This window comes from Anaerostipes hadrus ATCC 29173 = JCM 17467 (genome assembly GCF_030296915.1).
Lineage (GTDB): Bacteria > Bacillota > Clostridia > Lachnospirales > Lachnospiraceae > Anaerostipes > Anaerostipes hadrus.
This window is the reverse complement of record NZ_AP028031.1, coordinates 1,275,856-1,391,198: the sequence shown is the minus strand read 5'-3', so window position 1 is coordinate 1,391,198 and position 115,343 is coordinate 1,275,856. Positions and strand designations below refer to the sequence as shown.

110 protein-coding genes, 3 rRNA genes, 1 riboswitch and 1 other annotated feature (2 of these 115 only partly in view) are annotated in these 115,343 nt (G+C 37.0%); of the genes, 52 read left to right on the top strand and 61 right to left on the bottom strand.

The genetic code is table 11. The annotated features are described in order from the left end of the window. The 7 genes from QUE18_RS06835 to QUE18_RS06805 all read left to right on the top strand — a co-directional run. Positions 1-497 carry the 3' portion of a nitrilase-related carbon-nitrogen hydrolase gene (locus QUE18_RS06835; protein ID WP_009203384.1) on the top strand. The gene continues 2,413 nt to the left of window position 1, outside the view, so only the last 497 of its 2,910 coding nucleotides appear in the window; its start codon lies beyond the left edge, outside the window; it ends in the stop codon at positions 495-497. A 297-nt stretch (positions 498-794) separates the two neighbouring features. Next, complete coding sequence (locus QUE18_RS06830; RefSeq protein ID WP_009203385.1) at positions 795-2,318, top strand: hypothetical protein; 1,524 nt, start codon at positions 795-797, stop codon at positions 2,316-2,318. A gap of 18 nt (positions 2,319-2,336) precedes the next feature. Then, positions 2,337-4,460, top strand: a complete 2,124-nt coding sequence (locus QUE18_RS06825; RefSeq protein WP_009203386.1) for a hypothetical protein — start codon at positions 2,337-2,339, stop codon at positions 4,458-4,460. A 403-nt stretch (positions 4,461-4,863) separates the two neighbouring features. Next, on the top strand, positions 4,864-6,870 hold the full coding sequence (locus QUE18_RS06820) for an AAA family ATPase (RefSeq protein ID WP_009203387.1): 2,007 nt from the start codon (positions 4,864-4,866) through the stop codon (positions 6,868-6,870). After that, positions 6,867-7,937: a 5-methylcytosine-specific restriction endonuclease system specificity protein McrC gene (mcrC, locus tag QUE18_RS06815; RefSeq protein ID WP_009203388.1), complete on the top strand. Its 1,071-nt coding sequence runs from the start codon at positions 6,867-6,869 to the stop codon at positions 7,935-7,937. Before QUE18_RS06820 ends, mcrC begins: the two co-directional genes overlap by 4 nt. Positions 7,938-8,098: 161 nt before the next feature. Then, positions 8,099-8,440 (top strand): arsenate reductase family protein, encoded by a 342-nt coding sequence (locus QUE18_RS06810; protein WP_009203389.1) that lies wholly within the window; start codon positions 8,099-8,101, stop codon positions 8,438-8,440. A 36-nt stretch (positions 8,441-8,476) separates the two neighbouring features. Continuing rightward, on the top strand, positions 8,477-8,731 hold the full coding sequence (locus tag QUE18_RS06805; protein ID WP_009203390.1) for a hypothetical protein: 255 nt from the start codon (positions 8,477-8,479) through the stop codon (positions 8,729-8,731). An 81-nt stretch (positions 8,732-8,812) separates the two neighbouring features. On the opposite strand, the gene QUE18_RS06800 is transcribed toward QUE18_RS06805, so the two are convergent. Continuing rightward, positions 8,813-9,004 carry a hypothetical protein gene (locus tag QUE18_RS06800; protein WP_009203391.1) on the bottom strand — a complete coding sequence of 64 codons (192 nt, stop codon included), beginning with the start codon at positions 9,002-9,004 and terminating at the stop codon, positions 8,813-8,815. 140 nt (positions 9,005-9,144) lie between these two features. Beyond that, positions 9,145-9,987 (bottom strand): YitT family protein, encoded by an 843-nt coding sequence (locus QUE18_RS06795; protein ID WP_040344162.1) that lies wholly within the window; start codon positions 9,985-9,987, stop codon positions 9,145-9,147. Positions 9,988-10,113: 126 nt separating this feature from the next. On the opposite strand from QUE18_RS06795, the gene QUE18_RS13805 reads away from it, so the two are divergent. From QUE18_RS13805 to QUE18_RS06745, 10 genes are all read left to right on the top strand, one after another. Further along, positions 10,114-10,293 (top strand): EamA family transporter, encoded by a 180-nt coding sequence (locus QUE18_RS13805; RefSeq protein ID WP_081018799.1) that lies wholly within the window; start codon positions 10,114-10,116, stop codon positions 10,291-10,293. 61 nt (positions 10,294-10,354) lie between these two features. After that, positions 10,355-10,624 (top strand): FmdB family zinc ribbon protein, encoded by a 270-nt coding sequence (locus tag QUE18_RS06785; RefSeq protein ID WP_009203393.1) that lies wholly within the window; start codon positions 10,355-10,357, stop codon positions 10,622-10,624. Between the two features lie 92 nt (positions 10,625-10,716). Continuing rightward, on the top strand, positions 10,717-11,319 hold the full coding sequence (locus QUE18_RS06780; protein ID WP_009203394.1) for an SAM-dependent methyltransferase: 603 nt from the start codon (positions 10,717-10,719) through the stop codon (positions 11,317-11,319). Positions 11,320-11,415: 96 nt separating this feature from the next. Next, a complete protein-coding gene (locus QUE18_RS06775; RefSeq protein ID WP_008390971.1) occupies positions 11,416-11,826 on the top strand; it encodes a peptide deformylase in 411 nt (136 codons plus the stop codon). Next, positions 11,823-12,185 (top strand): hypothetical protein, encoded by a 363-nt coding sequence (locus QUE18_RS06770; RefSeq protein WP_009203395.1) that lies wholly within the window; start codon positions 11,823-11,825, stop codon positions 12,183-12,185. Before QUE18_RS06775 ends, QUE18_RS06770 begins: the two co-directional genes overlap by 4 nt. A gap of 10 nt (positions 12,186-12,195) precedes the next feature. Beyond that, positions 12,196-12,930: an alpha/beta hydrolase gene (locus QUE18_RS06765; RefSeq protein ID WP_009203396.1), complete on the top strand. Its 735-nt coding sequence runs from the start codon at positions 12,196-12,198 to the stop codon at positions 12,928-12,930. Positions 12,931-12,942: 12 nt separating this feature from the next. Beyond that, the gene (locus tag QUE18_RS06760; RefSeq protein WP_009203397.1) at positions 12,943-13,542 is read left to right on the top strand and encodes a class I SAM-dependent methyltransferase; all 600 of its coding nucleotides are present in this window, start codon (positions 12,943-12,945) and stop codon (positions 13,540-13,542) included. After that, positions 13,503-14,681 carry an HNH endonuclease domain-containing protein gene (locus tag QUE18_RS06755; RefSeq protein WP_009203398.1) on the top strand — a complete coding sequence of 393 codons (1,179 nt, stop codon included), beginning with the start codon at positions 13,503-13,505 and terminating at the stop codon, positions 14,679-14,681. Before QUE18_RS06760 ends, QUE18_RS06755 begins: the two co-directional genes overlap by 40 nt. Next, positions 14,666-15,394: a DUF6070 family protein gene (locus tag QUE18_RS06750; RefSeq protein WP_009203399.1), complete on the top strand. Its 729-nt coding sequence runs from the start codon at positions 14,666-14,668 to the stop codon at positions 15,392-15,394. Before QUE18_RS06755 ends, QUE18_RS06750 begins: the two co-directional genes overlap by 16 nt. A gap of 92 nt (positions 15,395-15,486) precedes the next feature. Then, positions 15,487-15,945 (top strand): spore coat protein, encoded by a 459-nt coding sequence (locus QUE18_RS06745; RefSeq protein WP_008390960.1) that lies wholly within the window; start codon positions 15,487-15,489, stop codon positions 15,943-15,945. A gap of 294 nt (positions 15,946-16,239) precedes the next feature. On the opposite strand, the gene tnpA is transcribed toward QUE18_RS06745, so the two are convergent. Then, positions 16,240-16,662 (bottom strand): IS200/IS605 family transposase, encoded by a 423-nt coding sequence (gene tnpA, locus QUE18_RS06740; protein ID WP_070097264.1) that lies wholly within the window; start codon positions 16,660-16,662, stop codon positions 16,240-16,242. Positions 16,663-16,752: 90 nt separating this feature from the next. Here tnpA and QUE18_RS06735 point away from each other — a divergent pair, with 90 nt between their 5' ends. The 6 genes from QUE18_RS06735 to QUE18_RS06710 all read left to right on the top strand — a co-directional run bounded on the left by QUE18_RS06735 (position 16,753) and on the right by QUE18_RS06710 (position 22,092). Then, entirely contained in the window at positions 16,753-18,126 is a 1,374-nt protein-coding gene (locus QUE18_RS06735) for an RNA-guided endonuclease InsQ/TnpB family protein (RefSeq protein ID WP_286259873.1), read from the top strand. Between the two features lie 135 nt (positions 18,127-18,261). Next, positions 18,262-19,119 carry a DMT family transporter gene (locus tag QUE18_RS06730; RefSeq protein WP_081018792.1) on the top strand — a complete coding sequence of 286 codons (858 nt, stop codon included), beginning with the start codon at positions 18,262-18,264 and terminating at the stop codon, positions 19,117-19,119. A gap of 13 nt (positions 19,120-19,132) precedes the next feature. Further along, a complete protein-coding gene (locus QUE18_RS06725) occupies positions 19,133-19,816 on the top strand; it encodes a TIGR00266 family protein (protein WP_237968276.1) in 684 nt (227 codons plus the stop codon). Positions 19,817-19,855: 39 nt separating this feature from the next. Further along, positions 19,856-20,089 carry a hypothetical protein gene (locus QUE18_RS06720; RefSeq protein ID WP_009202898.1) on the top strand — a complete coding sequence of 78 codons (234 nt, stop codon included), beginning with the start codon at positions 19,856-19,858 and terminating at the stop codon, positions 20,087-20,089. 14 nt (positions 20,090-20,103) lie between these two features. Continuing rightward, positions 20,104-21,630, top strand: a complete 1,527-nt coding sequence (locus tag QUE18_RS06715; RefSeq protein ID WP_040343790.1) for a Y-family DNA polymerase — start codon at positions 20,104-20,106, stop codon at positions 21,628-21,630. 33 nt (positions 21,631-21,663) lie between these two features. Further along, complete coding sequence (locus QUE18_RS06710; protein WP_009202896.1) at positions 21,664-22,092, top strand: hypothetical protein; 429 nt, start codon at positions 21,664-21,666, stop codon at positions 22,090-22,092. A 54-nt stretch (positions 22,093-22,146) separates the two neighbouring features. On the opposite strand, the gene pflB is transcribed toward QUE18_RS06710, so the two are convergent. After that, complete coding sequence (gene pflB, locus QUE18_RS06705) at positions 22,147-24,378, bottom strand: formate C-acetyltransferase (RefSeq protein ID WP_009202895.1); 2,232 nt, start codon at positions 24,376-24,378, stop codon at positions 22,147-22,149. Beyond that, positions 24,372-25,106 (bottom strand): pyruvate formate-lyase-activating protein, encoded by a 735-nt coding sequence (pflA, locus tag QUE18_RS06700; protein ID WP_009202894.1) that lies wholly within the window; start codon positions 25,104-25,106, stop codon positions 24,372-24,374. The genes pflB and pflA overlap by 7 nt, the downstream gene beginning before the upstream one ends. A gap of 116 nt (positions 25,107-25,222) precedes the next feature. Further along, positions 25,223-25,305, bottom strand: a riboswitch (ZMP/ZTP riboswitch). A 121-nt stretch (positions 25,306-25,426) separates the two neighbouring features. On the opposite strand from pflA, the gene QUE18_RS06695 reads away from it, so the two are divergent. From QUE18_RS06695 to QUE18_RS06685, 3 genes are read left to right on the top strand one after another with little or no spacing between them, the layout of a single operon-like run. Beyond that, the gene (locus QUE18_RS06695; protein ID WP_009265898.1) at positions 25,427-26,221 is read left to right on the top strand and encodes an enoyl-CoA hydratase/isomerase family protein; all 795 of its coding nucleotides are present in this window, start codon (positions 25,427-25,429) and stop codon (positions 26,219-26,221) included. 41 nt (positions 26,222-26,262) lie between these two features. Next, the gene (locus QUE18_RS06690) at positions 26,263-26,979 is read left to right on the top strand and encodes a 3-oxoacid CoA-transferase subunit A (RefSeq protein WP_008390819.1); all 717 of its coding nucleotides are present in this window, start codon (positions 26,263-26,265) and stop codon (positions 26,977-26,979) included. A gap of 1 nt (position 26,980) precedes the next feature. After that, positions 26,981-27,640: a 3-oxoacid CoA-transferase subunit B gene (locus QUE18_RS06685; protein ID WP_009202892.1), complete on the top strand. Its 660-nt coding sequence runs from the start codon at positions 26,981-26,983 to the stop codon at positions 27,638-27,640. An 82-nt stretch (positions 27,641-27,722) separates the two neighbouring features. Here the strand turns inward: QUE18_RS06685 and QUE18_RS06680 are convergent, their stop codons facing one another. Next, complete coding sequence (locus QUE18_RS06680) at positions 27,723-29,114, bottom strand: uracil-xanthine permease family protein (protein WP_008390817.1); 1,392 nt, start codon at positions 29,112-29,114, stop codon at positions 27,723-27,725. Between the two features lie 289 nt (positions 29,115-29,403). Here QUE18_RS06680 and QUE18_RS06675 point away from each other — a divergent pair, with 289 nt between their 5' ends. From QUE18_RS06675 to QUE18_RS06625, 11 genes are all read left to right on the top strand, one after another. Then, on the top strand, positions 29,404-29,901 hold the full coding sequence (locus QUE18_RS06675) for a hypothetical protein (RefSeq protein WP_009202891.1): 498 nt from the start codon (positions 29,404-29,406) through the stop codon (positions 29,899-29,901). Positions 29,902-29,929: 28 nt separating this feature from the next. After that, a complete protein-coding gene (locus tag QUE18_RS06670) occupies positions 29,930-31,327 on the top strand; it encodes an ABC transporter ATP-binding protein (RefSeq protein WP_009202890.1) in 1,398 nt (465 codons plus the stop codon). Beyond that, positions 31,324-32,109: an ABC transporter permease gene (locus QUE18_RS06665; protein ID WP_008390810.1), complete on the top strand. Its 786-nt coding sequence runs from the start codon at positions 31,324-31,326 to the stop codon at positions 32,107-32,109. Before QUE18_RS06670 ends, QUE18_RS06665 begins: the two co-directional genes overlap by 4 nt. Further along, complete coding sequence (locus QUE18_RS06660; protein ID WP_009202889.1) at positions 32,096-32,899, top strand: ABC transporter permease; 804 nt, start codon at positions 32,096-32,098, stop codon at positions 32,897-32,899. The genes QUE18_RS06665 and QUE18_RS06660 overlap by 14 nt, the downstream gene beginning before the upstream one ends. Continuing rightward, positions 32,889-34,310 carry an ABC transporter substrate-binding protein gene (locus tag QUE18_RS06655; protein ID WP_242852685.1) on the top strand — a complete coding sequence of 474 codons (1,422 nt, stop codon included), beginning with the start codon at positions 32,889-32,891 and terminating at the stop codon, positions 34,308-34,310. Before QUE18_RS06660 ends, QUE18_RS06655 begins: the two co-directional genes overlap by 11 nt. Before the next feature lie 222 nt (positions 34,311-34,532). Beyond that, positions 34,533-35,114: a 2-oxoacid:acceptor oxidoreductase family protein gene (locus QUE18_RS06650; RefSeq protein ID WP_009202887.1), complete on the top strand. Its 582-nt coding sequence runs from the start codon at positions 34,533-34,535 to the stop codon at positions 35,112-35,114. Between the two features lie 29 nt (positions 35,115-35,143). After that, on the top strand, positions 35,144-35,446 hold the full coding sequence (locus tag QUE18_RS06645; protein WP_008390805.1) for a 4Fe-4S binding protein: 303 nt from the start codon (positions 35,144-35,146) through the stop codon (positions 35,444-35,446). A 1-nt stretch (position 35,447) separates the two neighbouring features. Next, positions 35,448-36,626, top strand: a complete 1,179-nt coding sequence (gene porA, locus QUE18_RS06640) for a pyruvate flavodoxin/ferredoxin oxidoreductase thiamine diP-binding domain protein (protein WP_009202886.1) — start codon at positions 35,448-35,450, stop codon at positions 36,624-36,626. Continuing rightward, positions 36,583-37,581: a thiamine pyrophosphate-dependent enzyme gene (locus QUE18_RS06635; protein ID WP_009202885.1), complete on the top strand. Its 999-nt coding sequence runs from the start codon at positions 36,583-36,585 to the stop codon at positions 37,579-37,581. Before porA ends, QUE18_RS06635 begins: the two co-directional genes overlap by 44 nt. Positions 37,582-37,608: 27 nt before the next feature. Continuing rightward, entirely contained in the window at positions 37,609-38,496 is an 888-nt protein-coding gene (locus QUE18_RS06630) for a LysR family transcriptional regulator (RefSeq protein WP_009202884.1), read from the top strand. A 53-nt stretch (positions 38,497-38,549) separates the two neighbouring features. Beyond that, on the top strand, positions 38,550-39,806 hold the full coding sequence (locus tag QUE18_RS06625; RefSeq protein WP_009202883.1) for a zinc-binding dehydrogenase: 1,257 nt from the start codon (positions 38,550-38,552) through the stop codon (positions 39,804-39,806). A 114-nt stretch (positions 39,807-39,920) separates the two neighbouring features. On the opposite strand, the gene QUE18_RS06620 is transcribed toward QUE18_RS06625, so the two are convergent. Next, positions 39,921-40,664, bottom strand: a complete 744-nt coding sequence (locus QUE18_RS06620; protein WP_009202882.1) for a peptidylprolyl isomerase — start codon at positions 40,662-40,664, stop codon at positions 39,921-39,923. Positions 40,665-40,810: 146 nt separating this feature from the next. Between QUE18_RS06620 and QUE18_RS06615 the strand changes: the two genes are divergently transcribed. The 5 genes from QUE18_RS06615 to QUE18_RS06595 all read left to right on the top strand — a co-directional run bounded on the left by QUE18_RS06615 (position 40,811) and on the right by QUE18_RS06595 (position 46,602). Then, positions 40,811-41,632, top strand: a complete 822-nt coding sequence (locus QUE18_RS06615; protein ID WP_009202880.1) for a TrmH family RNA methyltransferase — start codon at positions 40,811-40,813, stop codon at positions 41,630-41,632. 4 nt (positions 41,633-41,636) lie between these two features. After that, positions 41,637-42,518: a LysR family transcriptional regulator gene (locus tag QUE18_RS06610; protein WP_040343786.1), complete on the top strand. Its 882-nt coding sequence runs from the start codon at positions 41,637-41,639 to the stop codon at positions 42,516-42,518. Between the two features lie 306 nt (positions 42,519-42,824). Then, on the top strand, positions 42,825-43,940 hold the full coding sequence (locus tag QUE18_RS06605) for an LCP family protein (RefSeq protein WP_009202879.1): 1,116 nt from the start codon (positions 42,825-42,827) through the stop codon (positions 43,938-43,940). A gap of 165 nt (positions 43,941-44,105) precedes the next feature. Further along, positions 44,106-44,444 (top strand): DUF6110 family protein, encoded by a 339-nt coding sequence (locus QUE18_RS06600; RefSeq protein WP_009202878.1) that lies wholly within the window; start codon positions 44,106-44,108, stop codon positions 44,442-44,444. A 67-nt stretch (positions 44,445-44,511) separates the two neighbouring features. Continuing rightward, positions 44,512-46,602 (top strand): heavy metal translocating P-type ATPase, encoded by a 2,091-nt coding sequence (locus tag QUE18_RS06595; protein ID WP_009202877.1) that lies wholly within the window; start codon positions 44,512-44,514, stop codon positions 46,600-46,602. A gap of 109 nt (positions 46,603-46,711) precedes the next feature. Here QUE18_RS06595 and QUE18_RS06590 read toward each other — a convergent pair whose 3' ends face one another. Further along, entirely contained in the window at positions 46,712-46,960 is a 249-nt protein-coding gene (locus QUE18_RS06590; protein WP_009202876.1) for a hypothetical protein, read from the bottom strand. A 157-nt stretch (positions 46,961-47,117) separates the two neighbouring features. On the opposite strand from QUE18_RS06590, the gene QUE18_RS06585 reads away from it, so the two are divergent. From QUE18_RS06585 to QUE18_RS06565, 5 genes are all read left to right on the top strand, one after another. Then, positions 47,118-48,194 carry an FUSC family protein gene (locus tag QUE18_RS06585; RefSeq protein ID WP_009202875.1) on the top strand — a complete coding sequence of 359 codons (1,077 nt, stop codon included), beginning with the start codon at positions 47,118-47,120 and terminating at the stop codon, positions 48,192-48,194. Between the two features lie 86 nt (positions 48,195-48,280). Further along, positions 48,281-49,252: a choloylglycine hydrolase gene (gene bsh, locus QUE18_RS06580; protein WP_009202874.1), complete on the top strand. Its 972-nt coding sequence runs from the start codon at positions 48,281-48,283 to the stop codon at positions 49,250-49,252. 44 nt (positions 49,253-49,296) lie between these two features. Then, positions 49,297-49,854 carry a GNAT family N-acetyltransferase gene (locus QUE18_RS06575; protein ID WP_009202873.1) on the top strand — a complete coding sequence of 186 codons (558 nt, stop codon included), beginning with the start codon at positions 49,297-49,299 and terminating at the stop codon, positions 49,852-49,854. Positions 49,855-49,939: 85 nt separating this feature from the next. Then, positions 49,940-51,427: an AAA family ATPase gene (locus QUE18_RS06570; RefSeq protein WP_040343783.1), complete on the top strand. Its 1,488-nt coding sequence runs from the start codon at positions 49,940-49,942 to the stop codon at positions 51,425-51,427. Positions 51,428-51,511: 84 nt separating this feature from the next. Then, positions 51,512-51,667: a hypothetical protein gene (locus QUE18_RS06565; RefSeq protein ID WP_008390776.1), complete on the top strand. Its 156-nt coding sequence runs from the start codon at positions 51,512-51,514 to the stop codon at positions 51,665-51,667. Between the two features lie 232 nt (positions 51,668-51,899). Here the strand turns inward: QUE18_RS06565 and feoB are convergent, their stop codons facing one another. The 3 genes from feoB to QUE18_RS06550 form a co-directional block, all read right to left on the bottom strand. Next, a complete protein-coding gene (feoB, locus tag QUE18_RS06560; protein WP_009202872.1) occupies positions 51,900-54,236 on the bottom strand; it encodes a ferrous iron transport protein B in 2,337 nt (778 codons plus the stop codon). A gap of 231 nt (positions 54,237-54,467) precedes the next feature. Beyond that, positions 54,468-57,011 carry a heavy metal translocating P-type ATPase gene (locus QUE18_RS06555; protein WP_040343779.1) on the bottom strand — a complete coding sequence of 848 codons (2,544 nt, stop codon included), beginning with the start codon at positions 57,009-57,011 and terminating at the stop codon, positions 54,468-54,470. Positions 57,012-57,045: 34 nt separating this feature from the next. Next, positions 57,046-57,354, bottom strand: a complete 309-nt coding sequence (locus tag QUE18_RS06550; protein ID WP_015530511.1) for a metal-sensing transcriptional repressor — start codon at positions 57,352-57,354, stop codon at positions 57,046-57,048. A gap of 204 nt (positions 57,355-57,558) precedes the next feature. Here QUE18_RS06550 and QUE18_RS06545 point away from each other — a divergent pair, with 204 nt between their 5' ends. Further along, positions 57,559-57,795, top strand: coding sequence for a type II toxin-antitoxin system Phd/YefM family antitoxin (locus QUE18_RS06545; RefSeq protein ID WP_008390766.1), 237 nt, complete (start codon positions 57,559-57,561; stop codon positions 57,793-57,795). Further along, positions 57,779-58,186, top strand: coding sequence for a type II toxin-antitoxin system VapC family toxin (locus QUE18_RS06540; protein WP_009202870.1), 408 nt, complete (start codon positions 57,779-57,781; stop codon positions 58,184-58,186). Before QUE18_RS06545 ends, QUE18_RS06540 begins: the two co-directional genes overlap by 17 nt. A gap of 52 nt (positions 58,187-58,238) precedes the next feature. Here QUE18_RS06540 and thrS read toward each other — a convergent pair whose 3' ends face one another. From thrS to QUE18_RS06505, 7 genes are all read right to left on the bottom strand, one after another. Further along, entirely contained in the window at positions 58,239-60,164 is a 1,926-nt protein-coding gene (gene thrS / locus QUE18_RS06535; RefSeq protein ID WP_040343777.1) for a threonine--tRNA ligase, read from the bottom strand. Positions 60,165-60,282: 118 nt separating this feature from the next. Then, positions 60,283-60,506, bottom strand: a binding site (T-box leader). Between the two features lie 62 nt (positions 60,507-60,568). Continuing rightward, a complete protein-coding gene (locus tag QUE18_RS06530) occupies positions 60,569-61,756 on the bottom strand; it encodes a glucosaminidase domain-containing protein (RefSeq protein ID WP_242852684.1) in 1,188 nt (395 codons plus the stop codon). Positions 61,757-61,890: 134 nt separating this feature from the next. Further along, on the bottom strand, positions 61,891-62,451 hold the full coding sequence (locus QUE18_RS06525) for a DNA-3-methyladenine glycosylase I (protein ID WP_040343775.1): 561 nt from the start codon (positions 62,449-62,451) through the stop codon (positions 61,891-61,893). 54 nt (positions 62,452-62,505) lie between these two features. Then, positions 62,506-63,699: a metallophosphoesterase gene (locus tag QUE18_RS06520; protein WP_009202866.1), complete on the bottom strand. Its 1,194-nt coding sequence runs from the start codon at positions 63,697-63,699 to the stop codon at positions 62,506-62,508. 33 nt (positions 63,700-63,732) lie between these two features. After that, the gene (locus QUE18_RS06515; protein WP_009202865.1) at positions 63,733-65,475 is read right to left on the bottom strand and encodes a B12-binding domain-containing radical SAM protein; all 1,743 of its coding nucleotides are present in this window, start codon (positions 65,473-65,475) and stop codon (positions 63,733-63,735) included. 21 nt (positions 65,476-65,496) lie between these two features. After that, on the bottom strand, positions 65,497-67,374 hold the full coding sequence (locus QUE18_RS06510) for an ATP-dependent nuclease (protein WP_009202864.1): 1,878 nt from the start codon (positions 67,372-67,374) through the stop codon (positions 65,497-65,499). Positions 67,375-67,419: 45 nt separating this feature from the next. Continuing rightward, entirely contained in the window at positions 67,420-68,661 is a 1,242-nt protein-coding gene (locus tag QUE18_RS06505; protein WP_009202863.1) for an Nramp family divalent metal transporter, read from the bottom strand. A gap of 185 nt (positions 68,662-68,846) precedes the next feature. Here QUE18_RS06505 and QUE18_RS06500 point away from each other — a divergent pair, with 185 nt between their 5' ends. Further along, positions 68,847-69,938, top strand: a complete 1,092-nt coding sequence (locus QUE18_RS06500) for a tyrosine-type recombinase/integrase (RefSeq protein WP_008390757.1) — start codon at positions 68,847-68,849, stop codon at positions 69,936-69,938. A 339-nt stretch (positions 69,939-70,277) separates the two neighbouring features. Here QUE18_RS06500 and QUE18_RS06495 read toward each other — a convergent pair whose 3' ends face one another. The 8 genes from QUE18_RS06495 to QUE18_RS06460 form a co-directional block, all read right to left on the bottom strand. Continuing rightward, positions 70,278-71,870: a M56 family metallopeptidase gene (locus QUE18_RS06495; RefSeq protein ID WP_008390752.1), complete on the bottom strand. Its 1,593-nt coding sequence runs from the start codon at positions 71,868-71,870 to the stop codon at positions 70,278-70,280. Between the two features lie 55 nt (positions 71,871-71,925). Then, complete coding sequence (locus QUE18_RS06490) at positions 71,926-72,282, bottom strand: BlaI/MecI/CopY family transcriptional regulator (RefSeq protein ID WP_008390751.1); 357 nt, start codon at positions 72,280-72,282, stop codon at positions 71,926-71,928. Between the two features lie 40 nt (positions 72,283-72,322). Beyond that, entirely contained in the window at positions 72,323-72,979 is a 657-nt protein-coding gene (locus QUE18_RS06485) for a hypothetical protein (protein WP_008390750.1), read from the bottom strand. Between the two features lie 464 nt (positions 72,980-73,443). Beyond that, positions 73,444-74,142: a transposase gene (locus QUE18_RS06480; RefSeq protein WP_242852683.1), complete on the bottom strand. Its 699-nt coding sequence runs from the start codon at positions 74,140-74,142 to the stop codon at positions 73,444-73,446. Positions 74,143-74,531: 389 nt separating this feature from the next. Next, positions 74,532-74,756 (bottom strand): hypothetical protein, encoded by a 225-nt coding sequence (locus QUE18_RS06475; protein WP_022091552.1) that lies wholly within the window; start codon positions 74,754-74,756, stop codon positions 74,532-74,534. A 65-nt stretch (positions 74,757-74,821) separates the two neighbouring features. Further along, positions 74,822-75,016, bottom strand: coding sequence for a hypothetical protein (locus QUE18_RS06470; protein ID WP_009265839.1), 195 nt, complete (start codon positions 75,014-75,016; stop codon positions 74,822-74,824). Between the two features lie 3 nt (positions 75,017-75,019). Next, on the bottom strand, positions 75,020-75,199 hold the full coding sequence (locus QUE18_RS06465; RefSeq protein ID WP_226797262.1) for a hypothetical protein: 180 nt from the start codon (positions 75,197-75,199) through the stop codon (positions 75,020-75,022). Between the two features lie 65 nt (positions 75,200-75,264). Further along, entirely contained in the window at positions 75,265-75,408 is a 144-nt protein-coding gene (locus QUE18_RS06460; RefSeq protein ID WP_008390745.1) for a plasmid recombination protein, read from the bottom strand. A 307-nt stretch (positions 75,409-75,715) separates the two neighbouring features. On the opposite strand from QUE18_RS06460, the gene QUE18_RS06455 reads away from it, so the two are divergent. Both QUE18_RS06455 and QUE18_RS06450 read left to right on the top strand, forming a co-directional pair. Then, positions 75,716-76,459, top strand: coding sequence for a sulfite exporter TauE/SafE family protein (locus QUE18_RS06455; protein ID WP_009265840.1), 744 nt, complete (start codon positions 75,716-75,718; stop codon positions 76,457-76,459). A gap of 158 nt (positions 76,460-76,617) precedes the next feature. After that, positions 76,618-77,490 (top strand): methionyl aminopeptidase, encoded by an 873-nt coding sequence (locus QUE18_RS06450; RefSeq protein ID WP_008390743.1) that lies wholly within the window; start codon positions 76,618-76,620, stop codon positions 77,488-77,490. A 77-nt stretch (positions 77,491-77,567) separates the two neighbouring features. Here the strand turns inward: QUE18_RS06450 and QUE18_RS06445 are convergent, their stop codons facing one another. The 35 genes from QUE18_RS06445 to dtd all read right to left on the bottom strand — a co-directional run. Further along, positions 77,568-78,314 carry a fibronectin type III domain-containing protein gene (locus tag QUE18_RS06445; RefSeq protein ID WP_009202860.1) on the bottom strand — a complete coding sequence of 249 codons (747 nt, stop codon included), beginning with the start codon at positions 78,312-78,314 and terminating at the stop codon, positions 77,568-77,570. A gap of 225 nt (positions 78,315-78,539) precedes the next feature. Continuing rightward, positions 78,540-81,427 (bottom strand): 23S ribosomal RNA (locus tag QUE18_RS06440). 311 nt (positions 81,428-81,738) lie between these two features. After that, positions 81,739-81,856: ribosomal RNA gene (gene rrf, locus QUE18_RS06435) — 5S ribosomal RNA — on the bottom strand. A gap of 62 nt (positions 81,857-81,918) precedes the next feature. Further along, positions 81,919-83,451: ribosomal RNA gene (locus QUE18_RS06430) — 16S ribosomal RNA — on the bottom strand. The 16S, 23S and 5S rRNA genes sit together here, the layout of an rRNA operon. Before the next feature lie 536 nt (positions 83,452-83,987). Then, positions 83,988-84,233: a TM1266 family iron-only hydrogenase system putative regulator gene (locus tag QUE18_RS06425; protein WP_008392767.1), complete on the bottom strand. Its 246-nt coding sequence runs from the start codon at positions 84,231-84,233 to the stop codon at positions 83,988-83,990. A gap of 14 nt (positions 84,234-84,247) precedes the next feature. Beyond that, positions 84,248-84,448, bottom strand: a complete 201-nt coding sequence (locus QUE18_RS06420) for a hypothetical protein (protein WP_008392768.1) — start codon at positions 84,446-84,448, stop codon at positions 84,248-84,250. Then, positions 84,445-85,776 (bottom strand): MATE family efflux transporter, encoded by a 1,332-nt coding sequence (locus QUE18_RS06415; RefSeq protein WP_009203820.1) that lies wholly within the window; start codon positions 85,774-85,776, stop codon positions 84,445-84,447. Before QUE18_RS06415 ends, QUE18_RS06420 begins: the two co-directional genes overlap by 4 nt. Positions 85,777-85,838: 62 nt before the next feature. Continuing rightward, positions 85,839-86,336: an energy coupling factor transporter S component ThiW gene (thiW, locus tag QUE18_RS06410; RefSeq protein WP_009203819.1), complete on the bottom strand. Its 498-nt coding sequence runs from the start codon at positions 86,334-86,336 to the stop codon at positions 85,839-85,841. Positions 86,337-86,342: 6 nt separating this feature from the next. Further along, positions 86,343-87,047: a flavodoxin family protein gene (locus QUE18_RS06405; RefSeq protein WP_008392771.1), complete on the bottom strand. Its 705-nt coding sequence runs from the start codon at positions 87,045-87,047 to the stop codon at positions 86,343-86,345. Between the two features lie 13 nt (positions 87,048-87,060). Next, on the bottom strand, positions 87,061-87,477 hold the full coding sequence (gene mscL, locus QUE18_RS06400) for a large conductance mechanosensitive channel protein MscL (protein WP_009203818.1): 417 nt from the start codon (positions 87,475-87,477) through the stop codon (positions 87,061-87,063). Between the two features lie 177 nt (positions 87,478-87,654). Further along, positions 87,655-88,281 (bottom strand): cytidylate kinase-like family protein, encoded by a 627-nt coding sequence (locus QUE18_RS06395; RefSeq protein WP_009203817.1) that lies wholly within the window; start codon positions 88,279-88,281, stop codon positions 87,655-87,657. Between the two features lie 111 nt (positions 88,282-88,392). Then, a complete protein-coding gene (locus QUE18_RS06390) occupies positions 88,393-89,331 on the bottom strand; it encodes a bifunctional riboflavin kinase/FAD synthetase (RefSeq protein ID WP_009203816.1) in 939 nt (312 codons plus the stop codon). Between the two features lie 9 nt (positions 89,332-89,340). Then, entirely contained in the window at positions 89,341-90,240 is a 900-nt protein-coding gene (gene truB, locus QUE18_RS06385) for a tRNA pseudouridine(55) synthase TruB (RefSeq protein ID WP_008392775.1), read from the bottom strand. A 13-nt stretch (positions 90,241-90,253) separates the two neighbouring features. Then, positions 90,254-91,198 carry a DHH family phosphoesterase gene (locus QUE18_RS06380; protein WP_009203815.1) on the bottom strand — a complete coding sequence of 315 codons (945 nt, stop codon included), beginning with the start codon at positions 91,196-91,198 and terminating at the stop codon, positions 90,254-90,256. Then, positions 91,185-91,556, bottom strand: a complete 372-nt coding sequence (rbfA, locus tag QUE18_RS06375) for a 30S ribosome-binding factor RbfA (protein WP_008392777.1) — start codon at positions 91,554-91,556, stop codon at positions 91,185-91,187. Before rbfA ends, QUE18_RS06380 begins: the two co-directional genes overlap by 14 nt. 21 nt (positions 91,557-91,577) lie before the next feature. Next, positions 91,578-93,830, bottom strand: a complete 2,253-nt coding sequence (infB, locus tag QUE18_RS06370) for a translation initiation factor IF-2 (protein WP_009203814.1) — start codon at positions 93,828-93,830, stop codon at positions 91,578-91,580. A gap of 20 nt (positions 93,831-93,850) precedes the next feature. Continuing rightward, positions 93,851-94,150: a L7Ae/L30e/S12e/Gadd45 family ribosomal protein gene (locus tag QUE18_RS06365; RefSeq protein ID WP_009203813.1), complete on the bottom strand. Its 300-nt coding sequence runs from the start codon at positions 94,148-94,150 to the stop codon at positions 93,851-93,853. Beyond that, entirely contained in the window at positions 94,143-94,412 is a 270-nt protein-coding gene (gene rnpM / locus QUE18_RS06360; protein ID WP_008392780.1) for an RNase P modulator RnpM, read from the bottom strand. The genes QUE18_RS06365 and rnpM overlap by 8 nt, the downstream gene beginning before the upstream one ends. A gap of 21 nt (positions 94,413-94,433) precedes the next feature. Next, on the bottom strand, positions 94,434-95,621 hold the full coding sequence (gene nusA / locus QUE18_RS06355; RefSeq protein WP_008392782.1) for a transcription termination factor NusA: 1,188 nt from the start codon (positions 95,619-95,621) through the stop codon (positions 94,434-94,436). 15 nt (positions 95,622-95,636) lie between these two features. Then, on the bottom strand, positions 95,637-96,101 hold the full coding sequence (gene rimP / locus QUE18_RS06350) for a ribosome maturation factor RimP (RefSeq protein WP_008392783.1): 465 nt from the start codon (positions 96,099-96,101) through the stop codon (positions 95,637-95,639). A gap of 147 nt (positions 96,102-96,248) precedes the next feature. Beyond that, complete coding sequence (locus QUE18_RS06345) at positions 96,249-100,661, bottom strand: PolC-type DNA polymerase III (protein ID WP_242852728.1); 4,413 nt, start codon at positions 100,659-100,661, stop codon at positions 96,249-96,251. 1 nt (position 100,662) lies between these two features. Beyond that, positions 100,663-101,724 (bottom strand): flavodoxin-dependent (E)-4-hydroxy-3-methylbut-2-enyl-diphosphate synthase, encoded by a 1,062-nt coding sequence (gene ispG / locus QUE18_RS06340; protein ID WP_009203811.1) that lies wholly within the window; start codon positions 101,722-101,724, stop codon positions 100,663-100,665. A 12-nt stretch (positions 101,725-101,736) separates the two neighbouring features. Next, positions 101,737-102,768 (bottom strand): RIP metalloprotease RseP, encoded by a 1,032-nt coding sequence (gene rseP / locus QUE18_RS06335; protein ID WP_009203810.1) that lies wholly within the window; start codon positions 102,766-102,768, stop codon positions 101,737-101,739. 4 nt (positions 102,769-102,772) lie between these two features. Further along, positions 102,773-103,912 carry a 1-deoxy-D-xylulose-5-phosphate reductoisomerase gene (locus tag QUE18_RS06330; protein ID WP_009203809.1) on the bottom strand — a complete coding sequence of 380 codons (1,140 nt, stop codon included), beginning with the start codon at positions 103,910-103,912 and terminating at the stop codon, positions 102,773-102,775. Between the two features lies 1 nt (position 103,913). Continuing rightward, on the bottom strand, positions 103,914-104,726 hold the full coding sequence (locus QUE18_RS06325; protein WP_015530218.1) for a phosphatidate cytidylyltransferase: 813 nt from the start codon (positions 104,724-104,726) through the stop codon (positions 103,914-103,916). Between the two features lie 4 nt (positions 104,727-104,730). Further along, positions 104,731-105,438, bottom strand: coding sequence for an isoprenyl transferase (locus tag QUE18_RS06320; protein WP_040344332.1), 708 nt, complete (start codon positions 105,436-105,438; stop codon positions 104,731-104,733). Between the two features lie 89 nt (positions 105,439-105,527). Next, on the bottom strand, positions 105,528-106,073 hold the full coding sequence (frr, locus tag QUE18_RS06315) for a ribosome recycling factor (RefSeq protein WP_008392790.1): 546 nt from the start codon (positions 106,071-106,073) through the stop codon (positions 105,528-105,530). A gap of 23 nt (positions 106,074-106,096) precedes the next feature. Continuing rightward, on the bottom strand, positions 106,097-106,792 hold the full coding sequence (pyrH, locus tag QUE18_RS06310) for a UMP kinase (protein WP_039862614.1): 696 nt from the start codon (positions 106,790-106,792) through the stop codon (positions 106,097-106,099). Between the two features lie 136 nt (positions 106,793-106,928). Next, positions 106,929-107,315: a hypothetical protein gene (locus QUE18_RS06305; protein WP_008392792.1), complete on the bottom strand. Its 387-nt coding sequence runs from the start codon at positions 107,313-107,315 to the stop codon at positions 106,929-106,931. A gap of 92 nt (positions 107,316-107,407) precedes the next feature. Then, the gene (locus tag QUE18_RS06300; protein WP_040344331.1) at positions 107,408-107,758 is read right to left on the bottom strand and encodes an Hpt domain-containing protein; all 351 of its coding nucleotides are present in this window, start codon (positions 107,756-107,758) and stop codon (positions 107,408-107,410) included. An 86-nt stretch (positions 107,759-107,844) separates the two neighbouring features. Further along, entirely contained in the window at positions 107,845-112,338 is a 4,494-nt protein-coding gene (locus QUE18_RS06295; RefSeq protein ID WP_009265415.1) for an acyl-CoA dehydratase activase, read from the bottom strand. A 96-nt stretch (positions 112,339-112,434) separates the two neighbouring features. After that, a complete protein-coding gene (locus tag QUE18_RS06290; RefSeq protein ID WP_008392795.1) occupies positions 112,435-112,971 on the bottom strand; it encodes a M48 family metallopeptidase in 537 nt (178 codons plus the stop codon). 5 nt (positions 112,972-112,976) lie between these two features. Next, positions 112,977-114,551: an ABC1 kinase family protein gene (locus QUE18_RS06285; protein ID WP_008392796.1), complete on the bottom strand. Its 1,575-nt coding sequence runs from the start codon at positions 114,549-114,551 to the stop codon at positions 112,977-112,979. A 9-nt stretch (positions 114,552-114,560) separates the two neighbouring features. Further along, positions 114,561-114,959, bottom strand: coding sequence for a hypothetical protein (locus tag QUE18_RS06280; protein ID WP_009203804.1), 399 nt, complete (start codon positions 114,957-114,959; stop codon positions 114,561-114,563). A 55-nt stretch (positions 114,960-115,014) separates the two neighbouring features. After that, on the bottom strand, positions 115,015-115,343 hold the 3' portion of the coding sequence (gene dtd / locus QUE18_RS06275; protein ID WP_008392798.1) for a D-aminoacyl-tRNA deacylase. Its footprint extends 112 nt past the window's final position; only the last 329 of its 441 coding nucleotides appear in the window; the start codon falls outside the window, past its right edge; its stop codon occupies positions 115,015-115,017.

Below are 115,343 nucleotides of genomic sequence, written 5' to 3'. Positions count from 1 at the left end.
AGACATCATATGCAGTGCCATTTTTTCACCAAAAAAAATATTTTTCACCACGGGAGTTAAAGGATGTAGAAAAGGTAAGATGTGAACCGGCTAAAGGACAGAAGCATACATTGTTTGAATGGAATGGTATAAAATTTGTAACGTATTGTTGTTATGAATTAACATCAATAAAATTAAGACAGACTTTTCAAGGGCAGGCAGATATTTTGTGTGGAGTAGAATGGAATAAAGATACACATTATTTTGGAAATATTATGGAAGCATTAAGTAGAGATATGTATTGCTATTGTGTACAAGCTAATATGTCAGAATATGGGGATAGTAGAATTGTACAACCGACAAAAAAAGATTATGCAAATATTCTAAGAGTAAAGGGTGGAGAAAATGCTTCGGTATTGATTGGTACGGTTGATATAGAAAGATTAAGAAAATGTAGAAAAGGTTTGGAAATTAGTGGACCATTTAAACCATTACCTGCGGGATGGGGTGAAATTTAGAATAAGAATAGTTAAATACTCGAGTAATAAGCATATTATGATGTGAAATACAAAAGGAGAAAAAGATGAATGAAAATGAAGAACATAAGGAATTCTTAGGAAAATGAAAAAATAAATCAATGAAAAAAATACTAGATTATTTTAGGGTGAAAGAATATTTTAAAATTATACACGATGAAATAAAAAATAATTTTAAAAATGTTATTTTTTGATGACTGGTGTTGTTTTTAGGAATTTCCTTAAGGTTCCTAAGACATTAAGAAATCATATAGCACAAAGTTGAGGAGGAGTATTTATATGAAAGCAAAACACATACTTCATCATAAAGAAATAGACGGTTTCAGAATAAAATATGATTTGTGTTTTCCAGAGAAGGCAGGAATAGAATTTTCTGAGGAATCAGATACTTTAATGAACCAAGATGAACATGAATTATTTCAGAAAAAAACAAAAGATTTTTTAGATAATTATTCAGAAACTGTAGAAGAAATTGAAAAACTTACTTGTAATGCAAATGGAGTGGATTATGCGTTAGCTGTTACTTCTGGATTGATTGCAGGATTGATTGATGCTATTTTTGTTGGAGAATGGAACTTTAAAGAGGCTAAGGCAATATCAAATGAAAAGATGAATGATAGGGTTATGATTTTTGCAAAAAAGCATCCGGATTATTTACTGTTTTGTAATAATTCTTTAGAAGGAAAAGGAGGAACACGTCTTAAGCCATTAGATTCAGAACGATTAGAAACTGCTATAAGGTTTTTAGAGTGGAAATATCCACTACCAGGTGATAATTCATGGAAAGGAGTAGCAGATAAAGTAACGCCAAAATCTCATCATTTAGATGATTTTTCACATCATCCAACATTGGGAGGATTAATTTGCTGCATAGCATCACAGTTTACGCAAAAAGCTACATATGTTAACCGAGAAGGAGCTGTAATAAACATACCCATTGAGGTTGACGAAAATGGAATGCTTGAAGGGAAAACTCCTTCTGCTAAAATTAGTTCAGGATTCTTAAACTGGATAATAAATGTGATAAAATATAGAAAAGGACATTTATATAGTGATATAAGTGGTTCAAGTTCTACTGTTGGTAGTGGAATGGGTATTCCTGGATCACTGATGTCGCTTTTAAAGGAATTGTCTGTATTACCTATTTTCAAAGAGTCAGATTTTTCAGAAAAATTGTATAAGGCGTTCACAAAAGGAATAGGTGAAGGAAAGAATCAATTAGATTTAAATGCTTTAAATGCTCTTTTTCAAAGTGCGGATAACAAATTTGATTCTAGAACTGAGGAGGCGGTAAAACACGAATTAAAAAGACAGTTTTTTCCTGTAGTAATCAATGAGATTTTGACACGTTGCTTTTATTTTGTACGACATTTGTATTCAGAAATAAAAGAAAAACAAAATATAGAATTGATTGAATGGACAAAGGTTATTCCATTTGGAAATCGTACTATTGCAAGGATGATGACCATTTCAACTGGAACGATGGAAGTTGTAGATATGGCGGATACTGCTATTATGGCTGGGGCTAAATCAGGTGGTAATATGGCTTTATTTTCAACGCAGTTTGTATTAAGAATTAATTATATTGGAATAGGAAGATTTGCTATTGCTTGCACTGCAGATGTAGCTATGGAAGCAAAGAAGAATCGATTAGAAATGGCAATGGCATCGGCAGATGTAGCTATCGTTGCAGAAGAAGAAATAAAAGTAATTGATGAAGTTTATGATATGCAGAAGAAGACAAATGAACATTTAAAACAAGTGAGCAGACAGATTGATTCTGTTTATAATATGATTAATTAATGTAGTGGGGAGAAAAATATGGATAAAGATTATAACTCAATCGTAGTAAATCAAGATATATTTACAATTGATGATGCAAGGGAGGCTGCAAAGCAACTTTTTGAAGCACAAGCAGATGATTTTTATGCCTTAAAGAATGAAAAATGGTACAAGCATTTTTTAAATGCGATTACTTTTGGCTCAGACCAAAAGAAAAAAGTAATAAAGGATATACGGTCGTTAAGCAAACTGCAAACGATTTTTATGCGTATTTACTACGAAAATTATAAAGGCTTGGATTCACAACTTAATGAGATTATAGATAACATTGAAAAAACTAATGAATCTGTAAAAAAAATTTTTGTTAATTATATTGTTTGTGTTAAACCACAGCAAAGTATTTTAGATTTGCCACAAATAGAGCAGGATATATTACTACTTTTTTTGTGTGCATACTCATCTAATGTTGGAAATGATGAAAAACTTAAAAAATTTAGAGCAGGGGTAGCTCAAACTATAGGCAGGGGAATCCCACAAGGTAAGTTTAATCCTAAAATGTTGGAACAGATAAAATCTGGAGATGTTTTCTATCGTTTTATTGTAGAGATGTGTGCAATAGATGGAGGTTTAGATGATTTTTCAGTGCCTGATAATATTTATGAGGCAATTGATTATCTGACTATTTCTAATAAAGCAAAACAAAATATTGAATCGCAGGTTAGGAATGAATTGGAGAATTTTGGTACAGATTATTTGATAGAAAAATATGGTATGTTAGAAGAAAATCTTATTGATGATGATATTGAGTTAAAGGATGAAGATATTGTAAATGAAGAGGAAGAGTTTACAAGTATTATAATAGATAAAGAATTAAAGATTGAAAAGGGAAAACAGAAAGTATACAAAAATAAAGAAATTTTGATTCATGCTAATGTTATTTGTGAAGGAGAATTATTATTTGATCATTGTATCTTAAAATATAATGATAGTGCACTTTCCAGTGGAATAGGAATCAAAGCAAATGGACAGTTGAGTATTACAGATTGTACTATTATATGTTTAAGTTACAAAGAAAACTATTTTTTTGAATGTGATGGAAATGTAATTATTAAACATACTAAGTTTTTAGATTGTGCATATTTATTTAGAGTATCAAAGGATTTTTTTGTGGAACAGTGCGAAATAGTAAATTGTACTTCTAATTTATTTAGATTAAGTGGATATGAAAAAAACAAAATAATAATTTGTAATAGTAAAATTTTTCAAAGTGATTTAAAACAGTTTTATAAAGAAAATTTAGAAAGAATGTACGATGCTATGATTGAAGTGTCATATGATTGTATAGTTCAGTTTAATAATAATATTGTCATAGAAAAATCAGGGTTTTCTGAAATATTTAAAGATAAATATAATAAATTTATGTATATTGAATCAGATGAAACTAGTATAACACAATCGCCTTTTATAAACACTAGTGGAGGCATTGATGCATCAAATATTGAAGAATGCTATTTTAAGGAATGCAAAAATCCAATTAAAAATTCAATTTTTACGAGTGAATCTTCAAAAATCCAAAATTGTATTTTTGAAGAGTGTATAGATGTTATTTCTTGCAGAAAAAATGCGGAGATAAGAAATTGCCAATTTATTTCGTGTAAAAATAGATTGATTGATTGTGATGATGCAAGTGATGGAGGTGTTATAGTTGATTCGTGTACATTTAAAAATATTCAAAATGATTTTTATGGTGATGATTCTAACTATCGAAAAGCATATGATGCATCAGCCCTTCGTTTTAGAAGAAGCAAGAGAGGAGCGCAAGAAAGTAAAATAAATAATTGTAATTTTGACGGAATTAGAATGAAAAAAGCTTTCTTAATAGCTTCAGAAGGATATGAAAAACCAAAGAATGATAGAGTTGTTTCAGTATGTGGGTGTACGTTTACACATTGTGTTACACAACGTAAATCTAAGAAATTGATTAGGGAGTATTTTTGGTATTATGGACTTTTTGATAAGAAAAAAGATGTTCATGCTGTAAATTTATCTAATTGCAAAGGGTTAGATAAGATTAATTGTGAAGGATCGCGTCCGAAAAATCTATCAATTAATAATATATCGACTTCCGGAAGAAAGATTGGTGCAGATTTAACACTGGAATAATGTAAACGCACAATAGCACGTCCCTTTTTTATTAAAATTACTCTTCTAGCATTATCCTATACAAAATATAAAAAGTCAAAAAAGTTAAATACTTAACTTTTTGTACTTGGATAGGAGATGATCGTATAAATACTCAAACAAGTTTAGTTGCCTCACACAGTTTACATAAGATCCCGTAGGTATTAAGAAAACAGTCTATAAAGTAAATTGTAACATTAAGTTTGAATTATTAAAAAAATTGAAGAACTAGTATACATTTTAACATAAGATCAGAAAATTAAAAGATATATCTCCTTTAACAGAGATATGCAGGGTGTATAACTTAGGGCTTCTGAGATCTTGCCAAATCATGAAAAAGACCTATAAAAGTTTCAAACAATCATTACAAAGGTGGTGAATAACAATGTTCAACAAATTTCGATTAAAACAGATACTGGCAGAATACAAAAAAGTTTTTGTTCAGCAACAGTGGCCTAACGAAAAATACAAATGGGAAGCTGTACAATGCTTTCAGGAAAATTGGGATATTAATTCAGCTGATTTTGCACAAATGCTTAAGAAATCTCTAGCTCAGACTGATAATTTACTTACGTCTAGGAGTAATTTTCCAGCAGGAATGATTACCGGTTTTGCGGAGGCTGCACCAGAAGCGGTCCGTTCAATGTATATGGAACTATATGACGAGAGTAAAGATTTATGTGAGAGAATTGCTAATTTTAAAAACAATTCCAATACATTATTGGAGCGCTATACAAATGGAGCTGCGCAGCACTATCAGTACGAAAATGCAATCATGGCATATTTGTGGCTGCGCTATCCAGACAAATATTATATCTACAAATTCAGTGAAGTAAAAGCTGTCTCATCGGAACTTGAAAGTGACTATCGGTTTAAGAAAGGTGCTTATGTAGATAATATTAGAAATTTCATGGCATTATATGATGAGATATGTGCAGAATTACAGCAGGACGATGAGCTTAGAAATCTGCTAAATTCTCAGATCACATCGACTTGCTATGCTGACCCTGAATTACGGACACTTACAATAGATGTTGGTTTTTTCATTTTTCGTTATTGGAACAAGGAAGATTCAACAAATGTTCCTCTTTATGCTCAGTTTCAAGAAGATGATGGACAGCAATATTGGTTCTTGAATGCAAATCCAAAAATGTGGAGTATGTCCAGTATGCCAGTGGGAGAAGTTCAGAATTATACTTTGTTTAATGACAATGGAAATAAGCGTAGAATCTTCCAAAACTTTCTTGATGCAAAGGCGGGAGATATGGTGATTGGATATGAGTCTACTCCGGTGAAACAAATTGTAGCTATATTTCGTGTAAATGCAGAGCAGGATGGAGAGAGAATATATTTTGAAAAGTTAGAAGGACTCTCATCACCAATTGATTTTGCAACATTGAAAGCCTGTCCTGAACTGGAAAAAATGGAATATTTCAGTATCATTCAGGGAAGTCTATTTAAATTAACAAAGGATGAATACGAATTTATTATTGATTTGATCCGTGAAGAAAATCCAGTGCCAACAGCTGAGGAAAATAAAGATGAGTATTCGAAAGAAAAATTCTTAGATCAGGTTTACATGACAGAAGCAAAATACGATCGTCTCGTAGCTGTTCTGACAAGGAAGAAGAACATTATTCTGCAGGGAGCACCAGGTGTTGGAAAGACTTATGCAGCTAAGCGTCTGGCTTATTCGATAATGGGAGAGAAAGATGATGACCGCATTGAGTTTGTACAGTTCCATCAGAATTATTCCTATGAAGATTTTATGATGGGGTATAAGCCTGTCGAGGATGGATTTGAACTGAAGTATGGAATTTTTTATAGATTCTGTCAGAAAGCAGCGAACCATCCAGATAAAGATTATTTCTTTATCATTGATGAGATTAACCGAGGCAATATGAGTAAAATCTTTGGTGAATTACTGATGTTGATTGAGGCTGACTATCGAGAGACAAAGACAACATTAGCCTATAACGGTCTCAGCTTTTCCGTTCCAAAACGTCTACATATCATTGGTATGATGAACACTGCTGATAGAAGTTTGGCAATGATTGATTATGCACTTCGCCGCCGATTTAGTTTCTTTGATATGGAACCAGGATTTGATTCGGAAGGATTTATTAAATATCAGGAAGCATTTGCAAATGACACATTCAATATGTTGATTGACCGTATTAAGGAACTGAACAGAGAAATTGCAAACGACAAATCTCTAGGGAAAGGATTCTGTATTGGACATAGTTATTTTTGTAATACGAAAGAATGTACGGATGAGTGGATGCAAGATGTAGTTGATTTTGATATATTGCCAATGTTAGCAGAGTATTGGTTTGATGATACAGATAAACTACAGCGTTGGGAGAATATTTTGCATGAGGTATTTCAATGACAAAGGACAAGAGTATTCTGATCAATAATATTTACCATATGCTTTCCTATGCTTTTCAGACACTGAAGCAAGAGACATATGATGATGTTGCAGTAGAATCTTTTGACGAGATGTATAATCTGCTGGCTGCAATCCTTGCCAAGGGCATAGGGATGCAGTTGAAGCAGGGACTTTACAGAGAATATATAAGCCATCAGGAAGAGCTGACGGTTATGCGTGGTAAAATAAATATGCCCGGTACAATTAAAAATAAACTGCTGCATAAACAAGTACTTACCTGTGATTTTGATGAGCTTTCAGAAAATAACATGTTGAATCAAATCTTGAAGACAACAGTCATGCTTCTTTTGCGAAACGGCAAAGTAAAAGCAAAATACAAAGATGATCTGAAGAAGAAAATGTCGTATTTTTCGAATGTAGATTCTATAGAACCTACAGAAATTAAATGGTCATCGATTCGTTTTCAGCGTAATAATCAAACATATAGAATGTTAGTTAGTATTTGTCAGTTGACTATTGAAGGAATGCTGATCACAACAGATGCAGGTAACTATAGATTAGCATCCTTTGTAGACGAGCAGCGTATGTGCAGTTTGTATGAAAAATTTATTCTGGAATATTACAGCAGACATTATCCAGAATTGTCTGTTAGTGCATCGCAGATTCCGTGGGCACTAGACGATGGTGTTGGAACGATGCTGCCGGTTATGCAAACTGATATTCACTTGCAACGTGGCAATACAGTGCTTATCATTGATGCGAAATATTACAATCACACTACACAGGTCCATTTTGATAAACATACGCTTCATTCAAACAATTTGTATCAGATTTTTACCTATGTAAAAAATCGAAGCTATCAATTTGGAGAAGAAGATAATACAGTTTCAGGAATGCTTCTTTATGCCAAGACGGAAGAAGAAATCCAGCCTGATAATGTGTATCAGATGCATGGCAGTCAAATAAGTGTTAAGACACTTGATCTGAATTTGCCATTTGTAGAGATTGCAGCACAGATGGATAGAATTGTTGAATCACATTTTACTGGTGTAATAAAAGCTGATTAGATGAGAAAGCTGTTTTGTAACTTAAGCATTCCTGAATTGAAACCTTGTGAAATCTGAATACAAAGATGAAGTCAAAAAGTTGCAAAATGCAGGCTGTAGCGCTTAATGATGAATGAGATAAAGAAACTAGAGCATATCTAAATGGAGGATTTTAAACCAGCATGAACATACAAATATTTGGAACAAAAAAATGCAACGAAACAAAGAAAGCAGAACGTTTTTTCAAAGAACGTGGAATCAAATATCAGTTTGTTGATATGAAGAAAAAAGGCATGAGCAAAGGCGAATTCAATTCAGTAGCTCAGGCAAATGGTGGTTTAGATCATATGATCAATTGGGAAGGCAAAGATCAGAACTTGCTTGCACTGATCAAATATATTGCCAATGAAGATAAACTTGAAAAAGTATTAGAAAATCCACAAGTCATCAAGACACCAGTTGTTCGAAATGGAAAGCAATCAACACTAGGATATCAACCAGATGTTTGGAAAAAGTGGAATTGATTATTTGAGAAATTTTAAAAGGAAGAAGTGATAAGTATGATAAAATTTAAACTAAAAAAAGAGCAAATTGAATTTCTTAAAAAGACGTATCCTGATAATAAGCTGATTCATAGAGTTTTGAGCTTTGAGAAAGAAGGAATTTTCGAAATGGATGATGAGAATACATATATTGATTTCATGGATTATTTGGACGACGAGTCTGTAGCTTGGATGGATGAAAATTATGATGCTACACCACAAACAATTATGTTAGAATCAATAAGAGATAATATTTTTTGTCAGACTAATTAGAAGAGAAAGTGGACATTGAAACAAGACCTTATAGTCATAACAGGCCATAAGATCTTGTTACAGGAGAAAACGGATGATGACTTAATCATCATCACGAGGTAAAAACGGTGGTCGGAAGGGGTACAATTCTTCGTAAGATTCAAGCTCGGCTTCTGTTCTTGGAACAACCTGGATCAATCCAGTACAATCCGTGGTAGAACAAATATTGCACATTCCGAAGATATTTTCATCAATTTCTTCGTTTGTAAGTTCTCGTTTCTTCTTATTATTCATGCATTGAAACCTCCTCGTTTCTTAGTATGTGATAATTTAAGAAAAATATTTTGTAAAATAAATCCAATAAAAGATATTATACGAGGAGATAGGAACAATGTATTATGTACCAGAAGAAGGCAGAGAAAAGGCTGTCCATCCTAGACAGAATGGAAGCCTTTTCCGATAATCTCACTTGTATTAGAAACTAAAAGAAAAGCTTTTGGATCATGTTCTTTGATAAAGTTTCGAAGTTTCACTGCCTGCGAAGGACTAAGAACCGTCAGGATAATATATTTGTCATCCCCTGTAAAGGCTCCGGTCGCATTCACAATGGTTGCTCCGCGCTGTAGATCATTTTGGATAAAATCACAAATACATGTTGCATTGGAAGTTACAACATGAAAGTATTTAGAACGGTTAAAACTTTCAATAAAGTTATCGATCAACGCAGAACGCATGATCAGACCAAACAAAGAATAAAGTCCTGTTTTGACGTTAAACACTAGGAATCCTACGAGAGTAAAGATAAGATCAGAGATCATTAAGCCCTTTCCGATATCTACACTTGTATATTTTTTAAGAATCATAGCGATAACGTCTGTACCACCACTAGAAGCTCCAATATTAAATAAGATTGCTGAACCAAGCGCTGGCAATAAGATTGCAAAGATCAACTCTAATAATGGCTCATTGGTAAGTGGATGACTCATAGGATAAATTCGCTCTAAAAGAGATAAACTTACAGATAAAAGAATCGTGCTGTAAGCTGTTTTTTCAGCAAAGCTTTTACCTAAGACGATCCATCCAATGATCAGCAATAAAATATTCACAACAAAAGAAAAATCACTGGCAGAAATAGGAAGGAATTTTGCAACTAAAACGGCAATACCTGTGATACCACCAAATGTGAAATTGTTTGTAAATTTAAAGAAGTAAATTCCGACAGCCATAATGAGTGTGCTGATTGTAAGTAAGGAAAAATTTTTAAGTTTTGATTTCATAATACTACCTTCTTTGACGATTGTTTCATTTATAATGATTCCATAATTCAATCATTTATTTTAGCATGAATATTCTATTTTTCAAGAAATTCGGTGGAAATAGTGAGAGAGAACGTATTATAATTTTTGTTATGGAATCTTTCGACAAAATGGATTGGCGCAATCAAGACAAGTATCTATATTTACGTATCCCATGTTGTAACTGTAATACTTTCCGTGTTGATCTTACATGAAAAAATAACAGTGATTTCTATCATTGGAACTGTATTAATCCTTATTGGGCTTGTGATCTCACAAAAAAACTAAGACAACAGACCAGATTAGATGTATAATATGTGATAATAAAGCAAAAAAGGAGATAGGAACAATGTATTATGTACCAGATGGAACAAAAAAATGCGGATATTATGAATGCAAAAAATGTGGGAATAGATTCCTCTCATTACAGACGATGGAGAAGATTCCATGTCCAGACTGTGAGGCAGAGATTGACTATGAGATTGGACCAGATGAAAGTATGGAAGATATTTTAGATACTGCGCAGTTACTTCAGAAAATCGAGGGTGAAGAAGAAGTCGAAAAGATGGATGCTTTACTAAGCCTTGCTATCACGGGTGGAGACTGCAATTGGATTTAAAAATGTATTTTCTAAAAGACTCAGGGACCATGGACTTCTGAGTCTTTTAGATTGTTGCAATAATTGAAACAGGAAGGCAGGAATATCAATTTATGAACGATACACAAGACAACAAATGGGACAAACTATTGCACATCAAAACCATGGGCAGAGACGACTCTCAATCCGATCAATACCGCTATCCATACGAACCAACTCCATATTCTGTACTGCAACGATTAGCAAATACAGGACTTATAAGGAAGAACAATATGCTCTTAGATTATGGCTGTGGTAAAGGAAGGGTAGACTTTTTCTTATCCTACCAGACAAGATGCCGTTGCCTCGGAGTTGAATATGACGAACGCATTTATGAGAAAGTAATGGAAAATAAGAAAGAAGCCGTATCGAAAGAGAGGGTATCATTTTCATTAGCGAATGCAGAAGAATTTCAACTCCCAGAACAGATAGACCGCATCTATTTTTTTAATCCATTTTCCGTAGAGATTTTGAGAAAAGTGATGGCAAGGATCATGGAAGCATACTATGAACATCCAAGACAGATTTTATGTTTCTTCTATTATCCATCCGACGAATATCTTACATATCTGATGACGGTGGATGAGATGATGTTTACCGATGAAATTGATTGTTCCGATTTGTTTGGTGGAAATAGTGAAAGAGAACGCATTATGATTTTTGAGATTGGGCAGTAGACAGACTTAGGCCATCTAAATATTTGATACCAATATTAGAAAATTTATATATTTCTACAGAAGAATTTTTAAAGGAAATAAAGGAGTTAAAATAAAATGATAAAAGATATAATGAAAGATCCATTGTTTCTAGCACAGAAATCAACAGATGCAACAAAAGCAGATCAGCAGGTAGTAGTTGATCTGTTAGACACACTAAGAGCTAATTTGGATCATTGTGTTGGAATGGCAGCAAATATGATTGGCGTTAAAAAGAACATTATCGTAGTAGCAGTTGGGCCATTTCAGTTTGCAATGATCAATCCAAAGATCACAAAGAAATCAGGCGTATTTGAGACAGAAGAAGGATGTTTATCTTTGGATGGAGTGAGACCTTGTAAGAGATATAAGGAGATAGAAGTAGATTATCTGGACCAGGATTTTAAAGAACAGCATGGAAAATATTCTGGATGGACAGCACAGATCATACAGCATGAAATTGATCATTGCAAGGGGATTGTGATATGATTGAATTACAAACAATGAATGAAATACCAATTTATACGATCATAAAAATAGAAGCAGAAGAAGCAGAAATTCCAATGTTAACTTTTTATGTAAAAGAAGATTCTATAGATGAACCAGAAGAGATTTCAATGGAAGAATTAACAGCTTATGATAGGAATCTAGGGATTGGAGATCAAGTAATAATCGGTCCAGATGAAACTTTGTTTCCGCTAGATATGGCAGAGAATCTTGGAATGTTTGACGAAATCGATCCGTTAAGCCAGATATCAGAAACAGACCCCAGACAATGGCAGATGGAATGGATGGATAATTATATGGACGCGTTAGAAGAACTGGAGGATTCTACAACTAGGGAATAAGCCAAAAGTCATGAAAATAAATCCATTAAAAGCAGAAAAACTTATGGAGATGAATGTATTTATGCAGAAATTACAGATAAGACAGAAAACATGTTATATAGAGCAAAATGGTTCCGGCGGTCCGATCATTTTATGGGGAATGTATCCTCATCGTGGAAATGAAATAGCACATATGTGGGATTGTCTGATGGAGACAGTCAATGATCAGGATTTTCTTTTCTGTGCATTTCAGGTAATAGATTGGAATGGTGATTTTTCTCCATGGAAGTCACCTGCTGCCTTCGGAGATGATGATTTCAAAGGAAATGGTCCAAAGACTTTACAATGGTTAATGAATGATTTGATTCCGAAATTAAAAGCAGATTACGGGGTAGACAGAGAAATTTATCTGATCGGATATTCCCTTGCAGGATTGTTTGCTCTATGGACAGCATATGAAACGGATATCTTCTCGGCAATTGCAAGCTGCTCCGGTTCTTTATGGTTCGAACAATGGGATGAATATGTGTTGCATCATCAAATAAAGCATGAAAGCAATATCTACTTAAGCCTTGGAGGAAAAGAAGAAAAAACAAAGAATCCGGTCATGGCAAGAGTTGGAGATCGAACTAGAACACAGGAACGAATTTTGCGCAATGATCCTAAGGTGAAGCATACAACATTAGAATTTAACAGCGGCGGGCATTTTGCTGATGCCCAAAAGAGATTAGCGAAAGCTGTCAAATGGTTATTAGAATGTACTTAGGAGAGGATTCCAATGAACAACAAAACCATAAATTATTATAACAAATACACTAAATCATTCATACAAACAACAAGATTCGTAGATTTTACAAACATACAAAATAAATTTTTATCTTATCTTCCATCGGGCGCATTCATCTTAGATTTTGGGTGTGGTTCTGGCCGTGATACAAAATATTTTCTAAAGCGAAACTATAACGTAACGGCAATTGACGGATCCGAAGAGATTTGTAAGGAAGCTTCAAAATATACAGGAATCAAAGTAAAACAAATGTTGTTTGAAGAATTAAATGACCAGAATATTTATGACGGAATCTGGGCATGCGCATCAATTCTTCATTTATCAAAAAATGATCTTTTTCGTGTATTTCATAAGATGAACAAAGCATTAAAAGAAAATGGAATCATTTATGCATCATTTAAATACGGCGAATTCGAGGGAGAGAGAAATGGGCGTTATTTTACGGATTTTACAGAAGATTCATTGAAAGAATTTATCTTGCAGATCCCTCAATTACAGATCAAAGAAATATGGACAACAGGTGATGTCAGAGAAGGACGAGGTGATGAACGATGGTTGAATATCCTGATTTGCAAGGGAAAAACATCCTAGAAATTGAGCCAAAATATTATAACAATCTAAATATCGATGGATTTTCTAAAATGATGAAAAGTCCATCCTATTGCTATAAATTTTATTGGCTGGAAGCGATCATACAGTTAATCTCTGAGGGAAAAACAGAATCGACATTTGATGAGATCATAAATGAGATGATCACAAATGCATGGTATTCTGTAAGAGAGTTCCATATTCACTTAAGTGGAATGCCACTGGACGGTCAGATCAAGGATGGATTGGAGAGAGCAGTCCTTTTGCTAACAGAGCTTAGTGAGTTATCGGCGAATGCTTCGAAAGTAGAGATTAAAAACGCGATCAGGCAGTATAACAAGGAATTAAAAACGACGAAAGAACAGCTGACTCATATGGTTCCATACCGAGCATTAGCAGGCTTTTTTACGAGGAGTGATGAAAAAGTAAATTGGAATAGTGCGAATCGAATGACAGCCTATATTCAGAAATTCAATAAGGAAGTCTTAACTCTTCCATACATATTAGGAACAAGCAGCAAGTTAAAAAAAGAAGTATATTTCCAACAAGACTGGATCAAGATGATCCAAGATCATACAGTCAATATTTTGGGTTGGATTCAATACGAAAAAGTAAAATGGCTGCAGAACAATAATCCAGAAGTTCCCGGTCTGGTATATAAATTAACCCCAACAGAAGAAAAAGTGCGAAAGCTTAAAAAAGTAAGAGATCTCTGGCAAGATATCATGGAAGTTCAAGAAATCAGAGACGTCTTTACTGGACAACCTGTGAAGAAGAAAAAATACGATATTGATCATTTTATTCCATGGTCATTTGTTATGAATGATGAACTTTGGAATCTGATGCCGATGGATGCATCACTAAATTCATCCAAGAGTAATCGATTACCAAAATGGAATCCGTTTTTTCAGAATTTTGCACAAAATCAATATCTGATGTATCAAATGATTTATGATGATATGGGAATCTATAACAGATTTAAAGGCTGTTATAAGGATAATCTTCATTCTATCTGGGCAGGACAGGAATTATATCGAAAAGGAAATTCAAAAGAAATGTTTTATAATATACTTGAAAAGAATATGATACCTGTATATGATTCCGCACGTCGACAAGGATATGAAATATGGGATTATTCATAAGGATTTTAAAAGGGCAGAAGAATATGTGGTCAGAAAAGCAAAGAAAATATCAGAAGAATATATGTAGTAAATTAATGCTAGCTATTTTGTTACTCGCAAGTGTCACAACACTTACAGCATGTAGATCATCAAATATAAAAGAAACAACAAAACAAACAGATCATAAGACAAAAAAGTGGGAACCATTGGTGATAACAAAGCGAGAAAAAGCTCAGGCACAAAAAGAAGTTAAGCAAATTTCAGACATTTGTCAAAACATAAAAATCAATGAGAATAAAGTTACAAAAAAAGACTTACAAACATTATATGATACATTAACATCCAAAGGTTATCCAGTTGCCCAGATCGGGGAAGAAAAACATAGTACAAAAAATGCACCAGTAAAATTCAAACCATCAAAGACAAGTCATGGTGAGAAATTGAAAACATTTTATGAAAAAACAAAAGCTGGAAAACCAACAACGATAACATTGTTACAGCAAAATAGTTCCGGAGGATTTGCAAATATCCGATTACAAAGCAACAATGGAAAGACAGAAGGAATTTTGACAACGATCTATAAAGAAGATGGTAAATTTTCTGTGAGTGAAATGGTAAAGTATCAAGTGAAAAAACTGGAATTGAATGAAAAAAATATTATGACTTTGGAATTTTACTTATCCGATCAAGCAGAATTACAGACGGATGGTACGATGGAATTTCAATGTAATTGAATGTTAAATTTTCGCCATTCGTTGCATAGAAATGCATCAAACAGCAGATAATACCATCATAAAAATTTGCAAAGTAGAAAGGAACTCATATCATGGTATTAAAAGAGACAGAAAGAACAGCAATTGAAAACCTAAGAACACAGGAGAAAAGCTGCATAGAAAAGTATCAAAAATACGCACAGCAGGCAATCGATCCAGAACTTAAAAATCTTTTTGAACAGCTACACAAAAAAGAGCAGACACATTACGATTCACTCACACAGGTCTTAGATGGAACAGTACCGTCAAGTGATTGCAATGACAGTGATGGAAGAGACTATGAACCAAGAGCAATCTATACAGCAGCGAGCCAGTCCGAAGATAAGATGCATGATGCATTTCTTGCAACTGATGCAATTGGAACAGAGAAATTGGTTTCCGGAGAATATAATACAAATGTATTTATGTTTGGGGATAGTGATCTTAGAAAGTTGATGGCTGACATTCAGGTAGAAGAACAGAATCATGCTGAAATGCTGTATAAATATAAGACAGCAAACGGAATGCAGTAATGCAATAGCTATATGATAATTTTAAAGGACTCAGGAGCCGTGGACTTCTGAGTCTTTTGTTGTATATCGATGATGTATGGATTGGATAAGATATGAAAATATGATAAAATGATGTAAATATAGTACTATACAAGAGAGGATAAATAAAAAGATAATGAAAACAGAACATCATACATTAACAAAGACTTGGGTTGTAGCAGCACTGGCAAGTTTATGCTGTATTCTATAAATCTAAGCAGAGTACCACGTCCATATTTTAATATGGGCGTGGGTGAATGCGTCCTGACGGACACATTATCGTTTCCCCTGATTCCGAATATACTGTTTTATTGTGTGCAGACTGTTTTCACTAACAGATGAAATAAAATAACTATCCGACCAAAAATAAGGTTTCCAGTAATATTTTTTTAAAATGGTTTCGCCATACAACTTTCGTGCTTTTCGTGCTGTTTGTGTTTTTAAAACATTTGCAAGTTCCGCCGGTGAAGTTGTTGTATCAGCTTCCATCAGGATATGGACATGATCCGATTCGCCATTGATCTCTAGGATGTGAAACCCTCTTTGATCTGCTACATAGTGGATACGTTCATAAACAACATCTTTTACTTTGCCTGTTAAGACTGGATGTCTGTATTTTGTAACAAACACGATATGGTATTGCAATAAAAAGCAACTATGCCGGTTTATATAATAATCTGTATTATCTTTCTTTCGCATGATGTATCTCCTTTACAGCTAAACATATGTTTGGTATAATTATACTATAAAAGTACGATATTTTCAACATATCAGAAAGGAGACAACCATATGGCATACCGTGTGACACAAAGAATCATTTCTTCGGATGATCTGTTATATCCATATTTTGACGATCTGTGCAGAAAGTCCAAGCTGTTGTACAATGCAGCTCTTTTCCGTGTGCGGAATATCTTTACCGGTTATGACAAAGAACATCGGACAGAGAACGAAGTCGAAGTCTTTCAAGAAGTTGCGTTATTACAACGATCTTATCCAAACATGCACGTCCGCAGAGTGATCTCTTATACACACCTTGAAAAGATGATGCGTGTCACAGAGAATCCAGATTTCTTTTCCGGACTTCCAAGACAGACAGCACAGCAGATGGTCAAACAGTCAGTCACAGATTTCAAAAACTGGCTTGCTTCTTTAAGAGAATATAAAAAGCATCCAGAAAAGTATCTGGGTAAGCCTAAGATGCCTCGCTATAAGAAAAGTGACCTGACGACTGTGATCATCACAAACCAGGATGCTGTCTTGTATCGGGACGATATCGGGATGTCCTTAAAACTGCCTTTGCAAAAGCAACGCTTGTACTTTTCAAATCTTTCTTCGGATCCTGTATTAAAAGAAGTCAAGATCAAACCGTATTATGGTCGTTTTTTACTCTGTCTGACACTAGAAGAACCAGATGTTGCATTTGATCCTTCCGGATCTCATGTATGTGCCATTGATCTTGGAACAGATAACTTCGCAGCGATCGTATGTGATGATCACTCATCCGCAATATACAAAGGCGGAGCTGTCTTATCCAAGATCCAATGGTTCCATAAACAGAGAGCAAAGTATGTCTCCATCATCACAAAAGGTCATGAAAAGAAACACGCTGTTTCCAAGCGGTTAAGAGACCTTTCTTTCCATTATGCCAATTTTGTGAAGGACCAGTGCCACAAGATCAGTCGTAGTATCATTGACTTCTGTATGGAACACCAGTGTGGAACACTGATCCTTGGTGTGAATCTGCTCTGGAAGCAGAGATCCAATATGAATAAGATCAACAACCAGAATTTTGTCTCCATGCCGATCACTCTCCTGCGGACAATGATCACATATAAAACTCTGAATGCCGGCATCAGAATCATAGAGCAGGAAGAAAGTTATACTTCCAAAGCGGATCTGATCGCAAATGACAGGATCCCAACCTATGCTGTCGATGATAAGGATGCTTCGTTTTCTGGAAAGAGGATCAAACGTGGTTTATACCGTTGCTCTAACGGAATGATCTTAAATGCGGATTGTCATGCAGCAGCAAATATCATGCGGAAAGCGATCCCTGATATCTGGAAAGATACCAGAGATTATACGTTTCTTTCTGCTCCTGATGTGTATGGATTCCACAAACTGAATCCGAAAGGTATTCCCGTCAAAGGGATAGCGGCATAAGTGAATATGCCTTGATTGGTACGGACAGCCAATCTTTTGGTCAGAAATGGGTAACTGTCACGACTGTTAGAAGCCACTTCCATAGGAACTACTGTACCGCATGGGAGGGGTAATTCACGGGGAAGTGCTATTCCGATGATCAAGACAGGATATCGACTGTTACAAGTAGATACGACAAACACAGCCTGTCAGATCATATTTGCAGGAATAAGATTTGCGTTAGCAGGACTTTTCGTCTTGATTTTTGCTTCTATACAGGAAAAGAAAGTGACACTGCCCGATGGAAAGATTCTAAAATATGCAGTTCCTGTCTGCCTTGCGCAGACTGTTGGACAGTATTTTTTCTTTTATATCGGCGTGGCACATACATCTGGAGTGAAAGGTGGAATCATTACAGGTTTAGGAAATTTTATCGCAATCCTAATGTCATGTTTGATCGTACGAAATGAAAAATTAACGGGAAGAAAATTAACAGGATGCATCTTAGGATTTGCAGGAGTTGTCGTGATCAATCTTCTTGGAAATTCTTTGGATTTCGGCTTTACGATGATGGGAGAAGGATTCGTTTTGATTTCACAGTTAGCCTATGCAACATCCACAATATTGATCAATTACTATTCAAAAAAAGTATCACCAGTTATATTAAGTGGAACTCAGTTTTTTATTGGTGGAATTGTATTATTTTTAATCGGAAACGCAATGGGTGGACATTTAGATCATGTAACAGTTGGTGGAATTACGGTCGTGTTGTATCTTGCATTGGTATCTGCAGTTGCCTATACACTTTGGTCTGTATTACTTGCATATAATGACGTGTCAAAGGTAGCAATCTTCGGATTTGTGAATCCATTATGCAGTGTAATCTTGTCGGCATTGGTATTGGGAGAAGTCAAACAGGCATTTAATATCGGAAGTCTGATTGCACTCGCACTTGTATGTGTTGGAATTTATATTGTAAATGCAAAGAAGAATAACAAATCAAATGTTGAGTAAGGAGGAAAACATTATGAGATATGAAATTTTAGGTGAAACACTTCCAGTAGTTATCTGTCATCTGGAATCTGGAGAAAAAATGGTTACAGAAGGTGGAGGAATGTCTTGGATGTCTCCAAATATGAAAATGGAAACAACTTCGAATGGAGGAATAGGAAAGATCTTTGGAAGAGCGTTTTCAGGAGAAAAGATGTTCCAGAATGTTTATACAGCACAAGGCGGAGAAGGGATGATCGCCTTTGCTTCATGCTTCCCGGGATCCATCAAGGCATTTGAAATTGCACCTGGACAGGAAATGATATTACAAAAAAGTGCTTATCTTGCCGGTGAGAATGGAGTTGAGTTATCTGCATTCTTTAATAAAAAGATCGGAGCTGGATTATTTGGCGGAGAAGGTTTTATTATGCAGAAAGCATCTGGCCATGGTATCATGTTTGCAGAATTTGATGGTCATGTTGTGGAATATGAATTAGAGGCTGGAGAGCAGATTGTTGTAGATACTGGACATTTGGCCGCGATGACAGCAAGTTGTACGATGGAGATCAAAAGTGTTCCGGGTGTAAAGAATATGTTGTTTGGTGGAGAAGGAGTGTTTAACACAATACTTACAGGCCCTGGGAAAGTATGGCTGCAAACAATGCCGATCAGTAATGTAGCTGGAGTATTAAGCCCATATTTTCCAAGCTCTAGTAAATAGAAAAAACATGAATAGATTAAGGAATGGGGAGTGATCAATATGGCCTTTTTTGATTATGATCGAAATGGGAAAAAAGATTGGAAAGACAATGCCAGAGAATATTATCTTTATAACAAATTGAAAGAAGATGATGCATCGAAGCATAGCCAAGGGAAGAAGGAATCATCCGATGATGGGAAATCAAATGTTGGGTGTGGTTCTGTACTATTGTGTTTTTTATTTATGTTTTGTATGATGTGGTTCGCTATGATGGTTGATTCATTATGCAAATAGAGGAGCATAGAACGATGACAAAGACAAAGGCTTATATTGCGATCGACCTCAAATCATTCTATGCTTCTGTGGAATGTAAGGAGCGAAATCGCGATCCTTTAACGACAAATCTTGTGGTTGCAGATCAAAGCCGGACGGAGAAGACAATCTGCCTTGCGGTATCTCCATCGCTGAAAAGCTATGGAATACCAGGCAGACCACGTTTGTTTGAAGTCGTGCAAAAGATTAAAGAAGTCAATAATACCCGCAGGTGGAAAGCTTTAAACAGAACATTTACAGGTTCGTCGGATGACAGCACAGAATTAAATACAAATCCGGCATTGAAGGTTGATTATATTGTTGCACCACCACGTATGGAATACTATTTGGAATATAGTTCCAAGATTTATAATATTTATCTGAAGTATATTGCGCCAGAAGATATTTTTCCGTACTCAATTGATGAAGTATTTATAGATGCAACAGATTATCTGAATACTTATCAGATGACTGCAAGGGAACTTGCCATGACTATGATACGAGACGTTTTAAAAACAACGGGAATTACAGCAACCGCTGGAATCGGAACGAATATGTATCTGTGCAAGATTGCGATGGATATCGTAGCAAAGCATATTAAACCGGATAAGGATGGCGTAAGGATCGCCGAATTAGACGAAATGTCTTACCGTAGGAAGCTATGGAATCACAGACCGCTTACGGATTTCTGGAGAGTAGGCAAAGGCTATGCGAAGAAGTTGGAAAAACACGGTCTTTTTTCAATGGGAGATGTTGCAAGATGTTCCATCGGAAAGCCAAATGAATTCCATAATGAAGAACTGCTTTATAAGATGTTTGGGATCAATGCGGAACTGCTGATCGATCATGCCTGGGGATATGAGCCTTGTACTATGGAGCAAGTCAAAGCATACAAACCGGAAACCAACAGTGTATGCTCCGGGCAAGTACTTCACTGCCCATATGACTTTGATAAGGCAAAGTTAGTTGTAAAAGAAATGACTGATCTTATGACACTTGATCTGGTAGATAAGAGACTTGTTACTGACCAGATCGTATTGACCGTAGGTTATGATATAGAAAATCTAACGGATCCAGATAGATATAGGAAGTACAGGGGTTCTGTTACGATTGACCGATATGGAAGGAAAGTTCCAAAACACGCTCATGGAACAACAAACCTGAAAAGGAAGACATCATCTACCATGCTGATCACAGATGCAGTGATGGAATTATATGATCAGATCGTGGATAAAAATCTGCTGATCAGAAGAATCAATATCACAGCGAACAAGCTCGTGGATGAAAGTTTTTCAAAGGAAGACGAAGCGTATGAACAGCTTGATCTTTTTACAGATTATACGGTAAAGGAACAGGAACAAGCCGAAGAAGAGGCCGTTTTAGAGCGTGAGAAACGGATGCAACAGACAATGCTCACAATCAAAAAGAAGTTTGGGAAGAACGCTATCTTGAAAGGAATGAACCTTCAGGAGGGAGCAACAGCAAAAGACCGTAATGAGCAGATCGGCGGACATAAAGCATAGAAAGTAAGTATTCAGTGTCAATGGAGGAAGATTATGAAGGATCAGTACAATCATAAATACGATGATATTATCAATCTGCCGCATCCAACTTCAAAGAAGCACCCTCGTATGTCACTTTATGCCAGGGCAGCACAGTTTTCGCCTTTTGCGGCACTTACCGGACACGAAGCAGCTATTAAAGAAACTGTAAGACAAACAGATGCAAAACAAGTGTTGAGTGAAGAAGTTATAGCAGAATTAAATAAAAAGTTATATCTGATCGCTGAAACGATCGGTACACAGCAAATGGTTGAGATCACGTATTTTGTACCAGATGCTAAGAAAAATGGGGGAGCATATATTACCTGTTCTGGTTGTGTAAAGAAAATTGATAAATATAAACACACAGTTGTTATGACAGATCAGACGATCATCCCTATTGAACAGATAAGTAATATAGAGGGAGAAATGTTTGAAGAATAGTAATGGTGCCTGATTCGATCAAAAAATCAGGCACCATTGCTGTTTCATAAAAATCTACATACTCTGATGGAATGTACGACGAATCACTTCTTCCTGCTGTTCGCGGGATAATCGATTAAAATTCACGGCATATCCAGAAACACGGATCGTAAGTGTTGGATATTTTTCTGGATGTTCCATAGCATCGATCAAAGTTTCTCTATGCATAACATTTACATTCAAATGATGTGCACCTTGAACAAAGTATCCGTCTAAGATTGTTGTAAGGTTTTGTACTCGTTGTTCCTGATCTTTTCCAAGAGCATCTGGTACGATGGAAAAGGTATTGGATACACCATCCTGACATACATCGCGATATGGAATTTTAGCGACAGAGTTTAAGGATGCAAGAGCACCATTTTCGTCTCGTCCATGCATTGGGTTTGCACCTGGAGCTAAAGGTTCTCCGAGTTTTCTTCCATCTGGTGTGGATCCGGTTTTCTTACCATACATAACATTGGATGTGATCGTTAAAGCAGATAAAGTATGGATCGCATTTCTATAAATTGGATGTTTCTTTAGTTCGTCAGAGAAGAATGTTACTGTGTTAACTGCAAGATCATCTGCGCGGTCGTCATCATTTCCATACTTAGGGAAATCCCCAATGGTTTCAAAGTCAATTGCTACACCATTTTCATTGCGGATTGGTTTTACAGTTGCATATTTGATCGCTGATAGAGAGTCTGCGACAATAGACAGACCAGCAATTCCATAAGCTGCGATTCGCTCTAAGTTTGTATCATGAAGAGCAAACTGGCTGGCTTCATATGCGTATTTATCATGCATAAAATGAATGATATTTACTGTATCAACATATAATTCAGCAACATAAGTCATAACTTTCTTATAGTTTTCCCATACTTTGTCAAAATCAAGAACGTCATCTGTAATCGGTTCGATTCCAGGAACAACCTGGATTCCTTTTTTCTCGTCAATTCCTCCATTGATCGCATAAAGCAGTGATTTTGCCAGATTGCAGCGGGCTCCGAACAGCTGTGTCTGTTTTCCAACCTTCATTGCAGATACACAACAAGCGATCGCATAATCATCCCCATAGACTGGGCGCATAACATCATCATTTTCATATTGGATAGAATCCGTATCAATAGAAACTTTAGAGCAAAAATGTTTAAAGTTGTCTGGCAGTTTTTCAGACCATAAAACAGTTAAGTTAGGCTCTGGAGCAGTTCCAATGTTATATAAAGTATGAAGATAACGGAAAGAGTTCTTAGTAACCAGAGGTTTTCCATTAATACCAACTCCACCGATAGACTCCGTGATCCACGTAGGATCTCCACCAAATAGTTCGTCATATTCAGGAGTTCTTAAATGTCTTGTCAGACGAAGTTTGATGATAAATTGATCGATCAATTCCTGAGCTTCTGTTTCTGTGATCACTCCATTTTTAAGATCTCGTTCAATATAAATATCAAGGAATGTAGAAGTACGTCCAAGGGAAGTTGCAGCTCCATTATTTTCTTTTGTTCCCGCAAGATATCCCATATAAACCGCCTGAACAGCTTCTTTCGCATTTTTTGCAGGTTTTGAAATATCAACACCATAAGATGCAGCCATTTCTTTCATTTTAGAAAGGGCACGGATCTGCTCAGAAATTTCTTCACGCAGACGGATGCGGTCTTCTGTCATAGGTCCATCTTCAAAGTCTAGATCTTTTTGTTTTTCTTCGATCAAGTGGTCGATTCCATAAAGAGCAACACGACGGTAATCTCCAATAATACGTCCACGTCCATAAGCATCAGGAAGTCCTGTTAGAAGTCCAGCAGTTCTTGCAAGACGAGTACGTTTTGGATAGGCATCAAAAACCCCTTCATTGTGTGTTTTTCTGTATTCATTAAAATGGCGGTCGATCTCTTCATTTAGTTTATAACCATATTGTTCCAGTGACTGGTACGCCATACGTTTACCGCCATATAGATTGACAATACGTTTTAGGGGTGCATCTGTCTGAAGTCCAACGATCACCTCATTTTCTTTATCAATATATCCAGGTGCGAAGTTCGTGATACCAGAAATGATATCTGTCTCAACATCTAAAACGCCTCCTTTTTTCAATTCTTCAGCAAGCAGTTCTTCACATTTATTCCAGACTTTTTTTGTTTTCTGAGATACATCAGCTAAGAAAGAGTCATCTCCTTCATAGAGAGTGTAGTTTTTCTGTATAAAATTTCTTACATTGATTTCTTTTGTCCAGACACCATCGTTGAATCCATTCCATTCGTTTAACATGATTTTTCCTCCATAAAATAAACATGATCAAAATAGGTTTGTTGTAACATCTCTGTTTTCTTTTTATCCATGGCCGGTACACCTTCTAAAGAATAAGGAATATCCATAACTTTATATTTGTTGGTACCAAGTAAATGATAAGGAAGCAGCTCAACTTTCTCTACATTAGGAATCGTTTGAATATAAGCTTTTAACTGAGCCATATGATCTTCGCTGTCAGTAATTCCTGGAACAACGACATGGCGAATCCATATCTTAGTCTGATGTTTTTTTAAAGCATTCAAAAATTCTTCAAACCGATCCATTGATCTTCTTGTCATTTTTTCATAATCCGTTTTATGGATGTGTTTCAGATCAAGAAGAACAAGATCTGTATGGTTTAAAATCTCATCATAATCAGAAAGTCCATAACCTGCAGTGTCGATGCAAGTATGAATGCCTTCATTCTTGCATAGTTTTAAAGTCTCTTTTAAAAAATCAGGTTGTAATAAAGGTTCTCCACCAGAAAAGGTAACACCACCATCTTCTTTAAAATAAGGTTTAAATCGTCGGATCTTTGCAACAAGTTCTTCCGGTGTGTATTCGGTCCCGCCAGATAATTCCCAAGTATCAGGGTTATGGCAGAAACGACATCTTAGAGCACATCCTTGTAAAAAGATAACGGTTCGTATCCCTGGTCCATCAACCAGACCCATCGATTCGATGGAATGGACATGACCAACTGTCATAGTATTCCTCCTTATGGATGATACGTACTTAGAACAAGTACGTAAAAAGTTAACAGGATCAATATCTGAACGATGAAGCGTTGCAAAAATAGAATAAAAAAACGCCGCACGTCCAGACAGATTGCCCAGACGGTCGGCGATTAATGATCATACTTCCATGTGGTTAATTCCACGTGCTCCGTCAGTTATATGACCTTATGGCTATAAGATACTATAGAAAATGAGATTCGTCAACCCCTTAATTTTGTCGAAAAACTTCACAAATTGTACAAAAAATGATACAATATAGTTATCAAAACAACTTAAAGGAGGATATGCCTATGAAGCTAGAGAAATTGCAGTTCGTTGTAGAAGATGGAGTTGGTATCATCACAATGAACTATATGAAGAATCTTAATGCAATTGATGATCAGATGGCAGACGAGTTGATGTACGTAGTAGATACTTGTGAGAATGACCCGAATGTAAAAGTTGTTGTTTTAAAAGGAATGCCAAAGGCATTTTCAGCAGGAGGAGACATTGGATACTTCTATAACCTGATCCAACAAGGTGGAGAAGTGAATATGGATTCTCTGATCAGTAAAGTTGGCAATGTAACCGATGGTCTGAAGCGTATGAGTAAGCTTGTGATCTCAAGTGTAAGTGGAGCGGCAGCAGGTGCAGGAGTAAGTCTTGCATTTTCAGGGGACTTTGTTGTATGCGCAGACAATGCGAAGTTTATTATGGCATTTGTGAATCTTGGACTAGTTCCAGATACCGGTGGAACGTACCTGTTTGTTAAGAGTCTTGGAATTCAGAAAGCAATGGAACTGTGTGTTACAGGAAGACCAATGAAAGCACAGGAAGCAAAAGATGCCGGAATGGTATATGATGTAGTTCCAGCGGAAGAATTAGATGATACCGTTATGAAACTTGCTAAGAAATTTGCTAGTGGACCATTACTTTCTTATAAGAATATCAAGAAACAGATTTATCAGGCAGGGCTTGCTGATTATAAGAAATACCTGGATGAATGTGAGATTCCGACACAGCGTGAATGTGCGGCATCTTCTGATTTTATAGAAGGAGTCAAAGCTTTTATGGAGAAGAGAAAGGCTGAATTCAAAGGAGAATAAAGCCAGGATCAAACCATGAACATAGAAGGGAGGTCACGCCTTTGAAGTCAAAAGTTGTAACAAGAGAGGAAGCGCTCTCAAGAATTCATGATGGACAGACGATCATGTTTGGAGACTGGCATGGAGAATTTGCAGCAGATGAGATCATTGATGGAATGTTAGAAAAAGGAATCAAAGACATTGATGCGATCGCTGTATCTGCTGGAATGGCGGATCAGGGAGTCGGAAAGCTGATCAAAGATCACAGAGTTAAGAGTTTGATCACAACACATATTGGGTTGAACCCGATCGCCAAGGATCAGATGTTTGCAGGAGAACTTGCGATAGAATTTAGTCCGCAAGGAACCTTTGCAGAAAGAATCCGTTGTGGTGGAGCAGGTTTAGGTGGCTGTCTGACACCAACAGGACTTGGTACAGAAGTAGAAGAAGGTAAACAAAAACTAACGATCGATGGCAAAGAATATCTTCTGGAATTACCATTACGTGCAGATGTTGCTTTGATCAAAGCAACGAAAGCAGATACTGCAGGTAATATTTCATTCCGAATGAATTCCAGAGCAACAAACAGTACGATGGCTATGGCTGCTGATACGGTGATCGTTGAAGTCGAAGAGATCGTGGAAGTGGGTGAACTAGGACCAGAAGAGATCGATGTTCCAGCACCTGTGATTGATATGATCTATGAAAGAACCGGTGAGAAACGACCAATGTGTCCAATGTGGCAGCGAGCCAAAGCAAAAGCGGAAGGAGGTCAGTGATATGGCAGGATTGACAGGAAGAAAGCTGATCGCATCACGATGTGCAAAGTTTTTTAAAGATGGAGATTTTGTAAATCTTGGTATCGGAGTTCCGCTGATGTGTGTAAATTATCTTCCAGAAGGTGTGGATCTGTGGCTGGAAGCAGAGATCGGAACCGTCGGAAGTGGACCAACCCCAAGCTGGGATAAAGTAGATATTGATGTTATTGATGCCGGCGGACAGCCTGCATCTGTGATCAAAGGTGGAAGCGTGTATGATCATGAGATGTCTTTTGCATTTATACGTGGCGGACATATTGATGCAGCAGTTCTTGGTACACTTCAGGTAGACCAAGAAGGCAATATCGCTAACTGGACGATTCCAGGGAAGATGGTGCCAGGAATGGGTGGTGCCATGGATCTGTGTGCCGGAGTGAAGAAGATCATCGTAGCAACAGACCATTGTGAAAAGAGTGGAAAGTCTAAGATATTAAAGAAATGTACACTTCCTTTGACGGGAGTTCATTGTGTAACAGATATCGTAACAGAACGCTGCTATTTTGAAGTTACAAAAGATGGTCTGGTGTTAAGGGAACTTGCAGAAGGATATAGTGTAGAAGATATCCTTGCATGCACAGAAGCTGATGTGATCGTACCGGATGAAATTGGTGTTATGAGCTGATAATAGACGCAGGAAAGCATATAGAAAAACAGCACTGTACAGGAATAAAATTCCCAATGCAGTGCTGTTTTTATTAGTTTATTTAATCTTCTTTTGGCAATGCAATATTTAAAATAATTGCAACAAGTGCCGCAGGTACAATACCAGATCCTCCGAAGATCAACTGAATTCCTTCAGGTAGTCCAGAAAGAACTGTGCTGTTTGCACCGATTCCATATCCAAGTCCGAGAGCTACAGATACGACAGTAATATTTCTCATTGTTAATGGTTCTTTTGTGATCAGCTGAATACCACTGATTACGATAGAAGAGAACATCATAACAGCTGCTCCACCTAATACGCTCTGTGGCATGATAGAGATCAATGCAGCAAGTTTTGGAAATAATCCACACAGGATTAAGAAGATTGCTCCTGTTGCAAGTGCAAAACGGTTTACGATCTTTGTCATAGTAACAAGACCAACATTCTGGCTGAATGATGTATTTGGTAAAACACCAAAGAATGCTGCGATCGTAGATCCGATACCATCACAGACAACACCACCAGAAAGCTCAGAATCTGTAGCTTCACGATCCATACCACCTTCGATAACTCCGGAAATATCTCCGACTGTTTCTACAGCAGTTACGATAAACATGATAAGTACAGGGACGATCGCTCTTGCATCAAAAATGATTTTTACAGGCATAAATTTTGGAATGGCAAACCATCCAGCCTGAGCAACTTTATCCCAGTTTAACACCCATGCTTTTGTATACTCTACACCATCTGCATTGACAGCAGTTGTAGGAAGTACAACACCCATGATTCCTGCGATAATGTATCCTGCGATAATTCCGATCAGTACAGAAGAAGCACTTGTGATACCTTTCGTTCCATGTTTTAATGCAATGATGATCACAAGAACAATTGTTCCAAGTAACAAGTTCTCGATTGAACCGAAATCATTAGCAGAATTTCCTCCACCAAAAGAATTCACACCAACACCGATCAGTGATAATCCGATGGAAAGTACAACCGTACCAGTTACGACAGCTGGGAAAAATCTTCGAAGTGGTTTTAACATAAATCCTAATACAGATTCAAATAACCCACCGATAATGGAAGCACCCATGATCGCACCATATCCAAGGATTCCACCACCCATAACAGATGCAACACTGCTGCAGACACCGATAAATCCTGAACTCGTTCCCATGATGATTGGAACTTTTCCACCGATCGGTCCGATCGCGTACAACTGGATCAGTGTAACAATTCCGGCAATTAACATTGCATTTTGTAAAAGCGCAATCTGAACGTCTGCAAATTCGGTTCCAGAAGCAATACCACAAGCCCCTGTAATGATAAGGACTGGAGTAAGGTTACCTACGAACATAGCGAATACATGCTGCAGACCAAGGAGAATCGCTTTTTGCAGCGGAAGTTTCCCGTAAAAGTCGTATTCCGCACCTTTGTTTTTCTCTTGATTCATTTTTCTTTCGTCTCCTTTTTTTAATGCATGATGAGCAGTTTTATACTGCTATTTTTCACAGCATACTATTATAAAGGATTTGAATGAAAATGTATAGTTCTTTTTTTTAAGCATGTTTTTTTACATTGCAACCACACCATTTTCATGATAAAATTTACCCGAAAAACTTTCCAAAAGGAGTCAATATACAGTGATAAGTTTAGGATTACTCTAGAAGATTTGGTAATTACTGTCCCAAACGCATCACATCTATTTTTGCAGACAAGAACGAAAGAGGAGAACTTATAATATGAAAAAAACATTAAAAACAGTATTATTCCTAGCTTTTTTATGTATGACTTGCTGCACGATATCATTAAAAGCAACTTCCAAAGATATTTGTGCAGCACAGACACAAAAAACTACAAAAGCTTATAAAAAATATCTTGGAAAATGGGAAACCGTAAATTATAAAATGAACGTCAAAGTGATCAATAAGAATTATCTAAAAGCTGTGATCAAAGCAAAAAATGGAGATATTCTTACCATTAACCAGAAGATGCCAGTCAAAAAGAAAAATACATTGATGCTGACATCAAAAAAAGGAATCGAAGTAAAGGTTATCCTTCAATTTAAATATGGAAAACCTTATAAAGATTATAAGCATAATACCATTGTAAATGGTCCAAATGTATTCCTTGCAGGAATGAATAAGGCATGGAGTAACAGTACTTATTACAAAGAAACTAAAAATGGAAAAACAGTCCCTGTTATGCTCGTATATACAAAAACAATAAAGAAGAAATGACTTAAAAATATGGAGGTATAAAAAATTAATGGAGAAAAAACAACCGATCATAGAATTAAAACACATCAAAAAGTGTTATACGAAAGATGTACCGGTTATTTATGATTTTAATCTGACGATAAATGAAGGAGAGTTTGTTACATTTTTAGGGCCTTCCGGATGCGGAAAGACAACCATCTTAAGAATGTTAGCAGGCTTTGAAACACCAACGAGTGGAGAAATCTTATTTAATGGAAAGGATATCAGTGAGCTTCCTCCAAATGAGAGAAAGTTTAATACTGTATTCCAAAAATATGCATTGTTTCCACATTTAAATATCTACGATAATATTTCTTTTGGACTAAAAGAAAAGAAAGTACCGAAGAATGAGATTAAAAAAAAGGTAAAGCGTGTGCTTGAAATCGTTGACTTAGAAGGATTTGAGAAAAGAAAGATTGACAGTTTATCTGGCGGACAGCAGCAACGTATTGCGATCGCACGTGCGATCGTAAACGAGCCAAGGATCTTATTATTAGATGAGCCGTTAAGTGCCCTTGATTATAAGATGCGTCAGGAGATGCAGATCGAGTTAAAAAATATGCATAAGGAATTAGGAATCACCTTTATCTTTGTCACACATGATCAGGAAGAAGCATTGATGATGTCTGATAAGATTGTTGTTATGTCAAAAGGCCAGATTCAGCAGGTTGGAACACCAGAAGAGATTTATAATAAACCACAGAATGCCTTTGTTGCTGATTTTATCGGGGAAAGTAATATTTTTGATGGTGTGAAAAAAGAAGGAAATCTGATCCATTTTGCACATCATGATTTTGTATGTCATGATGACCATGAACCTGGAACAAGACTAGATGTTGTCATCCGCCCAGAAGATGTTGTTTTAACAACTCCAGACAAAGGAAAATTTACTGGAGAAGTAATCTCATGTCTGTTCTGCGGTAAATTTTATGAAGTGGCTGTTTTATCAGACAAAAATGAAATTGAAGCACATATCTTGCACGAGTTAACACCAGGAACAAAAGTTGGGGTTGATTTTACTGCAGATACGATCCATACGATGCCAAAGGATCTCAAAGTCAACCATTATATTGGTACAATAGACAAAGATGGTTGGTTAGAACTTACAGATGGTCGTATTCCTGTGAAGGAAAAAGAGCCAAAAGCACATCCTGAAGGTACAAGATTAAAAATGTATTTTCCATCAAAACTTGCAAAATTAAGTGATGATCCGGAAGAAGGATATTTTCAGGGAAATATCATCTCGATCATTTACAAGGGAGATCATTATAATTATCGAGTTTTAAGTGAGAATAAAGTAGAATATTCGGTTGATGATGAAGATTTATGGAATATCGGTGACTTTGTCAGTGTGGTAGTTCCAGAAGATGCCATGGTATTTGAGAGTGTTTCGGAGGATGCAGAATGAAAAATGATAGACTAAAAAGCATTCTGGGCATTCCGTATTTCCTATTTCTAGTCATTTTTGTCGTCTGTCCAGTATTGATCTTGCTGTATTATGCATTTACCAATGGAGCGGGTGAGTTTTCTCTTGCGAATTTTACATTGTTTTTTACAGACAGTAAAGCAATCGGAACTTTGATCTACAGTGTGATGGTTGCTGTCGTGACAACGATCGTCTGCCTTTTGATCGCATATCCAGTTGCGTATCTTCTTGCAAAGGGAGAATTCCGGCGAGGGAATGTTTTATTAATGTTATTTGTAATGCCTATGTGGATCAACTTCACTTTGCGTATCACGGCATTAAAAGAAATCTTAACATTGATCGAAGGAAATCTTGCATTTCATCCATTCCTAAATACCGTGATCGGTATGACTTATGATTTCCTTCCATTTATGATCCTGCCAATCTATAATACGATCGCAAAGATCGATCATAGTTATATTGAAGCGGCAAAAGATCTGGGGGCAAAGTCTTATCGCGTATTTTTACGTGTGATCCTGCCATTGTCTATTCCTGGAATCATCAGTGGGATCACGATGGTATTTCTTCCGTCTATGACGAATTACGTTGTGCTTGATATGATGTATAACAGCACATATATTATGGGAAGTCTTGTTGGAAGCTATTTCAGCATGTATGACTGGAACAATGGATCTGTTATTTCCATGATCCTCTTGATCTTAATCTTATTATTAAGTACGATTACAGGAGAATTTTCAGACAAGGAGGACAATGCATATGAATAAAAAAACAATACAAAGTGTTTTCCTTGGAATGGTTCTGTTGCTGATGTATCTGCCAATCTTGCTCTTAGCTGTCTACAGTTTTATGGATTCTGCGATCATTGGAAGATCTGGAAGTTTTACAGTGAAGAATTATGTCTATCTGTTTCATTCAGAAGACCTTAGATCCATGATCTTTGGAACACTCATCTTAGCTGTGGTCGTTGCAGTTATTTCAACAATCCTTGGAACTCTTGGTGCGATCGGTGCTTTTTATTCTTCAAAGAAACTAAAGAGACCGATCCATCTGATGAATCAGATTCCAGTTGTAAATGCAGATGTTGTAACTGGTTTTTCTATCTGTGTGTTATTGATCGTATTTTTTAAGATGGATAAAGCAAGTTATATTCCGCTTGTGATCGGGCTTGTATCCCTTTGCAGCCCGTTTGTATATCTATCTGTGATCCCTCGCCTAAAGCAGATGGATCCTCAGTTATATGAAGCTGCTCTAGACCTTGGGTGCTCCCCATTTGGAGCCTTAAGAAAGGTTGTGTTGCCACAGTTAACTTCCGGAATCGTTTCTGGATTTATGATGTCGATCACATTAACATTAGATGATTATTTTATCACAACTTATACAAAGCCATCGATGTTTGACACGATCAGCACGTATGTTGTTAATGCCACAAAAGGAGCACAGACTGATGTTAAAACAGCTCTATGGGCACTATCAACCATCATCTTTTTGATCGTGATCTTTGTTGTGATCGGTATGAACCATACAGGCAGGAAGGAGAATGATCATGAAATATAAAGTATTTTCTATCATTTTTTCAATTTTACTTGTAATCATGCTTCCCCTGGCTTTATGTTCCTGTAGTACACAAAAGAGTTCAAAAAATGATGAGATTATCTTAAGAATTGCAAACTGGGAAGAATATCTGGATGAAGGTGACTGGGACGATGATGAAGAAATCGAATTAGAGAATGGGAAAAAGATCATCGGGAGAAATTCGATGATCAAAGATTTTGAAAACTGGTATGAAAAAACATATCACAAAAAAGTGAAAGTTGAATATTCAACTTTTGGAACAAATGAAGATATGTATAATCAGTTGACGATCGGTGACACTTATGACCTGATCTGCCCATCCGAATATATGACGATGAAACTTATGGCTGAAAATAAAATATTAAAATATTCTGATGAATTTTGGGATACTTCAGATGCCAACAATTATTATGCGAAAGGGGTATCTCCTTATATTAAAAAATCTTTGGATCAGTTAAAATATCAAGGACAGTCTGTAGGGGATTATACAGCCGGTTATATGTGGGGAACACTTGGTTATGTATATAATCCAAAGTATGTTTCCAGAGAAGATGCAGAAGACTGGGGTCTATTATTAAATCAAAAATACTATAAAAAGATAACTGCCAAAGATAGTGTCAGGGATTGTTATTTTGCAGTTCGTGGTATGCAGACACAGAAAGAGATTTTAACAAAGAAATTTCAAAACCAGTCAAACTACAAAGAAAGATTATCATCCTTGTTAAATGATACTTCTGATCAAAGTATCCAAAATGCAGGAATGATCCTATCAAAGATCAAGGATAATGTATATTCTTTTGAAACTGACAGTGGAAAAGCGGACCTTGTCAGTGGAAAGGTGGTAGCTAATCTTCAATGGTCTGGAGACGGTGTATATTCTATGCAGCAGGTGGAAGAAGAAGGTATCAAATTACGTTATGCTGTTCCAAAAGCGAGTACGAATCTGTGGTTTGACGGATGGTGTATGTTAAAGTCTGGGATTGGAAAAGATAAAGAAAAGCAGCAGGCAGCACAGGCTTTTGTAAACTACATTTCAAGACCGGATAACGTTGTAAGGAATATGTACTATGTCGGATATACATCTGTGATCTCTGGAGGAGAAGATAAGACCATCTATGATTACATCAAATATATGTATGGAAGCGAAGATAAGAAAAGCGTTGATTATGATCTGAATTATTTCTTCCAACAAAATGGAGATAATTACAACTATGTAATGAAAACAAGTGAGGAAATGTCCAAAGGACAGTTATATGCCCAATATCCGACACAGGATGTTATGCGAAGAAGTGCTGTTATGACATATTTCGGAGATCAGGCAAATAAAAAGATCAGCCGAATGTGGATTGATATGAGATGTTTTGATCCTCGAATCAAGAAAAATAGTAAATAATATAAAACTGCAAGGGAATACAATAACTTTTGTTTGTTGTATTCCCTTGTAGTTTTGTTTATAAATGAATTTTGTTCAACTATATAATGAAAACTATTCAAAGTTTCAATTTACAAAGTCGGATTTTGTAATATAATAGTTAATGTTACTGAAAAAAATCTAATTTATAGATGAATGTAATTCATTTAAGTATAATTATCAAAATAAAGGGAGAGAAACACCATGAACAATGGACTAGAGATCAGATGGCATGGTCGTGGCGGACAGGGTGCCAAGACCGCAGCATTACTTCTTGCCGACGTAGCATTTAAAACCGGAAAATATGTACAGGGATTTCCTGAATACGGGCCAGAACGTATGGGAGCACCAATTACTGCATATAACAGGATCAGTGATGAAGTGATCCGCGTACATTCAAACATTTATACACCAGGATTAGTAGTTGTTGTTGATGAGACATTACTTCACTCTGTTGATGTCACAGCAGGATTAAAAGAAGATGGAGCGATCATTGTAAATACACCAAAATCAGCCGATGAGATCAAGCCAATGTTAAATGGCTATCAAGGAAAAGTTTATACTGTCGATGCAAGAAAAATCTCTATACAGGCTTTAGGAAAATATTTTCCAAACTCTCCAATGCTCGCAGCAGCTGTTGCAGTCAGTGGTGTTATGAAAAAAGATGCTTTTATTTCTGAAATGCGAGCTTCTTATCAGCATAAATTTGCAAAGAAACCAGAAGTCATCGATGGAAATATGCAAGCACTTGAATTAACTTATGAAGAATTAAAAGATGTATTATAAAAACGTATTTTAAATGGAGATATAACAATATGAGAACAGATATAAGCAAAATCAATGAGCAGACACCTCATCAGGATCTGACAGAAGGACTGATGTTATTTGCTGGCGGAACTTCAAAACAGTTTCATACAGGGGAATGGAGAACAAGAACACCAATTTTAGACCAGGATCTTTGCAGACAGTGTATGGTCTGTTCCATGGTCTGTCCAGACTCTAGTATTCCTCTAAAAGATGGTGAACGAGTAGAATTTGATTATGACCACTGTAAAGGATGCGGTATTTGTGCAAAAGCCTGTCCATTTGATGCAATCACAATGAAGGAGGGAAGATAAGATGGCTAGAAAAGATCGTATGTCAGGAAATGAGGCGGTATCCTTCGCAATCCGCCAGATCAATCCGGATGTTATGCCGGCATTCCCAATCACTCCATCCACAGAGATTCCACAGATGGTTTCTACATATATTGCAAATGGAGAAATCGACACAGAATTTGTCCCTGTGGAAAGTGAACATTCTGCAATGAGTGCCGCAATCGGATCAGAAGCTGCCGGCGCAAGAACTTTAACAGCAACATCTTCTGCAGGACTTGCATTGATGTGGGAAGAATTATTGCTTGCAGCATCAAACCGTATGCCTATCGCATTAGCTCTCGTAAACCGCACATTATCCGGACCGATCAACATCAACTGTGACCATTCTGATGGAATGGGCGCAAGAGATACTGGATGGATTCAGATTTATGCGGAAAACAATCAGGAAGCCTATGATAACTTTATTCAGGCATATCCAATCGCCGAAAGTGCTGGTGTCCATTTACCGATCATGATCTGTCAGGATGGATTTATCACAAGTCATGCGGTTGAAAATATTGAATTACTAGAAGATGAAGAAGTTAAAAATTTTGTTGGTGAATATGAACCGGAAGAATTCTTATTAAATCCTGGAAAACCAATCGCAGTTGGACCATATTCTGTGACAAGCTATGCAATGGAAGCAAAGAAAAATCAAGAAATCGCATTAGAAAATGCGAAAGATGCAGTCTTGAAGGTTGCAAAAGAATTTAAAAAGATTTCTGGAAGAAGCTATGGATTATTTGAAGAATACAAAACAAAAGATGCCGATTACATCATGTTATTGATCGGATCAGCTGCTGGAACAGCAAAACAGGCAGTGGATGACTTAAGAGCAAAAGGTAAAAAAGTCGGTGTTATCAAACTGCGTCTGTTCCGTCCATTCCCAGCCGATGAATTAGCCACAGCTTTAAAAGGTGCCAAAGCGGTAGCAATCATGGACCGTACAGAAAGTTATAACGGAAACGGTGGACCTCTTGGAAGTGAAGTAACTGCCGGATTATTTAGAAATAAAGTGATGATCGATACCGTCAACTATATTTACGGACTTGCCGGAAGAGACTTTACCGTACAGGAAGTATATGATATCTTTACTGATCTTGAAGATCATATTGAAAATGGAACAATACTTGAACAGTTTAAATACATCGGATTGCGTTAATAGGAGGAATACTGTGAGTAGTTATAATGTAAAAGAAATGATGAGTAAAAAAGAGCGTTTAGCTCCAGGACATCGTATGTGTGCCGGATGTGGTGCTACAATTGGAGTTCGTGCGGTACTTCGTGCTTTACATGAAGAAGATCATGCTGTGATCGCAAATGCGACAGGATGTCTTGAGGTATCTTCTTTCATGTATCCATATTCTGCATGGGAAGACAGCTATATCCACAATGCATTTGAAAATGCAGGAGCAACATTAAGTGGAGTTGAGACAGCATATAAAGCATTAAAAAAACGTGGAAAACTTCCAAAAGACGAAAACTTTAAATTCATCGCATTTGGTGGAGATGGTGGAACTTATGATATCGGATTCCAGTCTTTATCAGGAGCTATGGAACGTGGTCATGACATGGTTTATGTGTGTTACGATAACGGAGCTTATATGAATACAGGAATCCAAAGATCTTCTGCAACACCAATGTTTGCAGATACAACAACAACACCGACAGGAAAAGAATCTGTTGGTAAAATGCAGAACCGTAAAGACCTTGCAAGCATCATCGCAGATCATGATGTAGCATATGTAGGCCAGAGTACATTTACACTAAACTTTAATGATCTTCATAAAAAGGCTGAAAAAGCGATTTACACAGAAGGGGCAAGTTTCTTAAATATCATGACACCATGTCCAAGAGGATGGAGATACAATACTGAAGATATTATGGAAATCTGTCGTCTTGCAGTAGAAACATGCTACTGGCCAATGTTTGAAGTAGATCATGGAAAATGGAATTTAACTTACGAGCCAAAGAAAAAACTTCCTATTGAAGATTTCTTAAGAGCACAGGGAAGATTTAAACATTTATTTAAACCTGGAAATGAACATTTAATTGAAGAATTCCAGAAAGAGGTTGACAGACGTTGGGAAAATCTGTTATATAAATGTGATAGATAAAATAATAAAGTAAGGAAGTTTTATGGAATGACATTATTGACATACCAAGTTTTCAAGACAATCGCAGATGTAGGGAGTTTCCATAAAGCAGCGGATATCTTAGGATTAACACCCTCTGCGATCAGTCATGCCATCTCATCGATGGAAAATGAATTAGGATTTTCAGTATTGACAAGAAGCAAAGCAGGAGTCAGTCTCACAAACTATGGAGAGCAGCTATTACCATATGTAAATGCTGTATTGAACTGTGATGAAAGCTTAAAGCAGGAAATTGCTGAATTAAATGGATTAAAACAAGGAAAAGTAAAGATTGGAGTATTCTCCAGTGTATGTACCAGCTGGCTACCAGAGATCTTACATTCTTTTAAGAAGAAGTATACAGAGATTGACATTGAAGTCTTTCAGGGAACTTACGATGATGTTGTATACTGGATCAAGAACGGAGTTGTAGATCTCGGATTTTTATCCGTATCCAGTGCAAAGGATATTCCGATTGAACCATTATATCGTGACGAATTACTCTGTGTTCTGCCGAGTGGTACAAAAGCAAATAAAAGTACAAATTATATTGATATTGAAGAAATGAAACATCATCAATTTGTAACACAACGAGACAGTACCGATGCAGATATCCAGAATTTCTTAAAAGAGAATTCGCTGCAAGTACAATCGAACTATCATGTAGTTGATGATTTATCAACGATCGCACTTGTTGAGAAAGGATTTGGAATCTGTCTGATGCCAAAACTTGTTATGACAGATATTCCATATAAAGTTGATAGTTATCCAACAAAACCACCTGCAAGCAGGATCATCGGACTTGCAGCTATGAATCCGAATTTTATGGCGCCTGCTGTTCGCACAATGTTTAATCATATTGTAGATAAATATCAAGAAAACGAGTTTAAAAAATAATTTCCTTGTGCTAAAATATACCTGTATGGATTTTATATTTTAGGAGGTAGCATATGCAAGTTAAAGGTGTAAGATTATATGCAAAAGACGATATCCGTCTGGAAGAATTTGAACTCCCAGAGATCAAGGACGATGAGATCCTTGTTAAGGTAATGAGTGATTCCATCTGTATGTCTACATGGAAAATGGTAAAACAAGGAGCAGATCATAAGCGAGTTCCTGCGGATGTTGCTGATCACCCGATCATCATTGGACACGAATTTGCCGGAGATATTGTGAAAGTCGGTAAAAAATGGCAGGATAAATTCAAACCAGGACAGAAGTTCGCACAGCAGCCAGCAATTCCTGGACAGGCTGAATCTCCAGGATACTCTTATACAGAGTGCGGTGGAGCAGCAACTTACTGCATTTTCCCAAATGATATTATCGAAGCTGGATGTCTTTGGACTCATGAAGGAGATTCTTACTTTGAATCTTCTGTTGCAGAACCAATGTGCTGTGTCATTTGTGGTTATAAAACAAACTATCACGTTAAAGACCGTTATGAACATGTAATGGGAACAAAAGCAGGTGGAAGTATCGCAATTCTTGGTGGATGCGGACCAATGGGACTTGGTGCTGTAAGCTACGCCCTTGCCATCGAGAATAAACCAGCCAAAGTGATCGTTACAGACATTGATGACGCCAAATTAGCAAGAGCGAATGAGGTGATCTCTGTAGAAGAAGCCAAGGAAAAAGGTGTTGAATTAATTTATGTAAACACAGCAAAGATGGATGATCCAGTCGATGGATTAAAAGCACTATCTGTCGATGGAAAAGGATTTGATGATGTCTTTGTTTACGTACCAGTCAGACCAGTTGCAGAACTTGGAAACAAGATTTTAGGCTATGATGGATGTATGAACCTGTTTGCAGGACCAACAGACTCCGAATTTTCAGCAGATGTGAATCTGTATGACTGTCATTACAATGCAACGAAGATTCTTGGAAGTACTGGTGGAAGTATCGATGACATGAAAGAAGCAATCGATCGTGCTGCAAGAAAAGAAATCAAACCAGCTGTTATGATCACTCATGTTGGAGGAATTGATTCTATCGTTGATACAACAATGAATCTTCCAAATATTCCAGGTGGAAAGAAATTATCATATCTTCATATCAATATGCCAATGACAGCAATTTCTGATCTTAGAAGTCTTGCAAAAGATGATCCTTTTTTCAATGAACTTGCTGATATTTGTGACAGACATAATGGATTATGGAGCGCAGAAGCAGAAAAAGCCTTATTAACACATTACGGTGTAGAATAACGTAGTAGATTTAGAAGATTGATCATGTAATAAAAATTAAACATTCAAAAAGATGCCTCCCATAAAGTTTTTGTGGAAGGCATCTTTTTATACTTTACACTATGTAAGAAAATTCTATTTTTCTACATATTTTTCTTTTAATTCAGCGATCTTATTTCCGTAAACATCGTTACGTTTCTGCTGAAGAATGATATTCTTGATCGTATCAGCAACATCTTCATATACAGAAGTTTCTGCGTCTTTTTTATCTTCAACTTTGATCAGATGATATCCAAACTGTGTCTTTACTGGACCTACAACGTGTCCAACTTCAGCAGCAAATGCAGCGTCTTCAAATTCTTTCACCATCTGTCCTCGTCCAAATGCACCAAGGTCTCCACCTTTTTCTTTGGATGGGCATGTTGAAAATTCCTTAGCCGCATCTTCAAATGTAGTTTCCTCACCGATGATCTTTTCTAAGATTTCCTGACATTTGTCTTCATCATCTACAAGAATATGCTTCGCATGAACTGTTTCTCCAGCCATAAACTGATTTTCATTCGCTTTATAATATTCTTTTGCTTCGTCTTCAGAAACAGTAATATCTTTCATAGCCTCTCCGAGAGCCATCTGTGCAAGAATCTCTCTCTTTGCATGAGCTAAATTGTCAGCGAAAGCTTCTGTTTCTTCTAATTTTAATTCTTCTCCTAATTTAGCGAAAAGATGAACCGTAATGATCTGTTCTAAACACTGGTTTCTAAAGTGTTCATTCCCTGCATATGCCTGTTGTTCTTTTGGTAATGCAGCAATCAGTGCATCTAAATCTTTCTGCGTGATTTCTTCTCCGGCAACAACAGCCAGGATGTTCTGGTTATCCATAGTAATTTCTCCTTTGATTGAAATGTGTTTGAAAATTTATTATATCACAAATCCTTTATATTTTGTAGATTTAGTTTGTGAAATACGATATAATAATGTGGATTTTAAAGCTACATTTCAGAACAAAGACATGGAGGTAAGATAAGATGTCTGTCATACAGATCACGGATCTAAACGATCCACAACTAGATATTTATGCAAGATTGTCAGAAGGGCAGTTATTACATTATTATGAACCAGATCTTGGGATTTTTATTGCGGAAAGCCCAAAGGTTATACAGACAGCCTTTGAACAAGGATATGAACCGATTTCTTTTTTGGTTGAAGATCGTCATATTAAAACACAGGCAAAAGATATTATATTGCAATATCAGGATATTCCTGTCTATACAGCATCTTTTGATGTATTAAAACAACTAACTGGTTTTGGACTCACAAGAGGCATGTTGTGTGCCATGCGTCGAAAACCATTACCTGCGCTCGAAACGATCTGTGATCATGCAAAACGAATCGTTATTCTGGAAAATGTTATGAATCCAACCAACGTCGGAGCAATCTTTCGTTCTGCTGCGGCACTTAATATGGATGCCATACTGCTTAGTAAAGGCTGCAGCGATCCATTATACCGAAGATCTGTACGCGTTAGTATGGGAACTGTTTTTCAGATACCATGGACATTTCTTGGGGATGATACATGGCCAGCGGATGGAATGCATCGTTTAAAAGAACTTGGTTATAAAAATGTTGCGATGGCATTGACTGACCGATCTGTAAGTATTGATGACGAAGCTTTGATGTCAGAAGATAAACTTGCGATCATCCTTGGAACAGAAGGCGATGGTTTATGTCAGGAAACGATTGATGCATGTGACTATACAGTAAAGATTCCGATGGCACATGGAGTAGATTCATTAAATGTAGCTGCTGCGAGTGCTGTTGCATTCTGGCAGCTTGCGAAAAGGAAATAAAACGATGAATACAAATTTTGAACATTACCGGATTTTTTATTATGTAGCAAAATATGGGAATCTTACGAAAGCTGCTACAGTTTTACATACAAGCCAGCCATCCGTAACAAGAACGATCCATAATCTTGAAAAGAATTTAAACTGCAGATTATTTGAACGAAGCAAAGTTGGTATGAAGTTAACACCAGAAGGTGAAGTTTTTTATGAATACATCGCAGCCGGATGTGCTCAGTTTTTTAAAGCAGAGAGCAATTTAAGTGATATGCTAAGCCTTGAAAATGGAACAATCTATGTAAGTGCAACAGAAACTGCTCTGCATTGCTATTTATTTCAGGCAATGGAATCCTTTAATGAACAATATCCGAATGTGCATTTTAAGATTTTAAATAATAGTACAAGAAAATCCATCAATATCGTAAAAGAAGGCAATGTTGATTTTGCAGTTGTATCTGCACCATTTCAAATAGAAAAACCGTTACAGCAAAAGGTTTTAAGAAAATACCATGATATTTTAATTGGTGGGAAACGTTTTGAGGAATTAAAAGGTCAAAAAATTTCTATCAAGCAACTTGCCCAATATCCTTGGATCAGTCTGACCCCAGAAGCTATCACAAGAAAGTTTTTAAATCAGTATTTTGAAAAGAATGGATTAAAATTTGAGGCAGATATGGAACTTGCAACTACAGATATGATCCTTCCAGCTGTAAGACATAATCTTGGAATTGGTTTTATCCCACCAGAATTTGCTAAAGATGATCTGGAATCTGGAGAAGTCTTTGAGATTGAGGTAAAAGAAACGTTCCCTCAGCGTAATATCATCTTGATCTATGATACAGAATATCCACAAAGTATCGCAGCTAAGGCATTCTTAAGATTCTTAAATTAGGGGATTCCATCGGAAATTCCTATGATATTAAAAAATCTCCAAAGAACAGCACCCGTTGCTTATCTCTGGAGATTTCTCAGAACAATATATAAAAAGTGTAAACTAGTTACCTAACTTAATATGTTTTTATCTTATCATGAATAAAAACAAGTGTAAAATACATTTTTTACATCATATCCATACCAAAATGATATGGATAAAATTCTGAAGATTTTCTTAGGAAATGAAAAAAACAAAGATTAACGGTTTGATATCAAAAGAATATGTGGTAAAATACGGACAGGAAAATAAGGAGGGAACTTTAGAATGTTTACAAAAAAATTTACAGTCATCATCAGTTTTTTTCTGATCATTGCAATTGGCGTTGGTGGTATGCTTGGGTATTATGATGCGCGACTGGAAGCCGCAGTGACGCCAAAAAAACAATCTATGGATAAAGTGAAGATTAAGAATGAGGAAGATCTGACCTTCGATAAAGATGTTGTCAATATTTTATTAGTTGGTTCTGATAATGGGGCTCAAGGCTCCGAAAAAGGTGATCATGGTCGATCTGACAGTATGATGGTTGCAACGATCAACTTTAAAACAAAAGAATTGAAATTAACTTCTTTTTTAAGAGATATGTATGTAGAAATACCAGGTCATGGACGTAATAAACTAAATGCCGCTTATGCATTTGGCGGAGAAGCGCTTTTATATCAGACACTGGCTCAAAATTTTAATATTAAGATCGACAAATTCTGTGTTGTAGATCTTGCCGCATTTGAAAAGGTAATTAACAGGATCGGCGGAATTGAAATGACTCTTGAACAAAGAGAAGCAGAATACTTAAATACAACAAATTATATTTCAAAGAAAAAATATCGAAATGTAAAAGTCGGTAAACAGACTTTAAATGGTAATCAGGCATTAGGGTATGCAAGAGTTCGTCATGTGTTCTCTAAAAAGTATGGTGTTGAAGAGTTTGGACGAACAGGAAGACAGCGTGCTGTTATGCAGGCAACTTTCCAGAAGATGTTACAGCAAAATCCTTTAGATCTTGTGGATATTGCGATTGATGCACTTGGTGATGTATCTACGGATATGGACGCAACTTATATTAAGAAACTGATCCTATCTGTTGCAAAAATGGGAACAACAGAGATTGATCAGCTTCGTGTACCGATCGAGAATACATACAAAACAGCTGTTGCTGGAAGCTATCCTCCATGTGGATATGTTTTCTTTGTAAATTTCAAAGCAAATCAGGAAGCATTAAAATACTTTATGTTTAACAAAGGAAAACGTCAGGATTTTGCTAAGAATTATGGAGGTGCAGATGCTGCTGAGACATGTGGATATCCTTCCAAATACGACTATAACCGTTCAAAAGGTGATTCTGGGAACATATTTAACAGCTCTGACACTACAGAAGGAGAATAAATCTTATTGAGAAATTTTATCAATAAGATGTCGTGATTTGTCTTGAGTAACCGATATAAGATGTTTTATAATGAACAAAGTTACCGAAGAGAGTATACAAAGTCGTACAGCTCTTAAGGATACGAAAAATAAATACATTTTTATATCATACAGGAGGAAAAAATCATGGATTTAACAAAAGTTTTATCAGCAGTAAAGAGTAAAAAAACAGGATTTTTCGCAGCTGGAGTTTTATTTGGAACAGCAGGTATCAAAGCATTATCAAGTAAGGATGCAAAGAAATTGTATACAAATTGTACAGCAGCTGTTCTTCGTGCAAAAGAATGTGTAATGGATACAGTTGCAACTGTACAGGAGAATGCTGAAGATATCTATGCTGAAGCTCAGCAGATCAATGAAGAAAGAGCAGCAGAAGCAGAGGAATGGGAAGCTTATGCTGAAACTGATGAGGCGGAAGAAACAGAAGAAGTTTCCGAAGATACTTTCAAAGAAGTTGCAGAATAGAATAGAACATTAAGATTAAGGCACCTGCAGTTTTCCTGCAGGTGTTTTCAAACAAAAAGGAGTTTGTATGAAATTTACGATCAAACATGAGATTCGAGGCAGAATTCGTATTCATAACTGCCAGAAGACAATGAGTGCTGATCAGGCAGATGAACTTCAATATTATCTTATAACAAAAGATTTTGTAACATCTGTAAAAATCTATGACCGCACAAATGACATCGTGATCTGTTATGATGCCAGCCGCAGTGAAATTCTTACTGCTTTAAAGGAATTTTATCATGGAATCATCACAGTCCCTGATAATTATCAAGAAAGTCAGAGCAGACAATTAAACCAGACATATCAGGAGAAACTTATAAGTAAAGTCTTATTCCATTATGGAAACAAATTATTATTTCCATATCCATTAAGAGCAGGGATCACAGTGATCAAATCTGTGAAATATATATATGAAGGAATTCATACACTTGCTCAGGGTAAGATTGAAGTTCCAGTACTTGATGGTACGGCAATCGGAGTATCGATCATTCGAAGAGATATCAATACCGCATCCTCTATCATGTTTTTACTCGGAATCGGAGAAATTCTCGAAGAATGGACACATAAGAAATCCGTTGATGATCTTGCAAAAAGCATGTCCTTGAATATTGATAAGGTATGGAAAGTCGAAGAAGATCATGAGATTTTAGTTCCATCCAACGAAATTGATGCTAACAATATCGTTCACATACAGATGGGAAATATGATCCCATTTGATGGAGTTGTTGTTGATGGTGAAGCAATGGTCAATCAGGCATCATTAACTGGAGAATCAACACCTGTTCGCAAGATTCCTGACGGATACGTATATGCAGGAACTGTCGTTGAAGAGGGTGATTTAAAAGTTTGCGTAAAAGAAGTAAATGGATCAAGCAAATTTGATAAGATTGTTACGATGATCGAAGAATCTGAAAAATTAAAATCTTCTTTAGAAAGTAAAGCAGAACATCTTGCAGATCGTCTAGTTCCTTATACATTGGCTGGAACTGCTCTCACATATTTGTTTACAAGAAATGTAACAAAAGCTTTATCTGTACTGATGGTTGATTTCTCATGTGCATTAAAACTTGCAATGCCAATCTCTGTTTTATCTGCGATCAAGGAAGCAAATGACCATCAGATCGTTGTCAAAGGTGGTAAATACTTAGAAGCAATGGCAGAAGCCGAAACGATCGTCTTTGATAAAACAGGAACTTTAACAAAAGCGGAACCTACTGTTCTTGATATTGTTTCATTTAATGGAATGAAATGCAAAGAATTATTAAGAATTGCCGCATGTTTAGAGGAACATTTCCCTCATTCTATGGCAAAAGCTGTAGTTCAGGCAGCTGTTGACAGAAATCTTGTACATGAAGAATTACATTCTGAGGTTGAGTATATCGTGGCTCATGGAATTTCTTCCATGATTGAGAATAAAAAAGTTGTCATTGGAAGTTATCATTTTGTATTCGAAGATGAGCAGTGTACAATTCCTGAAGGCAAAGAAGAGTTATTTGAGAAACTGCCTGAAGAATGTTCGCATTTATATATGGCGATCGAAGGAAAACTTGCAGGTGTGATCTGTATTGAAGACCCATTACGTGAAGAAGCCAAAGATGTGATCAAAGCATTAAAAGCTGCTGGAATCAAGAAAGTCGTTATGATGACTGGAGACAGTGATCGTACTGCAAAGGTTATTGCAGCCAAAGTTGGTGTGGATGAATATCATGCTGAGGTACTTCCAGAGGATAAAGCTGCTTTCGTTGAGAAAGAAAAAGCCGAAGGAAGAAAAGTTATTATGATCGGAGATGGAATCAATGATTCTCCAGCATTATCTGCATCTAATGTTGGAATTGCGATCAGTGATGGAGCTCAGATTGCAAGAGAAATCGCAGATGTAACGATTGAAGGAGACCATTTACATGGTCTGGTAACTCTCAAACATATCAGTAACCACTTAATGCGCCGAATTCATAATAATTACCGCTTTATTGTTGGATTTAACGCAGGGCTTATTGGGGCCGGTGTGTTAGGCTTTATCCAGCCAACAACATCTGCCGTATTACATAATACTTCAACTCTTTGTATAGGGCTTAGAAGCATGAAAAATCTGGTGTCTGAGGAAGAATTACAGTAAAAATCAAGAAGGTTAGTCGTGAAATTTGACTAGCCTTCTTTTTGGGTTGTGACATTAAATTTTTGCTTTTCGGGATTCCGTGACATTAATTTGACATTAAAATTTGAAATTATTCTGGTTTCATGGATTTCAACTGTTCAAACATCTCGATATCTGCTGCATTCAGTTTGATATTCGAACAATAATTTTTCCCTTCTGGAGATGTAATAGAAATCTCGATCACAGCATCCTGTTTAAGTGCCTGCTCTCTCCATACAGCATTCATGAAATTCTTGAATTTTGGATGGTCTTGATCAAACCGTTTGAATGTATTTTTTATCTGCTGAAACTTTAACATCTGATTAAAATTCATTGCCATGAGGATAAATCCTCCTTTCTTTGTCTGTCGCTTTCATAAATAAATCATATCAAAAATAAGAAAAAACGTCAAATAACGTATTGACGAACAGCCTAGAAGTGAGTAAAATTGTTCATTGCTACTCAGAAACAGATTCTTATCACAGGAGGTATTAACATTGGATTTTTATCAACAGTTACAATTAAGTTCCATCGGTTCCAAACAATGGATCAAAGGTGCCCAGGATTCAAAAGAGAAACATAAACGTATCCTTATCTATAATTTTAAAGTATATTTAGTTGTTGCATTTTGTTTTGCAGTAGTAACTCTTTATAGTATGATCTTTGGATCACAAAACAGTGTTGTCGGCGTGCTAGTCTTACTGGTTTTAATGATCTTACGACAGGTTGACTTCGGAATTGATACAAAACACAGCATTGGCGTTATCTTTATGATTTTTGCAATCCTTGCGGTTGGACCAAGACTTGCTAATACTGTAAATACCGTTCCTGCCTTTTTTATTCATTTTCTTTGTATTATGGCAATCATGATCTTAAGCTGCCATAACGTTATCATGTCCAATCAATCCACATTTATCTTAGGATATTTGTTATTCTATGGATATGATGTTACAGGGCATAACTATGTGTTAAGATGTTGCGGATTATTTGCAGGTGCTGTGATCTGTTCCCTTGTATTTTACAAGAATCATAGAAATCGAACATTTCATAGAGGATTTTATCATTTATTTAAGGAATTTCATCTGTTTTCTGCAAGAAGCAGCTGGTATTTAAGATTATCTCTTGGAATTTCTACTGCAATGTTGATCGGAGAATTGGTTCATATGCCAAGAGTTATGTGGATCGGGATTGCTGCAATGTCAGTCCTGTTGCCATTTTCAAAAGATATGAAATACCGTGTACAAAGAAGAGGACCATTTAATATTCTTGGATGTATGATCTTTCTTATTTTACATGCGATCCTTCCTGATCATATCTTTCAATGGATCGGTCTGATCGGCGGGATAGGAGTTGGTTATTCTGCTGGATATGCCTGGCAAACCGTTTTCAACACCTTTGGGGCTCTTTATATTGCAGAGAATCTTTTTGGCCTGAAGAATGCCATCATCTTAAGAATCGCTGCCAATGTCTTTGGCTCTCTTTATGCTTATGGATTTGACCAGTTATTCCGAAAGATAACGACTAGCATTCGAAATCTTTTTGAAAATAATTCCATTATGACAGATCAGGCATAACATCTTTGAATGACACATTAAAAACAGGATATAATTATTACTGAAAATCATTGAAATTAATTAATAGAAGGAGGAGTAAAAGAGCAATGTGTACAGCTGCAACTTACAAGACAAAAGATTTTTATTTTGGAAGAACTTTAGATTATGAATTCTCTTATGGAGATGAGGTTGTGATCACTCCAAGAAATTATCCATTTCATTTTAGACATATCGATGCCATAGAAAGTCATTATGCTATGATCGGAATGGCTCATGTAGTCGACAATGACCCTTTGTATTATGATGCATTCAATGAATGTGGACTGGCAATGGCTGGGCTTAATTTTGTTGGAAATGCAGCATATTATGATATGGAAGAAGGAAAAGACAATATCGCACAGTTTGAATTTATCCCTTGGATTCTTGGAACTTGTGCAAATCTTGAGGAAGCGAAGACAGCATTGATTCATATGAATCTTACCAATACCCCTTACAGTGAACAATTTCCATTAGCGCAGCTTCACTGGATCATTGCAGATCAATCTGGTGCGATCACAGTCGAAGCAATGGAAGATGGGATGCATATCTATGAAAATAACGTTGGGGTATTAACAAATAATCCTCCATTTAACATTCAGATGTTCTTATTAAATCAATATATGAATCTTTCTCCAAAACAACCAGAAAATCTATTTGCAAAAGATATCGATTTAGATCAATACAGTCGTGGAATGGGTGCGATTGGTCTTCCTGGAGATCTTTCTTCTTCCTCACGTTTTGCTAAAGTAGCATTTACCAAATTGCATTCTGTCTCTGGAGATTCTGAAAATGAAAGTGTCAATCAGTTTTTCCATATTCTTGGATCTGTCGATCAGCAAAGAGGATGCTGCGATGTCAATGGAAAATATGAGATTACCTTATATACTTCTTGTTGTAATACGCAAAAAGGAATCTACTATTATACAACCTATGATAATCACCAGATCAGTGCTGTTGATATGACAAAAGAAGATTTAAACACAAAAAATCTGATTTGTTATGAAGTGATCACTGGGGAACACATTCAAATGCAAAATTAAATAAAAAAGCACCACTATTTCATTAAACTGAAAGGAATGACAAAATGGAAGTCAGATTGGCAACTCCACAGGATGCAGAAGAATTACTAGAAATTTACCGCTATTATGTCGAACATACAGCAATCACATTTGAATATGAAACACCTTCGATAACAGAATTCCGTCAAAGGATCAAACAGACATTAAAACGCTATCCTTATCTGGCGGCTGTTGATGGGCATGGAAAGATTGTCGGATATGCATATGCATCATCTTTTAAAAACCGTGCTGCATATGACTGGTCCGTAGAAACAACCATTTATGTAGATAAGGATGTAAAACGACAGGGAATCGGGAAAAAATTATATGAGGCATTAGAAGAAATCCTTCGAAAACAACATGTGATCAATTTGGATGCGTGCATTACAGATCCGGAAATCGAAGATGAATATGTTACAAAAAACAGTGTTCAGTATCATGAACATCTTGGTTATCATATGGTTGGAAAATTTTATAAAAGCGGCTATAAATTCGGACGTTGGTATGATATGGTCTGGATGGAAAAATATATCGGAAAACATAAAGAACATCCAGAAGCATTTATCCCTTTTTCTATTTTATAAAAAGTTTAAAACTTTTAAAAATCAGGAAAAACTGATATAATGAAATATAAATATGCTAAACAAAAGAAAACAGGAGTATTTAATTATGCCAGTATTTGATTTTAGTAACGATACATCAGAAATAAAAGAAGAAGTAGTCTGTACTTATACAACATTTTCTTCGAATGTAGATCATGCTACGATAGAATGCCCTATCTTGATTTTATCAAACAAGAAGAAGCAGTGGGAGCATCATTCCTGTGGTGTATTTTCTGATCAAGATAAGCAGACAGCCTTTGAATTTGAGGGAGAAGATGGAACAGTAATATCTGATATCTTAAAATTAGATTCCCGTTTTGTAAGCCTGGTCAGATGGCTTGGAGAGAATCATATTCATGTCCGCTTATCTGGGGAGAATACAGTAGAAGGTTATTGTGTATACAAGATCAGAGAAATTGCTCTTGGCGGTGGCACCAAATTATCTGCAGAAGATGGTTTCCTTCAGTTTATGATCGAACGTTTATTCCAAAGTGATGCACCAGATGAACGGATCACTGATGAAAATCTTGATGAGATGGGTGATGATATGAAACTTACCAGCATCCAGAGTATCACAGATTTTATGACATGTGCCGGAAGTACGCTGCCTGATAATATTCGTCTATGGGCAAGAAGAAATCTTGCTGTTGCAAAATCTCATGAAGTTTCACAAGAAGAGAGACGTCATGCCCAGCGTGCATTATCCATCATGATGAACATCCAATGGAAGAGTAATTATTTTAAAGCGATCGATCCTGAAGAAGCAAGACGGATTCTTGATGAAGAACTCTATGGTATGGAACGTGTGAAACAAAGAATCATTGAAACGATCATTCAGATCAATCGTACACACACGCTGCCTGCTTATGGATTATTATTAGTTGGACCTGCTGGAACAGGAAAATCTCAGATCGCTTATGCGGTTGCAAGAATTTTAAAACTTCCATGGACAACTCTTGATATGAGCTCCATTAACGATCCAGAGCAGTTAACGGGAAGTTCCCGTATTTATGCAAATGCAAAACCAGGGATCATCATGGATGCATTTTCCATGGCAGGAGAATCAAATCTTGTATTTATCATTAACGAGCTTGATAAAGCCAATTCAGGAAAGGGAAATGGAAATCCTGCAGATGTTTTACTAACATTGCTTGATAATCTCGGATTTACCGATAATTATATGGAATGTATGATCCCAACAGTTGGAGTATATCCAATTGCCACTGCAAATGAAAAAGACCAGATCAGTGCACCATTGATGTCACGTTTTGCAGTCATTGACATCCCTGATTACACACCGGAAGAGAAGAAAGCGATCTTCCAAAGATTTGCACTCCCTAAGGTATTAAAACGTATGGGATTAAAAGATAATGAATGTATTATGACAGATGAGGCCTTAGATGCTGTCATTGAGATGTATTCTGAAACCACAGGAATCAGAGATCTGGAACAAGCCGCAGAACATATTGCAGCCAATGCATTATATCAGATTGAAGTCCATCATATGAATAGTGTAACATTTGATGGTGCAATGGTAAGAAATCTGCTTTTATAAGTTGTTATTTGACGAAGTATGAATTTTAATGATATAGTAAATCATAGACATTACAAATTATAATTCTCAAACGGAGGTCACATCATGGACATGGAGAAAATCTACTTAACAATGAAACGTACCGGTGCTGGAAACATCGTGCTTGGAATCTTATCCATTTGTATTGGACTTGCATCTGGAATCATGCTGATCATCACAGGTGCGAATCTGTTAAAGAAAAAGAAGCATTTAAGTTTCTAAATAACATCTGAATGATAAAGGAACATGGAATTGGAATAAGATTTTCAATGTTCCTTTATTTTTTTACATTTGACAATAATGATATAAAATATGGAAAGAACAGACCTTGAAAGTGCCATATGCTTAAGAATCAATCTATACGCAAAATACCGATTTAAATTATAGATTGCTGATAAAAGACAGAGAAGCCAGTATTTTACTGGCCTCTCTCGATATTTTTATTTTATGTAATTCAAATTATTAATCCAATAAATCTTACGATTAATGCTGCAATCCATGCAATCATACATTGCCATAATGCCAGACCAACCGCCCATCTTGTTCCTAGTTCACGTTTTACAGATGCGATGGCCGCAACGCATGGAGAATAAAGCAAACTAAATACTAATAAAGAACTTGCGGCTAATGGTGTGATCGCCGCTGTGATGTTTCCATTGAATAAAACTCCTAATGTTGAAACTACACTTTCTTTTGCCATAAATCCACTGATCAATGATGTCACGATTCTCCAATCTCCCAATCCTAATGGTGAAAAAACTGGTACTAACACACCAGCTACCATTGCTAAAATGCTATGTGCAGAATCTTCTACCATATTTAACTGCAGATCAAATCTCTGTAAAAACCATACAACGATCGTGGCGACCAAAATCACAGAAAATGCTTTCTGTAAGAAATCTTTCGCTTTCTCCCATAATAATTGTGCTACATTCTTCACTCCTGGAAGTCTGTAATTTGGTAACTCCATAACAAATGGCACTGGTTCTCCTTTAAATAACGTTCCCTTATATAAAAATGCAATCAAAATACCTATCATGATTCCTGATAAATATAATCCTGCCATAATAAGACCACCACGTTTTGGAAAAAAGGCATTCACGAAAAAAGAATAAATTGGCAGCTTGGCTGTACAGCTCATAAATGGTGTTAAAAGAATTGTCATCTTACGATCTCGCTCACTCGTTAAAGTCCTTGTTGCCATAACCGCAGGAACTGTGCATCCAAACCCGATCAGCATCGGAACGATACTTCGTCCAGACAATCCAATCTTTCGAAGCACTTTATCCATAACAAATGCCACTCTTGCTATGTATCCACTGTCCTCCATTAATGATAAGAAGAAAAATAAGGTTACAATGATCGGTAAAAAGCTTAATACACTTCCTACACCAGTAAAGATTCCTTCAATCACCAGACTATGGATCACATGATTCACGTGAGCCGCAGTTAATGCCTGATCTGTAAGCACTGAGATTTTATCAATTCCTAATTGCAAGATTCCTTGAAGCCAGGCCCCGATCACATTAAATGTAAGATAGAATACCAAAACCATGATTCCTACAAAACAAGGAATTGCTGTATACTTTCCTGTTAGAACTCGATCGATCTTTTCACTTCGAATCCGTTCTTTACTTTCTTTTGGTTTAACAACGGTCTGTTCACATAAACTCTCAATAAAATCAAATCTCATGTCTGCGATTGCTGCACTTCGATCTAACTTACGTTCTGTCTCCATCTGCTTGACAATATGCTCTAACATTTCCATTTCATTTTGATCAAGCTTTAATTGTTCTAAGATCAAATGATCTCCTTCAATAGCTTTTGTCGCTGCAAAACGAACCGGTATCTGTGCCTTTTCTGCGTGATCTTCAATCAAATGTATTACTGCATGAATACAACGATGCACTGCTCCATTATGATCTTCTTTATCACAAAAATCCTGCCGCAATGGTTTTTCCTGATATTTTGCAATGTGAAGTGCATGTTTTACGACTTCATCGACTCCTTCATTCTTTGCCGCTGAAATCGGAACAACTGGAACACCTAGCAATGATTCCATTTCATTGACATTGATCGATCCTTGATTCCCAACAACTTCATCCATCATATTTAAGGCAACCACCATTGGAATGTCCATCTCTAATAACTGCATAGTAAGGTAAAGATTTCGTTCGATATTTGTCGCGTCTAAAATATTAATGATCGCCTTTGGTTTGTCTTCTAGTACGAAGTTTCTGGAAACAATCTCCTCACTACTATAAGGTGACATCGAATAAATTCCTGGAAGGTCCGTTACATTTGTTTCAGGATGTCCTTTGATCGCACCATCTTTTCGATCGACTGTTACACCTGGAAAATTTCCAACATGCTGATTGGCACCAGTCAACTGATTAAATAATGTTGTTTTTCCACAGTTTTGATTACCGACTAATGCATAAGTCAATTGTGTTCCCTCTGGAAGTGGATGTTCATCTTCTTTGGAATGATATTTACCTTCTTCCCCTAATCCCGGATGCTCAAAAGTTCTCATATATTCCGCACCCTTATGACTTCTGCTTCTTTCTACAATTGGATCAATTTCAATCTGGTCGGCTTCTTCTAATCGAAGAGTCAGTTCATACCCATGAATCTGTACTTCCATAGGGTCACCCATTGGTGCAAGCTTTACTACTGTGATCTCAACACCAGGGATCATTCCCATATCAAGAAAATGTTGTCTTAATGCACCATGACTGCCAACACTTTTGATCACTGCACTCTTACCAATCTGTAATTCTTTTAGTGTCATTTTTTTATATCCTTTATCTATCTTTATTGTTGTAATTGATTAGATGATTCTAACCAGTCATATTGTACCACATTTTTGATAATTTTTCTCAATAAGATAAAGATTTGTATAAAAAAATAATGATAAATCTACATCTATCTTGCAAATTTATCATTATTTTATATAACAATATTGACTTTTACTGTTGTGATTTCTTGAATTATGTCAAAATATTATAACAATCTTTGCTTTTTACTCAATTCCTGTCACTTTGTAATCTTTATCTTCCACTGTCTGTGTTAAGACGTCATCTGACACTTCATTTGTCATAGAAACAACTGCTGTTCCTTCTTCATGACTTACAATTGCTTCTTCTACACCCTCTAAAGATTCTAAGGCTTTCTTTACAGCAGCCTCGCAGTGTCCACACATCATTCCTTCAATCTTCATTGTTTTCTTCATTGTTTTTTCCTCCTGTTTTGTTATATTTTGAACCTGAATTTCTTCAAGTACTACACTGTTTTTGATCTTCTGGTCTTTGCTGGCATCATGCATTTTAAAGAGATTTAATCGTAATGCATTGGTAACAACACAGAAACTTGATAAACTCATTGCTGCAGCTCCAAACATTGGATTTAGTTTCCACCCAAGTAACATATACCAGGCTCCCGCAGCCAATGGAATTCCGATGATGTTATAAATAAATGCCCAAAATAAATTTTCATGAATGTTCTTCAGTGTCGCACGACTCAAACGGATTGCTGCAGGTACATCACTCAAACGGCTTTTCATTAAAACAACGTCCGCAGCAGCAATTGCGATATCTGTACCTGCACCGATCGCAATTCCCATATCAGCTCTTGTAAGCGCTGGTGCATCATTGATTCCGTCACCAACCATTGCAACTTTTCCTTTTTCTTTCAAGTCACGAATGACACTTTCTTTTCCTTCTGGAAGAACACCTGCGATCACATGATCAACACCAGCTTGTTTACCGATTGCTTTTGCGGTACGTTCATTATCTCCTGTTAACATAACCACACGGATTCCCATGTTCTGAAGTTCTTTGACTGCCTGAGGGCTGTCTTCTTTGATAACGTCCGCAACAGCAATGATACCAATCAGTTGTTCATCACACGCAAAGAATAATGGTGTTTTTCCCTGATTAGCAAGTTCTTCTGATTTTTTGATCATAGATAATGGAATTTTTGCATATTTCTCAATAAATCTCTGGTTTCCACCATAGACCGTCTCTTTATCAATCTTTCCAGAAAGCCCATTTCCAGCAATAGCCAAAAAGTTTTTAATTTCAAGATTGTCATGAATCTGCGCCTCTTCTGCTTTTTGTAAAATTGCATGAGCAAGCGGATGTTCACTCTTCTTTTCTAATGCATATGCAATGGAAAGTAATTCTTCTTCGCTGATACCTTCTACCGGTACCATATCTGTAACCTCTGGTTTTCCACTCGTGATCGTTCCTGTTTTATCTAAAGCTATGATCTGTGTTTTTCCTGTCTCTTCTAAGGATACGGCTGTCTTAAACATGATTCCATGCTTTGCGCCCATTCCATTTCCAACCATGATCGCTACAGGTGTTGCAAGTCCTAAAGCACAAGGGCAGCTGATAACTAATACAGAAATGCCTCTGGCAAGTGCAAATCCAAAACTTTGTCCGACAAGTAGCCAGATGATCATTGTTGCGATCGCAATACAAATAACAGTTGGGACAAAAATCCCGGATACTTTATCTGCAACCTTTGCAATCGGTGCTTTGGTTGCTGCCGCATCACTGACCATCTGAATGATCTGAGAAAGAGTTGTGTCTTCGCCAACTCTTGTAGCTTCACATTTTAGATAACCAGATGTATTTAATGTTGCAGCAGATACGGTATCTCCTTCTTTTTTATCCACAGGGATACTTTCTCCTGTTAAAGCAGATTCATTTAAAGCACTGTTTCCTTCTATGATGATACCATCTACCGGTATATTTTCTCCAGGTTTTACAACGAAGATATCTCCTTGATGTACCTGTTCGATCCCAACTTCTATTTCCTGTTCATTACGGATCACAACTGCCGTCTTTGGTGCTAATTTCATAAGACTCTTTAAAGCATCTGTCGTTTTTCCTTTGGATCTTGCTTCTAGCATCTTACCAACTGTGATCAATGTCAGGATCATAGCGGCAGATTCAAAGTAGAATTCATGCATGTATTTCATAACCGCATCCATGTTTTGATGCATCTGAGCATCTGTCATTGCAAATAGGATATAAACACTGTATACATAAGAAGCTGCTGATCCTAAAGCAACCAGAGTATCCATATTCGGTGCTTTATGGAATAAGCTCTTAAATCCACTAATAAAGAATTTCTGGTTGATCACCATGATGATTGTTGTAAATAACAACTGGATCAGACCCATTGCTACATGGTTTCCATCTAAAATCTTAGGAATTGGCCAATTCCACATCATATGTCCCATTGACAGATACATCAAAGGAATCAAAAAACATAACGATGTGATCAGTCGTTTCTTCAAGACAGGAGTTTCTCTATCTTTTAATAAATCTGCATCTGAAGAATTACTCTGCGTTTGCACGCCCTTCTTCTTTGCTCCGTATCCAGCATCTTCCACAGCTTTGATGATCACAGATGAATCTGCAGTTCCTTCGACACCCATTGAGTTTGTCAGCAGACTTACAGAGCAGGATGTGACTCCTTCTACACTGGAAACCGCTTTCTCCACGCGTGCACTGCAAGCAGCACAGCTCATGCCAGTCACTTGATATTGTTCCATGGTTTCCCTTCCTTTCATTTTGCTTGTCAAATTGTTATTTCATTAGTTTTTGTAGAACTTTTACTAATTCATCAATCGTCTCATCCTTTCCTTCTCGGATATCTTCTGCTACACAAGTTCTGATATGATTAGCAAGAAGGACTTTATTGAAACTATTTAAAGCTGCATTGACAGCAGATACCTGAACTAAAATATCGGTACAATAAGTATCATTCTCTACCATCTTTTTTATTCCACGAACTTGTCCTTCAATACGGCTTAGACGATTAATAAGATCTTTATATTCTTTGTCTGAACGTTCTTTTGTCTTGTGATGACAACAACATTCTTTTTTTTCTTCCATGTGATTTCCTCCTTTACGTTTGATATTATATACCCTGTTAGGGTATATTTCAAGATGTTTATTTGAGAAAATGTTGCAGTTATATAGACAATCTTGTTTTATATAACTTATAAAATGAATCAATTTTTCTAATATCATTGATAAAGTACCTAAAATAGCATATAATAATTTTAGGGATTAACTATTAAAATAGGAGGTGATACTATGATTACAACAACAGCAACTGATATTCAAAATAACTTTGGTAAATATTTAAAAGCTGTCCAAGAAGGTAATGAAATTATTATTTTAAAGAAAGGAAAAGAAGTCGCCAGATTAATTTCAAAAGACACAGGTATTTCTTTCTTGACTGATTCTTTAACTGGAATTCTAAAAAAAGATTATAACGAAAAGGATATCCGCGCAGAAAGGATTGCAGAAAAATATGAAAATATTGATTGATACAAATGTAATCCTGGATGTATTATGTGACAGAACTGATTTTGTAGAAAGCTCTTCAAAAATCTGGAAGTTATGTGAAGTAGAAAAAATTGATGGATATATTTCAGCATTATCTATTCCAAATATTGTTTATATTTTGAGAAAAGAATTAACACCAGAAAAAACTCAGCAAATTATTGAACAGCTGTTTATGATTTTTCATATTGCTGATCTAAAGTCTTCTGATATAAGAAAAGCGGCGAATATGAAAACTTCTGATTATGAAGATGCGATTCAAATGGTATGCGCACAGCGAATGAAAGTAGATTTTATTGTAACTCGTAATATCAAGGATTTTATCGAAAGTAAAGTACCTGCTATGAAACCTGATGAATTATTAGAACGGATATGATATAAAGGAAGGAGGCATTCCACAAATGTGGTGCCTCCTTTTCATTTGACAATTAATCTTCTTTTTCAACCTTACGGTTTTCTCTATTAGCAATCTCTTCTTTGATTGCAGCTAGGAAGTCATCTAACTTCATCTGTCCTTCATCACCTTTGAATCGGCTTCTTACTGATACAGCTTCGTTTTCTTCTTCTTTTCCACCAACAACTAACATATATGGAATCTTCTGAAGCTGCGCTTCACGGATCTTGTATCCCATTTTCTCAGCTCTTGTATCGATGTCTGCACGGATTCCTGCTACCTTTAATGTATCAAGTACTTTATTAGCATAATCTAAATGCTTATCAGAGATAGGAATCACTTCAACCTGTACTGGAGCTAACCATGTAGGGAAAGCACCTGCAAAATGCTCGATCAAAATACCGATAAAACGCTCGATAGATCCAAATGCAACACGGTGGATCATGATTGGACGATGTTTCTCTCCATCTGCTCCTGTGTAGTGAAGGTCAAAACGTAATGGGAGCTGGAAGTCAAGCTGGATTGTTCCACACTGCCATGTTCTTCCGATAGAATCCTCTAAGTGGAAATCAATCTTAGGTCCATAGAATGCTCCGTCTCCTTCATTTACCACATAATCAAGTCCAAGATCATCTAAAGCTGCACGAAGAGAATCTGTTGCAAGTTCCCAATCTTCGTCACTTCCCATGCTGTCATCTGGACGAGTAGAAAGTTCTACATGATACTTAAATCCAAATAAATTGTAAACCTGATCGATCAATCCTGCAACACCTTTGATCTCATCTTTGATCTGATCTGGTGTCATAAAGATATGTGCATCATCCTGTGTAAAACAACGAACACGCATTAATCCATGTAACTGACCAGATTTTTCATGACGATGTACTAAACCTAATTCTCCCATTCTTAATGGAAGATCTCTATATGAACGTGGTTCAGAATCATAAACAAGAACTCCACCTGGGCAGTTCATAGGTTTGATTGCAAAATCCTGATCATCAATAACTGTTGTATACATATTTTCTTTGTAATGATCCCAATGTCCTGATGTTTCCCATAAATGACGACTTAACATGATAGGTGTTGAGATTTCAACGTATCCTGCTTTCTGATGAATTTCACGCCAGTAGTCTAATAATGTGTTTTTAAGAACCATACCTTTTGGAAGGAAGAATGGGAATCCAGGTCCTTCTTCTCTCATCATAAACAGACCAAGTTCTTTTCCAAGTTTACGATGGTCACGCTTTCTAGCCTCTTCCATCATTGTAAGGTATGCATCTAATTCTGCTTTCTTTGTAAATGCAGTACCATAGATTCTTGTAAGCATCTGATTATGCTCATCTCCACGCCAGTAAGCACCTGCAATACTTGTAAGTTTGAATGCTTTCACTAGTTTTGTAGTCATTAAGTGAGGTCCTGCACAAAGATCAACAAATTCACCCTGCTGATAGAAGCTGATCACAGAATCTTCTGGAAGATCTTCAATCAATTCTACTTTGTAAGGTTCGTTTCTTTCTTTCATAAATGCAATCGCTTCATCTCTAGGTTTTGTAAAGCTTGTGATTTCAAGATTTTCTTTGACGATCTTCTTCATTTCTTTTTCAATCTTCTCAAGGTCTTCCTGTGTAAATGGAGTATCTTTCTCCATATCATAGTAAAAACCATTGTCGATAGAAGGTCCGATCGCAAGTTTTGTTTCTGGATATAAACGTTTTACTGCCTGAGCTAAAATATGGGATGCTGTATGACGGAATGCGTGTTTTCCTTCATCAGAATCAAATGTTAAGATATTTAATTCGCAGTCTTTGTCAATGACAGTTCTAAGGTCAACAACTTCTCCATCAACCTCACCCGCACAGGCAACTCTTGCCAGTCCTTCACTGATATCTTTTGCAATATCAATGACAGACATATTGTTTTCATACTCTTTTACAGATCCATCTTTTAATGTAATCTTCATCTTCTTATTCATCCTTTCTTGATATATAACGTTTTATTTATCCTGTCACAATTCTCTATAGATTTCTTCTATAATAAATCTATAACAGAAATAAAAAATCCCATGGACTAATAAAAATCCATGGGACGAGTTATCGCGGTTCCACCCTGGTTATCTGTTTCATATCCTTTGATCATAAACTCCAGAAACAGATCACTTAATCGACGATTAACGGTGTCAGCCGGGCTGGTTTACAGCCACTCCGAGGTGGTCTTCCTTTGTTTGTCTGCTTAGGATACTTTCAGCAAATGTATCCCTCTCTGGAAGCTTTCCACAAAGTACTCTTCTCATCAACGTTTTCTTCTTTTTGATTTCTTGTAAATTATAGCATTGTGATTCTATAAAATCAATACAAAAATAGAAAATTATAAACGATTCATTAATAAATAAGCATTCTTTACAACTGCTGCCGCCCATTCTCCGCCAACACAGTAATGTTTGTTCACTGCTGCCGCAGAAGTTCCAACATAGTAACTTCCACCTGATGTCAGGTATTTTTCATGTAAAGTTTCTGCAGTTGCTAAAAGTCCTGCTTCTTTCGTTGATTTGTTAATTCCTTTTGCATGATCCGATGTTACACCATATCCTGTCAGATTATTATCTTCCCTCGCACGGCGGCTCGTGCCCCATGCACTTTCATGTGCAGCGATTCCCATCAAAAAGACTGCATTCACATGATATTTTTCTTCCGCCTTGACATAAGCTTTCGCATCATCATACAAAGCAGTTCCTTCCAAGATATGTTTAGCGTCTGAAACTGTGATATGACTTAGAGCACTGACATCATTTGGATTAAAATATCTTGTCTGTTCCTCTTTTTTGATCTCTCCTTTGAACTTCTTGATCTGCTTCTTGATCGTCTGAACCTTTTCTTCCATTGGTTTGATCGGAAGTATCTGTTCGTTCTTTAAATACTGATCAAGCTGAATCGTTTCATTCTTATCAAGCAAAGTCTCAAAATCCGGATGATTGATTCCAAAAACATATTTGCTTGCGATCGTTCTCAGATTCTCATCTCCAAATAAATCTGCAAGCTCATATAAATCATCTCTTAACTGCTCATCTTTTTTAGAAATCTTCATAGAAGGAGTGATCTCCTGCCCATATAAAGCAATCTCCGCCTTGGAATTTGCTGTATACTTTTTGTAAAATTCATTTATAGATCGTGCTTTTTGCTGTTCCAGGCGAATCTCTTCCTCAATCTTTGCTTTTTGTTTTTTCAACTGTTTCACTTTCGCCTGTTTATCCTTGATCCTTCCTTCGATCGTATCCGAAGAACTCTTACTGATCACTTGTGTTGGCATTGGAATGACTTTGTTTTCTTCCTTTTTCTTTAATTTTGTCTTCTTTGTCTTAGTATGTTTCTTGCTTGTTGTCTTTTTCTTCTGCTGTTCTTTACTTTGCGTTCTTTTTGTTTCTTGCACCGTTGCTGCTGTTTCGGTAGAAACTTCTGTTGTCACTGCCTGATCGGTCTGTGTATCATCTGCATAAACCGGTATTACAGAGATTGTCATAATCGCGCATACAAATGCTGTCATAATCTTACGTCTCATGATTGCTTCCTCCCTTTGTTTGAACATTGTTATGACATGATCATCTTTCTAATACTCAATTTTATCTGGTAATTTCTACCTTACTCCTTTTTGTATAAAAATTCAAGTACGCAGTGTTACCTACTTGTAAATTTTTATTCTTTATGATGCAGGAAACAACCTTCCTCATGTGACTCGACCACTCCCACTGCCTGCAGATAGGAATAAATGATCGTTGTACCGACAAATTTCATTCCACGTTTCTTTAAATCCTTTGAAATCTGGTCGGATAATTCTGAAGATGTTTTTCCCGTCTCATGGATGATCTTATGATCTGTAAACTTCCATAAATATTCAGAAAAGGTTCCGTATTGTTCCTGGATTTTCATAAAAATAGTCGCATTTGATACGGCAGCAGATATTTTTCTTTGGTTTCTTATAATTCCTTTATTTTCTTTTAATTGCGCTTGTTTCTCCTCATCATATGCACTCACTTTATATACATCAAAATCATCAAACGCTTCTCTGAACGCTTCTCGTTTATTTAACACACACTCCCACGATAATCCTGCCTGAAACGATTCCAAGATCAGCATTTCAAACAATTTATGGTCGTCATAGACAGGCACTCCCCATTCTTTATCGTGATAATCAATATATATCGGATTCTTTGGATTAGCCCAACTGCATCTGTCTTTTCCATCGTTATATTTCATAAAAATGTCTTCCTCCATTATGTTTATTATAGTATAACTGACATCTTTGTCAGATCATCTAAAATCCACATTCACAACCACAATCTCCGCTTTCGTTCCGACCCTCATATTCGGGCCAAATAAACCGACACCTGAAGTTACGATCTGATGCGCATTTCCAACCTTACGATATCCATACGGATTCTTCCAAAACAAATGAATTGTAATATTCCCAGGGAACAGCTGTCCATCATGCGTATGCCCGCAAAGATCAATGTCTACTCCTGCCTGATTTAACTCTTCCAACTGCCTTGGCTCATGATCCAGTACGATCACAGGCTTTTTAAGATCCATTCCATTTACCAGTTCTTTTGGAGTCTTACGTCTGCTGATCCCACGGCCTACTTTCTCAGCATCTGGTCTTCCATAGAGATAAAAGCTTTGATCAATACAGACAGATTCATCTCTTAATAACTTCATTCCTGCCCTTTTTACAAATTCATCCATTCTTGGATCGCTGACCTTTTTCTTCTGGCCTCTGCCAAACGTAAATCCTGCAAGAATCTTTTCATCAATATCATGATTTCCATAAACTGCATAAACACCATATTGACTCTTTAGCTGTCGAAATATCTTAACCAACTGATCTGGATCATCTAATGCATCATATTCATTATCAAAAATGTCTCCTGCGACCACGATCAGATCTGGACTTTGCTGATTTACTTTCATTACCATCTGTTTCATCTGAGAACATCCAATATTGTATCCAAGATGAAGATCTGCAAGTAAAATGATCTTTAGCTTTTTATGATTTCCTGCTTTTTTATGTATCATTACGTGGTAGCTTGTTGTCCTGATATTCCTTGCATTACACACTCCGTAAAAACTGGTTGATACGATCAAGATCATACAAATGCTTCCAACAATTTTGAAAACTTTTGGTGTCCGAAACTTTTCCTGATCTGCTTTTACAAAATAGATCAAGATCAGGCGGATCAGATCCGCAATAAGGATCGTAAGCGCCAAATACATCAAAACACCCAGCCAGTAATTACTGATCAGTTTCATAGCTCGCCGTATCGTTCCTTGTGGAAACAAAAATGCGATCAGAATACTGAATGCAAGAAATACATAGATCATGACCAAAACTGCTTTGATCCATTTCTTTTTAAAATAAACATGACAAGTCTCTAACCATTTCAATATTCGGAATAAAAAATAGAAATTTAACAGCAGATAAAGTGGTGCTAAATATATTGCGATCATCTTATTTTCTGCACCCTCTTTCTTACTATATTTTTATTGATTTTTTATCAAATTCATTGTAATCGGATAAACTGTCGCCTGGTTTGTCAATGGATCTCTATTCTGATAATCAAACAATAGGATGGTTTTTGTTTCTTTAAAATCTTCATTTACCGCATGATCGAATTGTTCCATATGGGAAAATTTCCGCATATTCTTTTGTCCAAAATATGCAAGTCGTTCATCTTTTAATAAAATCTCTTCGTTGATATAACGAAGCTCGTCCTTTTGTAATGTATAATCTCCTGCAAAATCCGGACGTTTCTTTACATTTTCACGAAGATATAAGTCATACGTTAACAACTCTTTATATAATACAAGATTCTCTTCTGCTGTAATGGTTTGTATAAATTCATATAAGATTTCAAATCGGGCAATCCGGCTGTGGCTGACCTTGTCATAACCTTTCTCCTCATAAAATCTGGCAAGTGTATCATATAAAGCAAATGCAGTGTCAAATTCTTTTTCCAACAACCGCAAGGTGTTCGAAAACTGGCTGCTATTATAATAAACTTCCACCATTTCTTCCACTTTCTTTAAAACCAGTACATCTTCATAAGGCAGCCATTTTGTATAAAGGACTTCATAAGGCGGTGTATCTTTATAAACAAGCCCATAGTTCTCTTTTTGTTTTTCCATATAAGAACCTTTTAATACTTTTAAAAAGCCTAACTGTAATTGTTCTGGACGTACTTCATAGACATCCTGAAATGACTGTTTAAAACTTTCAAGATCTTCATAGGGCAGTCCTGCGATCAGATCCAAATGTTGATGTATATTATGTCCAGCATTGATCCTTGTTACGATATCTGCAACTTTCTTAAAATCCATTTTCCTGTGAATCTCAGTGATCGTATCGATGTTCGTTGACTGAACGCCAATCTCTAACTGAATCAGTCCCGGACGCATATCAGAGATCAATTCAATTTCATCATCCTTTAAGACATCTGCTGCCACTTCAAAATGGAAATTGGTAATGCCGTTATCATGTTCCTTTATATAACGCCAGATTTCCATTGCATGATCATGTCGACAGTTAAAGGTACGATCGACAAATTTGACCTGTGGCACTTTATGATCTAAGAAAAACTGTAATTCCTTTTTGACAAGAGAAAGATTTCGGAAGCGCAGGCATTTATCGATCGAAGATAAACAATAACTACATGAAAATGGACAGCCCCTGCTTGATTCATAGTAGATGATCTTATGTTCAAAATCTTCAATATGTTCATACACAAATGGAACTTTACTTAAGTCCATCACTGGACGCCATGGTGTTTCTACGATCTCATCTTCATTTCTATAAGTTAGTCCAGGAATCTTGCTAAGATCATCTCTCTTTCCATGATAATGATCAAGCACTTCAAGGAATGTAACTTCTCCTTCCCCTTTCATCACACCCGTTACCTGTGGAAGTCGTCTTAAAACTTCTCTGGAATCATAGGAAACTTCTGGTCCTCCAAGCCAGATTGGAACATCCGGCAGTAGTTTATGGATTTCCCTGATCACGCGTTCTATGTATTCAATATTCCAGATATAACAGGAAAAACAAAGGATATCTGGATGTTTCTGATACAGACTCATCAGGATATCATCCACCTGCTGATTGATCGTATATTCTGCAATCTCGACTTCATCGATATATGGCTTTGCGTAGGCACGAAGGCAGTAAACTGCAAGGTTCGAATGAATGTATTTCGAATTGATCGCTGTTAATATTGTGTGTTTCTTTGTCATATTATTTATCTCGCACTTTCTTTAATTTGTTTCATTCTGAATATCTTTTTGTTTTGTCTTACTCTGAAAATAGATAAACGAATCCGCCGCATCAAGAATATCACTAAATTCATCTCTTGGTGCGATCTCAATATATTTCTTTAATAAATCTTTCTCTTCTTTTTTATATCTTCCATAAAAAATGTCAAACAGATTATGACCCCGCATATAGGTTTTGATCTCTTCCATATGTTCTTTCATATCTTGCGGTGATGTAAAATCACGTCCCATCATCTGTATCAAATGAACTCCACTTTTGATCCTATGCAGATATTCTCTCCATTTATCATATAAAATCTCATAAAAAGCATCTTCAGATTCTATAACTCCAAGTTTTGACATGATCTCTGGATTTAAAAAATAATTTTCAAAAGAATAATATTTTAAGATCAATACATTTTTCCTTGTCACTTTTGGTAAATGATCAACATCCACAAGATTTCTCTCATCATAATATTTACAAAGTTGTCTTCCAAGCATATCTCGATCCTTACCATCACTATCACGGATCATTAAAAAACGATCCTTCATATAAAGCTGATTTATATATTTTAAGTTGGCATACGTCTTGATATTGGTACAGCTGTTTGTTGTCAGGATCGCTACACGATTTAATCTGCCGTCTTCATCATAAATTTCAGAATAATAATGATTTAACAACAATGGCAAACGGTATTTATCTTGTTTTCCTTCTACGATAAAAACAAAATCGACATTCATAAGATCGGAAGCATTATATCCAAGATCGTCTAATATCGAACTAATGTTCGTTTTCTTCTTTGCAACAGAATATGAATCTTCATCCAATATGATCTGACATAATTGTCTACTGCTAAAATTGGCTAATAAGTGTGGAGAATGTGTTGTAAAGATCACCTGATTCTTCTGTGCCAGACGATAAAGGATCTCACTGGCTGTCTTTTGCAGTTGTGGATGCAAAAACATCTCTGGTTCCTCTACCAGAATGATCGATGAAAGACTATTCTCATCCATTACATAAGCTTCCAGAAGAGAAAGCATATAAATACTTTTCATTCCACGCCCCAATCGTTCCACAGAAATTGAAATATCACGTTCTTTGTTATAAGCTTCTGCATTAACTTGAAGCATCTGGTCAACATCATAATTCATAGAGAAAATAATATCCTCAAATCCACCGTTCTTATGGAAGCTTTCATTAATACGTTTCTCAAACTGGTCAATGTTCATCTCATACAATTTATATTCAAATAGCTTTGCAGCCTCAAATGCATTCAGTTCTTTTGGATTCTTCTGATCGATCAGACCGATACACTGAAAACAATGGGTACATGGTTTCACAGGATCAAACATACAGCAGTTTGTACGCATGATCTTAAGCAAACTGTCTTCCTGTAGCATAAAAAGATCATCCTGTATCTGTTTTAAATTACGGTTCGTTCCAATGAAATAAATGGTTGGGAAAATTTCCCGAATATACTTATTATGTTTCTTCTTTCCATCGTAAAACCGCTGTTTGCCTTCTTTATTGGCAATGAATGTAAAGGTGATCTCTTCATTTTTGTAAGATGGAAGTTTACTCTCAAAATCCTTTTTCCAAAGATCGTATTTTTTATACTGGCTCACTATACCATTTTTATGAAAAATATGAAGATCTTCTTCTGTAATGGATAATATAAATCCAATCTCTATATTTTGCATTGTCTCGTTAAAATCATCCAATGAGATTTCATAAGATCCTTCGACTGCACGCAGGGCATGAAGGATGGATGATTTTCCTGTATTATTCTTTCCAACAAGAATCAGAGCATTCTGGATATCTGATATTTCCATATGCCGGATTGATTTAAAATTCTTAATTGATAGATATTTAATTTCCATAAGATGCTCCTTTCTTTTTTATCTTTATTATCTCATTTTTTATATTTAAAATCCAGTCACAAACAGACATATGTTAAGAAATGTTACGATCAGTGCAATCATAAAAAGTATGATCTTTAATCGTTTCGAATTCGCATATTTCCCCATGACTTTCTTTGAGGATGTCAGATAAATCTGAGTAAAGATCGTAATCGGAAGTTGAACTGCCAAAAACATCTGGGAATAGATCAATCCATCGAATGGAGCTTTTATCAGTAAAATAATCAATGTTGCCGGAATCATCGTAATAAGAACTCCTAATTTCGTATCTTTATGATGAATATCATAAGGATGATCATAAATTCCAGAAAAAATCGTTCCGCCGGCCATTCCTGCTGTAATACTTGATGAAATTCCAGCAAGTAATAATGCAAGTGCAAAAATAATTGATGCTGCATTTCCAAGAAGTGGTGTTAACATGGAACCTGCTAAATGAATATCATCAATAGAATGACCATTTCCATGATACAGGGTAGCTGCTGCCATTAAGATCATTGCACTGTTAATTGCCCATCCTATGATCATGGAAAATAAGGTATCTTTAAACTCGTATTTTAACTGCTGTTCTATCACATTTTCATCTTTTAGATTCCATTCTCTGCTCTGAATGACCTCTGAATGTAAAAACAGGTTATGTGGCATCACGACTGCTCCTAGAACACTCATGACAACTGGAAGGGAACCTTTTGGAACTTCTGGCTTTACCCATCCGATCAGTGCCTGTTTCCATTCAATATCTGCAATACAGATTTCAAACAGGAATGAAAACCCGATCAATGATACAAATAAGATGATCAATTTCTCGATTCTGCTATAGGCATTTGTAAACTGACAGATCAACACGATCCCTAAAATGATAAATGTACCAATCTTTACTGGAATATGAAACAGCATTTCTAATGCCATTGCACCACCTAAAAGTTCTGCCATTGCAGTTGCGATCGATGCTGCAACTGCTGTTAATAAAATGATATTCTTAAGACCTTTGTTGATATACAAACTTGTTGCTTCTGATAAACATTTTCCTGTGACGATTCCTAGGTGGGCTGCATTATGCTGTAAGATAATGAGCATGATCGTTGATAATGTGACCATCCATAATAACGTATATCCATAACCGGAACCTGCTGCGATATTACTTGCCCAGTTTCCGGGATCTATAAAACCTACGGTGACTAGTAAACCTGGTCCGACATATCTTAGGAAGTTCATCGTTTCTTTTGTTGATGATTTAAATAATTGCATCATACACGAAATGTTCCTTTCTTTTTATTTTTATTCTAGTTAGTCTTGACTAACTATTATTATACATAGAAGGGGAAAGTTTGCAAGCTTTGTGAAAAATTGATAGAATAAGTCATGTATTATTTTCATTTACTACTACTGAATAGCCGTAAATGGTATGCTAAATAAATAAGAAACAGGTGAATTTTATGAAATCATTACCATATTATGACGATCTGACTGCAAGACAGACGATCAAATTACGTGAACTTATTAAAACACTCCCGCCTTTTGCGAAAGAATTCTTCCGTGCAATTGATTCTACCACACAAGTAAGAACTCGAATTGCTTATGCATATGATCTGAGAGTGTTCTTTCATTTTCTAATCGATGAAAATCCTGCTTACCGTAATTACTCTGTACTGGATTTTAAAGTAAGTGATCTTGATAAGATTGAATCCGTTGATTTGGAAGAATATATGGAATATTTAAAGGTTTACATCTCGGAAGAACAACATAAGCATATGCAGAATACTGAACAAGGTGTTTTTCGTAAGATGTCTGCACTCCGTTCTTTTTACGGATATTTTTACAAACGACAGCTGATTGAGAAAAATCCAACATTGCTTGTTGATATGCCAAAAATCCGTGAGAAGGAAATTATCCGTTTAGAAGCCGATGAAGTTGCTTCTTTGCTTGATTTTGTAGAACACGGTGGTGACCATTTAACTGGGCAGAAACGTGCTTATTATGAAAAGACAAAAGAACGTGATCTTGCGATCATTACACTTCTTCTTGGGACTGGAATCCGTGTATCTGAATTAGTGGGTCTAAACATTGATGATGTTGATTTCCGCAATAACGGTCTTCATCTGATCCGAAAAGGCCGAAAAGAAATGACCGTTTATTTTGGAAATGAAGTTGCAGATGCTTTAGAACAATATATTGAGGGCAGCAGAAAACTCATCATTCCAAAGGAAGGACATGAAGATGCTTTATTTTATTCTATGCAAAGACGAAGAATTGGTGTGCAGGCGGTCCAGAATCTTGTGAAAAAATATGCGAAGGAAGTCACTCCACTAAAGAAGATCACGCCTCATAAACTGCGTAGTACTTATGGTACTGCTCTTTATCAGGAGACCGATGATATTTATCTTGTAGCGGAAGTTCTTGGACACTCTGATGTTAATACGACCCGAAAACATTATGCTGCTATGTCCGATACACGGCGGCGTCAGGCAGCAGGAAAAGTTGTATTGAGAGAATCCGTTTCTCATGATTCTGAGGATTCAAATTCATAAATTTTTAATAAGAAAAAGCAGAGAAATCCAAAATGGACTCTTTCTTAACTTTGGGTATAACGGTTAAAATGCAAGCTGGTATTATTTCAATACCAGCCCCTTGTTTTATAATAGTGCAGAAAGAGAAAAATCTCGATCCCTTGGAAGAAAAGCCAGTTTACATTTTTTCTCCAGATTGACTAATCCACTTCTTCCGTATACAATACGTTTGAGGACTTTGAATTTGTTGTTATATCCTTTTTTTATCCGTGGCTTTGTCAATCTCCTCCAATAATCCTGTATTTTCCAGTCAAACTTACACTTTAACATTTACTCTCGGTATAAAAATGTTACACTCTATCATTGTGCAAATAAGGGATAATACATCAATTCCCCCTTATTATTTGATTCCTTTCGAGGATATTCTGTATATGAACAACTGCCTATTGTAAAATCATTTTCATTTAATTTGCATATTTTTTCTTCTCCACCATCATGATAAGATACTTGTTTTGCATTCTCTACATGAAACAACTCTAATGAATTATCCTTCCAAATATCTGAATTTGGATAATTTCTTATCTCCAACGTATTAGATATCAAGTCTAAGATATACAATTTCTTTTTCCTCACAGGATTCAAATAAATCTTTCCACCATTTTTATCTACGGCTATTTCACAGTAATTATCCCCTTGTGTATAATTGCACTCAATATATTCCAAATCTAACGACTGTACAATTGTTCTGGAATTTTTGTCATAGACAAATAATCCATAAGTGCCACCAAAAATAATCTTTCCTGCATCAACATAATATAATATTGTACCATCCGCTCCTGTATTTTCATTTAGATTAACTGAAGCCGGTTTTATGTCCAATGTTACAAAACCTGTATTTATCTCTTCTTGATTTTTCATTTCCCCTGCTCCTCGTGTCTTAGGAACAGTAAAGAAACAAACTGATACTATCATTCCAAAAAGCATTGTAATAGTAAACAGCACAATTGATGGTTTTTTCCATTGTTTCATGCGAATCACCCTTTTTTTAATTCCAATTTTTCCAAATGCCAGTGGATATACACTGGCACGCCTTTTTACTGCACAACAGTTCAAAAGTGCCAGCAAATAATTTTTTCTTTCCCTCTTATCCATATTCAAAACAGCTTTTTCATCACAGGCATATTCAATATCCCGCCCCAGACAAACATAAGCGACCCAAACCAGCGGATGAAACCAATATATAGATAGAATAAAATAAGCCACTACTTTTAATATATGGTCTTTCCGTTTCAAATGAGCCCGTTCATGGGCTAAAACATAAACAAGTTGTTCCTCATCTATTCCATACGGAATATATATTTTGGGACAAAACACTCCAAAGATATATGGCGAAATCACAAACTCGCTCTCCCATATATTTTCCTTAAAGTATGTAGCAGTTTTTGTTCTATTTGACAAATAAAAACAACTTAAAACAAAGTAAAGAAGCATAGCAAACAGACCGCACACCCAAACTACCGCAAAAAAACGAAGTCTGGAACTATTCAGCATTACTTGTTTTTCTATGCTATCTGCCAAAGCATTGCTAGCATTTAGTTCCGCCTTATCCCCTCTTATCCTGTCTGTGTTGTTCGACTGGTAGATATGCTTTTCTGATTCTCTATTACGCTTTATAAAAGAATTACGTTCTATACGAATATATGCCATATCCTTTTCATCTTTCAAAGTATTTTTTTCAGAATCATTCAATGGCACTTCCATTTGAATTGGAACAAGGCTAATAGTGCTTTCTATGTTATAAGGGCATAAGAGCCTTATTCCTACCAAAAACCACATAAAGCATGCAATCCATTTTGGAGACTTCCAAAACACTATACGCAAGCACAAGATAGCCAATATCATCCAACTGGCATTCATGCCAATTGATAAAATTTTTAAAAAAACACTCTGCATATCTTCCTCCTGTGTTAAATAATCTGAGTACAGGTAAATTTATTCTATCTTTTAATCAATCTTTTTCAATCATCCTTCTTATGTCCTCAATTTCTTTCTCAGACAACTTTTCATGTCTTCCAAATGCAGAAATAAATGCTGGCAGAGAACCTTCAAATGTTTTCTCCACCATATTTACTATTTCTGCCTCCTGTATTTGTTCTTTTGAAACAATGGAAGAAACAATCGTATTTTCATTCTTTATTACTCCCCTCTCAGATAACCTTTTTATTACCGTATACGTTGTTGTACTTTTCCAACCTAATCTTTCTTTGCAAAGTTTTACCAAATTACCACTTTTTATGGGTTCATTTTCCCATAATATAAGGCAAAACTTATATTCACTTTCAAAAACTTTAGGTGTCTCCATCATACTATTCCTTTCTTTATGATATTATAGTTTCTATCAATGACTACTCTATACACTTTTCCAAGTATTCCAATAATTCCTTTGCATCCCCAAGTTTTTCATAAGTACATTCCCGATTGGGCAAAGGTATAAAATACTTTGCATCTTCTCCTTCCAGCGGATACAACCATGACTGATAGTTAATTGATACTTTTTTATAGTCATTACTCTTGCCTCCAGTATAAATCTTATAACACTGTTTGGCAAATTTTATTTCCAATGCCTTTCCTCTTTCCTGCAAAGTTGAAACTTTTTTCTTTAATTTATTCTTCCGCAAAACATGTTCTCCTGTATTGACATAACGCTGTTTTGCCATAAGAATAATTTGTTTTCCCTCCTCTGTATCCGGCGCTATTGTATGCTTTTTACCATCTTTGTAATATATAATATCCTTAACTTTTTCCTTAAAGTAATTTGCTTCTGCATATCCAACAGGTGCATCCTCTTTCTTGTTATGATTCTCTGTAGGTAAAGTGGTGGGAATTGCCGTTGTCGGAACAGCAGTAGAGACAATGGAAGATGGTTTCGTCGTAGAATCTGATGTTTTCTCATTTGAAAACGATGTTTTTTTACTTTCTTCCATATTATTATTTTGATGGTTACACCCTGAGATAAGCACGACCATTATTAGCATAAGATACACTATTTTCTTTGCTTTCATTATAAATAATCTCCTCTCTGTATATTTTTATTAAAATTGCACAAGAAAGCCTTGATTTATCAGCTTTCCTGATACTATTTAAGTTAATTAGTTGATCTAAATATAACCTTATAGATAGTGAATAGGGTATCTTTTTGTACCATTCATAGAAAAATTGATACTAAAAGAAGACGTCTTGGTTTTTCTTATGATTGCCTTCTTTGTCCACCCATTTTTCCTACAGCAACAAACCTCTCATGTCTGACAGGATCATCCATCTGCTACGATTGGAGTCCTAAATTCCTTCGTTCTGTCTATCCATAGCTGGGCTGCCACTTATGCTTTCTAACAGGATCTTTGTCCTATGGAGTGTATCTCCTGTGGCTAAACTGGCTATACTTTTTTCAACTATACAGTTACATCCCTGTTCACAGCACCAATCTCCTTGGCGGACGCTTTCCTGTTTTCAGGTTATTTCTTTCTTGTTACGCTGCCTGTGGCAGTTGTGTTGGACGATGGATATCCTCTATCATTTTTGTTCCATTAAAGACAACACCCTTCGTCATGATCGCAAAGAACACTCGAATCAGCTTACATCCAACGGCTATCATTGCCTGTCGGCCTTTCAACGGATTCTTTATCCGTTTTCTGTAATAATCATAGATCGATCCGAATTCTTGATTGATCCGTATCAATGGTAATACTACTTGATATATGATCTTTCGACCTCGTTTACTGATCGTTGTACGACCTTTGTGTTTTCCAGAACTGTTCTCTACCAGCTCAAATCCAGCATACTTCTGTATCTGTTTCGGGTTCTTAAAGCGACTGATATCCCCGACTTCTGATATAAAACCAGCTACAGTTACTAATCCGATGCCATTCACTGACAGCATCTTATCTGCATTTGGTATCTGCATGGTCAATTCTTCCATCACAGATGTGACCATTTCCAGTTGTTGCTTCTTTACCTTATAATCTTCCAACAACATCTGAATCTCCATGACTGCACCCTGTCCGCCTGGTTTTCCAACACTATCATGCGCAGCATCCACCAGGGTCTTTGCCCTATTCAAACTGGCACCTTTGCCACGCACTTTTTGTTGTCTCCATATCTTTACGATATGATCTGCACCAAGTGCTTTCACCATATCCGGTAATGGTGCTTTCTCTAGGATCATCATTCCTGTTGTCGTATCAAATTTCTTATATACGGTAAGATATTCATAACAACATTCTCCTTTCTACAACTGTGAATTTTATCATTGTGTCAATAACAAAATCCTTTAAACATATACAACTTCCCCACACACCTATAGCAAATTTTATTTATATATAAAATAAGGCATGGAACTCTAATGCATTAGACAATATTACTCTATCACATTAGACCAACACTGTCAATATAAAGATTGTAAAGATTTATAATAACTTAGGATACAAACACACCCCTTCAACTTAACTGCATATAATATTTATATAAAAATAAGACGTTTATCGTTATCTATATTCATTTTTCCTTTCCGATTATAATTATCTACCTCTACTGTCAAAACCAATATTCTCTGAAAACTCACGCATTTTTTCCCCAATAGATTGCAAAAAAACTCTCCAGCATATTCAGCCCATTGATGGTAAACCGCTTCATGAAATCATATGCTTTTTGCAGTTTTTTCTTCAAAGTTTTATTCTCATCCTCCAGTATCATATTTTCCCGCTTCAGCCGCAGCATCTCATCAAACATGGCGGTTCCTCTCTCGCTTGGCTCAACCCGCCGGTATTTCTCATATTGCTGCATAGCCTGCTCCTTCACAAAGTCCGCCTCTGTCTGTACCTCCTCCGCTTTATCAGATTTTCTTTTCTCTAAATTCCGCACCTGTTCTTCAAGGTTTTGTAGTATTTATAGGAATCCTGTGCTTTGTCCTTGTCAATCTGCACTTTCTCCCAACCCTCTTTTGCCTGTTCCGTTTCCTGCCGGATTTTCTTTACTCTCTCCTCATTTTCCTCTAAAATCTGCTGTTGGGATTGCAGGGCTGTCTCGTTGGTTTCCAATATCAAACTCTAGTCTGCTATTATATCTTTCTGACTGGAAATCTCCTGCTCCAGTTCTTCTACTTCTGCTTTCCGCATTTTCTTCTCATATTCGTAAACCGACAAATGCTTTTCATGCGTTCCCTTTTGCAGCCATTCCATTTGGTATCGTTCCATAATCTCTGCAAGACACTGTTTCTCACTCTCCACCCAGCGTTTCCACTCGGTGTCAAACCGCCCCACCCCGACAAATCCCTGTGCCTTCAACGCTCCTTTTAGGGATACTTTGGTGGATAACCCCGCTTATTTCCAGTCGAAAACGGTACATAATCAATATGCAGATGTGGTGTTTCCTCATCCAAGTGCATGATTGCATTAAATACTTTGAGATTGGGATTTCTCTCTGCGAATCCATTCATATATTCTTCCAGTTATAAATGCTAATATAAGAATGTGCAGAAATGATCATTTAAAAATGTACAAAATCACATTATAATAAATTCTCTACGGAGGAATTTATTATGATATATACACCAAAGATTACTAGTGACATTCCTACAGTATCCTCCTCTTTTTCTATCATATCACAATTTTATCAGCTTTTCTCCTTTCAGACATTGCCCATACGAGTACTTTTTCTTATAAATTTTTATAAACCTATTGATTTTATATGATTTGCTCTTTATAATCAAAATGTTTGTAAAAATTAGAGAGGAAAATATTACTATGCTTACTTTTTTAATTGTTTGTCCTGCCGTTTTTCTGGCTGGACTGATTGATGCGATTGGAGGCGGTGGTGGATTGATTTCTCTGCCAATTTATCTGTTGGCAGGATTGCCTCCTCACAGAGCAATTGCTACAAATAAATTAAGTTCTTCCATGGGAACAGCTGCAGCCACAGTACGTTTTGCAAAAATGGGACATATTAATTTTAACATCGCACTAAGTTGTTCTGTTACGGCTATTTTAGGATCATTTTTGGGAGCTTCATTATCTGTTTATACGAATGAACGTATTATTCAGATTTTTATTTTAGTACTACTTCCAATCCTGTTTGTATATCTTTTATTTACAAAGAAAGATTTTGATTCTTTTGTCCTTGAAATTTCTAAATCAACTTATATCGCAAGTATTTTATCTGCTTTTGTGATCGGTATTTATGATGGATTTTATGGACCTGGAACTGGAACATTTTTATTACTTTGCCTGACACGTTTTGCAGGTCTAGATGTATTAACTGCTTCTGGTGTCACGAAATTTATTAATCTTGTTACAAACTTAACAGCATTAGTTACTTTCTTATTTTATGGAAAAGTGTATTTGCTGCTTGGATTTGTTGCTGGTCTGTGTTCTATTCTTGGGAATCTGATCGGTTCTGGAATGCTTACAAAGAATGCTGATAAGGTTTTAAAACCTGCGATTCTCGGTGTTATTTGTATTTTCTTTGTAAGAACGATCACGACATTTTAATTATTTTATATAAAATTTTGTAAATCAACGTTTTTTTAACTGAGGAATAAAATCATTCGCACTTCATTGCTATTTCTTATTAATTATAGTAAAATTGGTATAGTTTGATTCCATAGGAATCGTATTAAAAATGAATAAAAATAAAGGAAGTGCAGAAAATGGAAACTATCGGAAGAAATGATGCATGCTGGTGTGGCAGTGGAAAAAAATATAAAAAATGCCACTGTCAGTTTGATGAGAAATTAAAAGAATTACAGCAGGAAGGACATATCATCCCATCTCACGATATGATCAAAACTCCAGAACAGATTGAGAAGATCAAAGAAAGTGGAAAGATCAATATCGCTGTTTTGGATTATGTTGCAGAGCATATTAAAGCTGGAGTTACAACACAGCAGATTGATGACTGGGTATATGAACAGACAACATCTCGTGGTGCAATCCCTGCTCCATTAAATTATGAGGGATTTCCTAAGAGCGTTTGTACTTCAGTAAATGATCAAGTATGTCACGGAATTCCTTCAGAAGATGTCGTTTTACAAGAAGGTGATATCATCAACGTCGATGTTTCTACGATCTATCATGGATATTTCTCAGATTCTTCTCGTATGTTCTGTATTGGTGAAGTTTCTAAAGAAAAGAAAAAATTAGTTGATGTTACAAAAGAATGTGTTGAGATTGGTCTTAAAAATGTAAAACCTTGGGGACTTCTCGGTGATATGGGACATGCAGTGCATATGCACGCTGTAGAAAATGGTTACACTGTTGTCAAAGAAATCGGTGGGCATGGTGTTGGTCTTCAGTTCCATGAAGATCCTTATGTAAGCTATGTTTCTGAACCTGGTACTGGTATGGTTATGGCTCCAGGTATGATGTTTACGATCGAACCAATGGTTAATATGGGGACCGACGAGTTTTATGTTGATGAAGTTGACGAATGGCAGATCTATACTGATGATGGACAGCCTTCTGCACAGTGGGAAGTTCAGGTTCTTGTAACAGAAGATGGTTATGAACTGATTGCTTATTAATATTCTGATATAAGCCCAAATACTATTTAAAAAATGAAGTATTATGAATAAATAACGTTCATAATACTTCATTTTTGCTATTTTAATATCTTTATATTACTCCATGCACTATAATGTAATTGCTTTCCATCTACTTTATAAGCACGAATTCTTACATAATACGATTTTTTCTTTTTCATTCCATAAATCTTAGGATTGAACTTATAAGTTGAAATTTCTTTTATCTTAGACTTGTTATTCTTAAATTTCTTAGATGTAGAGATTTGAATCTTATAACCATCTGCTTTTTTATTTTCCTTCCATACAATTTTGTATCTTGTATTTTGAGATTTCTTTATATTACTGATCACTGGAGCCTTCAAATATAAAATCTTCTTTGTAGTACTTTTTGTTCCAGTTGACTCTATAAAATCAATGGAATTAGAAGCATATGCATAAATCTTATATTGATATTTCTTACCATTCTCTACTGTTTTATCCGTATATTGATTTTCTTTTAGTATTTTCAGATCTTTCCACTTACTATTTCCTAATTTTCTCTGAATACGATATCCATGCGCATTATTTACTTTCTTCCATTGAACTTTAATTCCTTTGTTCGTATTCAATATATTCATGATTTTTGAAGCAGAAAGATATTGGGGTAATGCTGGTCCTGGATCTATGATATCTTCTGGCCAATTGCATATTATATCAGTTTCTGTATTTTGTTCTTCATTCTTTTCTTCTGCAAATACATCACAATCATACGAATTTACGTTACAACTTATTAATATAACTAATGAAATAACCACGATACTTCCATATTTTATGAATTTTTTCATCTTTTTACCCCTTCTTTTTATCTATCTGATAATATATATTATACCACAAAGAAAGAATACCGCATAGAAGGATTTTTTCTCTGTGCCGGAACATTCTAATGAAACGAAAAAAAACATCCTTATCTCTAAGAATGCTTAAATCTTCATATTAAATCTATATATAAAGGATATACCTTCAAAACAACATACAAGAATCTTTCTACATCTCTTACACTTCAGCCTTCTTTGGTTAAAGCCTCGACCGATTAGTAACAGTCAGCTCCATACGTTACCGTACTTCCACCTCTGCCCTATCTACCTCGTCGTCTTCAAGGGGTCTTACTACCTTTCGGTATGGGAAATCTTATCTTTAGGGGGGCTTCACGCTTAGATGCCTTCAGCGTTTATCCCTTCCAGACTTGGCTACTCTGCTATGCACTTGGCAGTACAACAGATACACCAGCGGTCCGTCCATCCCGGTCCTCTCGTACTAAGGACAGCTCCTATCAAATTTCCTCCGCCTGCGCCGGATAGGGACCGAACTGTCTCACGACGTTCTGAACCCAGCTCGCGTACCGCTTTAATGGGCGAACAGCCCAACCCTTGGAACCTGCTACAGCTCCAGGATGCGATGAGCCGACATCGAGGTGCCAAACCACTCCGTCGATGTGAACTCTTGGGAGTGATAAGCCTGTTATCCCCAGGGTAGCTTTTATCCGTTGAGCGATGGCAATCCCACTTTATACCACCGGATCACTAAGTCCTACTTTCGTACCTGCTCCACCCGTCGGTGTCACAGTCAAGCTCCCTTCTGCCTTTGCACTCTTCGAATGGTTTCCAACCATTCTGAGGGAACCTTTGAGCGCCTCCGATACCCTTTCGGAGGCGACCGCCCCAGTCAAACTCCCCGCCTGACATTGTCCCCTGACCGGCTTACGGCCACAGGTTAGAAATCCAACATGGTAAGGGTGGTATCCCAACAGCGACTCCGGTACAACTGACGTCATACCTTCTCAGTCTCCCACCTATCCTGTACATACCATGCCGAATCCCAGTATCAAACTGGAGTAAAGCTCCATGGGGTCTTTCCGTCCTGGCGCAGGTAACCAGCATCTTCACTGGTATTTCAATTTCACCGGGTGTATCGTTGAGACAGTGCCCAAATCATTACGCCTTTCGTGCGGGTCGGAACTTACCCGACAAGGAATTTCGCTACCTTAGGACCGTTATAGTTACGGCCGCCGTTTACTGGGGCTTAAGTTCAAAGCTTCGCTTGCGCTAACCTCTCCCCTTAACCTTCCAGCACCGGGCAGGCGTCAGCCCATATACTTCACCTTGCGGTTTTGCATAGACCTGTGTTTTTGCTAAACAGTTGCTTGGGCCATTTCTCTGCGGCCACTCTCATGGCACTCCTTCTCCCGAAGTTACGGAGTCATTTTGCCGAGTTCCTTAACAATACTTCTCCCGTCGGCCTTAGGATTCTCTCCTCATCCACCTGTGTCGGTTTGCGGTACGGGCACATATAAAACGATAGCGGCTTTTCTTGACAGCCAGGGGCCTGGACTTCCCTACTTATGTTCGGTACGCGTCACGTCTTCAGATCGTGCTGCGGATTTGCCAACAGCACTCCTACCTCGCTTGCACCGGGATATCCATTCCCGGATTCCATTCCCTGTCTGTGTCCCCACAGTTCTGTTTATATGCGGTACAGGAATTTCAACCTGTTATCCATCGACTACGTCTTTCGACCTCGCCTTAGGTCCCGACTTACCCAGAGCAGATCAGCTTTACTCTGGAAACCTTAGATATTCGGCCTGAAGGATTCTCACCTTCATCTCGCTACTCATTCCGGCATTCTCTCTTCCTAGCAGTCCACCACTCCTTACGGTATGGCTTCATCCCGCTAGCAATGCTCCTCTACCAATGTTTACACATTCCTAAGCTTCGGTGTCGTGTTTCAGCCCCGGACATTTTCGGCGCAGGGACTCTCGACTAGTGAGCTATTACGCACTCTTTCAATGAATGGCTGCTTCTAAGCCAACGTCCTAGTTGTCTTAGAATCCCCACATCCTTTTCCACTTAACACGTACTTTGGGACCTTAGCTGTAGGTCTGGGCTCTTTCCCTTTTGACCATCCAACTTATCTCGTATGGTCTGACTCCCATGAATCATCTTGATGGCATTCGGAGTTTGATATGCTTTGGTAAGCTTTGACGCCCCCTAGGCAATTCAGTGCTCTACCTCCATAAGACTCTCATGAGGCTAGCCCTAAAGCTATTTCGAGGAGAACCAGCTATCTCCGGGTTCGATTGGAATTTCTCCGCTATCCACACCTCATCCCCACCCTTTTCAACGGATGTGGGTTCGGTCCTCCACTTCCTCTTACGGAAGCTTCAACCTGGACATGGATAGGTCACCCGGTTTCGGGTCTGCACTCACTGACTTGACGCGCTATTAACGCTTGCTTTCACTTCGGCTCCGGACCTTAAGTCCTTAACCTCGCCAGTACGCACAACTCGCCGGACCGTTCTACAAAAAGTACGCAGTCCCTCATATAAAGAGGTCCCACAGCTTGTAGACACAGGGTTTCAGGTTCTCTTTCACTCCCCTCCCGGGGTACTTTTCACCTTTCCTTCACAGTACTATGCGCTATCGGTCACTAAGAAGTATTTAGCCTTACGGGGTGGTCCCCGCTCGTTCAGACAAGGTTTCTCGTGTCTCGTCCTACTCTGGATCCTGCTAGGCGACTTGGGATTTCGGATACGAGGCTTTCACTCTCTCCGGCCGGACTTCCCAGTCCGTTCTCCTATCTTACGTCTGCCACAACGCAGTCCGAACCCCGCGATGCACGCATCACGGTTTGGGCTCTTTCCATTTCGCTCGCCGCTACTTTGGAAATCGATAAATTTTCTTTCTCTTCCTCCGGGTACTTAGATGTTTCAGTTCCCCGGGTTCCCTACGTACAGCTATGTATTCACTGCACGCTGACAGAGGTTTCCTCTGCCGGGTTTCCCCATTCAGATATCTCCGGATCATTGGATATGTGCTCCTCCCCGAAGCTTTTCGCAGCTTATCACGTCTTTCATCGGCTCTTAGTGCCAAGGCATCCACCCTGCGCCCTTACTACTTTAACCGTAGCAGGAACGATCGAATCTCTTGATTCTCTGTTTCCTCACTGATGTATAGCGTTACATCAGCGGGCTTTGTGTTTCTTTCATTTTCCTATCTCGTTATTAACGATGAAATTTGAATTTCTTTGATGTCTTGACTCATTTCCATTTCTGAAAATGAATTCTATCTTAATTCTTGTATGAAGTTTTCAAGGTACATCCGTGTTTCAGAAACAATATCCTGTATCTTCGACACTTCTGGTCTTATCGACCATGCCATCCAAGAATGTTTATTCTTAGATCGAATCATCGATAAGTGCAAAACTCTTTTATAGATCCGGCAGCCACCTATCTTCCCGGGCCGTCTCCAGCCAAGTATTGTCGGCCGCGTCAGTCTTAACCATCGTGTTCGGGATGGGAACGGGTGTGACCCCGACGCGCATCGCCACCGGAATATTCAGTTTTAAGCCTTTGACAGCTCAACAATAAAACAACCTTTACTTCTTCTTCCTTAGAAAGGAGGTGATCCAGCCGCACCTTCCGATACGGCTACCTTGTTACGACTTCACCCCAGTTATCGGTCCCGCCTTCGGCAGCTCCCTCCTTACGGTTGGGTCACTGACTTCGGGCGTTACTGACTCCCATGGTGTGACGGGCGGTGTGTACAAGACCCGGGAACGTATTCACCGCGACATTCTGATTCGCGATTACTAGCGATTCCAGCTTCATGTAGTCGAGTTGCAGACTACAATCCGAACTGAGACGTTATTTTTGGGATTTGCTCACTCTCACGAGGCTGCTTCCCTCTGTTTACGCCATTGTAGCACGTGTGTAGCCCTGGTCATAAGGGGCATGATGATTTGACGTCGTCCCCACCTTCCTCCAGGTTATCCCTGGCAGTCTCTCTAGAGTGCCCACCTTATATGCTGGCTACTAAAGATAGGGGTTGCGCTCGTTGCGGGACTTAACCCAACATCTCACGACACGAGCTGACGACAACCATGCACCACCTGTCACTCCTGTCCCGAAGGAAAGGTCCGGTTAAGGACCGGCCAGAAGGATGTCAAGACCAGGTAAGGTTCTTCGCGTTGCTTCGAATTAAACCACATGCTCCACCGCTTGTGCGGGTCCCCGTCAATTCCTTTGAGTTTCATTCTTGCGAACGTACTCCCCAGGTGGAATACTTACTGCGTTGGCTGCGGCACCGAAGCCTCTACGGCCCCGACACCTAGTATTCATCGTTTACGGCGTGGACTACCAGGGTATCTAATCCTGTTTGCTCCCCACGCTTTCGTGCCTCAGTGTCAGTTTCAGTCCAGTAAGCCGCCTTCGCCACTGATGTTCCTCCTAATATCTACGCATTTCACCGCTACACTAGGAATTCCGCTTACCTCTCCTGCACTCCAGTCTGACAGTTTCAAAAGCAGTCCCAGAGTTAAGCCCTGGGTTTTCACTTCTGACTTGCCATACCACCTACGCACCCTTTACACCCAGTAATTCCGGATAACGCTTGCCCCCTACGTATTACCGCGGCTGCTGGCACGTAGTTAGCCGGGGCTTCTTAGTCAGGTACCGTCATTTTCTTCCCTGCTGATAGAGCTTTACATACCGAGATACTTCTTCACTCACGCGGCGTCGCTGCATCAGGGTTTCCCCCATTGTGCAATATTCCCCACTGCTGCCTCCCGTAGGAGTTTGGGCCGTGTCTCAGTCCCAATGTGGCCGTTCACTCTCTCAAGCCGGCTACTGATCGTCGCCTTGGTGAGCCGTTACCTCACCAACCAGCTAATCAGACGCGGGTCCATCCTGTACCACCGGAGTTTTTACCCCTGCACCATGCGGTGCTGTGGTCTTATGCGGTATTAGCAGTCATTTCTGACTGTTATCCCCCTGTACAGGGCAGGTTACCCACGCGTTACTCACCCGTCCGCCACTCAATCACCAAATCTTCAGTTCCGAAGAAAATCAAATAAGGTGTTTCGTTCGACTTGCATGTGTTAAGCACGCCGCCAGCGTTCATCCTGAGCCAGGATCAAACTCTCATGTTCAATGTTGATCCAAGTTCAAGAAGCACTAGCTTCTTTATCCTTGTTAATTACTGTTCTCTATAAAGAACGTTCGTTGATTTTTACTAAAATCATCTGAAAAATTCATTAGAATTTTCAAGGTTGTCTTATTGTTCAGTTGTCAAAGATCTTTTTGTGATCCGCTTCTTATGTACAAGAAGCTTTATTATTTTATCACAGTTCTTTTTGTTTGTCAAGAACTTTTTTAATTTATTTTGTTGTTCTGAGCTGTTCTGCTCTGCAACAACTTTTATATAGTATCATTTCTGATCTCATCTGTCAAGAACTTTTTAACTTTTCTTTCAGATCTGATCTCTATTGTTCTGATCGTTCTCCGTCAGCAACTTTTATAGATTATCACATCTGATCACTTGTGTCAAGAAGTTTTTTTATTCTTTTCAGAAGCCAGATCAGCTCTGATGTTATATTTTCCTGCCGCTCTTTCAGCGACGTTGATTATCTTACCATAGATGTATACAGTATGTCAACAACTTTTTTTCTATTTTTTTAACTATTTTTTACATCTTTGAATATGTTGTTTTTGCACTGATTCCTTCTACTTTTCCAAGTTTTCCAGCTAACGTATTAATAATATCCTGCGGTGCATCAATTGCGATGCTGATAATGTTAACCCCCTTCTCGTGGTATGGTATCCCCATTCTTCCCAGAATATACATTCCATAATCATGTAAAATATCATTTACCTTTGAAGATGCATCTATGTCTTCTACGATAATTCCTATGATCGCTATTCTACTTTCCATCTATATTCTCCTTATTATCTTCTTATTTCAGAAATGTATCCTGCACGAAACTCCATATTGATTTCTCTTAGTTCTTTCTTTCCATCAATATAGTCTTGATACATTTCCACAATACCTACACTACACCCATCACATGCACCTGCAATATTTCCAATAGATTCCTCTACGATTTTTGCTCGTTCTTCTTTTGTTGTATCTTTAATCAATATACTCATAGTCTTCTCCTTCTTTTTAAATATATAAATGCGATCCCGCACACAATAACTGATAATAATGATCCTGCTGGTGCTGCACATCCCATAGGATATAAAGTATCTATAAACCATTTAGAAGCAAAATAAGCCCCTGGAATACGAATCAGTACAATCGATAATACATTATGAAGAAAAGAAATTCCCGACTTTCCATATGCGCAAAAATACCCGCTAAAACTAAAATGAATTCCAGCGATCATGCAATCCCATATGTAACTTCGAATATACTGGCTTCCCATGTGAATAACCATGGTATCGACTGTAAAGATTCCCACAACAAAATTTGAAATAAACTGCATCAGCACTGCAACACATAATCCAAAACTCATAGAAATCATAATCGCATATTTTAATGTCTTTGTTGCACGTTCATCTTTTCCAGCGCCAATATTTTGTGCTGCAATCGCAGAAACTGCTGACAGCATAGAAGATGGCACTAAAAATACAAAACTGATGATCTTTTCAACGATTCCTACAGCTGCAGCATCATTTAATCCCCTTTGATTTACAATGATCGTAATTACAATAAAGGAAATCTGTATAAACCCATCTTGCAAGGAAATTGGAATTCCAATCCCTAAAATATTCTTCAATGTTTTTCCTTCTGGTTTTAAATCACTGCGTTTTAATGAAATACCAGTATCTTTCTTCCGAATTGCAATAAGTGCAACGATCACACTGATCGTCTGTGCTAACGTAGTTCCAAGTGCTGCACCTGAAGCTCCAAAATGAAGTCCTCCAATAAAAACATAATCCAGAACGATATTCACTCCACAAGCAACTGCTATAAAATACATTGGACTTTTTGAATCTCCCAATCCCCTGAAAATGGAACTGATGATATTATATGCAGTGATCAAAGGAATTCCCGCAAAACATATGGTTAAATATGCGGTTGTTCCTTCTACTGCCTGTTGCGGTGTTGACATGATATGAACAATTGGATGAACAAAAAATAATAACACCACTGTAAGTACAACAGAAAGACATACAAACAAACTGACAGTATTTCCAATGATCTTTGAAGTTTCTTTCTTTTGTTTTGCACCTACGGATTTACCGATCATAACGGTAGTCCCCATCGCAATTCCAACGATCATAACCGTGATCATATGCATTACCTGACTTCCGATAGAAACAGCGGTTGTGCTAGCAACTCCATTAAATTGTCCAATAATAAACAAATCCGCCATTCCATATAAAGTCTGTAAAAAATATGACAAAAAATACGGAAGTGAAAATTTCAAAATATTCCTTCCAATACTTCCAGTCGTTAAGTCTCTTTCCATGAAATATCTCCTGTATCTTAATTCCTTATGCCCGTAACTCCTTCGAACGCTCCTTTAAATGTTTAGTCTATATATTCTTCGATCAAACGGACCGCTTTTGATTTATACAATGCTGTAATAATCACAGCTGCGATCACAGTCCCACAAAGCGTACTTGCAAGGAATGGCCCTACAAATGTAAATAAAGCTGCTTTCTGTCCCATCATCATAGATGCGATCGGATAGCAAAGCATTCCACCTAAAATTCCTGTTCCAATCACTTCTCCAAGATATGCACCAATCTTAGATCTTGTATATTTAAAAATCATAGCACTGACAAATGCCCCAACCATACTTCCAGGGAACGCAAGCAGACTTCCTGTTCCGAGTAAATTTCTGATCAGTGCTGTGCAAAACGCCATAGAAACTCCGTATACAGGACCTAGAAACACTGCAGCCAGTACGTTGACCATGTGCTGAATCGGAAAGCATCTGCTCGGTCCGATCGGGATTGAAAATGATGATAAGATAACCGCTACAGCTACCAACATTGCGGATATTGTTAATTTTTTTAAATTCATATAATGTCACACTCCTTTATTGTTCTTCCAAGGTCTTTTTTCTCGATCCCAGCCTTTTTTACTCCAATAGGCAAGGTCGGCCTCATCCCAGCCTCTGGTATGAAGCATTCTCATAAAATAAAAGCAAATCTTTGTCTTTATTCCTGTTTTCACATGCCCAGCATTCTTCTTAATCTGATATGCCATTTTACTTGTATCTTTTTCAATTTTTGCTTTTATTTTTGGTTTTATGTCTTTATACGAAGTTGCCATAACACGAACACCGTATTTATATACCTTTGGCACTCCCCAGTAAAAAAAGCTGTCTGCCATATCTTTATTTGTACTCTTCATTCCTGCACCAGCAGCTGTTGATATACATACCGCCTGTTTGTGAAACATTGATTCTTCTGGTCTATGCAACATCCATCGATAACCATAATGATCTAAAAACGCTTTCATAGAACCAGTCACATGATAAACATACACTGGACTTTCAAAAATCAATACATCTGCTTCATCAAGTGCTTCTGTTAATGGATTGATCTTTTCATAATGTGGACATAATGTCTCGGATTTACGAAAACATTGTGTACATCCAATACAGAATTCCCCAAAATCTCTTGGCAGAAAAAACTCCTTGACTTCCCCGCCAATCTTGTCTGCCAGAATTTTGGAAATATGATATGTAGAGCCTTTATGACTCTGTCCATGTATAATTGTTACTTTCATTTTATACTCTTTTCTATTTCTGATCTGCTTCGCTCTCTGGCTGCACAGATGTACAATGAGGACATCTCGTTGCACGAATATCGATCTCACTCATACAAAATGGACAGATTTTTGTAGTTGGCTGTGCAGGTTCCTCTGGTTTTGAACCAAATGACATGACCTTATTCATTGCTTTTAAAAGACAAAATAAGATAAACGCCATGATCAGGAAATTCACAACCGAAGACCCGAATGCTGATGCATACCCTGAAATCTCTTCTAATGTGTATACTTTTCCTGTCATAACCAATTTTATGATTGGCTGAATAAAATTATCTGTAAGTGATGTAACAATTCCTGAAAAAGCACCACCGATCAATACACCGACTGCCATATCCATAACATTACCACGGAGTGCAAACGACTTAAATTCTTCTAAAAATTTTTTCATATGTCTCTCTCCTTTATATAATTTTTTATAACGTTTTCTATTTTAACACATCTTTCGACAAAACAATATACTCTCTTATAATTTGCAGCTTAAAATACGATAAAAAGATTCAAAATGCCCTCAAAAAAAGACCATATTAAAAATAATACGGCCTTTAAAATCATCTTATATTGTTGATTACTTCTCTGATTCTTTCATTGCAATTATTTTCTTTATCAGATCAACACTTCCATCAATTCCTAAATAACTGCTGTTTAAGCAAAGATCATATGATTTTGCATCCCCCCACTTATTAGAACTGTAATAGTTGTAATAGCTGGAACGTTGTTTATCTTTCTTCATCAGCATCTCTTTGCTCTTTCCATTCGGAATTCCATATTCATTCTCAATTCGTTTGATACGATCCTCAAATGGTGCATGTACATATACACTGATGCAATTATCAAAGTCTTCTAACGCATAATCTGCACATCTTCCAACGAACACACAAGGTCCCTTTGATGCCAGTTCCTTAATCGTATCAAAAGCTGCCAAAAACACCTTATGATTCAATGGCAAGTCAAAAGAATTGGAATTGTATCCTAATGAATAAGGATCCATTACCAGAGAGTAAAGAAAACTAGTCGTTGGTTTTTCATCAAAACTTTCAAAGATCTCTTCACAAATGCCGCTTTCCTTTGCAGCAACTTTAATCAGTTCACTGTCATAAAAAGGGATTCCTAAACTTTCGGCAAGCTTCTCTCCAATCAAGTGTCCTCCGCTTCCATATTGTCGTTCGATTGTAATAATTGTGTTAGTACTCATATGAATCGCTCCTTTCCCCAAAGGATAAAATATTCAAGTTATTCTTTGTTATGAATATTATACTACAAATAAGTGATTTTTAAAAGAAAAATTGTACATTTTTATGTTCAATTATGCTTCATATCCATAATGTTCTTTTGCATATCTTCTTGCAAATTCTGCATCCTCATGCATCTGCTGGCTTAAAGATTCTAGAGAATCAAATTTCATTTCTGGTCTTTTAAAACACAATAATTCCACTTCTATTTCTTTATGATAGATATTCTTATGGAAATCTAAAATATATGTTTCAACTCCCATATGTTTCTTTCCTTCGATCGTTGGCTTTACTCCAACATTACTAATTCCGTAATACGTTTCATCTTTATAATGGATTCTTGAAACATATACTCCATTTGGAGGCAATAACTTATCCTCCAATGGAATCTGATTCGCTGTTGGCATTTGAAGTACTTCTGCTCCCATATGATTTCCATGAACTACAGATCCACAGATCATAAACGGATCTTCCATCAGACGATTAGCTTCCTCCACTTTACCCTCAGATAGCAAATGACGGATTCTTGTGCTTGATACAATTTCTCCTTCTAATTCAAGTTTGGGAATAACGATCAATTTAAAATCATATTCCTTTGACATCCGTTCAAGTAATTCTACGTTTCCTTGACGTTTATAACCAAACCCACAATCATCACCAACAACTAAAACTTTCATTCCTGTTTTTTCAAGAAGTACTTTGATCACAAAATCTTCTGGTGATAAATGCGAGAATTCATCTGTAAATGGATGTTCGATATAAATATCAATTCCTCTTCTTGCAAGAAGTTTTATCTTTTCGTTGGTCGTGTAGATCACTCTCATATGTTTGTGTTTTAACATATTAAGTGGTGGACGGTCAAAAGAAAATACAGCCGCCTGATATCCCAGTTGCTTATACTGAATCAGTTCATCAAAGATCAACTGATGCCCTTTATGCATTCCGTCAAATTTGCCAAGAGCTACCACTGTATTATGAAATTGAAATTGTTCTGTATTATGAATGTATTCCATGGCTTCCTCTCATTGGTTGTTGTCATAAAAAATCTTATCTGGGAAAAACATATTTTTTTTCCAGTAATATATTCCGATAAACTGTTCACTTTCATCATATACCCGAAGTTTCTTTGTTGTATCGAGATCTATTTCATAAAACATCTCTTTCTTTAAAGGATTTCCGTTAAATAAAACCTTATCATAGTCTTTCTTTACGGTACCTTTTTGATATTTTAGAAAAACCTTTTCAATTGGAATTATCCATTCTTCGATTTTTCCAGTTTTCACTGCTTCCTCAATCTCTGATAATGTATGAGCATATTCTAATTGAAAACCACTGGATCTTGTACGGACTAACTTTGTCATACACGCTCCATTTTGAAGCTTATGTCCAATATCCCTGCAAAGACTTCGGATATATGTACCTTTGCTGCATGTAACTGTCATTGTAACTTCTGGATAAGAGATTTCAATATCTGAAATATCATAGATCCTGATCCGTTCTGGTTTGCGCTCGATAATTTTTCCTTCTCTGGCAAGTTCATACAGCTTCTTTCCATTAATTTTCTTTGCAGAATACATAGGTGGTACCTGATCATATTCTCCAACGAAAGACAAGATCGTATCTTTGATCGGTGCATCTTGTTTTAACGGTTCATGTGTTTTCGTAACAGTTCCCCATATATCTTCTGTATCTGTCTCTTTTTCAAACACAAAGCTTACCTTATACTGTTTCTTCGTTCCTGTTAACATATCGCATAACTTTGTTCCTTTTCCAAGACAGACCGGCAATACTCCTTCTGCATTTGGATCCAAAGTTCCTGTATGACCAATCTTTTTCTGACGTAAGATCCCTCGAAGTTTTGCGACAACATCATGCGATGTAAAATCTTTTTCTTTATATATATTCAATAATCCGTTGTACATAAAAACCTCTACCTTATAATTGTTCTGTGATCTCGCTTATGATCGTACTTTGAATGTCTTTCAATGTTCCTTTCATGGAACATCCTGCTGCACGGATATGTCCTCCACCTCCATGTGTTTTAGCAATCTCTGAAACCTTAACTTTCTCATTCGAACGCATACTTACTTTATAGCCATTTTCGATCGGATATAGAAAAATTGCTGCTTCCACACCTTTTGTAATTCGCAGCTGATCAATGATCCCATCACTGTCGGATGTTGATGCATGAAGCTCTTCAAAATCTTGTTCTGAAAGATTCGAAATAATAATCTGTCCATCTGCATAAAGTTGACTTTTTAACAATGCTTTCCCTAACAACTGATTTTGTACAAATGTCTTCTGATAAAATGTCTCATCAATGATCTTTGTAGTTGAAACACCCTTCTCCAGTAACATTCCCGCATATTCCATCGTTTTACGTGTTGTATTTGAATGCTTAAACACTCCGGTATCGTGCACGATTCCTGTGTATAGGCACTGGGCACATTCTTTTGAAATCTTATCCTCTTCAAAAATCTGGCACAAAACTTCACAAGTTGCACTCGCCTGTGGATCGATCTTATAAAAGTCCCCAAATCCATCATTACTGATATGATGATCGATTCCGATCAATGTTTTTGCACCTCTGACCATTGTTGCAAATGGTTCATAACGATCTTCAGAGCCACAATCTAAAACAAAAAACAGATCATAGCTTTCATCATCTTTCGACTCCGTGATGATCTCCTGCGCATGACTTAAAAAACGAAACTCTGTGCTGATCGATTCTAAATAAACATCAACTTTCTTCCCAGAATAATTATCTAAAATATACTGTTTTAAGGCAAGGCAACTGCCAATACAGTCTCCATCCGGATGGATGTGTCCTGTAATGGCAATTGTTTTAGCCTTTGAAATCTGTTCATTAAAGTGTTTCATTCTCACTCCCATGATTTAATTCATCTATCTTCTTTGACATATTTACTCCATATTCAATGGAATCATCTAAAATAAATGTAATCTCTGGTGTATTTCTTAAATTAATAGAGTGTGCAAGTTCTCGGCGGATATAACCTACCGCACTGTTTAAGCCTTTCATCGTTTCTTCTTTTTCTTCATCATTTCCAAGAACACTGATATATGCTTTGCACTGTTTCAGATCCGATGTCACAACGGCATCAACAACAGATGTCATTGGTGCAATTCTTGGATCTTTGATCTCTCTGCTGATGATACGGCTTAATTCTCTCTGAACTTCACCATTGATCCTTGTATTTTTAATGCTGTTTTTTCTCATATTGCTACTCCCTTCAGGAAATTATCTTGGGACCTCTTCCATAATAAAGGATTCGATCTGATCCCCTTCTTTGATGTCATTATAGCTTTCCATAACAAGACCACATTCAAATCCGCTGCGAACTTCTTTGACCGCATCTTTTCCACGTTGGATAGATGCAAGTTTTCCTTCATGAACAACAATACCATCACGAATAATACGTGCTGAGCTGTCACGCTGAATTGTTCCATCTAATACATAAGATCCTGCGATCGTTCCAACTCCAGAGGCTTTGAAAATCTGACGTACTTCTGCATGCCCTGTAACTTTCTCTACAAATTCAGGATCTAGCATACCCTTCATAGCTGCTTCAATATCTTCAATCGCATTGTAGATGACACGATACAGACGAAGGTCTACTTTCTCTGCACTTGCTGCATCTTTAGCCGCTGGTTCTGGACGAACATTAAATCCGATAATGATCGCATTAGAAGCTGCTGCTAAGTTTACATCAGATTCTGTGATAGCACCTACACCACCATGAATGACTTTGACTGCAACTTCATCATTAGAAAGTTTTACAAGACTCTGTTTAACCGCTTCTACAGATCCCTGTACATCGGCTTTTACAATGATATTCAATTCTTTGACGCTTCCTGCCTGGATCTGGTTAAATAGATCATCTAATGATAACTGCTGTTTTGTCTCAGATAACATTTTTTCACGTCCATAAGCAATAAATTTCTCTGCTACGGATCTTGCTTCTTTTTCGCTATCCATAACCATCATAACTTCTCCAGCATTTGGAACTTCACTTAAACCTAAGATCTCAACTGGTGTAGATGGTCCTGCTGTTTTAATACGTTTTCCTTTGTCATTTATCATTGCACGAACTTTACCATGAGCACTTCCGATTGCTACTGCATCACCAACATGTAATGTACCTTTCTGTACTAATACAGTTGCAACTGGTCCACGACCTTTATCAAGTTGTGCTTCTAAGACAATACCTCTTGCTTTACGATTTGGATTTGCTTTTAATTCCAAAACTTCTGCTGTTAAAGAAACCATATCTAATAATTCATCGATTCCTTCTCCTGTATGTGCAGATACTGGACAAAAGATCGTGCTTCCACCCCAGTCTTCTGGTACCAATTCATATTCGATCAGTTCCTGTTTTACTCTCTCAATGTTAGCGCTTTCTTTATCAATCTTATTGATCGCAACAATGATCTCGATTCCTGCTGCTTTCGCATGGTTGATCGCTTCGATCGTCTGTGGCATAACACCGTCATCTGCGGCTACGACTAAGATTGCAATATCAGTAGACTGGGCACCTCTCATACGCATAGATGTGAATGCCTCATGTCCTGGTGTATCTAAGAATGTGATCTTTCCATTGGATGTTTCAACAACATAAGCCCCAATATGCTGTGTGATACCACCTGCTTCTCCTGTTGTAACATGAGAAGAACGGATCTTGTCAAGTAAAGAAGTTTTACCATGGTCAACATGACCCATAACACAGACAACTGGTGGTCTTACGATCATATCTGTTTCGTCTTCTTCCTCTTCTTTTAACAGTTCTTCGATCACATCTACCTGTTCTTCCATCTCTACCAGACGATCAAATTCCATTGCGATCTCTTCTGCTTTTTCAAAATCAAGTTCAGAGTTTACATTTAACATTCCAGCTCCGCTGATCAGTAATTTCTTAATGATATCATTTGCAGGAATAGATAATGCATCTGCAAGTTCTTTCAATGTTAATACTGGAGGAATCTTTACTGGCGCATTTGGATCTATTTCCGGTTTCTTTACTGGTTCTGGTTTAATAAAGGCACCAGGTCCTGATGTTTTTTTCTTTTTCTTATGCTCCTGATTCTGGTTCTGGTTTTTATTGTTAAATTTCTTATTCTTTTTATTATTTTTCCCAAACTTCTGAGAGTTCTGAGGATTATCTTTTCTTAAGATCTTTTTATCCCCATCATTATTTTTATTTTTTGAATTATTTTTATTGTTCTTTACTTCCTGAGTTTTTTTATTATTTTTCTTTTCCATATTCTGTGCTTTTTTATTATCTTTTCTTTTTGAATTTTCCTGTTTCTTTGAATTATGATCCTGTTTTGCTTCTTTCTTTGGTTTCAACGCATTCTCGATCATTTTGATCTGCTCATCTCCTATGGTACTCATGTGGTTTTTCACTTCTACATGATTGGCTTTCAAGATTTCTAAAATTTCTTTATTGTCTTTATTATATTTCTTTGCAATTTCATAAACTCTGAATTTTGCCATAAATATACCTCCTGCGATTCTTATTTATCAAGCTGTTTTAAAAGAGCTTCTGCAAAACCTTGATCAGTCACTGCGATCGACGCTCGAAACTCCTTCCCGATCGCATGCCCAAGCTCTTCTTTTAATCCCCAGCAATAAAAAGGTACTTGATAATGTTTACATTGATTCTCAAACATCTTTTTTGTATTATCGGAAGCATCATTGGCTACAATGATAAGAGTTGCTGTCTTTTTCCTGACAGCTTCTCTTGCGGCAAATTCTCCACTGACCAGATTACCGGATCTGAATGCAAGACCTAGAAGAGATAATCCTTTATTCATAAAGTTCTTCCATCTCCTTTTTTAATGTCTCATAGACCGATTCCGGTACTCCTATCTTAAAAGAACGATCTAGTCCTTTTTTCTTAAATGCTTGTTTTAGACACTGTGGATCAGGGCATATATATGCCCCTCTCCCATTTTTCTTTCCAGTCATATCAAGACTGATCTCGCCTTCTTTTGATCTTACGATCCGGACTAATTGATTCTTTTCTTTTAATTCACCGCACCCGATACATTTTCTTGTTGGAATTTTTCGATTCATTTTATCACCTGCTGATATTTCCTATTCTTCAATATCCTCTGCATCAAAATCTTCAACAGCTTCTTCTGTATTCTCTGCATCTTCTACGAAATCATCATTGATCTCTTCGTTAAAAAGATCTTCTTCAATCTCAAATTCATCTGCCTCTGGTTCTTCACTGACTTTTGCTGCTTCTTCAGCTGCCTGTGATTCACTCTTAATGTCAATCTTATAGCCTGTTAATCTTGCAGCTAGTCTCGCATTCTGTCCTTCTTTACCGATTGCTAATGATAACTGGTAATCTGGAACTACAACTTCTGCGCTCTTTTCTTCTACATCAACTGCCACAGAAACAACTTTTGATGGGCTTAATGCATTCTCAATGAATACACAAGGATCTTCATTCCAGTTGATGATATCGATTTTCTCGCCTTTTAAGTCATTGACTATTGCATTCACTCTGGCACCATTTAATCCGACACATGCTCCAACTGGATCTACATTCTTATCATTGGACCATACAGCCATCTTTGTTCTTGATCCTGCTTCACGCACAATGTTCTTGATCTCTACTGTTCCATCCTGAATTTCCGCAACTTCTTTCTCAAATAAACGTTTTACAAGATCTGGATGTGTTCTTGAAACGAGAATACGTGGTCCACGATTTGTTTCTTTTACTTCTACAATATAAAGTTTGATTCTCTCTGTTGGTTTGAACACTTCACCTCTGATCTGTTCAGATTTCATTAACAGAGCATCTGTTTTGTCATCTAAGCTTACACTTACATTCTCTCCAACATAACGCTGAACAACACCTGTTACGATATCTTTTTCTTTGCAGTAGAAATGATCATATACAACTCTTCTTTCTTCTTCTTTGATTTTCTGAACAATAACGCTTCTTGCATGCATTGCTGCAATACGTCCGAAATCTTTTGGTGTGATTTCAATTCTTACAGTATCTCCAAGATTTAAGTTCTGATCGATTGCCTTTGCTTTTCCAAGACTGATCTCCAGTGCAGGATCATAGACTTCGTCTACAACTTCTTTGATCGCATAAACATAAATATCTCCTGTTTCACGATCCATATTAACTACAACGTTATCTGCACTTCCAAAATCTCTTTTACATGCAGCAAGCAGGGAATTTTCAATGGCTTCCATGATAACGTCTTTATCAATACCTTTTTCCTTCTCCAACTGATTTAATGCCGCAATTAATTCACTCATTCTCTTTCTTCCTCCTTAAAAATCTAACGACAAACGAGCACTTGCAATGCTCTTTTTCTCAAATGTAATATCCTGATCTTCGATTGTTAGTACAATCTGATCTTCCATGTTTTCTTTTAAAATACCAGTAAATTCCTTTTGCTTATCAATTGCTTTATAAAGCTTGATGTCAATGGACTTTCCGACACTTCTTACATAATCTTTTTCTTTTTTTAGTGGTCTTCCAAGTCCTGGAGAACTTACTTCTAAAATATATGCATCTTCGATAAAATCTTCTGCATCCAGTTTCTCTTCTAAGCTTCTGCTGATCAGCACGCAGTCATCAATTGCAATTCCACCTTCTTTGTCTGCGTAAACTCTTAAATACCAGTTTGCCCCTTCTTTGACATATTCTACATCCACCAGTTCAAAATTGTTGGCTTCAATGATCGGTAATACCAGTTCTTCTGTTTTTGTTTCAATATCAACTCGTCTTGCCAATGTATCAACCCTTTCTTTTGTAGTGTTATTTCTTCATTGTTACACAAAATAGGAGTGGACATATGCCCACTCCTAAGTCATCTTTTCTTAAGCTATATTTAGTTTAACATGAAAAATATCTCTTGACAAGAGTTTTTTCATATATTATCAAAGAAAATCGAAACTTAACTGATCAGTATCTGATAGATCTCCCATAATTCCAAGTTCTTTCATTTTCTCGATACATGCTTGTGGTGCTTTTGTTCTGTTTCTGAAGTTTTCCAAGGATGTAAATGGTTCTCCTTTGGCTGCTTCTTCTACCTGCTGTGCCGCCTTTTCTCCCATACCATCAATGCTGGTAAGCGCCGGCATGATCTTTCCATCAATGACCTGGAAATCTTTTGCCTTTGCCTTGTAAATATCCAACGGCCAGAATTCATAACCTCTTGCATACATTTCATCTGCGATCTTCATTTCTCGTAGCAGATCAAGATCAGCATTTTTAACTTCATGTTTTGGCGTATTCTTAATAATACTCATCTTTTCATCCAAGCGTTCTTTTCCCAGACACATATCTTCATAAGAAAATGCTTTCGCACGAATACTGAAATATGCTGCATAATATGCTAATGGGTGATAAACCTTATACCATGCGATCCTCCATGCCATCATAACATAAGCTGCCGCATGGGCTTTCGGGAACATATATTTGATCTGTTTACAAGACCAGATATACCAATCTGGCACATTGTGATCTCTCATCATCTGTTCTTGTTCATCTGTAAGTCCCTTTCCTTTTCGGACTCCTTCCATAATCTTAAATGACGCTTCCTGTTCCAATCCCTGATTGATCAGATATACCATGATATCATCTCGACAACAGATTGCTGTGGAAATAACCGCATCTCCATTCTCGATCAATGTCTGAGCATTTCCAAGCCATACATCGGTTCCATGAGACAGCCCAGAAATACGGACAAGATCAGAAAAGCTCTGTGGATGCGTATCCTGAAGCATTTGAATTACAAAGTCTGTCCCAAATTCCGGTACTCCAAGTGATCCAAGCGGTGTCCCATCAATATCTTCTGGTGTGATCCCTAAGGTTTCTGTTCCATGAAATAATCCCATAACGCCTTTATCGTCCATTGGGATCGTCTGTGCATCAATTCCTGTGATATCTTCCATTCTTCGGATCATAGATGGATCGTCATGTCCCAGAATATCAAGTTTTAATAGGTTCTGGTCAATCGAATGGTATTCAAAATGTGTCGTAATGATCGGTGTATTCATATCATTGGCTGGATGTTGTACCGCTGTAAAATCATAAATTTCTTTATCATGCGGTACTACAATGATTCCACCCGGATGCTGACCAGTTGTTCTCTTAACTCCCGTACATCCAAGTGCTAATCTCTCTATTTCGCAACGACGTTTACTGATTCCTCGTTCTTCCAGATATTTCAACACATAACCATAGGCTGTTTTCTCTGCCAGTGTACCGATCGTTCCCGCTCGGAATGCTTTTCCTTTTCCAAAGATAACTTCTACATAAGCATGTGCTTTTCCCTGATATTCTCCTGAGAAGTTTAAGTCGATATCCGGCTCTTTATTTCCTTTAAACCCAAGGAATGTCTCAAACGGGATATCCTGTCCTTCTTTCGTCATCTTTGCTCCACACTTTGGACAGTATGCATCTGGCATGTCAAAACCTGACATACCCATCTTCGCATATTTTTGCACCTGTTCTGAGTCAAAATCCACAAAATGACATTCTGGACAGATATAATGTGCTGGCAACGGATTTACTTCCGTGATCCCTGACATCGTTGCTGCAAAGGAAGATCCTACCGATCCTCGTGATCCTACCAGATACCCATGGTCATTCGAATCCCATACCAATTTCTGTGCGATGATGTACATTACCGCATATCCATTTCCAATAATAGAGTTTAATTCTTTTTCCAAACGACTTGTCACTCGTTCTGGAAGATCATCTCCATAAATCTCATGTGCTCTATTATAACAGATTTCTCTTAATGTTTTGTCTGAATCTGGGATTACCGGCGGGCATTTATCCGGATGGATCGGAGAAATATTTTCAATCATATCATTGATCTTATTCGTGTTTGTTATGACAACTTCTTTGGCTTTCTCACTTCCAAGATACGCAAACTCATCTAACATCTCCTGTGTTGTCCTAAAATAAAGCGGTGCCTGCTGGTCAGCATCTTTAAATCCTTTTCCAGCTAATAAAATAGAACGATAGATTGCATCATCTGGATTTAGAAAATGTACATCACATGTCGCAACGACTGGCTTATGGAATTGTTCTCCAAGATCTACGATCTTTTGATTGAATTTCTGAATATCTTCAATCGAATTCACATTCTCAACACGTTCGGATCCAATCATAAATTCATTGTTTCCTACTGGCTGAATCTCCAGATAGTCATAAAATGATACAATATTCGCAATCGTTTCATCTGAGCGTTCATCAAGCAATGCCTGATATAATTCTCCTGCTTCACACGCAGATCCAATGATCAGTCCATCTCTGTATTTATTGATCAGGGACTTTGGCATTCTTGGGCGACGGTTAAAGTAATTTAAATGTGATTCGGATACCAAGCGGTTTAAATTAACACGCCCTGTATTATTCTTAACCAGAATAATTCCATGATACATGCGTCCTTTTTTGATCAGATCGACATTATCATTTGCAAATTCGTTGACCTGATCTAGATCTGTAATATCTTTTTCTTTTAACATAGAAATGAATTCTACAAAAATCTTTCCTGTTGCTGTTGCATCATCAACTGCTCTATGGTGTGTTTCCAGTATGATATTTAAATGTTTACAAATATTATCCAGTGTAAATTTACCAAGATGTCCCATTAGACATCTTGCAAGTCCCAGTGTATCCACGACTGTATGATCATATGGAAGATTCAATCTTTTCGCATTTTCGCGGATAAACCCTGTATCAAATCCTGCATTATGTGCAACCAAAACAGATCCCTCACAGAATCTTAAAAACTGTGGAAGGATTTCTTCGATCGTTCCCGCATCTTTTACCATATCATCTGTGATCGTTGTCAGCTGAGTGATCTTATATGGAATTGGTCGCTCTGGATTGACAAATTCACTGAATGTTTCTTTAATCTCTCCTTCTACGACTCTTACCGCACCAATTTCTATAATTCGGTCATTGACACTGTTAAATCCTGTTGTCTCAATATCGAATACAACATAACTGTCCATTAGTGACTGCCCTTTTGAATCAATGATCAAATCTCCAAGGTCATCAACGAAATATCCTTCTACCCCATAAATGATCTTAAATGAATCATCTTCTTTTAGTCTCAAGTCTTCGTATGCATGACGTGCGATCGGAAATCCCTGCAATACACCGTGATCTGTAATTGCAACCGCCGGATGCCCCCATTCATAGGCGCGATTTACAATATCTTTGATCTGTACCACACTGTCATTATCGCTCATCACTGTATGGAGATGTAATTCCACACGTTTTTCCATGGATGTATCCTGACGTTTTTCCCTGAAATCTGTAATCGCCTTGATTCCTGCCACAGATCCCAGAGAGATCTCATGATCAAATTTGTCATACATCGCAACTGCTTTGATACGATAGAATCCACCTTTTTTCAAACCATCTAAAATATCAGGCAGCTGTTCATTTCTTACGAAAACCTTGCAGCTGATCGTATCTGTAAAATCGGTAATATGAAAAATGATGATTGTTTTTTCATTACGGATCTCTCGTGTTTCAAGAAATGTGATCTGCCCATGAATCACAACTTCCCCGATTTCATCATAGATATCCTTGATCTCCATCAGCTCGCCATCACAATTTCGTCCATATAATAATGTTGGATCGTCTGAATATTTTGGTTTTTTCTTAAATGTATGTTCTTTTTTCGTTGCAGCTGCTTTCTTTCTTGCTTTTTTCTCTTCTTTTTGTTCTTTCTCCACGATATCTGCGTGCTCTACGATCGTATGGATTTCTTGTTGTAAGCGATAATCACTTTCCATTTTAAGGCTTCGATCGATCGTCTTAGAGAAATCAAAGCCGACTTTTGCATCGATAGAAAAACGTTCTTTTAATATCACCTCAAAAAATTCTTTGATCTCTGGGGCTTTATTACGGTTTACGAATGTATCTTCAAAGTAAAATGTGATCACATCATCTTCAATTCTATAATCCCCTTTTCTCACGACATTAAAAATAACCTCCCCTTTGCCTTTTAACTCAAAGAGGAAGCTTTTCATGTAATGCTCCATTAGATATTTGAGATTGTATTGTTCTGACAGGTGATAACTTTCCTGAAAACGAATCTTTACAAAACGCTTTGAAAACAGCTGTTCCCGGATCGTGCGTTCCATTCTCCATGTATCGACTCTTGAGATCAGATGATCACACTGAAAAGAAATCTTAAGCATGTTTTCTTTTTTCTTTAGTGTGATCTCTCTAATATTCGCATCTTCAAACAAAGATCTTACATCGTCAGAAACTTTCAGATCTGGAAATACACTGAAAAATGGTTTTGTTGTCACTTTCATTTTATTCACCCCAGTGTTCTAATTCATATCTTAAAGTATCAAGTAATTGGTCTTCTGGTACTTTGCGGATAACCTCACCTTTCTTGATCAGAAGTCCCTCTCCATTTCCACCAGCGATTCCTACATCTGCTTCTTTGGCCTCTCCTGGTCCGTTCACAACGCACCCCATAACAGCAACCTTGAGATTCAGATTTTCAAAATCTGCAGCCATTGTCTCTACCTGATTGGCAAGTGGAATCAGATCGATATTCGTACGTCCACATGTTGGGCAGGATACAACTTCAATTCCTCCGGAACGAAGTCCTAATGTCTTTAAGATCAGTTTCGCACTGGCAATCTCGTTGACTGGATCTCCTGTCAATGATACACGGATCGTATCACCAATTCCCTGATTTAAGATAATTCCAAGTCCTACAGCTGATTTGATATTACCACTAAAAACTGTTCCAGCTTCTGTGATCCCTACATGCAGAGGATAATCGATTTTATCTGCGACTAGGCGGTATGCTTGTGCACACATCAAAACATCAGAAGACTTAATACTGACTACCATATCATGAAAATCATATTTTTCAAGCATAGCAACTTTATCTAAGGCACTTTCTACCAGTCCTTGTGCAGTTACTCCGTTATATTTTTTAACAAGTGGTTTCTCCAATGATCCGCTGTTTACACCAACACGGATTGGTACATGATATTTCTTTGCTGTTTCTACCACTTTGCGGATATTCTCTTCTCCACCGATATTCCCCGGATTGATACGGATCTTATCTGCCCCATGTTCCATCGCTGCAATTGCAAGTTTATAGTCAAAATGAATATCCGCGACCAACGGAATATGAATCTGCTTCTTAATCTCTGTAAAAGCTTCGGCAGCTTTCATTGTTGGAACAGTACAGCGAATGATCTGGCATCCAGCCTTCTCAAGAGCAAGAATCTGTTTGACCGTCTCTTCCACATTTTCTGTCTTTGTATTTGTCATAGACTGGATGGCAACTGGATTGCCTCCTCCAATCTTAACATCTCCAATCGAAATTACTCTTGTCTGATTTCTTGTATACATGCAAATCCCCCTTTACATGAAAATCTTTACAATATCCTGATACATTACAAATACCATCAAAAGCATTAATAAGATCAATCCTGCAGTGTGTACCAGCGCTTCCATATTCTGTGGCACAGCCTTTCCAGTAATTGCTTCTATGATCAAAAACAATAAACGGCCTCCATCAAGTGCTGGTAATGGCAATAAATTCATCACACCAAGGTTTGCGCTGATCAAAATGATCCAGTTTACCATTGTCAAAAATACTGTTTTAAATCCATAGGCGGCAGCCTGTGTATATTGGTCTCCGACCGTTTTGACAATTCCCACTGGTCCTGAAAGATCTTTCACACCAAGTTTTTGTGAAACTAACATCTTTACACTCTTTAAAGTAATCTTTACCTGCAATCCTACTTCTCGGAAACTGTATTCGATCGTTTTTAACGGACCTACTTTCTGATACCCATTCCAGGTAATCCCGATCAGATATTGTCCTCGTTCTTTATCATACTCTGGTGTGACGTTTATATTTTTTTCTTTTCCGTTTTGTAATATCGTGATCGGAATTTTCCCTCCATCATAATCTAAATACATATAATAGGAAAACTCTCTGTAATTGTGCATTTTCTTTCCAGCAACTTTGATCATAGTATCTCCTTTACGGATTCCTGCTTCATATGCTGGTGAATCTTTTTCTACTTTGGAAATCTTCGGAATGTCAGCACCAGACATTCCGATCACTATAATTGAAAATATAAACGCTAAGATAAAGTTAAAAAATGGTCCTCCAAAAATAACTCCCATCCTTGCCCAGACGGACTTATTATTAAACGCATTTTCTTCAGGTCGGTCTTCATCTTCTCCCATCATACATGCACCACCAAATGGCAGCAGTTTGACAGAATAAAAAGTCTCTCCAACCTGCTTTCCTATAATCGTTGGTCCAAGTCCAATGCAAAATTCATCTACCTGAATCCCATTTTTCTTAGCGATCAGAAAATGCCCTAATTCATGCACAATAATAATAATTCCAAAAATCAAAATTGCAATGATAATATTCAATGATCTACCTGCTTTCTATGTGTTCATACACCCATTGCTCTGTCTCTAACACTTCTTCCAGTGTCGGATTCTCAATAACTTTATGGGCATTCATTGTGTCTTCAATGATGTCGTAAATATCTAAAAACTGAATCTTACGGCCTAAAAATAATGCAACTGCTTTTTCATTTGCAGCATTTAAGACTGTTGGCATGCTTCCACCGATCCTACCTGCTTTATATGCATAAGGAAGTCCTTTTAGAACATCCACTGGTGGTTCTTCAAATGTAATTTCTTTTAATTTTGCAAAATCCAGACGTTCTCCCGCAAGATTTCTATGTTGTGGATAAAATAATGCATATTGAATCGGTAATTTCATATCCGGTGTTCCAAGCTGTGCGATCACACTTCCATCCTTAAACTGAATCATAGAATGGATCACACTCTTTGGTTGTACTACAACATGAATATTATCAAAATCCACTCCAAACAACCATTTGGCTTCGATCACTTCGAGTCCTTTATTCACTAACGTTGCGGAATCAATCGTAATCTTTCGTCCCATTGACCAATTTGGATGATTCAGCGCATCTTCTACTGTCACATGTTTTAATTCTTCTGTCGTTTTCTTACGGAACGGTCCCCCTGATGCTGTAATGATCAGAGAATCAAGATCATCTCTTTTCCCGCTCTGTAAACACTGAAAAATTGCAGAATGCTCACTATCTACTGGATAAATAGAAACACCCAATTCTTCCGCCATTGGCATAATGATATGCCCTGCAGTTACCAATGTTTCTTTATTAGCAAGTGCGATGTCTTTCCCAGCCTTCATCGCAGCGATCGTTGGACGAATTCCGATCATTCCGACAATTGCTGTGACAACAACAGAACACTGCTCCTGTGTTGCTGCTTCTAATAATCCATCCATTCCTGCACATACTTTTATACTCGTATCTGCCAGACGAAGTTTCAACTCTTCTGCCTTCTGTTCATTGTATACAGCAACGATCACTGGCTGAAATTCTCTTGCTTGTTTCTCTAACAGATCAATACTTGTTCCTGCTGCTAAGGCTGTAACTTTCAGATCTTTATTACTTCGTACGATATCTAGTGTCTGGGTTCCAATGGAACCTGTAGATCCAATAATTGAAATATATTTCATTCTAGATCGCTCCTCCTGAGATCATAACTGTCAGATAATAAATGACAGGTGCAATAAAAATAATACTATCAAATCGATCAAGAATTCCTCCATGACCAGGGATCAATGTACCATAATCCTTAATTCCTGAATCTCTCTTGATCGCAGATGCTGCCAAATCTCCAATGACTGAAACTGCTCCACCTAGTCCACAAACAATTGGGAACATTGTAACTGGATTAAAACTAAATCTGATATATGTGTTTAGATATAATCCATATAATGCACCAAGAATTGCCGCACCGACAATTCCGCCAACCAAACCTTCTATACTTTTCTTAGGACTTAAAATTGGTGACATCTTATGTTTTCCGATCAACATTCCTGTACAATATGCTAAAGTGTCATTTCCCCATGCTGCAAGGAATAATAATACAACAAATTCTCCTCCATTTTGTAATTCACGGATCTGATAGATAAAGGACATCATAACCGCTACATATACAAATCCAAAGAATCCTGCCATCATCTGGTCCACTTTATACTTTGGAAAACGTACCACATAGCATCCGAGTAAAAAGATTAAAAATAAAATAATGATTGCTGTGGTCCATTGATCAAGATCAAATAACAATGCCACATAATAAAGAATCGTGCCTGTATATCCGATCACTGCCAAAGATGATTTCTCAATATGATAAATCTTTAAAATCTCGCTGTATCCGATCAATGCAACGATCAATGTCATTGCAAACGTCACAATTCCACCCATATATAACCCAAAAGCTGCGATCAATACTAAAATGATCCCACTGATCAGTCTTTGCTTAAACATAAACTTATATTCCTCCAAATCTGCGGTCGCGTCTATTATAGTATTCGATCGCCTTTATTAATTCCTTTTTATTAAAATCAGGCCAGAGCACATCTGTAAAATAAAATTCTGTATATGCTAACTGCCATAACATAAAGTTCGACAATCTTTCTTCCCCACTTGTACGAATCATCAGATCTGGATCTGGAAGTTCTTTTGTATCCAGATATCCATTAAACACTTCTTCCGTGATCATATCTTTGGAAAGATTTCCACTAGAAAGATCATCTGCCATATGTCTCATAGCCCGCACCATCTCATCACGACTTCCATAATTCAGTGCGATCGTAAAATTGATCCCTGTATTATCTTTGGATGCCTTCTCAAGCTCAATGATCTTCTCCTGTAAATCTTCGGAAAGTCCTGTGATATCTCCGATCACTCTGACTTTCATATTATTTTTATTTGCACGCTTGATACATGTCTTTAAATAATCACGAAGCAGTTTCATCAATGCATTTACTTCGTCCTGTGGGCGTTTCCAATTCTCTGTTGAAAAAGCATAAACTGTTAAATATTTAATTCCAAGATCATGTGCATCTTCTATGATCTGTTCCACCACTTTACTTCCCTGTCTATGTCCCATATTCCTAGGTAAATGGCGTTTTTTTGCCCATCTTCCATTCCCATCTAAGATAATGGCCACATGTTGTGGAATATTTAAATTCTCCATTTGGACCTCCTGTGTATCATATATAACTTTCGTTTCTTTCCACATGAAACAAAACAGGGCTGAGATTTCAACCCTGTTGATGATTAAGATTAAACTGTCATGATTTCTTTTGATTTTGCATCAACTGCTTCATCAATCTGTTTGATGTATTTATCTGTCATCTTCTGTACTTTGTCTTCTTCATCTTTTGCCTGATCATCATTTAAATCTCCGGCTTTATTCTGTTTCTTGACAAAATCATTTGCATCACGACGGATATTTCTAACTGCTACCTTTGCTTCTTCTCCACGTTTCTTGACATCTTTTGCAAGCTCTTTTCTTCGTTCTTCTGTAAGATCTGGGAAGTTTAATCGGATTGCTTTACCATCATTTGTTGGTGTGATCCCGATATCAGATACTAAAATCGCTTTCTCGATCTCTTTTAATAAGTTTGGCTCCCATGGCTGAATCATGATCGTTCTTGCTTCAGGTACAGAAACATTACCAACCTGTGCTACAGGAGTTGCAACTCCATAATAATCAACTTTGACTTTATCTAATACATGAGGATTGGCACGTCCTGCACGAATTGTCATAAAATCATTCGCCATACTGTCTAAAGATTTCTGCATCTTGTCTTCAAATTGTTTTAACATGTTTCTTTCGTCCTCCTAATTTATCAAACGGTTACATATGTTCCGTTAAATTCACCTTTCATTAAATTCTCAATGCTGTTTTCTTCATTTAATCCAAAAACTGCTAATGGCATCTTATTTTCAAGGCACATGATCGTTGCTGTTAGGTCGATCACTCCTAATTTCTGATCCAATACTTCTTCCATTGTGATACTGTCATATTTCACCGCATTTTCATTCACAGCAGGATCACTGTCATATACGCCGTCAATTGATTTTGCTAATAAGATCGCATCTGCTTCAATCTCGATCGCACGAAGTGCTGTTGCTGTATCTGTTGAGAAATAAGGATGTCCTGTTCCACCTGCAAAAAATACAACCTTTCCTTCATCTAAAGCTTTGACTGCTTTATCTTTGGAAAATAATTCTGTAAATGCTCCGCATACAAATGGAGTATATACTTCTGTTTCCATTCCTGCTGTTCTGAATGCATCGGATACATAGATACAGTTCATAACTGTCGCAAGCATTCCGATCTGATCAGCTTTTGTACGTTCCATACTCTCGCTTGTACGTCCTCTCCAGAAGTTTCCTCCTCCGATAACGATCGCTACCTGAAGTCCCTCATCTACTAATGTCTTTACCTGACGTGCTGCATCTGCACATGTTGCTTCATCAAATCCTGTCTTCTTATCTCCGGCAAGTGCTTCTCCACTTAACTTTAAAAGCACACGTTTCATATCTTTTAAATCTTTCATTGGTCTACCTCATTTGTTCTTTCTTTGCCAAATCACTATGTGAAATTATATCATATCATCAAGAAAAGAACAACTATAAAAAGGACCTCTTTCGAAATCGAAAAAGACCCTTTTATGTTTACAAATTCTTTCGTCCATTTAATATTGTAAAAAGCATAAACAACACTGGTATGATCAGTGCCTCAAACTGAGTTACTGAATATGCTTTAAATACAACATTTAAAATAATCGTGGCAATCGTAATTGCGATCAGTACAAGACTGACATAAAAACATCTTTTACATCCTTCCTGTGTATTTCCATCTTTAAGACCCGTATATCCACCGACCATTGCTGCTACTGCGTAGCCGCCGATCAAAACAAGTCCAAGATAAAACTTTGTTGCAGAAGTCGTCGTTCTTCCATAACCTACAAGCCCTAACAGATTCAATAACTGCAACACACCCTGAATCAAAACGAGTCCTGAGATTATCTTAAAAAATATATTTTTTGTTTTGTTTTGCATAATCACTAGTTCCTTTTTATTTTTTATGTTGTCGCTGTCTCCTTCATACTACTTCGAAAGATTCCCTCATCTTTGTCTTCTTATTATCCAATTTAATCCAATTTCTGGATCTGTTCTATAACTTTTTGATATTCTTTCTCAATTTCACCGATCACTGGCAATACTTCTTCGCGCTGTCCTGCACGGATCATATCTACTGCTTTCGCACTTTTTTGCTGTAAATGTGTAAACTCCAGATTGCTTGCAATTCCTTTCATCGTATGAGTTGTTCGAAGAATTTCATCATAATCCATCTTATCTACTGCTTCTTTAATCTGTCCATAAGTAGGATCATCTAAAAACTTACGGACAAACTTTTCCACCAGTTTCTGGTTTCCCATCATACGGCTGCTTACATTTTCATAACTTTCATCAATACTGTCATAAAACTCCTGAATATTCATTACTTCTCCTCCATTCAAATTATTTTTGAATAACCTAAAATGGATTATAGCATATTTAACAAAATTCAACAATTTAATTCTATTTTTTATACACCAGAAGTTTTTTCGACACCATATTTCTTTCTACGATATGTTTTTTTGTCACTTTCCATATAGTGATGACTTCTTCTACGGTCTCGTTCTTCATTTTCTTCCAAGATTTCTTGTTTCGCATTCATAACAAGCATCTGCAGACGATTTTCGATATTCGCAAAACTGACATCTGGATCATAGTCTAATGGAAGAATCTGTGCATTTGGATACATTTCTTTTAATTTTTTAGAAATACCTCTTCCAACAACATGGTTTGGCAGGCATCCAAATGGCTGTAAGATCAAGAAATACTTGCATCCATGTTTTGCGTGATGAATGATCTCTCCTGGAATCAGCACACCCTCTCCTGCATCAAATGTATGATGAATGATCGGATCACTGTCTTTTACCAGATCATCCATACGGATCGCTGGTTTATATAAAGGATGTCCTTTTGCAATGGAATCGGTCAGACTGTGTGCAAGATCAAAGAACATGTCTGCTGTCCGAAACCAGATCTTTTGATCCATTGGTTTATTTAAATGATATTCCCTGATCTGTGAATCCTGATAAAAGTATGTCTTACGGATAACATCCGTCATACGTGCTTCAATGATCTCAAATCCATTTTCTTCCAGATATTTTTCAATGTCATGGTTTGCTCCTGGATGAAAGTTCAGAAGATATTCCCCAACGATCAGAATCTGTGGTTTTAAGTTCGTACGATCATAAGAAATATTTTTCATGATAGAAATAGCCTTCTTAAATCCTTTTCTTGCACCAAGAACTCCTGACTTTTCCAATCCATCGATTACAAGATCAAGGGCTTTGTCAAACGCTTCATCCGCACTTCCTTTGACTGTTTCATATGGACGGATCTTTCGTAATAATTCCTCCAATACATCGATCATCGGTAATGCAAATGCGATTTTTACAGAAGATGCCAGATTTAATTTAAATCCTGGGTGCATATTATGAGAATCTGCATCATCATTTGTCAGGATCGGAATATGGTCATATCCTGCATCATCAAGAGCTTTTCTTAGTAGTGCCCCATAATGTGTCAGTCGACAGTCCCCAACATATTTTCCCATAACGATCGCAACATCTTTGTCATCATACTTTCCACTTTCCAGTGCCGCCAATGCTTCTCCGATGACGATCTGTGCTGGGAAACAGATATCATTATGTACATATTTCTTTCCCAAACGAATTGCTTCTTCACGCCCGATATCCAAAGCAACCGCCCGAATTCCTTGTCCTCTTAATGCTGCTGTCATAATTCTGCAAAATGCATGCGATGTATTTGGAACCAATGCGATTTTTTCTTTCCTGTTTTCTTTTGTAAACTTGACTGGATATGGTTCTTGCAACTCTTTTACTTCTAATTTCTGATGTTTCTCACGTCCCATTTTCACTGTCTCCAAGAAAGAACGCACACGGATTCCCAATGGTCCTTGATTATCACTTTCATCTACTTTTAAGATCAATGGTGTTTTCCCGGAAATTTCTTTCATCATTCTCGTGATCTCATCGGATAGATAAGCATCGTGTCCACATCCAAAACTTACGAGCTGTACATATTCCAGATGCTCACTTTGCGCACATAAGATAGCAGAAGATAACATTCTAGCATGATAGTTATTTACAATATCCAGACGGCTTTTTGAGAGTTCTGTCTGATTCACTTCTGGCAGGGAATCTGCGGTTAAGACTGCGATGCCTGCTTTTGTAAACATCTTAGACAGATCGTGATTAACCAGTGTATCGTTCTGATATGGACGAGATGCTAAAACAACTGCAAATTCATTCTTTTCCTTTACTTCATTTAGAATCTCTTCTCCTCGTTTCTTTAACTGTTGGTCAAAAGATTTCTGAGCCTGATCTGCTGTATGCATTGCATTCATAACCTCTTCTTTTGAGACATGATATACTTCTTCCATATATTTTACCAACTGATGCTGTCTGTCCTTTTTGGTATGCCAATGGAATAATGGTGCATCAAATGGCACATTCCATTTATCCTGTGGATTATCAGAATTCCTGATAACGATCGGATAACCTTTTACCACCGCACACATAGACTCACTTGTTTTTTCCATATTCTCTGGCGGTACTGTTGTGATCGATGGCATAAAAATACGATCTACATGATATTTTTTCACCAGATTTCTAAGATGTCCATGCACAAGTTTTGCTGGAAAACATACCGTGTCTGATGTCACTGCTGACAATCCACTTTCATAAATCTCTCTTGTGCTTTCATCCGATAATTGTACTTTGTATCCCAAACTTTTGAAAAAAGTTGTCCAAAATGGCATCGTATCCCAATAGGATAACACTCTTGGAATTCCGATCGTGATATCTCTTTCTGTTTTAGGCACTGGATAAGGATATTCTTTGAACAATAATTTCTTTCGCTCTTGGAATAAATCTGGAACACTCTGTGTTTTTCGGATTGTTTCTTTTAACTGCTTTCCAACCTCATCATTTCTTGGATCTCCGATGATCTCGCCTTTTTCACATCGATTATTTGTTACCCAGGAATTTCCATTTGAAAATTGAACAATTGTTCTTTGACAATGATTCGTACAAAATGGACAAGGTGCATTCGCCTGCTGCTCATAAGAAAATGTATCTAAATCACGAAGATCCCATGTGCTCACTTCTTTCGGATTCTTCTCATATTGCTCTTTTGCGATCAATCCGACACCAATTGCACCCATGATCCCTGGATATGGTGCTCTGATCACTTCTCTTCCTACATATTCTTCCATCGCACGTAAAACCGCATCATTTTCAAAAGTGCCACCTTGTACCACAATCTTAGTTCCAAGAGAATCAAGATTTGATACGCGGATAACCTTTGTAAATACATTCTGGATGATCGATCTGCATAATCCAGCCATGATATCTTCTGGATTCTTACCGTTTCGCTGCTCTGTGATAATACTGCTGTTCATAAATACCGTACAACGACTACCCAAAACTGCTGGGTTTTTAGACGCAAACGCTTTCTTTGCAATCTCTTTTGTCGGAATATGTAAAGAGGATGCGAAGTTTTCAAGGAATGAACCGCATCCAGAAGAGCACGCCTCATTTAATAAAATATTTGTGATAACTCCATCCTCTAACCAGATTGCTTTCATATCCTGTCCACCAATATCCAAAATAAAAGAGGCGTCTTTGACATATTTTTCAGAAGCTCTTGCATGTGCTACCGTCTCAACCGTATGGCAAGGGATTTCAAAAGCTTTGGAAAACAGCATTTCTCCATACCCAGTCGTACCAGCTGATAAAATTTCTAATTCTGCTCCTGCTTCTTCATATCGTTTTCTTAAACAGATCAAGGCCTCTTTCGCTACTTTCAGCGGATCCCCTTCATTCGGTGCATAAAAAGAATCCAGAATTTCTTCTTGTTCATCTAATAATACAAATTTTGTTGTGGTACTTCCTGCATCAATCCCAAGAAAACATCGAACAACCTCTCCTTTTTGTGGTTTCTTCCATGTCACCTGTTTCTTCTTATGTGCTTCTTTAAAAGCATTTTCTTCTTCTTTTGATTCAAAAAATGGTTTTGCAATTTCTCCTGAAACGTGGGAATGATCTTTCTGTGCGTCTTCCAGTATTACTAACATTTTATTCACATCTTTTGGTTTGCTGTCTGCAAACATCTTATCCAAAGATAATGCTGCCCCATATGCAATCATTAATTCTGAATGCTTTGGACAAAGAATCTCATCTTCTTTCAAATTCAGACGTTCAGCAAAAACTTTTACCAGAGTTGGATGAAATGTTAATGGTCCACCTTCAAATGCGACAGGTTTTTTAATCTCCAATCCCTGTGCCAACCCTCCGATCGTCTGTTTCGCGATCGCATGGAATGCGGATAACGCAAGGTCTTCCTTGGCTGCTCCCTGATTCAGAAGTGGTTGGATATCTGTCTTTGCATATACCCCGCATCTTCCAGAAATATCATATAAATGTGTTCCTTTTTGTGCCAACTCATTAAACTGTTCCACTGGTACTTTTAATACGGATGCAATTTCATCAATAAATGCTCCCGTTCCACCCGCACAGCTTCCATTCATACGCATATCGGAAACACTTTGTGACTGTCCATTTTCAGAATCTTTAAAAAAGATCATCTTGGCATCCTGTCCACCTAACTCAATTGCCGTTCCGACCTGGTCAAACTGATCTTGTAATGCGATCGCATTGGCTGCAACTTCCTGCACAAATGGTACTTTTAAAATAGATGCCACTGGTTTTGCCCCAGAGCCAGTCAGACACAATCTGATCTTCTTATCTCTTATATGTCCGCAAAACTTCTTAATGCTTCGGATCACACTTGCGATCTGATTTGCATGATGTCTTGCATAATCAGAAAATAACAGTTGATGACGGTCATTGGCATCAACTGCTACTATTTTGGTTGTCGTAGATCCTACGTCGATCCCGACTAATATATTTTGTTCGTTTGATTTTGTCATTTCGTTATTCATCATTCGTTATCGTCTTTTCTCCTTCTTTTGAGCTTTACGTTTTATCATAACTCAAATTAATAGAAAATGTAAGATAAAAAATGGATTTTAACACTTTCTTCACACTTTTTCATTTAGTTTCTGCTTACGTTCCCTCCAATCTGGAAGAATATGACTCATCAAATCATAAAATCTCTGGTTATGGCTTGGTTCTAAAAGATGACATAATTCATGCACCAAAACATACTCTACACATTCCTCTGGTTTTACAGCCAGCTGCAGATTCATCCGAATCTTTTTACTGTGAATACTACAGCTTCCCCATCTTGTTTTCATATCTCGAATCGTAAAGCCATTCGCATGAACTTTCATGATTGATTCCCATCTCATTGCATATTCTATGATCTTGTCTTCCAGCCATTTCCTTTGTTCCAGATTAATTTCCTGCTGTGATGAATTTTGCCTGTTTTTTACTTTTTCATGGTTTTTTAAAATCCACTCTTCTTTTTTCTTAAGGAAACGAAAAACCTCTTCGTTGGAAACTCTCATTGGAACTGTTACCAAAACATCTCCGTTTGGAGGTTTCACGTAGATATTTATATTTTTAATCTTCCTTCGCTCAATCTCAATATTTAATGTTCCTATTTGTTTTATCATTATTCTTATTTCTTTCTCTGAATCAGCATATGTATCAATACATACAAAACAATCAGAAACCCTGATATAAATCCTGCCACACTAAGATATGGCATTCCTAACACTCTCGGTGTTACATCACTTAGACATAAAATTGCAGAGCTAAACCAAAGTGCCATCACGATCAATACAAGCAACAGATGATCAAATCCTTTTTTTAATTCTCTACCTGCTTTCTCGATCTGCGCAGATTCAATGTTTACCCTTACCTGTCCATTCTTTGTAATGTTCAAAAGATCTGATACCTGTGCTGGTATCTCCAAAGATTTCTTAGATGACCCATAAATATCTCTCAAAGCATGTCTTATCTCTTTCTTTATATCAATCTCATGAAACATATTCGCAGACATATAAGAAGTCAATATCTGTATCATATTCACTTCTGGAGAACATAATTTCAATGTTCCTTCCATAGTCACCATACTTCTTGCAAGCAGCGTAATATCTGGTTCGATCGCAATCTTATGTTTCTTCAAAAGCCCTATTGCATCTTCCATCAATTCTCCAAGATCCATGGTCCCGAAATCCATATTCATGTATTTTCCAACCATATCATCAAGATCCGTATACAAACTAGCATGGTCGATCTTCTCTGTCGGTTTTCCAAACGATAAGAATGCATTCTTAAGTTCATAAATATCATTTTTAAGAATAGCTGTGATCGCACGTTTCATGATCGCACGGTAATGTTCAGATAGATCACCTGCCATTCCAAGATCAAGCCATACGATCTGACCACCACTAATCCATAGATTCCCTGGATGTGGATCTGCATGAAAAAAACCATCCGCCAAAATCTGTTTACAATAGTTTTGTGCTGTTTTCTGGGCAATCTCCTTCCTATCATACCCATTGCGATCAAGTTCCTCGATATGGTCGATCTGGATTCCATCAACATAACTCATCACCAGCAAATGCTCATTCGAATATTCCTTATATACTTTCGGACATGTCACATATGCAACGTCCTTCTGGTTCTCATAAAATCGTTCCAAATGTTGTGCTTCTTTTTCAAAATCCATTTCTTCTTTGGATGTCTCCCACAACTCATCAATAACTTTTCTAAAATCAATCAATTCACCGGTTCCTGTTGCAAAATTTAAAAATCCAGAAGCCTTCTTTAACAGAGCAATATCTTCTGCCATGATCTGTTTAATCTGCGGTCTCTGGATTTTTAATACAACTTTACTGCCATCTCCTAAAACGGCCTCATGGACCTGTGCGATTGATGCACACCCAACTGGTATCTGGTTAATCTTCTGAAATAGTTGACCGGGGTCATTATGAAGTTCTTTATTCAAGATCTTCCATATTTCATTAAAACTCATCGGTTTTACATCCGTGCGAAGTCTCGCTAACTCATGACAATACTTCTCTGGCAATATATCCGAACGCATTGACATGATCTGCCCAAGCTTTACATAAGTTGGACCAAGATCTTCTAAAATACTGCATAACTTCTCTGGATTGATCCCATGTGTGACATTATGCTGATTTAATACATGCAAGATCTCTTTCAGTCTTCCTGTTTCCTGTTTCATAAGTACCTCTTATTGTTCAGTTTCATCCTCTTGTACTTGTGATGTCTCTGAATCTGTTGTTGCTTCACTTTCTTCCACTTCAACATCTTCTTCAGCTTCCTGTTTTTCTTTCTGAAGTGCCTCAGCTTTTGCAATTCTTTCTTTTAAAAGTGCAAGATCTTCTGGGGACATTTCATCAACACATTCAAATGCTTTATCATATTTCTTAGTCACTTGGATAGATACATGTTCTTTGACTTTCTGTTTTGCATTGTGCTTTAATTCCTGATTTAACACTTTTCCATGTTCTACAGTACGTTCACCCTTTTCAATCATTTTCTCAAGAATGTCTTTGGTAACTTCTGCAGTTGTTGCTGCTGCACCTACACTTGCAAGAAATGCTTTTTTCATTCCATTTGTGAAATCCATATGTCATCATCCTTTCTATAATTTAGCATGATCATTTGTCACTTTTATTTTACCACTATAGATCTTCAAGGACAACCGTAAATGGTCCATCATTTATTAAAGCAACTTCCATATGTGCTCCAAAAATACCTGTCTGTACAACATCTATTTCCTTGTTGCATTCCTTAATGATATATTCATATAATTCTTCTGCTTTCTTTGGATCTCCTGCCTGTGTAAAACTTGGACGATTTCCTTTTCTGCAGCTTGCATAAAGCGTAAACTGAGATACTAACAACAATTCTCCATCCACATCTTTTAATGAACAATTTGTTTTTCCATTTTCATCTTCAAAAATACGAAGATTGATCATCTTACGAATATATTTATCGGCTTCTTCTTTTG

What these genes read in the sequence shown, in the direction of transcription:
- QUE18_RS06830 (WP_009203385.1), top strand. Translation starts at nt 795, where the DNA reads ATGAAAGCAAAACACATACTTCATCATAAAGAAATAGACGGTTTCAGA.
- QUE18_RS06825 (WP_009203386.1), top strand. Translation starts at nt 2,337, where the DNA reads ATGGATAAAGATTATAACTCAATCGTAGTAAATCAAGATATATTTACA.
- QUE18_RS06820 (WP_009203387.1), top strand. Translation starts at nt 4,864, where the DNA reads ATGTTCAACAAATTTCGATTAAAACAGATACTGGCAGAATACAAAAAA.
- mcrC (WP_009203388.1), top strand. Translation starts at nt 6,867, where the DNA reads ATGACAAAGGACAAGAGTATTCTGATCAATAATATTTACCATATGCTT.
- QUE18_RS06810 (WP_009203389.1), top strand. Translation starts at nt 8,099, where the DNA reads ATGAACATACAAATATTTGGAACAAAAAAATGCAACGAAACAAAGAAA.
- QUE18_RS06805 (WP_009203390.1), top strand. Translation starts at nt 8,477, where the DNA reads ATGATAAAATTTAAACTAAAAAAAGAGCAAATTGAATTTCTTAAAAAG.
- QUE18_RS06800 (WP_009203391.1), bottom strand. Translation starts at nt 9,004, where the DNA reads ATGAATAATAAGAAGAAACGAGAACTTACAAACGAAGAAATTGATGAA.
- QUE18_RS06795 (WP_040344162.1), bottom strand. Translation starts at nt 9,987, where the DNA reads ATGAAATCAAAACTTAAAAATTTTTCCTTACTTACAATCAGCACACTC.
- QUE18_RS06785 (WP_009203393.1), top strand. Translation starts at nt 10,355, where the DNA reads ATGTATTATGTACCAGATGGAACAAAAAAATGCGGATATTATGAATGC.
- QUE18_RS06780 (WP_009203394.1), top strand. Translation starts at nt 10,717, where the DNA reads ATGAACGATACACAAGACAACAAATGGGACAAACTATTGCACATCAAA.
- QUE18_RS06775 (WP_008390971.1), top strand. Translation starts at nt 11,416, where the DNA reads ATGATAAAAGATATAATGAAAGATCCATTGTTTCTAGCACAGAAATCA.
- QUE18_RS06770 (WP_009203395.1), top strand. Translation starts at nt 11,823, where the DNA reads ATGATTGAATTACAAACAATGAATGAAATACCAATTTATACGATCATA.
- QUE18_RS06765 (WP_009203396.1), top strand. Translation starts at nt 12,196, where the DNA reads ATGAAAATAAATCCATTAAAAGCAGAAAAACTTATGGAGATGAATGTA.
- QUE18_RS06760 (WP_009203397.1), top strand. Translation starts at nt 12,943, where the DNA reads ATGAACAACAAAACCATAAATTATTATAACAAATACACTAAATCATTC.
- QUE18_RS06755 (WP_009203398.1), top strand. Translation starts at nt 13,503, where the DNA reads ATGGTTGAATATCCTGATTTGCAAGGGAAAAACATCCTAGAAATTGAG.
- QUE18_RS06750 (WP_009203399.1), top strand. Translation starts at nt 14,666, where the DNA reads ATGGGATTATTCATAAGGATTTTAAAAGGGCAGAAGAATATGTGGTCA.
- QUE18_RS06745 (WP_008390960.1), top strand. Translation starts at nt 15,487, where the DNA reads ATGGTATTAAAAGAGACAGAAAGAACAGCAATTGAAAACCTAAGAACA.
- tnpA (WP_070097264.1), bottom strand. Translation starts at nt 16,662, where the DNA reads ATGCGAAAGAAAGATAATACAGATTATTATATAAACCGGCATAGTTGC.
- QUE18_RS06735 (WP_286259873.1), top strand. Translation starts at nt 16,753, where the DNA reads ATGGCATACCGTGTGACACAAAGAATCATTTCTTCGGATGATCTGTTA.
- QUE18_RS06730 (WP_081018792.1), top strand. Translation starts at nt 18,262, where the DNA reads ATGATCAAGACAGGATATCGACTGTTACAAGTAGATACGACAAACACA.
- QUE18_RS06725 (WP_237968276.1), top strand. Translation starts at nt 19,133, where the DNA reads ATGAGATATGAAATTTTAGGTGAAACACTTCCAGTAGTTATCTGTCAT.
- QUE18_RS06720 (WP_009202898.1), top strand. Translation starts at nt 19,856, where the DNA reads ATGGCCTTTTTTGATTATGATCGAAATGGGAAAAAAGATTGGAAAGAC.
- QUE18_RS06715 (WP_040343790.1), top strand. Translation starts at nt 20,104, where the DNA reads ATGACAAAGACAAAGGCTTATATTGCGATCGACCTCAAATCATTCTAT.
- QUE18_RS06710 (WP_009202896.1), top strand. Translation starts at nt 21,664, where the DNA reads ATGAAGGATCAGTACAATCATAAATACGATGATATTATCAATCTGCCG.
- pflB (WP_009202895.1), bottom strand. Translation starts at nt 24,378, where the DNA reads ATGTTAAACGAATGGAATGGATTCAACGATGGTGTCTGGACAAAAGAA.
- pflA (WP_009202894.1), bottom strand. Translation starts at nt 25,106, where the DNA reads ATGACAGTTGGTCATGTCCATTCCATCGAATCGATGGGTCTGGTTGAT.
- QUE18_RS06695 (WP_009265898.1), top strand. Translation starts at nt 25,427, where the DNA reads ATGAAGCTAGAGAAATTGCAGTTCGTTGTAGAAGATGGAGTTGGTATC.
- QUE18_RS06685 (WP_009202892.1), top strand. Translation starts at nt 26,981, where the DNA reads ATGGCAGGATTGACAGGAAGAAAGCTGATCGCATCACGATGTGCAAAG.
- QUE18_RS06680 (WP_008390817.1), bottom strand. Translation starts at nt 29,114, where the DNA reads ATGAATCAAGAGAAAAACAAAGGTGCGGAATACGACTTTTACGGGAAA.
- QUE18_RS06675 (WP_009202891.1), top strand. Translation starts at nt 29,404, where the DNA reads ATGAAAAAAACATTAAAAACAGTATTATTCCTAGCTTTTTTATGTATG.
- QUE18_RS06670 (WP_009202890.1), top strand. Translation starts at nt 29,930, where the DNA reads ATGGAGAAAAAACAACCGATCATAGAATTAAAACACATCAAAAAGTGT.
- QUE18_RS06665 (WP_008390810.1), top strand. Translation starts at nt 31,324, where the DNA reads ATGAAAAATGATAGACTAAAAAGCATTCTGGGCATTCCGTATTTCCTA.
- QUE18_RS06660 (WP_009202889.1), top strand. Translation starts at nt 32,096, where the DNA reads ATGCATATGAATAAAAAAACAATACAAAGTGTTTTCCTTGGAATGGTT.
- QUE18_RS06655 (WP_242852685.1), top strand. Translation starts at nt 32,889, where the DNA reads ATGAAATATAAAGTATTTTCTATCATTTTTTCAATTTTACTTGTAATC.
- QUE18_RS06650 (WP_009202887.1), top strand. Translation starts at nt 34,533, where the DNA reads ATGAACAATGGACTAGAGATCAGATGGCATGGTCGTGGCGGACAGGGT.
- QUE18_RS06645 (WP_008390805.1), top strand. Translation starts at nt 35,144, where the DNA reads ATGAGAACAGATATAAGCAAAATCAATGAGCAGACACCTCATCAGGAT.
- porA (WP_009202886.1), top strand. Translation starts at nt 35,448, where the DNA reads ATGGCTAGAAAAGATCGTATGTCAGGAAATGAGGCGGTATCCTTCGCA.
- QUE18_RS06635 (WP_009202885.1), top strand. Translation starts at nt 36,583, where the DNA reads ATGGAACAATACTTGAACAGTTTAAATACATCGGATTGCGTTAATAGG.
- QUE18_RS06630 (WP_009202884.1), top strand. Translation starts at nt 37,609, where the DNA reads ATGACATTATTGACATACCAAGTTTTCAAGACAATCGCAGATGTAGGG.
- QUE18_RS06625 (WP_009202883.1), top strand. Translation starts at nt 38,550, where the DNA reads ATGCAAGTTAAAGGTGTAAGATTATATGCAAAAGACGATATCCGTCTG.
- QUE18_RS06620 (WP_009202882.1), bottom strand. Translation starts at nt 40,664, where the DNA reads ATGGATAACCAGAACATCCTGGCTGTTGTTGCCGGAGAAGAAATCACG.
- QUE18_RS06615 (WP_009202880.1), top strand. Translation starts at nt 40,811, where the DNA reads ATGTCTGTCATACAGATCACGGATCTAAACGATCCACAACTAGATATT.
- QUE18_RS06610 (WP_040343786.1), top strand. Translation starts at nt 41,637, where the DNA reads ATGAATACAAATTTTGAACATTACCGGATTTTTTATTATGTAGCAAAA.
- QUE18_RS06605 (WP_009202879.1), top strand. Translation starts at nt 42,825, where the DNA reads ATGTTTACAAAAAAATTTACAGTCATCATCAGTTTTTTTCTGATCATT.
- QUE18_RS06600 (WP_009202878.1), top strand. Translation starts at nt 44,106, where the DNA reads ATGGATTTAACAAAAGTTTTATCAGCAGTAAAGAGTAAAAAAACAGGA.
- QUE18_RS06595 (WP_009202877.1), top strand. Translation starts at nt 44,512, where the DNA reads ATGAAATTTACGATCAAACATGAGATTCGAGGCAGAATTCGTATTCAT.
- QUE18_RS06590 (WP_009202876.1), bottom strand. Translation starts at nt 46,960, where the DNA reads ATGGCAATGAATTTTAATCAGATGTTAAAGTTTCAGCAGATAAAAAAT.
- bsh (WP_009202874.1), top strand. Translation starts at nt 48,281, where the DNA reads ATGTGTACAGCTGCAACTTACAAGACAAAAGATTTTTATTTTGGAAGA.
- QUE18_RS06575 (WP_009202873.1), top strand. Translation starts at nt 49,297, where the DNA reads ATGGAAGTCAGATTGGCAACTCCACAGGATGCAGAAGAATTACTAGAA.
- QUE18_RS06570 (WP_040343783.1), top strand. Translation starts at nt 49,940, where the DNA reads ATGCCAGTATTTGATTTTAGTAACGATACATCAGAAATAAAAGAAGAA.
- QUE18_RS06565 (WP_008390776.1), top strand. Translation starts at nt 51,512, where the DNA reads ATGGACATGGAGAAAATCTACTTAACAATGAAACGTACCGGTGCTGGA.
- feoB (WP_009202872.1), bottom strand. Translation starts at nt 54,236, where the DNA reads ATGACACTAAAAGAATTACAGATTGGTAAGAGTGCAGTGATCAAAAGT.
- QUE18_RS06555 (WP_040343779.1), bottom strand. Translation starts at nt 57,011, where the DNA reads ATGGAACAATATCAAGTGACTGGCATGAGCTGTGCTGCTTGCAGTGCA.
- QUE18_RS06550 (WP_015530511.1), bottom strand. Translation starts at nt 57,354, where the DNA reads ATGGAAGAAAAAAAAGAATGTTGTTGTCATCACAAGACAAAAGAACGT.
- QUE18_RS06545 (WP_008390766.1), top strand. Translation starts at nt 57,559, where the DNA reads ATGATTACAACAACAGCAACTGATATTCAAAATAACTTTGGTAAATAT.
- QUE18_RS06540 (WP_009202870.1), top strand. Translation starts at nt 57,779, where the DNA reads ATGAAAATATTGATTGATACAAATGTAATCCTGGATGTATTATGTGAC.
- thrS (WP_040343777.1), bottom strand. Translation starts at nt 60,164, where the DNA reads ATGAAGATTACATTAAAAGATGGATCTGTAAAAGAGTATGAAAACAAT.
- QUE18_RS06530 (WP_242852684.1), bottom strand. Translation starts at nt 61,756, where the DNA reads ATGAGACGTAAGATTATGACAGCATTTGTATGCGCGATTATGACAATC.
- QUE18_RS06525 (WP_040343775.1), bottom strand. Translation starts at nt 62,451, where the DNA reads ATGAAATATAACGATGGAAAAGACAGATGCAGTTGGGCTAATCCAAAG.
- QUE18_RS06520 (WP_009202866.1), bottom strand. Translation starts at nt 63,699, where the DNA reads ATGATCGCAATATATTTAGCACCACTTTATCTGCTGTTAAATTTCTAT.
- QUE18_RS06515 (WP_009202865.1), bottom strand. Translation starts at nt 65,475, where the DNA reads ATGACAAAGAAACACACAATATTAACAGCGATCAATTCGAAATACATT.
- QUE18_RS06510 (WP_009202864.1), bottom strand. Translation starts at nt 67,374, where the DNA reads ATGGAAATTAAATATCTATCAATTAAGAATTTTAAATCAATCCGGCAT.
- QUE18_RS06505 (WP_009202863.1), bottom strand. Translation starts at nt 68,661, where the DNA reads ATGATGCAATTATTTAAATCATCAACAAAAGAAACGATGAACTTCCTA.
- QUE18_RS06500 (WP_008390757.1), top strand. Translation starts at nt 68,847, where the DNA reads ATGAAATCATTACCATATTATGACGATCTGACTGCAAGACAGACGATC.
- QUE18_RS06495 (WP_008390752.1), bottom strand. Translation starts at nt 71,870, where the DNA reads ATGCAGAGTGTTTTTTTAAAAATTTTATCAATTGGCATGAATGCCAGT.
- QUE18_RS06490 (WP_008390751.1), bottom strand. Translation starts at nt 72,282, where the DNA reads ATGATGGAGACACCTAAAGTTTTTGAAAGTGAATATAAGTTTTGCCTT.
- QUE18_RS06485 (WP_008390750.1), bottom strand. Translation starts at nt 72,979, where the DNA reads ATGAAAGCAAAGAAAATAGTGTATCTTATGCTAATAATGGTCGTGCTT.
- QUE18_RS06480 (WP_242852683.1), bottom strand. Translation starts at nt 74,142, where the DNA reads ATGATGATCCTAGAGAAAGCACCATTACCGGATATGGTGAAAGCACTT.
- QUE18_RS06475 (WP_022091552.1), bottom strand. Translation starts at nt 74,756, where the DNA reads ATGCAGCAATATGAGAAATACCGGCGGGTTGAGCCAAGCGAGAGAGGA.
- QUE18_RS06460 (WP_008390745.1), bottom strand. Translation starts at nt 75,408, where the DNA reads ATGAATGGATTCGCAGAGAGAAATCCCAATCTCAAAGTATTTAATGCA.
- QUE18_RS06455 (WP_009265840.1), top strand. Translation starts at nt 75,716, where the DNA reads ATGCTTACTTTTTTAATTGTTTGTCCTGCCGTTTTTCTGGCTGGACTG.
- QUE18_RS06450 (WP_008390743.1), top strand. Translation starts at nt 76,618, where the DNA reads ATGGAAACTATCGGAAGAAATGATGCATGCTGGTGTGGCAGTGGAAAA.
- QUE18_RS06445 (WP_009202860.1), bottom strand. Translation starts at nt 78,314, where the DNA reads ATGAAAAAATTCATAAAATATGGAAGTATCGTGGTTATTTCATTAGTT.
- QUE18_RS06425 (WP_008392767.1), bottom strand. Translation starts at nt 84,233, where the DNA reads ATGGAAAGTAGAATAGCGATCATAGGAATTATCGTAGAAGACATAGAT.
- QUE18_RS06420 (WP_008392768.1), bottom strand. Translation starts at nt 84,448, where the DNA reads ATGAGTATATTGATTAAAGATACAACAAAAGAAGAACGAGCAAAAATC.
- QUE18_RS06415 (WP_009203820.1), bottom strand. Translation starts at nt 85,776, where the DNA reads ATGGAAAGAGACTTAACGACTGGAAGTATTGGAAGGAATATTTTGAAA.
- thiW (WP_009203819.1), bottom strand. Translation starts at nt 86,336, where the DNA reads ATGAATTTAAAAAAATTAACAATATCCGCAATGTTGGTAGCTGTAGCG.
- QUE18_RS06405 (WP_008392771.1), bottom strand. Translation starts at nt 87,047, where the DNA reads ATGAAAGTAACAATTATACATGGACAGAGTCATAAAGGCTCTACATAT.
- mscL (WP_009203818.1), bottom strand. Translation starts at nt 87,477, where the DNA reads ATGAAAAAATTTTTAGAAGAATTTAAGTCGTTTGCACTCCGTGGTAAT.
- QUE18_RS06395 (WP_009203817.1), bottom strand. Translation starts at nt 88,281, where the DNA reads ATGAGTACTAACACAATTATTACAATCGAACGACAATATGGAAGCGGA.
- QUE18_RS06390 (WP_009203816.1), bottom strand. Translation starts at nt 89,331, where the DNA reads ATGGAATACATTCATAATACAGAACAATTTCAATTTCATAATACAGTG.
- truB (WP_008392775.1), bottom strand. Translation starts at nt 90,240, where the DNA reads ATGTACAACGGATTATTGAATATATATAAAGAAAAAGATTTTACATCG.
- QUE18_RS06380 (WP_009203815.1), bottom strand. Translation starts at nt 91,198, where the DNA reads ATGAAACACTTTAATGAACAGATTTCAAAGGCTAAAACAATTGCCATT.
- rbfA (WP_008392777.1), bottom strand. Translation starts at nt 91,556, where the DNA reads ATGAGAAAAAACAGCATTAAAAATACAAGGATCAATGGTGAAGTTCAG.
- infB (WP_009203814.1), bottom strand. Translation starts at nt 93,830, where the DNA reads ATGGCAAAATTCAGAGTTTATGAAATTGCAAAGAAATATAATAAAGAC.
- QUE18_RS06365 (WP_009203813.1), bottom strand. Translation starts at nt 94,150, where the DNA reads ATGAATAAAGGATTATCTCTTCTAGGTCTTGCATTCAGATCCGGTAAT.
- rnpM (WP_008392780.1), bottom strand. Translation starts at nt 94,412, where the DNA reads ATGAATCGAAAAATTCCAACAAGAAAATGTATCGGGTGCGGTGAATTA.
- nusA (WP_008392782.1), bottom strand. Translation starts at nt 95,621, where the DNA reads ATGAGTGAATTAATTGCGGCATTAAATCAGTTGGAGAAGGAAAAAGGT.
- QUE18_RS06345 (WP_242852728.1), bottom strand. Translation starts at nt 100,661, where the DNA reads ATGAAAGTGACAACAAAACCATTTTTCAGTGTATTTCCAGATCTGAAA.
- ispG (WP_009203811.1), bottom strand. Translation starts at nt 101,724, where the DNA reads ATGTATACAAGAAATCAGACAAGAGTAATTTCGATTGGAGATGTTAAG.
- QUE18_RS06330 (WP_009203809.1), bottom strand. Translation starts at nt 103,912, where the DNA reads ATGAAATATATTTCAATTATTGGATCTACAGGTTCCATTGGAACCCAG.
- QUE18_RS06325 (WP_015530218.1), bottom strand. Translation starts at nt 104,726, where the DNA reads ATGTTTAAGCAAAGACTGATCAGTGGGATCATTTTAGTATTGATCGCA.
- QUE18_RS06320 (WP_040344332.1), bottom strand. Translation starts at nt 105,438, where the DNA reads ATGGAGAATTTAAATATTCCACAACATGTGGCCATTATCTTAGATGGG.
- frr (WP_008392790.1), bottom strand. Translation starts at nt 106,073, where the DNA reads ATGTTAAAACAATTTGAAGACAAGATGCAGAAATCTTTAGACAGTATG.
- pyrH (WP_039862614.1), bottom strand. Translation starts at nt 106,792, where the DNA reads ATGAAACGTGTGCTTTTAAAGTTAAGTGGAGAAGCACTTGCCGGAGAT.
- QUE18_RS06305 (WP_008392792.1), bottom strand. Translation starts at nt 107,315, where the DNA reads ATGCAAAACAAAACAAAAAATATATTTTTTAAGATAATCTCAGGACTC.
- QUE18_RS06300 (WP_040344331.1), bottom strand. Translation starts at nt 107,758, where the DNA reads ATGAATATTCAGGAGTTTTATGACAGTATTGATGAAAGTTATGAAAAT.
- QUE18_RS06295 (WP_009265415.1), bottom strand. Translation starts at nt 112,338, where the DNA reads ATGATGAATAACGAAATGACAAAATCAAACGAACAAAATATATTAGTC.
- QUE18_RS06290 (WP_008392795.1), bottom strand. Translation starts at nt 112,971, where the DNA reads ATGATAAAACAAATAGGAACATTAAATATTGAGATTGAGCGAAGGAAG.
- QUE18_RS06285 (WP_008392796.1), bottom strand. Translation starts at nt 114,551, where the DNA reads ATGAAACAGGAAACAGGAAGACTGAAAGAGATCTTGCATGTATTAAAT.
- QUE18_RS06280 (WP_009203804.1), bottom strand. Translation starts at nt 114,959, where the DNA reads ATGGATTTCACAAATGGAATGAAAAAAGCATTTCTTGCAAGTGTAGGT.